Source organism: Streptomyces sp. NPDC033177 (genome assembly GCF_055577715.1).
Genome location: NZ_JBVIPS010000001.1, coordinates 104457 through 216604 on the forward strand (window position 1 = coordinate 104457; position 112148 = coordinate 216604).

Here is a 112148-nt window from a genome sequence, read left to right on the forward strand (position 1 = left end):
AAAAAAAAAAAACGGAGGGGGGACCTGTGGGGACGGCGGGGGTTTTTCCTTTTTTGTTTTCCCCCCACCAAACACCCCTCCGGGGGGGGGGGGGGGGGAGGCCCCCCCCCCCCCCCCCCCCCCGACGCCTGTCTGTAGCCGTATGGGGTCGTCACTCACCTCACGCGGAGGGCACCGTGTCCTCGAAGGCGGTGCCCGCGGTGCGGTAGGCGGCCACCTTCGCGGCCACCTGCGCGGGGCTCAGGACCTCGTCCTTGACGTGCAGTACGTAGTCGACCTGCTGGTCGTACGCGCGCGGGGTGGTGCTGGTCTGCCCGGCGAGGTCGATCAGCCATTGGTTGAAGTTGATGGACATGGGCCGCTCCGGCAGATACGCGGCGTCGTGCGTGCCGAACGGCTGCCCGTCGACGTAGTACTTGATGGAGCTGTTGTCGATGGTGACGACGAGGTCGTGCCAGCCGGCGTAGCTCTGCCGGCTCTCGGTCTGCTGGTTGACGGCCTGCCAGGGGTCAGGGTTGTAGGTCTCCCAGGACGTCGTGTAGAGGATGTTCGACGGCTCGCCCCAGCCGCCGTTGGGCAGGTACTCGAAGTCGTACTCGGCGTAGTCGTCCGCCATCGGTGCCTTGAGGTCGTTGATGGTGAAGAACGTCTGCACCAGTCGGTCGCCGTCCGGGCCGCTCTTGGGCGCGTCGCTGAACTTCACGCGCGCCGCGTAAGTCCCGTTCTTGAACTTCGTTGCCTTGGTGAGGACTTCGGTCTGCTTGGTGCTGTCGGCCGTGCCGGCCGTCGACGTCTCCAGGTTCATCACCGAGTTGCCGCCGGAGGCGGAGAACGTGACGTTCTGCGGTGCCCAGGTCGCGCCCGGCACCCCGGGGCCACCCGAGTTGGAGCGCACGTTCCAGCCGTGCGCCGAGATGGCCGGGTCGTCGTACTTCGTGTAGTTGAAGTCGTCGAAGAGGCTCGCTCCGGAGCCGGGCGGGTCGGTGGGGTCGGTCGGGTCCGTGGGATCGGTGGGGTCGTTGCCCTCGGGGGCGGTGCCCCAGACCGTCGCTCCGTCCAGTTGTGCGGTGACCTTCGTCCAGTTCGCGTAGGAGCTCTGCGTGGCACCGAAGGAGTAGTCGTCGCGTTGGTTCAGCGACTGCCAGTCGGAGCGGTGGAAGCGGAGCTGGAGGTCGCCGCTGTCGGCTCCGGCGGCCACCGAACCGGCGCCCGAGGTGAAGCCGATCTCCAGATAGCGGTCGGCGGTGGCGGTCGGGTGGGCGAGCGTGCCGAAGGTGCCGGTGATGTTGCCGCAGCCCTTCACGGCCCACGAGCAGGCGAAGCGGTAGGTGGCGTTCGCCGAGTCGGCCTTGAAGTAGTAGCGCAGCCTCACGCCGCTGAGTGCCACCGGGGAGGAGCCGGTGTTCTTCACCTTCAGCCACGGTTCGGCCTGGTCGCTGCCGGTGGAGCCGGTGTGGTACTGCACCGATACGGCGCCCGCGGCGGCACCGGCCTCGGTGGCGGGCAGTGCGGCGAGAGTTGTGCAGCCCATCAGGGCGACGAGGGCGAAGCGTGCCGATCTCGTGAGCGCGGTGCGGGAGGGCTTTCGTGCAGGACTCATCTCGATTCCTCTCCGAAACGGTGGGGGACGGGGACGTACGGGTCGAACGGTCCGTGCCGCACGCCGAGTGCGGCGAGCCTGGTGCCGTGTGCGATCAGGCGTGCGCGTGCCGACGGCCAGGACGAGGCGCCGTGCCAGGCTCGGTCGGCGAGCGCGGCGAGTCGGGGGAAGGCCAGGTAGTCGACGTGGTCGGCGGTGGGGGCGAGTTCGGTCCACAACTGGGCCTGTACGCCGATCAGTTCGCCGTCCGCGGTGGGGTCCTCGGGCGGGTCGTGGTCGTGGACGGTGCGTAGGTCGACCACGGCTCCGGGCTGGGAGGGCGGTTCGTCCGGGGATGCGGACTGGGCGTAGTCGAGGTAGGTGGCGCTGTAGTGGCTGCTGATCACGGTGTGCCCGCGTTTGAGGGCGACACGGGTGTGTTCGGGATCGCGCCAGGTCATGACGGTGAACTCGGGTGGCAGGCCCTCCCCTGTCTCGGCCCACGCGGTCGGGATGCGGCCGCGCTCCAGGAGGTGGGCGCCGATCCGGCCGAGGAACCAGCCGCGCAACTCGCCTGGCCCTGAGAGGCCTTCGGCTTCGATGCGTTCGCGTGCGGCGTGGCTGGTGGCCCATTCGATCGTGGGGCATTCGTCGCCGCCGACGTGTATGTGCGGGGAGGGGAAGATGTCCAGGGCGGTGTCGAGGACGGTGCGGCAGAAGTCGAGGACGGGATCGTGGACGCCCAGGACGGTGTCGCACACTCCCCAGCGGGTCCACACGTCGAGCCGGCGGCCCGGGACGTTGCCGAGTTCGGGGTAGGCGGCCAAGGCGGCGCGGGTGTGGCCGGGCATCTCCACTTCGGGCACGATGGTGACGCCGCGGTCGGCGGCGTACGTGACCAGGTCGCGCAGTTCCCGTTCCGTGTACGCCCCTTCGTGCGGGGTTGCGTCGAAGATGTCGGAGCCGTCGGGGCCCACCATGGACTGTGCGCGCCGTGCGCCCACCTCGGTCAGCAGGGGGTAGTCGGCGACCGGCATGCGCCAGCCCTGGTCGTCGGTGAGGTGCAGGTGCAGCACGTTCAGTTTGTGCAGGGCCAGCAGATCGACGTAGCGGCGCAGGAACGACACGGGCTGGAAGTGGCGTGCCACGTCGAGCATGAAGCCGCGCCAGGCCCGCCGCGGTACGTCGGTGATCTCGACGCAGGGAAGGCGCCAGGGTCGGCCCAGGCGGGCGCGCCCGGACAGGGCCTCGGCCTCGACGGGGAGCAGTTGCCGGATGGTCTGGATGCCGCGCAGCAGGCCGGTGGGGTGGGCGGCTCGCAGCAGCACGGCGTCGGGTGAGACCGTCAGGCCGTAGCCTTCCGTGCCGAGTCCGCTCAGTCCCGGGTCGTGTGCGAGGACGAAGGGCGCGTCGGGGGCGGCGGGGAGCGGGAGCCCGGTGGCGGGCGCGATGAGGGTGCGCAGCAGGGCGGCTGCGGGTTCCGCGCCCGGTGTGACACGGAGCGTGGTTGCCGCGTCGAGCGTGAAGTGTCCTGGCCGGACAGTCAGTTGGGTGGGTGCGGGCACGAGCGTGGGGCGGGACGCGGGCACGGCGGACCTCCGGTGCGGGCGTGGGGATTGCGGGACGGGCGCGGTGCGGTTCAGCCCTTGACGGCGCCGGAGGCGAACCCGGATGTCACATGTCGCTGCAGCAGCAGGAAGATCGCAAGCGCGGGCAGCGCGAAGAGGGTCGAGGCGGCCATGGTGGCGCCCCAGTCGGTGCCGAAGGTGTTGTGGAACGAGGACAGCCACACCGGCAGGGTCCGGTGATCCTGCTGCTTGATGATCAGGAAGTTGGCGTAGGCGAACTCGTTCCACGCCGTGATGTAGCCGAACAGCGAGGTCGCCATCAGCCCCGGCGCGAGCAGCGGGAACGCCACGTGGCGGAACGCGCCGAACCGGGTACAGCCGTCGACCTGGGCCGACTCCTCCAGCTCCGCCGGGATCGTGGCGATGAAGCCGCGCAGCACGACGACGGTGAAGGGCAGCGTCATCATGAAGTAGATGAGGGTCAGTGTCGGCAGCCGGTCGAGCATCCCGGTGTCCCGGGAGATGATGTAGACGGGGATGATCAAGGACTCCCACGGCGCCATCTGCGCGATGAACACCATGAGCATGAACTGACGTCGCCCGTGCCAGCGCATCCGGGCCACCGCGAACGAGGCGCCGAGAGCGACGATCAGGGCCAGGGCGACGGCGGCCAGGGTGACGAGCACGCTGTTACGCCAGAACAGGGCGAATCCGTCCGCGTCGACGGCCCGCCGGAAGTGGTCGAACGTCCAGCTCTGCGGCAGCAGTTGGGGGCTGTCGGACTGGATGTCGCGGGACGGCTTGAAGGCGGTGGTGACCATCCAGTAGACGGGGAAGAGGCAGACGACGACCGTCACGGTGGCGGCGATGTTGAGCGGCAGGCGGCGCAGTGCGCGCGAGGTCGTCACAGCTCGTTCTCCTGTCGGAACATTTGGCGGAAGTAAGCGACGAGCACGCCGGACATGAACAGCACGGTCAGCATCGACGCGGCCGATCCAAGGTCGTAGCGCTGCTGGGCCAGTGCGGTCTGCACGGCGTAGACCGGCAGGATCGTCGTGGCGTCGCCGGGGCCGCCGCGGGTCATCACCCAGATCTGTACGAACGCCTTGAACGTCCAGATGACTTCGAGGGAGAGCACGAGCATGAAGATCGGCCGCACGATCGGCAGAGTGACGGAGTGGAAGATCCGGAATCCGGATGCGCCGTCGATGCGCGCGGCCTCGTGGAGCTCGGCGGGCACGGTGGTCAGCGCCGAATACAAGGTGATCGCCGCGAACGGCACCGACTGCCACACGACCAGGGTGACGAGGATGGCGAACGCCGCCGGTCCGTGGGCCAGCCATGGATAGCCCTCGAAGGAGCTGAAGCCGAGGCTGGTGAGCGCGTGGTTGACGATCCCGAACTCGGAGTGGAAGAGCCACTGGAACACGGTGGTCGCCGCGACCACGGGCATCGCCCAGGTGAGGACGAGTGCGCTGAGCACAGCCGTGCGGCCGAAGCGCCCGAGCCGCTCCACCATCAGCGCCACGAGTGTCGAAAGGACCATGATGAGTGCGACGTTGACGGCCATGAAGAGGAAGGTGCGGCGCACCACGGCCCAGAACCGCGGGTCGGTCAGCAGTTCCGTGTAGTTGTCGAGGCCGGTGAAGTGCGCTTCTCCCATGATGAGTTGGCGCAGGCCGAAGTCCTGGAAGGAGATCAGGACGGCCCGTGCCAGCGGGTAGACGAGCAGGTACAGCATCCCGAGGACCGTGGGCGCCACGAGCAGGTACGGCCAGGTCCCGGACATCGTGGAGCGGCGTGTGGTGGTGACGGGCGGACGCCGAGGCGGTCGGGACACCACCGGGTCGCGGACGATCGTCACGGCGCACTCCTCTCGGTGTGGGTTCGCGGTGCGGGGTCTCGTATGGTTTCTCGGTGCGGGGTGGCCAACGGGCGCTTCAGGAGCCGGACTTCATGGCGTTGGTGATGGCATCGGAGGCCTCGGCGGCCTTCTTCTTCGGATCGCCGCCGGTGAGGACAGCGGTCAGGTAGTCCTTGATGGGGTTCTTGGCCTCGACGGCCGCCCAGCCCGGCGTATTGGGCGTCGCATGGCCGACGGCAGCTCCGACCGCCATTGCGGAGGCGCCGGGATCGTCGGCGACGGCGCCGGCCAGCGTGGTCTTGTTGGGGACGTAGCTCATGGCGACGGCGAGCTTCTTCTGCCACTTGTCGCCGGTCAGCTCCTTGACGAAGGTGTACGCGGCGTCGTGATGCTGCGACACCGTCGGGATCACCAGGTCGGAGCCGCCCGTGAAGACCGCGCCCGGGGTGTCGGCCGTCTTGCCGGGGATCGGGAAGAAGCCCAGCTTGCCCTTGAGTCCGGGGTTGTTCTGGGCGACGACGTTGGCCCCGCCCGGCGTGCTGATGACCTGCGCGACCTGGCCCTTGGCCATCACCTCGGCCTGCGGCGGCTGTGCCTCGTCGGAGTCCTTGGGGCCCTTGCCGAGGGCCTGCAGCTTCTCGTAGAAGGCCATCGCGCGCAGCGCCTCGGGGCTGTCCAGCGTGCCCTTCCATGTGCCATCCGACTCGGTGGCGAGGTCGCCGCCCTCGTCCCAGACGAAGCCGGCGTAGGTGTACCAGTTCTGCCCGGGCAGGTAAATGCCCTGCTGGGAGCCCTTGTTGAGCTTCTTCGTCGCGGCCACCCACTGGGCGCGGGTCTTGATGGCGGCGGCGTCGATGCCGGCCTTCTCGAAGAGGTCCTTGCGGTAGATGACGACGCGGTTCGCGGCGTAGTACGGGATGCCGTACTGCTTGCCCTCCCAGGCCCCCGGCTCGGCGAGCCCCTTGAGCCAGGCGTCGCCGCCGAGGTCGTCGACCTTGTCGCTCAGGTCCTTCAGGCCGCCGCTCTGGGCGAACTGGGCGACCTGGGTGTTGCCCGTCTCGATGACATCGGGGGCGTCGTTGCTGGCCAGCGCGGCGGTGACCTTCTCGCCGATGCCGTCCCACTCCTGGATCTGGATGCGCACGTCGATGTCCGGGTGCGCGGCTTCGAAGCCTTTCTCGAAGTCCTTCTGGAAGGCGGCCGAGACGCTGTCGCGCATCAGCCACACATCGATCGCTGTCTTCCCGCCGCCGGCCGAATCCCCGTCATCGGAGCCGGACGAACAGGCGCTGAGCCCGGCGACCGCGACGAGCGCGGACACACCGGCAAGGAAACGGAACTTCACGGTTCACCTCTGGGGTGCCGGACCTGACCAGCATCTAACTGGTCAGGTGACCTCTGGTGAGGGAGAAAGCTGGCATAGACCAATGACCGCGTCAACCCCCGTCGCACACAGGGGAGTTAATGTTTTTGGTTGTCGATCTCCACGCTTTCGTGGTCAACTGGTAAGACAGCTGGTTGCACGGCAAGAGGGGGCGGGCGGTGACCACCGACGCGAACGACGCGGGCGGGACGGCGAAGGCAGGGGTCGGACGGCGCTCATCAGGAGCGGTGCTCAAGCGGGAGCGGGTCCGTGACCACCTCCTGCAACTCATCGAGTCACAGCGCCCCGGCGATCCCATCCCCTCCGAACGCGTGCTCTGCGCGGACCTGGGCGTCTCGCGCCCCACCCTGCGCGCGGCCGTCGACGAACTGGTCGCGGCGGGCGTTCTGGTCCGCGAACACGGCCGCGGCATGTTCGTTGCGCCGGAGAAGATCACCCAGGAACTGATCTCACCTGCGCACGGTTTGAAGGTGCCGCGCGCGGGGGGCGCCTGGTCCAGCCGTCTCCTGGAGTTCACCACCATCCAGGCCGGCGCCCGCGTGGGCCGCAAGCTGCGCCTCTCCCCCGCCGCCCGGATCGTGTACGTGGCCAGGCTGCGGCTCGTCGACGGCGCCCCGATGGCCATCGAGCACCTGCACATCCGCGCCGATCTGGTGCCCGGCCTCTCCGCGCAGGAACTGGAGAGCGGCGATCTGTACGAGCACTTGAGTGAACACCACGACGTTCATGTCCGCGAAGCGACCCAGACCATCGAGCCGACGGTGGTGACCCGGGCCGAGGCCGAGGTGCTCGAAGTGCCCGAGCTCTCCCCCGCCCTGCTGGTCGAGCGGCTCACCTCGGACCATTCCGGCTGCCCGGTGGAGTACGTCCACTCGCTCTACCGAGGTGACCGCTACCGCATCGTCTCCCGGCTCACCCTCGGCCCCGCCGCGACCGCACCGGAGCAGACGCCCAGCCACCACCCCGGCATCCCACCCGGCGACTTCGCCCACCGGGACACGGTCGCCTCCTCAACACACGGCGACGTACAGGCCCTCTGAACCGGGCATCCGCTCCGGCGCCAGGCCGCTGGAGAGCGTGCTCCGAGCAGCCCCGGCCAAACGCCAGGGCGCGCCTTTCCATGCCCGAGTCACGCTCCTCACACACGCCCTGCACACCCTTTGACCGGCATCCAAAACGGTCGCTACGGTCCCCGCTGCGATCTTGCAAGTCGACCGAGTGGAGCAGAATCCCGTGTCACACCAAGCGATGTCGGCCCCAGGCTGGCTTCGGGACAACGCCGACACCCTGATAGGCGTCCCGCTGCGCATCGCGCTCATCGTCGTGGGCGCGATGATCGTCCGGGGTCTGGCCAAGAAGGCCATCACCCGCGTCGTGCAGCGCATCCTGCAGCCGTCCGAGGAGCAGAATCAGCCTCGCCGCACCAGCCGCGGCCCGGCCGTGCTGCACCGCGACCGCAGCCGGGCCAACGAACGCCGGGAGCAGCGCGCTCGCACCATTGGCTCGGTGCTCAGCAGCATCGTCACCGTCGTGGTCGGCGTCATGGCCATGGCCATGCTCCTCGACCAGATCGGCATCGCCCTCGGGCCGCTGCTCGCCAGCGCCGGCGTGGTGGGCCTTGCCATCGGCTTCGGCGCGCAGAGTCTCGTGGCGGACTACCTGTCCGGCATGCTCATCATGCTCGAGGACCAGTACGGCGTCGGCGACTCCGTGGACCTCGGGGAAGCCGTCGGCGAGGTGGAGCACGTCGGCCTGCGGCTCACCCAGATCCGCGATCTCAACGGCGGTCTGTGGCACATCCGCAACGGCGAGATCCTTCGCGTGCGCAACGACAGCCAGGAGTGGGCCCGCGCCGTCCTGGACGTCTCGGTGGCGTACGAGTCCCATCTCGACACCGTCTACAGCGCCTTGGAACGTGCCGGTCAAGCCATGCGCCAAGAGGCGCAGTTCGCCTCGGTCCTGCTGGAGGACCCGGCGGTCTGGGGAGTTCAGTCCCTGGACGCGGACGGCGTCGTGGTCCGTGTGGCCGTCAAGACGCTCCCCCTGCAGCAGTGGGCCGTCACGCGCGAGCTGCGCCGTCGCGTCAAGGAAGCGCTGGACGAAGCGGGCATCGACATCCCCTACCCGCAGCGCACCGTGTGGATGCGTACGGACAACGACATCACGGTCACCACAGGCAGCAGCACATCAGCGGCAAACTGACTGCCTGTCCGATCTCCCCGATCTCCGATCTCCGGAAGCCGGCGCAAGAACTTCACTTCTTGCGCCGGTTTCCTGTGCCGCTCCCGTGCGTGCCCGACGTCGGATCGGGAACCCGGGACGTCATGGGAATCATCAGCAATGTGGAGAGCACACTGGAGAAGTGGGTCGACCCGCTGTGGACACGCCTGCTGCCCGGCCAGCACGACCAGCCGGAAGTACTGGCCGAACTGCGTCAGGAGTGCGACGAGAACACGATCATCATCGACCGGCAACGCATCGTGGCACCCAACACGTACACGCTCGAGCTGCCGGTGGACACGCACAGGAAGCTGGCCGCGAGCCAGGCGCAGGTGCAACGTCAGCTCGGCGCTCAGGTCTGCCGGCACGCGGCTGAGCAGGGTTACACCTTCCCCGGCCCGGTCTCGGTGCACGTGCACCCCACACAGGACGACACGGTGGACCGCTTCCGCCTGCACAGCGACATCGACCCCAGCGAACGGACCGATCCCGCCCCATGAGGCGGCCCGCCTCCCGCTTACCGCTTGCGCAACAGCGCGCAGACGAAGTTCTCCTCCACGGTCCGCAGCCGCTTCAAGAGATCCGGCTTGTTCGTCTTGTTGATCTGCGTGGTGAGGGAGAGGGTCAGCGACCGCTTGCCGTTCGGGGTCGCAGCGATCAGTTGCGTGTAGCCGGGGAAGTTGCCCGTGTGGCCGTAGACCACGCCGCAGCGGGTGGTGTACCGAAAGATGGCCAGGCCAGCCTTGTTCTTGCCGGGGCCCGCGGGTTCGGATGCGCCGTTCACCCACTTCAGCTGCTGCCGGCGTGTCCGGTCGGAGATCAGCTTTCCGCCCGCGTAGCCGCGGATGAACGCCGTCATGTCCTTCGGCGTGGAGATGATCCCGCCCGATGCCCACACGCCTGACGCACTCAGTACCTCGCTGAGGTCCTCGGGCGGGGCAGACGGGGTGACGTCGTAGCCGTGCATATACGGCCTGGGCATCCGGTAGCCCTGCGGCAGGCTGGTGCTGCGCAGGCCCAACGGGCGGTACACGAACTCGGCGAGCAACTCTTCGTAGGGGCGGTCCGTCACCGCCTCCGCCATCAGCGCCACGGCGATGTTGTCCGAGTTGGAGTAGGTGTACCGGGCCCCGGGGCGGAACACCAACGGCTCGTTTGCCACGAAGTCCAGGAGGCGGCGGGAGTCGAAGTGGCGGCGCGGGTTCTCGGTCACGAGGTCCAGGAACCTCGGGTTCGCGCTGAAGTCCGGCAGACCGCTGGTGTGGTTCAGGAGCTGGCGCAGCGTGACCCGGTGCCAAGCGCGCGGCAGCCGGGGAAGCACCTTGCCGATGGTGTCGTTCAGGCGCAGCTTCCCGCAGTCGACGAGGTGGAGGGCGACTGCGCCGCTGTACGCCTTGGCCGTACTGGCGATGCGCATGTGGTCGGTGGCCCTGATCGGGCGGTCGGTGCCGACCTTGGCGACCCCGGCCCGGTAGACCTCGGTGCGGTGCCCGCGCTTGAGGACGGCGATCGCTCCGGGCGGTCCGCCGGGCGCGGTGGTCAGCTCCCGCAACTGCCGTTGCAGCGCGCGGTCGTCGCCCGCGGGCACATCCGCGGCGTGGGCCGGGGCGTGCACCAGGCCCGCGGTGCAGGCTGCGGCCAGGAGAGCGACCAGGGGTAGGCGGATCTGCGGAGAGCTGGGAGCTGGCACGGAAGGACTCCTGAGGCATGAGCGCGGCGGGACGTCAGAGCGACCAGTTGCCGACGGGCACCTGATCTTCTGGGCCCACAGGTGTTCCAGCACCGACGTGCTCTTCACCAGGGCACCTTCCGTTCATCCCATAACAGGATGTACAGAAACAAACGGCTGCCCAAAGACCTACGTGACGCGGCCGTACTGCACCTCAATGAGTGACACGGAAGCCACCAGCCCAACGGCCCCGCCGTCGGCGCAAGCCTTAGGGGATCACCGTTCCCGGGCCGTTGTCGTTGCTCAGGTTCGCGCCGAACAGCGCCTGCGCCGCCGGTGCACCGATGTCCACCGGGTTGTACGCGACCGACTGCGAGGCCGTCGCTCCCGAGGCGGCACCGCGCAGCAACCACACCGCGCCGCCGTTCACGACGCTGCCCAGGTTCTCGCCCGGGGCCCCCGTGATCAGGTCCGCCTTGCCCTCGCCCGTCATGTCGAGCACGCGCAGCGACCCGCCGAACAGGTCGCCGGACTCCGCGACTCCCGGCACACCGTCCGTGTCCTGGTGGAACGCCTGCGCTCCCGTGCCGGTCAGTCCGTTCTTGCCGCCCTTGAGCAGCACGACGGCGCCCGCCTTGCCCTTCGTACCGATCGCCTCGCCGGGTACCCCGACGGCCAGGTCGGCGTAGCCATCGGCGTTCACGTCGCCGGTGGCCAGCCGTCCGCCGAACTGGTCGCCCTTCTCGCTCGCCCCGGGGACGCCCGCCGTGCTCTGGGTGATCGTCTGCGTGCGGGTCTGGCTGGGGCCGGACGGCGAACCGTAGAAGATCTTGACGGTGCCGGGGTCCTCCTCGGTGCCCTCCGTGTCGCCGTTCGGGAAGATCCGGGTGGCGAGGTCGGCGTAGCCGTCGTGGTCGAAGTCGGCTACGGCCGTGGCGGCGGAGGAGTTCAGAGGCTGCGGGACGGTGGAGAGCCCGTCCTTCGTGCCGAGCCACAGCTTGCCGCCCTCGGCGTGGTTCTCGTAGACGTAGAAGGTCGCGAGATCCTCGATGCCATCGCCGTTGAAGTCGCCCGTGGCTGTCGAGTTGATGGAGTTGTCGGTGCTGTAGACCTTGACCTGCTGCTCGCGGGCGGGGGCGCCGCTCCGGGTGAAGGGACCGTAGAGCACGTCGTGGTAGTCGTAGTCCGTGCCGTTGGCCATGAACAGATCCGCGTGCCCGTCGGCGTCGAAGTCGCCCGCGGTGAGGTCGTCGCCGACCTCGGCGTTCGCCGGTGCGCCGATGCGGACGGCGCCCTGGCCGGAGACGCCGCTCTCCCGGCCCCACAGCACGATCACCGAGCCGTTGACGTTGTCATCGGGCCGGTAGTCGCGGGCGACCACCGCCAGGTCGGTCAGGCCGTCGCCGTCGAGGTCCCGGGAGACCATCGCGTAGCCGAAGACGTGGTGGTCGCCGGAGGCACCGGGCACACCTGCCGTGTCCTGGGTGATGACCGTGGTGCGGGCGTGGTCGAGGCCTCGCGCCGAACCGTAGCTGACCGTGATGTGACCGGCCCGCTCATGGCCGCCGATCTTCGCGCCGGGGGCGGCGACGGCCACGTCCTGGTAGCCGTCACCGTCGAAGTCCTCGCGCACGGTCGCGGCGCCGTCTTCCGCGTGGGCGCTGCCCGCGACGATCGGTACGCCGAGCGATCCGATCAGGGCGGCAGCCACGGCGGTCGATATGGCAGGTCGGCGAATGCCCACGGTTCCTCCTTGAGCGCGAGCGACGTCGAGACACGTGCGCGCAGATGTGATTCACCTTCGAGACTCGCGGAAACCGCGGATGGTTGTGCGGAGAACGACACCTGAACGGGCGGAGACCGGCTGTGGAGGCGGCGTGGGCCGCGGATGCCTCAGGTGGTGATGGTGGCCACGGGATCGACGCCGTAGGTGCGGGCGTAGCCGTTCTCGGCACCGACGAGCAGGTCCACGACCTCGAAGTAGCGGTCCCAGAAGGGAGTTTCCCGCAGTGCGTCGATGAGGAGCTGGTAGTCGTGATGACTGTCTGCTTCCCAGACCCAGATGTCGGTGACGCGGGCCGAGTAAAACTCGGTGTCGTAGAAGCGTGAGCGGACGCCGGTGGTCCTGGACTCGACGACGGGGACGACCTCGGTGGCGAAAGCGTTCACCCGTTCCTGGACAGTCATGGCGAGCCATTCGGGGGTGGTCTTGACGAGGATGAAGGCGGTCACCGTTGCTTCGGCTTCCTTCTTGGGCATGAGGGGTCCTTCCAACTGGCGCAATGTTGCGGTGTGGTGGGCACCATCGAGGCGGTGGTGCGGTGGTGCGGTCAGGCCTGGACGGCCGGCTTGAGGGTCCGGGCGCACCATTGCTCGAAGGTGGTGGGTGATGCGGTGTCCGCGGTGCGGGTGACGCCCGCGTCGAGGCCGTTGTCCTTGGCCTGCTTCATGTCGGCGATGCCTTGTACGAACGCGGCGTCGAGGCCGTGGCCGACGAGGGTGGTGCGCAGATCCTCCAGCGACTGGCGCTCATAGCGCACGGGGTGGCCCAGCTGCTCGGTCATGATGCGGGCCAGGTCGTTGGGGGAAAGGTCCTGGGGCCCGAGAACCGGGATGTCGCCGGTGCCGGTCCAGGAGCGGTCGAGCAGTAGGCGTGCCGCGACGGCGGCGATGTCGGCGACGGCGACGAGGGGGGCCTTGCGGTCGGCGTCGGCGGCGTCCGTGAAGACGCCCTTCTCGCGGATCGAGTTGGCCTCCTCCAGGAGGTTCTCGAAGAAGGAGGGGTTGGCCAGGGCCCGGTAGGCGGCGCCGGATGTCGCGATGAGGTCGTCCATGGCGAGGGATGCGGTGACGAGCCCCGCGCGGTCGGCGAGCGGAGTGCCGCGGCCGAGCGCGGAGATGCCGACGACGTGCCCGACGCCGTGGGCGGCGAGCGCCTTCGCCGCGGGGCGGCTGAAGCCGCGGTAGGCGTCTGCCGGAGGCAGGGAGGAGTCCGGGGGGACGAGCCAGAAGACGGCGTCCGCGCCCTCGAAGGCCCGGTCGACGACCTCCGGGTCGCCGTGCGAACCGACGACCACCTCGACGTGGTCGCGCACATCGTCGGGCAGTCGGGCCGGATCGCGTGCGATCACCCTCAGTTCCTCGCCGTGGGTGGGAGCGGCCCGGACGAGCAGGGGCAGCAGGTGGCGGCCGATGTTCCCCGTGGGAGCAGTGATGACGATCATGAAAACCTCGTGGGTCGTGCCGGATCGGTACGTCCCTCATCCTGCGGAGGCCCACGGTGATGCCACAATAGGAACTCTGGCACGCAATCATTGCCTGAAATGGAATTACCCTGGTGAACAGCTCTGATCCGGTCATTGACGCCAATCTCGCCGTCGCGCTCGACGCCTTGCTGAGCGAACAGAGCGTCACGCGCGCCGCCGCCCGCCTGCACACCTCCCCGGCAGCCATGAGCCGCACCCTGGCCCGCCTGCGCCGCATCCTCCAGGACCCGTTGCTGGTCCGGGCAGGGCAGCGCATGGTCCCCACTCCGCGCGCCCAGGCCCTGCGCGACGAAGCCGCCGCGGTCGTACGCGGTCTGGGCGCACTGCTCACCCCCGGCACCACCGTCGACCCCGCCACCCTGCGCAACACCTTCACTCTCCAGGCCGCCGATCTGGTCGGCGCGGCACTGGCCTTCGGCCTGCTGCGACTGACCCGGCAGGAGGCACCCGGGATCTCCTTGCGGTTCAGGGCCGAGGAGTTGGAGGCCGGGCCGGCCCTGCGCGACGGCCGGATCGACCTGGAGGTCGGTTCCATCGACCACGTCGATCCCGAGACCCGGGTCGAAAAGCTGCTCACCCTGCGGATGGTGGCGGCCGTCCGGGCCGGTCACCCCCTGACCGAAGAGCCCCTGACCCCGGCCCGGCTCGCCGCCGCCGACCATGTCTCGGTCAGCCGCCGGGGCAGGTTCACGGGCCCCCTCGACACCGCCTTGGCCGCACACGACCTACGCCGACGGGTGACTGTCGTCCTTCCCAGTCACCTGGCGGCGATGGCCCTGGCCGCCCGCAGCGACGTCGTCTGCCTGATCCCCGCGGCGCTCCCCGGCGCGGCCTGTTCACCCCTCACCGCTGACGCCACCGCTCTCGGCCTGCACCTCCTCGACATCCCCCTGCCTCTGCCGCCCCTGGCCCTCGGCATGGCCTGGCACCCCCGCCAGGACGCCGACGGAGCCCACCACTGGCTCCGCGACGCCGTACGCCGCACACTTCGCACACCGCACAGCTCAACTGCCTGACGCACGCACTCACTTCAGCAGTCGATCACCGGGGTCGAGGGAAGCGGCGGTCCCCAATCCGGTGGCAGCAGGGCCCATGAGCCATGCCGCAGCCACTGCCCGAACCGGATCGGCCCGGCACCGCCGACGTGGTCGAGGGAGAGCGGGACGATCCTTTCGCACGTCGCCCGCCCGTCCCACCACACCGTGCCTGCCAGCGGGCCGGTCAGCGCCAGCAGCGTGGCGAATCCACAGCCGTGTTCCTGTATGACGACGGCACCTGCCGTCTTCCAGTCCTCGAATCTGCCCACCTCGTCGTCCCAGCGGCGCCAGGCGCTCCGGTATGCGCTCTCGGTCTCGAAGGAGTCGGCCCGCGGCTCTCGATCCATCAGCTCATCGCCGGCCTCGGCGTAGGAGTCGGGGTGGGGAAACGGCACGGCCAGGAGCCCACTCCGCTCTTCGTCGTTCCCGGCCCACCACCAGCCGCGGTCGGTCCGCATCAGTCTGGCCAGCGCTCCGCCCGCGCTGACTTCGCCAAGGTAGGTCCGGTACTCCTCGGGGAGGAGCACACCCAGCTCGCGCTCGGCCTCCATCATCTCGGCCTCGGAGAGAGGCGGTTCATTCATGAAGTGATCTTAGGACCAGGCTCGCAGCCGCTGGTGGGGACAGCGGGGATCAATTCTGCGACGACCCGAGTGTCTGCGCGGCCTGCACCGGTCGACGCAGGAACGGTAATAGCGCGGCCGTACCCCCAATTCCCTGCGGGGAATGGCCCAGGACCCCACGTCGCGGTTACAACGGGTCCGTGGACTTCCCTCAGGTACTTCGCGAACGGCGCACCCGCCGTCGTCTCAGCCAGCTCGATCTAGCGCTTCGGACGGGCACCACACAGCGGCATCTCAACTTCATCGAATCGGGCAGGTCCGCCCCCGGCCGCAACATGGTCGTGCGCCTGGCCGCCGAGTCGCTGCAACTGCCCCTGCGCGAGCGCAACGAATTGCTGTTGGCCGGTGGGTACGCACCCGCCTACTCCGAGAGCGCACTCGACGCCCCGGTCCTGGCCCCCGTGCGCACGGCACCTGCAAGAGCTGTGCGCCGAGCTCAGTGGATACGTTCCGCCCGCTGGCTCCTTCCGACGGGCCACTCGGTTTCGCGGTTCCGCTCCGCATCCGGTCCTCGTACGGTGAGCTGCGCCTGATGACGACCGTGACCACCTTCGCCTCCGCCGTCGACGTCACCCTTGCCGAGCTGAAGCTGGAGGCGTTCTTGCCGGCCGACGCGGCGACAGCCGATGCATGTAGTCGGTCTTGACAGTCGGTCTTGATCCGCCTGTCGTCGTCGAGCACGAGGACTTCCAGGCCGCCACCCGCCACGTCGTCCCTGCCGGGAATGGCCCGGCCTAGCGCAGCACGCGATAGTGGAGGAAGACGACCTTCGACTTGAAGGTGCGGGTCTCGACGAGGTCGAGATCGACCCGGCGCTCGTGCCGGTCGAAGAACGGGATGCCACCGCCGACCAGCACCGGGCAGAGCCTGACCCGATACTCGTCGATCAGACCCGCCGCGGCCGCCTGGGCGGCGAGAGTCGCGCCGCCGATCGCGATGTCGCCCTCCCCCGGCTCGGCCCGCAATCGCCCGATCTCCTCCGCCACGCCGCCCGAGGCCGGGCTGGCGTTGCCCCGCAGTTGCGACAGGGTGGTGGAGAACACCACTTTGGGCAGCGAGTTCCACTGCGCGGCCCACTCACGCTGGATGTCGTCGAGCGGTGCAACCTGGTCGGCCGTCTCCCAGTACAGCATCGTCTCGTACAACCGCCGCCCCATCAGATAGACGCCGGTCCTTCGGATCTCGTCGGTGACGAAGCCCAGAAGCTCCTCGTCCGAATCCGTCCAGGCGAAGTCACCGTCGGGCCCGACGATGTAACCGTCGAGTGAGACATTCATGGAATAGGTAACGCTGCGCATCACGCGTCCTCATCGTTGCCGAGTCAACTCGCGAATCGACGCCTGAACGGCTCATGGGTCGGCTCACGCTCTGACACTACGACCGCCGGGCGCCTCGAACTCATCGCGGCGCACGGACACCGACATGCGACGGCGGGTGCACGGCGGGATGATTGAGGCATCAGCTCCACGCGCCACCTGGGGTCCCAATGCCCACGCAGAACCCGCCGCCACCTCCGCGGGGCTGGGGTTCGTCACCCGGCCGGTCGTCGTGGGGGCAGCGGCCGCCGCCCAAGAAGCGGGGATGTGGACGCGCTCTGATGTACGGGTTGCTCGGCGTTGTTGTGCTCGTCGTCGTGGTGACCGCGATCGCCCTCATGGCGGGCGGCACGAGCGACGAGGGCCCTGGGCCCAGAAAGTCCCCGCAACAGGAGCAGACCTCGCCGACCCTGACCGGCCCCCGAGCTGACGTCGAGATCACGAAGTGCTCGGTCCTGGACGCCGTGCGGTGGCCGACAGCCGAGCTTCGGATCACCAACCAGAGTTCGAAGGCATCCAACTACTGGGTCGACGTCGAGTTCCTCGACGCAAAGGGCGAGCGCATCTCCGAGGGCTTCGCCGCGACCAACAACCTGGCCCCGGACCGGGTGGCGAACGAGACGGCCACCGGCACGCGGGAAGCAACGGGGACGGTGACGTGCCGGGTCACCGATGTCACGCGTTACGCGTCGCCGTAGGCAACCGCCGACGCCTACGCACGACCCCGTAATTCGTTCAGCCGCACTGCAGCCGGTGGACACTTACCGCATAGCCGCCGCCCTCGTAGGGGTGGGCGTCCCACGTCGCGAAGCGGTTGACGAGGGTGAGGTGGGCCGCGGCGCAGTAGGCGTCGTACTCGGGCAGGGTGATGGTGGGCGATACCGGCAGGTGCGCCTTGTCCAGGCCGAATCCGGCGACCAGGAGGCCGCCCGGGCGCAGGGTCGCGGCCAGGCGGGCGACCACCGCGGCCTCGGTCCCGGTGGCAAGGAGCGGGAAGATGTTGCCGGCGGCGACCACGAGGTCGAAGCCCGCCCCCACCTGAAGCTCGGCCGGGTCGAATGTGGCCAAGTCTGCCTGGACCCACGGGAGTTCGGGAGCCTGCCTGCGTGCCACGGCCAGCATGGAGGCGTCCAGATCGACCCCGACGCAGTCGTACCCGAGCTCCGCCAAGCGGATCATCACCCGGCCGGTACCGCACCCGGCATCCAGCACCCGCGCCCCGGCGGGCACGAGCGCGGCACACAACCCTGCCTCACCGTGCATGTCCTTGCCACTGCCGGCCAGGGCCGCGAACCGGGCGGCATAGTCCTCTCCGGACGTCCCACCAGTCAGCTCTTCCCAACGGCTCATGATGACCAGGGTAGACGTACGCGGCAGGTGAGCAGCATGAGCACGTCAATGCGGCTCACGCGCCCCGACCGACGTCATGGCGCGGCAACGCACCACCGCCGCACTCGCCCTTCTCTTTGCCCTCGGTCGCGCGGCGATGACTCGCTCGGATGAGGACGCCCACCAAGGCAGCCAGGTCCGCTGCGCCGTCCGCGTCATCCGCGTAGCGGGTGGTCTGCAATGGGCCGGTCTGATCCAGCCGGACTCCTTCCCGGTCCAGTACGTGGCCCAGGGTGAGCATGGCGAGGCGGGCGTTGCCGTCGGGGAAAGGGTGGAAGAACGCTACGTCCAGGTAGGCGCGGGCCGCGCGGGAGGCCAGGGGCGCGTTCGAGTCGGTGCTTTCGCGCAGGCAACGCTCGAAGTCCGCCTGAGTGTCAGGGGTCAGTGCGTAGCGTTCCCGGCCGCCCTTGGCGTAGGCATCGCCTTGCCGGAAGGCAACCTGTGGCACGCCAAGGACAATGCGCTGCCATCGGGCCAGAAGCGCACAGCTGAGAGCGCGTCCGTTCGATGCGTCCGTGCGCGATCGGATCAGTGCCGCAAGCAGCCGTTCGCCACGAGCCGGGTCGGTGGGACGGCCCTGGGCGGCGCACCAAGTGGCCAGACCGTCCATGGTCGCCACGGTCGCCTCGACCGGCGCAGGCGTCACACCGGCCGCCGAGGTCCAGTCGACCTGGGCCCTGACTCTGCCCCAGGCGGTCAAGGCGTCAGCAGTCACGGTATGGCCGGTCTCCGGTCACGCCCACGGCAAGATCCTCTCCCACGGAATCGACCAGGACAGGCGGCGGTTGCGTCCAGCTCTCGAAGCGTCCGCCGATCGCTCTCTCCACGGCCGCTCTCGCAGCCTCCGGCCGCATGCCGGTGGACGTCAGGAACCATGTCAGGACCGTGTGGCAGAGTCCGTACCAACCGCATTCGGCGCCCGTGCGGTCGACGACCACCGTCACCAGGCGGGTGGCTGCCCGGTCCAGATGCCAGCTTCGGTCCTCGGCGGTGGGCGGTGCCAACTGCTCGAACCTCTCCGCCAGTTCCTCGAGCCAGTCGCGCCACTCCAGCAGCGAGGCCACCACCTTGGCGGCCGTGGCAGCAGGTTCACCCACGGAATGAGAGGCACAGCACCAGCTGGCGACCACTCCGCCTCCCCCGCCCTCACCCAGGGCCCAGTGCCATCCGCACGCCCAACGGCCGTACCGGGCAGCTGCAAGCTCCGTGACCTCGTCGACGAACCGGTGCCTCGCCTCCCACCCGGCATCGGCGGGAGGCACCATCGAGGCGATCGCGTCGGCGAGCCGGGAATGCTCTTCGTCGCTCCAAGCGAACGCGTTCAGGTCAGGATCGGCGGCCGACCACGGCAGTCCGGCCGGGGCGAGCTCGTTGTTGATGGCCGTGGCGTTCCTCCGAAGTCCGAAGCGCAGTCGGTCAGGCGAGGGGCCATCGTGCCAAGGGCTCACCGCGCTGTCACGCGAGTTCTCGGCACCGCAGCCGACCGTCACGGCAAGTACGCTCTGTCGCTGGTCCCGGTGCACGCGGCCATGCCCGCGGATCGTGGTGATGCCGGATTACGGCGTCGGCGCCCGGGCACCGGGCACTGGTGCGCAGGAACCTCCTGCCGACGACGTACAGACGACGTACAGCGGACGAACGGGGCAGGGCATGGGCACGGCGACGACGGTTCCTCAGACGCGGGACATGGAGGGTGATGAGCTCTCCGGCGACGAGGCCTTCGTGGCGCTGCGTCATTACGGGAGCTGGCGGCTGCTGCACGATGCCTTCGTGCGGTTCCGTTACGCCGACGGGTTCAGCCACTCCCGGGCCCTGGCGCTGCAGACGGTCCTCGCGGTCGTTCCGCTCGCGATCGTCTTCGTCGGCCTGTCGAGCGTGCTGCACACGCAGGGCATCGGCCGGTTCGCCGAGGCGGTCATCCACCGTCTGGCAGAGGGCCCGAGCGCCGATGTCGTCGACGAGGCGCTGGCCCGCAGCCGCCGTACCGCGGACGGCGGGACGCAGGTCGCTCTCTGGTTCGGGCTCGTGTTCTCCCTGAGCAACGTCACGACGGCGATGTGCCAGATAGAACGCGGCGCCAACCGGATCTACGGCAACGAGCGCGACCGGCCTTTCCACCGCAAGTATCTGCGCGGCCTGGTCATGGCCGTGACCGCGGGCCTGCCCCTGGGTCTTGGCTTCGTCGTCATGGTGGCGGGCCGTGACCTGGCGGCCGCGGCGGTGTCGGTCTTCGGTGCCGGGACCTGGATGACCACCGTGTTCGGGGCGGCGCGTTGGCCGTTGGGCTTCGTGCTGGCGCTCGTGGCGGCAAGCATCATCTTCAGGCTTGCGCCGCGGCGGCGCCAACCCGGTTATACGTGGCTGGCGTTCGGCGCGGTGGTCTACCTCCTCCTGTGGACGGCTCTGACCGGTCTGCTGAGCCTGTACCTCTCGGTCAGCGGTTCCTTCGACACCGTCTACGGTCCGCTCAGCGCCTTCATGTCCTTGCTGCTCTGGGCCTACCTGACCTCGATCGCCCTGTTCCTTGGCCTGGCCTTCGCCGCGCAACTCGAGGCGGCCCGTGCCCTGCAACCAGGCCCCGTCGAGGCGGACCCGGGAGTCTGAACCGGGAGTCTCAACCGGCGATTCCCGTCACTCTGCCTCGTTCTTGTGGGCTCGTGCTTGTCTGGAATCTCCCTCACCAGGAAGGCGCTCCGGCATGACCGCCAAATACGACGTCAAGCGCGAGCTCAAGAGGTGCTATGCACCCAAGAACACCGACTGGGAGCTCCTCGACATCCCCGAGCTGCGCTTCCTCGCCATCGACGGGCACGGCGACCCCAACACCAGCGTCACGTACCGCCGCGCGGTCGAGGCGCTCTACCCGGTCGCCTACACCGTCAAATTCGCGAGCAAAGGCAACCTCGGCAAGGACTTCGTCGTGGGCCCGCTCGAAGGACTGTGGTGGGCGGACGACATGGACGACTTCCTGGCAAGGCGCAAGGACAACTGGCGGTGGAGGCTGCTCATCAACGTCCCCGACTGGATCACCGGCGACATGATCGACGACGCCAAGCGCGCCGCACTCGCCAAGAAGAACCTTCCGGCCATCGCGGACGTCCGGTCGGAGACCTTGCGCGAGGGCACCAGCGCACAGGTCCTGCACATCGGCTCGTACGACGACGAAACCCCGATCCTGACCAGGCTGCACCAGGAGTACCTGCCCGCCAACAACCTGCGCGAGACAGGGCTGCACCACGAGATCTACCTCAGCGACCCACGCAAGACCGACCCCGGCAGACTCAAGACGATCCTCCGGCAACCCGTGGAGTCGCGCGGCGACTGAGCGACGTCGCCGTAGCTGGGCCCGGCCCTCACACCTCTACGGGCCCATCGGGCGACGGCCCTTGCGCACGCGGCCGAGAACCAGAAGGGGGCCCGCCCGGCAACGGGCGCGCCCCCTGGCTCGACTCGCAAGAGCTCAGCCGCTCATCGGGCCTGGGCCGCCTCCAGGCCCATGGACGCCACCTCAAGACCCGTGCGCACTCCGTCGACGACCTGACGGGGGTCGTCGGGAAGGTTGATGCTGCCCCCGCGGGGGCTCTCTTCGGCATGAGCGGGTGCGGGTGCCGCCACGGCAAGAGCAGCGGCAGCAGCGGACAGGGCGACAACAACGCGCTTCGTGTTCCTCATGCCCACGTGAACGATCACGAGGGCCACCAGGATGCGCACATTCGGGCAACTCGGCGGAAAACGGCAGCCCCGCGGTCGTATGGGTTTCGGTGTCTACCAGCGCACCGGCATCTCTCGGAGTCCCCGCATGAGACTGGTCCTCCACTGCGGGGTGCCGTCGCCGTCGAAGGCCAGGCGGGGGAAGCGGTCAAGGAGGGTGCGCAGGGCCAGGGTCGCCTCCAGGCGGGCCAGCGGGGCGCCCAGGCAGTGGTGCAGGCCGTGTCCGAAGGCGAGGTGGGCGCGGGTCGCAGCCGGGTCGCGGTGGATGTCGAACCGTTCGGGGTCCGGGAAACGCGCGGGGTCGCGGTTCGCGGCGGCGATGGACAGCACGACACGGGCACCCGCCGGTATGTGGGCACCGCCGAGGGTGACGGATTCGGCCGTGTAGCGATAGGTGCCCGCGGGCGCGGGTGACTCGAAGCGGAGCGTCTCCTCCACCGCGCCGGCGAGCAACTCGGGGTCGGCGCGGAGGGCCGCGAGCTGCTCGGGATGCCGGAGCAGCAGGTGGACGGCGTTGGCGATGAGGTTGACGGTGGTCTCGTGCCCTGCGACCAGCAACAGGAAGGCCATGCCGAGCAGTTCCTCCGGTGTCAGCCGGTCGGCTCCGTCCCCGTCGTGGGTACGGACCAGCGCGTGCAGCAGATCGCTCTCCGCCGCGTCCGGCAGGCGCCGCTTCTCCTCCGCGAGGCCCGCCAGGTACACCGCCATCTCCTGCGAGGCGAGGGCGGACTGCTCCGCGTCGTCGAGGGCGACGACCTTGGTGGACCACCCGCGGAAGGCGGCCCGGTCCGCTTCCGGCACGCCGAGCAGCTCGCAGATGATGGTGAGCGGCAGCGGATAAGCGTACGCGGCCACAAGATCGGCGCGGCCGTCGGCGTCCACGGCGTCTAGGAGCGCATCGGCGGCCTCCTGGACGCGGGGCCGCAGCGCCTGGACGCGTCGGGCGGTGAACTCGCGGGCCACGAGCGTCCGCAGGCGGGTGTGATCGGGCGGGTCGACCTGAAGCATGTTGCGGCCCACGGCGTACAGCCCGTCGTCCTCGAAGTCGGCGGAGTGCCGTACGTCATTACGGAACCGGGGGTCCGCGAACGCGGCGCGCACTTCCTCGTGCCCGACCACCAGCCACGATTCATCGCCGGTGGGGAACCGCACGTAATGGACGGGCCCGCGGGAGCGCAGTGCGGTGAAGGCGGTGTAGGGGTCGGCGGTGAAGTCCTCGGTGAGGTCGGCGAGTCGGAGGGTGGGGCGTTGCGTGCGCATCGACGGCTCCCGGAAGGAAGTGGGGACTACTCCCCGCTTGACTGGCAAGGGTGACCGTAACACGAAGCGGGGACACATCCCCGGTTCGGGGTCATTGATACGCGGGACAGCCCACAGCCTTGGCTGACAGCCCGAACCACACTTCCGTCAACTGACACCATGGCGCCCATGGATGGTCGACAAGCCGCGAAAGCCCAAGCCCTCCGCATGGTCACCGAACTCTTCCCCGACGCCCTGGGCGCCGTGCTCGGAGGCTCCGCCGCTCAAGGGCGCGCGACGGCGGCCAGCGATCTGGATGTGGCCGTGCTCCTTCCGGACTCGGACATCAGCCGGCGGGAGGTGAGGCGTCACGAGGGCCGGACAGTCGAGTTGTTCCTCAACACAATCGCCGACATACCGGAGTTCTTCACCTGGGACCGGGCCCGGCGTCGCGGGACCGTCCTGTTCGTCTATGACCAAGGCCTGCCGCTGACTGATCCGCACGGGCACGTGGCCCGCACGCGCGAACTGGCTCACGACGTGCTGGCCTCCGGCCCTCCTGCGCTCACCACGGCCGAGTGGGATCACGGCCGCTACGCGCTCACCTGCTTCCTGGACGATTTGGTCGACACCCCTGCGCGCGATCGGTACGAACAGCTTTCCCTCGCCGACCAGGTGCTGCGCCTGGCAGCGGACCTGGTCACCGCCCACCACGGCGCCTGGACAGGAATCGGCAAATGGCTTCCTCGCCGACTGCTCAGTGCCGACCCCGCGCTCGGCAAGGCCCTGCTGGACGGCCACCTGGCCGTGGCCGAGCACGCCGATCCCCTGCCGTTGGCCACTGCAGTGAAGCAGGCTCTCGACCTGCTCGGCGGACCCCTGTTGGAGGGCTACTCCCAACCGTGGCGTCCTTGAGCAGCCGCAGTAGCCGACGTGATCCGCCGTGAAGCGCGGCCCCCTGGAGCGCCCGTACCCCCTCAGGTCCTGACACGCCACCGTGTGACCGGCTCGTACGAGCAGCGGACGAAGACGGAGGCCTCACCGACATCGATCTGCGTTGTCTCGAATCCTTCGAACACGCGGTCTCCTTTGAGCGGCGAAGTCCGTGCCGCGTATTCACCGTCGGCACGGGACCAACCCTTTGGTTGCCCCGGCCGGAATCGGCCATGTGTCGGGGCCTGTCATTGGCCGCGCCGAGCGCACCCGACATCCCGGACTCACCCTAAACCTGAGGTCGAGGCTCAATTCGATGAGTCGTTGCGGCTTCACCCGCATGCAGCACTCACCCCACGAATTCAGCCGCCCCGCCGTGATTCCCGTCCGGTGCCGCCCGCCCATTCAACGATCACTGCAGCCCCAGGGGCGCTACGCGCGGTCTTTCCACCACACAAGGTCCCGACTCCCCTGCGCGATCACCGCGGAAGACGGGGCTCCGACGACGACGGTCTTGAGCCAACAGCCGCTGCACGCGGTGGAGTTGGGGGTTCCAGGGGACCTGAAAAGTACCGTTCGCGCAGGTCACGGGGTGTCTGTGCCCTATCAAAACACCCCGGGTGATCACCGGCGAGTTGAACAAGCTTCAAAGGTTGACCACAAATTGCACACATCCCCTCTTCAGACCGGCGCCAATGGTCTAGATTGACCGTGCTTCACATGCGGACACGAGGCGACAAAAGATGATCTATAAGTCCGGCGCCACGGACGACCAGTATTTGCATACCCCGGCGCCAGGCTTGGGGGTGATCAATTCGTGGTGCCCGGAAGAAGCCCGGGGTGTGGGGAACACCCGGGGTTTCGAAGGGCTTTTGCTCGCGTCGAGGGTCTGGCAGCGCATGCAAGTCCGCTGCCGCTTGGGTGGGGTGCTCAGGTAACGCTGCAATAGCCGGGATGTCAGTCGCTGGGGGCGAGGGCCTCCCGGGGGGAGGAACAGCGTGGCGTGGCACGGGGGGCGGGGGCCTCCCGAGGGGAGGACACAGTGCGGGGGGCGGGGGCCTCCCGGGGGGAGGAACCGTGTGGAGCAAACACGTCGAGCCCACTGGTGACCTGGGGGGGTCTGTGCAGCAGGGGGAATTAGTCAGCCCGTTTCCACCGGCCCACGGGCGTCCGGGGAACGGGACAATCGGCCGACCACCGTTTGACTGGGAACAGCGCTACCGCCGTGCCGTCATCACCAGCGATGCCGTGGTCACCGCCTTCGTGGTGGCGGCGATCGGCGGCTTCTTCGGAGTCCGGGACGCCGCCGACTGGCACGAGAAGTGGCGCATCCTCGCCTTCGGCACGGAGCTCCTTGTGCTGGGAGCACTCGCGGCGAGCAGGTCATGGGCTCCGGCCGTACTCGGCCAGGGCGCGGAGGAGTTCCGCCGACTGGGACGCGCACTGTTCACGGCGGCCGTCGTCCTGGCGCTCGGGGGGATAGCGCTCACCTCGCGCAACATCAAGCTCTGGATATTCGTGGCGATCCCGGCCATCGCGCTCGTCATCATGACCGAGCGGTATCTGCTGCGTCTTTGGCTGCACAGACACCGTAAAGAGGGGCGGTGCCTGCGCCCCGTGCTCGCTGCCGGGAGCCTGGCCACCGTGAGCGACCTGATCGCCCGGACCCGGAAGTTCCCGCATCTGGGCTGGCGTGTCGAGGCGGTGTGCACGTCGGACGGTTATGGCATCGACAGTGACCATCTGGACGGTGTGCCGGTCGTCGGCCGGCTGTCCGACGTCGCCGGCCACGTCCATCGCGACGGCTACCGAGTCGTCGCGGTCACACCGGACCCGCACTGGTCACCGGACGGACTGCAACGACTGGCCTGGAACCTCGAGGGCAGCGACGCCGAGATGGTCGTGGCCCCCGTACTGATGGAAGTGGCAGGCCCTCGGCTGCATGTCGACGCGGTGCTCGGGATACCCCTGCTCCGGGTCAGCATGCCGACCTTCACCGGCGGCCGCCGGGTGGTCAAAGGGATCGTGGACCGGCTGGGCGCGGCAGTTCTGCTGTTGCTGTTCGCGCCGCTGATGGTGCTCGTCGGGCTGCTCGTGCTGATGGACAGCCGGGGCGGGGCCCTGTACCGCCAGCGCAGAGTCGGCAAGGACGGCCGGGAGTTCACCATCTTCAAGTTCCGCACCATGGTCGTGGGGGCCGACGGGGCACGCGCTGAACTGGCCGACCGCAACGAGGGCGCGGGCCTGTTGTTCAAGCTCCGCCGGGATCCCCGCGTGACCCGCGTGGGAACGGTGCTGCGCCGGTACTCGCTCGACGAGCTCCCGCAACTCTTCAACGTGCTCACCGGCTCGATGTCACTCGTGGGCCCGCGACCTCCGCTGCCGGAGGAGTCCGCCGCGTACGGCCCGGACATCCGGCGCCGGCTCCTCGTCAAGCCGGGACTGACCGGCCTGTGGCAGATCAGCGGGCGCAGTGACCTGCCGTGGGAGGAGGCGGTCCGCCTCGACCTGCGGTACGTGGAGGACTGGTCGCTTGCCCTGGACACAGTGATCTTGTGGAAGACCCTGCGGGCGGTGCTCCAGGGACAAGGGGCCTACTGATGCGACTCATGCGATGGACGCGCGGGGACCGTGGTCCGGTCGGCGCACGGAAGGCGGGCCGGAAGGCCGCGCCTGGGGGGAGGAACGGAATATGAGGGTCAGCGTCTTAGGGCTCGGCTATGTGGGCTGTGTGTCGGCCGCATGCCTGGCCGGCATGGGTCACGAGGTCATCGGGGTGGACGTCAACCAGGTGAAGGTCGACCTGGTCAACGACGGCAAGGCCCCGGTGGTCGAGGAGCGAATCGGCGACCTCGTCGCCGAGGCCGTGCGGACCGGAGCGTTGCGGGCCACCGCCGACGTCCGCGAGGCGATCATGGGCAGCGATGTGTCGCTGGTCTGCGTGGGTACGCCGTCGGAGCCCAACGGCAGCTTGTGCACCACGTACTTGGAGCGGGTCACCGAGCAGATCGGCGCCGCCCTGGCCGAGCGGGGCGGGCGGCACACCGTCGTGTTCCGCAGCACCATGCTCCCCGGCACCTGCCTGAATCTGCTGGTGCCGATCCTGGAGAAGTACGTCGGCGGCACGGCCGGGGTGGACGTCGGGGTCGCGGTCAACCCCGAGTTCCTGCGTGAGGGCACGAGCGTGCGGGACTTCTTCGATCCGCCCAAGACCGTCATCGGTGAGCTCGACGAGGCCAGTGGCGACGTGGTGGCGGCGCTGTACGACGGCCTGCCCGGCGAGGTGTTCCGGGTGCCGGTCCCGACGGCCGAGGCCATCAAGTACGCGGACAACGCGTTCCACGGCCTAAAGATCGGCTTCGCGAACGAGCTCGGCGCGGTGTGCCACGCGCTCGGGGTGGACTCGCACCAGGTGATGGACGTGTTCCTGGCCGACCGGAAGCTGAACATCAGCCCGGCCTATCTGCGGCCCGGTTTCGCCTTCGGTGGTTCCTGCCTGCCCAAGGATCTGCGCAGTCTGGTCCACGCGGCGCAGCGGGCCGATGTCTCGGTGCCGATCCTCTCCCACGTGCTGCCCTCCAACTCCGACCATCTGCAGCGCGCGGTGGAACTGGTCGAGCGCACCGGCAAGCGCCGGGTGGGCCTGTTCGGGCTCTCCTTCAAGCCCGGCACCGACGACCTGCGCGAGAGTCCGTTGGTCGAGTTGGCGGAGAGACTCCACGGCAAGGGTTACTCCTTGCGGATCTACGACGCCAACGTGAGCCTCTCCCGGCTGATCGGCGCGAACCGCGAGTACATCGAGACCCGGCTGCCGCACCTCGCACAGCTGATGGCGGACTCCGTCGACGAGGTGCTCGAGCACGCGGAAGTGTGCCTGGTCGGAACCAAGGACCCGGACGTTCTCTCGGCGCTGCCCCATGGCGACGGACCGGTGATCGTCGATCTCATCCGCCTTCCCGACGCCGACACGCGCCGGACAGAACCGGGGTACATAGGCCTTGCTTGGTAACACAGCTTTTGGTGACACGACCGGCGGCGACGGGACGGGCCGTCGGGCGCTGATCCTGGTGGAGAACCTGTCGGTGCCCTTCGACCGGCGGGTGTGGCAGGAGTGCACGACGCTGCGCGACGCGGGCTGGAAGGTGCACGTCATCTGCCCGCGGGGGGAGAAGCGGGACACCGAGTTGGAGGCGGAGATCGACGGGGTGCGGATTCACCGCTACCCGTTGCGTGCGGCCACCGGTGGTCCCGCCGGCTATCTGCGGGAGTACGGATCGGCGTTGTGGCACACGGCCCGCCTTGCCCGCAAGGTCGGCCCGGTCCACGTGGTCCACGCCTGCAACCCGCCCGACCTGCTGTTCCTGCCCGCGCTGCGGCTCAAGCGGCTCGGCGCGCGGTTCGTCTTCGACCAGCACGACCTGGTGCCCGAGCTGTACCTCTCCCGGTTCGACCGCGGCGAGGATCTGCTCTACCGCGCCGTGTGCGCCCTGGAGCGGGCGACCTACCGGGCCGCGGACATCGTCCTCGCCACGAACGAGAGCTACCGCGAGGTCGCGGTACGCCGCGGCGGCAAGCGGCCCGAGGATGTCTTCGTGGTGCGCAGCGCGCCCGTGATCGAGCGCTTCCAACCGGTGCTGCCCGAACCGGAGTTGAAGCGCGGCAAGCAGCATCTGCTGTGCTACCTGGGCGTCATGGGCCCGCAGGACGGCGTCGACTACGCCTTGCGGTCCTTGGCGAAGCTGCGCGACAACCTCGGGCGCACCGACTGGCACGCGGTGTTCGTCGGCGCCGGTGACGCCTTCGACGCGATGGTGGAGCTGTCCCGGCGACTCGGACTCTCCGAGCAGGTGCAGTTCACCGGGCGCATCCCGGATGCCGAGCTGGTGCGCTATCTGTCCACCGCGGACGTGTGCCTCTCCCCCGACCCGCGTAATCCGCTCAACGACGTGTCGACCATGAACAAGGTCATGGAGTACATGGCGATGGGCAAGCCGATCGTCTCCTTCGACCTCAAGGAGGCGCGCGTCTCCGCCGGTGACGCCGCCGTCTACGCGCCCGCCAACGACGAGGCCCAATTCGCCGAGCACATCACGGTGTTGCTCGACGATCCGGAGAAGCGCGCCCGGATGGGCAAGCTCGGCCAGGAGCGGGTCGGCGGAGAACTTTCCTGGCAGAACTCCCAGAGATCGCTGCTCGCTGCCTATGCCGCCGCTTGCGCTGTCCGCACCCGGGTCGGTGGCGCCCCCAGCCGGATGGGGAGGAGGCGGCGACGTTGAGTGATGACGCGATACGTCTGGTCACGATCGGGCGGATCTTCCGTGCGCGTTGGCGACTGCTCGTCGCTGTCGCCCTGCTGGGCGCGCTCGTCGGTTACGGCGCCTCGTTGGTGGTGTTCCCGTCGCGCTACACGGCGTCGGCATCGGTACTGCTGCCGGGGGCCTGGGAAGAACGCGAGCTGGTGACCCAGGTGAACGTCGCGACCAGTTCGTCAGTGGTCGACCGGGTGGCCGACACCCTCGACTGGACGGGCGGTGACGGCAGCGAGCTCATCGACCAGGTGAGCGCCAAGGCCGCCGAGGGGAACATCGTCAAGATCTCGGGTACGGCCGACACCCCGCAGCGCGCTCAGGAGCTGGCCGACCAGGTCGCCAAGGAATTCGTCACCTTCGCCACGCGCGTCGCGGGCGGCAGCACCGACCCGGCAAGGGCCTCACGGCCCGAGGCGCTGCGCAAGAAGGTCGAGGAGACCAACCGCCGCATCACCGAACTGGGCAAGGCGGCGGATCCGGGACAGACCGTGGAGAGCGTGCAGGCCCGCACCTCGCTGGAGAAGCTGCGCAGCTCTCTGGAGGAGGCCATGCAGAAGCTGGAGGAGGCCGACCCGGCGACCGGCAAGGCCGGCATGGTCGTCATGGGTCCCGCGGCCCTGCCGACCGGTGAGGCGCCGCCGACCAGGACGCAGCTCATGGCCGGCGGGGCGCTGCTGTTCCTTCTGGTCTCGGTCATCGCCCACCTCACCGCGGCACGGTCGAATCGGCGACTGCGCACCGAAGCGGAGATCGCCGCGGCGCTGCGCTCGACGGTGATCGGCACCGTCGATGTATCCGGCGAACGGACCGCTCTCCGGCCGCGAGGCCATGGCCCATGGGCCTGGGCGCGCCGCTTCCTCGGCGTCGACACCCGGTGGGACATACCGACCCCGGTGGCATCCGGCGACGAGGCCGGCAGACAGCTCCGCTACCGGCGGGTGTGCGCCCGCCTCCGGATCCAAGTGCCGGGTGCGCGAGGGCTGTTGGTGGTCGTCCCGGACGGCGACGAGACCGGCCGCCAGGCCGCCGGGCAGCTCGTCGCCGAGGCCGAGAGCGATCCACAGCTGCGGATGGTGGAGGTCTCGGTGGCCCGGCCGACGGTGCCGGACCGGGACACCGAGTCCGGCGCGCTGGTCGTCCTCAGTGCGGGCAGTTGGACCGCGGGTGAGCTCTCCGGCATCGCCGAGGCGTGTGCGGACGGCAGGCACGAGGTCGTCGGCGTCGTCGTCGCCGGCACGGTGAGGACCCGTCCCACGCGGCCCGTCGGACATCCTCCGGAGAAGGCCGCTCCGGCGCTCGCCGCTCGCGGCCAGGCGACGGGAGGTTCGGCATGACGACGAACACGACCTCGGAGTCGTCGACAGCCGCTCCGCTGCTCAACCTGCAGGCGTTGGTGGTGTCGGTGCGCAGGCGCCGTCGCCTCTGGTGCACCCTGGCCTTGATCGGGCTGCTGATCGGCGCGGCGGTGGCCGTGCTGCGACCGCCGCCGCCGGCCGCCATGGCCAAGGTGCTCGTCGCGCATCAGGACGATCAGCCGAACGACACCGGAACGCTGATCCGCACCGACGTGGAGGTGCTGCAGACCACGCGGATCGCCGAAAAGGCCCTGAAGTCCCTCAAGTCTTCGGTGAAGCCGGAGGACTTCTTGCAGGACTACCGGGGAACCGGCGTGACCAACAACCTGCTGCAGATCGATGTGACGGGTGACAGCGACGCGGAAGCGGTTGCCCGTGCCAAGGCGTTGGCGGACGCGTTCATCGCGGATCATGTGCGGCGGATGCAGGAAACCGCGAAGGCCGAGTCCAAGGCCCTGCGCGATCAGCGCGACCGGATGCGCAAGGAACTCGCCCGGGTCAACGAGTCGATCGGGGGCAGGACCCCGGAGACCGACCCGGAGTCGTCCGCGAGCATGGAGTCGCTCTTCGCCCGCCGGGCCGAACTCACCTCCCGCATCGCCGACTTCGACCAGCGCGCCGAGGACGCGCGCGTGGGCACACCCCGGATCATCGCCGGCACGCAGATCGTGGACGACCCGCGCGCGGTGGAGCACTCCGTGCCCCTGGCCGCTGTCACCAACGCCGGCATCGGGCTCGCTCTCGGGCTCGTCATCGGGCTCGCGGTGGCCGCGGTCGGTTCCGTGGTGGCGGACCGTCCCGTTCTGCGCCGGGAAATCGCGGCGAACCTGGGGGCCTCGGTCATCGCCGAGCTGCGCCGCGTACACCGTCGGCCGGTCAAGCTGTGGCAGCTCCGACGGACCCGTGCGGCACGCGAACGGCTCATATCGACCCTGGCCCGCACCGTGCGTGACTCCGGAGAATCGGTGTCGCTCCTCGAACTGGGCTGTGCGCACAGCACGAGCGCGATCGCCTTGGACCTCGCGGGGGCACTGGCGGCGGACGGACCCGTGGTGATCATCGATGGTCTGCCGGCCCTGGAGCGCGCCGCCCGCGGCCAGGAGCTAGGAGGCCCGGCCGTGGTCAGCGGCGATCGTGCCGCGGACGTGCCGCCTCAGATGCGCAGGCTCGGCGTCGGCTCGGTCGCGCCGGGCACGGCGTGGACCGGCCTGCAGGACCTCGGTTCCCAGACCGTGCTCGTCGTACGTGCCGGGCACGGCAGCACCGCCTGGCTGCACACCGTGGCGCGGCAGCTCGCGGACCTTCTCATCCCGGTGATCGGTGTGGTGCTGATCGACCCCGATCCCCGGGACCGGTCCGACGGCACCCTGTGGGACGGCCGGCACACCGCGCTGCGCGGCCACAACGAACGCCTTGCCCGGCAAAACGCGGCAGGCCGGCAGCTGACGGAGCAGCCGTCGTGGGCAGTACGAGTTCCGGACAGCGACCAGGAAGCGCGGTAGGACATGTGTGGCATCGCAGGCACATACCGGTGGCCGGACGGGAAGGTCGTCGCCGACCGACTCACCGACACCCTCGCCCACCGCGGTCCGGACGGGGCCGGCCGCTACAGCCACTCCGTCGGTGACGGCGAAGTGCACCTCGGGCACCGCCGGTTGGCCATCATCGACCTCTCCGAGACCGGCGCCCAGCCGATGGTCTCGGACGGCCTGTCCCTCACGTACAACGGCGAGCTGTACAACGCGCCGGAGCTGCGGGCCGAGTTGACGGCCGGTGGAGTGCGCTTCCGCGGCACCTCCGACACCGAAGTGCTGCTGGAGGCCTGGCGGCGCTGGGGCACCGACTGTCTGCCCCGCCTGCGCGGCATGTTCGCGTTCGGGATCTTCGACGAGCGCACCGGTGAACTGGTGCTCGCCCGCGACCAGCTCGGCATCAAGCCGCTGTTCCTGCTCCGGCGCGGCGAGGGTCTGGTGTTCGCCTCCGAGCTCAAGGCACTCGCCGCCGTGACCGGCGGTTCCCTGGAGGTGGACCACGCGGCGCTGGTGGCATCCCTGCTGTACTACTGGGTGCCGGACTCACGCTGCGCGTTCCGCGAGGCGGAGAAGCTGCCGCCGGGGAGCTGGCTGCGGGTCCGGCCCGACGGCCGGGTGGAGCGCGGCCGGTACTGGCATCTGAAGGACGTCGCCGCCGAAGGCCGCGAGCGCGCCCGCAGCGGGGAGCAACCCGATCTGGCCGCCATCGTCGAGGAGTCGACCCGGCGCCATCTGCTCTCCGACGTGCCCGTGGCGACCTTCCTCTCCGGTGGCCTCGACTCCAGCTACCTGACCGCGCTCGCCGCCCGCGACCGGCCCGGGATCTCCGCGTACACCATCGGATTCCGCGCCGAGGACGCCAAGTTCGAGGCGATGCCCGACGATCTGCGCTATGCCCGGCAGGTGGCCGAGCAGTTCGGCGTCGACCTGCACGAGATCGAGATCGCCCCGAACGTGCTCGATCTGCTGCCGCAGATGACCTACCACCTGGACGAGCCGATCGGCGACCCCGCGGCGATCAACACCTTCCTGATCTGCTCGGCCGCCCGGGAGGCCGGGGTCAAGGTGATGCTCTCGGGGATGGGCGCCGACGAGCTGTTCGCCGGTTACCGCAAGCACCTGGCCAACCTGCTCGCGCTGCGCTACCAGCGCGTCCCGCGGCCCCTGCGGCGCGGCCTGTCCGCGGCGGTGGACCGGATGCCGGTCGCCTCGGCCCGCCGGGGCTACCGGTCGGTGCGCTTCGCGAAGCGGTTCCTGTCCTTCGCCGATCTGCCGGAGGAGACCGCCTTCCGGCGCAGTTACACCATGTACGACCAGGACGAGCTGCTCGCCCTGGTCAACCCAGACCTGGCCGGGACGGTCGGCGACGTGCTGACCGAGCACGCGGACATCTACCAGGACAACGACCTGGACGACTTCGTCAATCGCATGTGTCTGGGCGACGCCCGGATGTTCCTGCCGGGCCTGAACCTCGCCTACACCGACCGTTCGAGCATGGCCGCCTCGACCGAGGTACGGGTGCCCTACGTGGACGTGGAGGTGGTCAAGGCGGCGTTCGCCGTACCCGGTGATCGCAAGATCGTCGGCCGGCAAGGCAAGGCCGTCCTCAAGGAGGCGGCCACTTCCATCCTGCCCCGGGAGATCGCGTACCGGCCCAAGGGCCTGTTCAGCGCGCCGCTGCGCGCCTGGATGAGCCGGGATCTGGCCCCGCTGGTGCGCGAGGTGGTGCACGACGGCGTGCTCGTCAACTCCGGTCTCCTGCGCCGCGACGCCCTGGCACGGATGGTCGCCGAGGACGCCGCGGGACAGCGGGACTTCTCCAAGCATCTGTGGCATGTGCTGACCCTCGAGTACTGGTATCGCGGCGCGACCTCTGGCTCCGGCCAGAGCCAAGCGGCCTGACGGCGTTGAACGCAGAAATAAGAGGAGCTCGGGTGAAACAGGTCGTTCAGAACTACAAGAGTGGCGAACTGGCGCTGCTCGACGTGCCGGTGCCGGGGTGCAAGCCCGGCGGCGTGCTGGTGCGGAGCGCCTACTCGCTGATCTCCACCGGGACCGAGCTCATGAAGGTGTCCGAGGCCGGCATGTCGATGGTGGGCAAGGCCCGCTCCCGGCCGGACCAGGTGGCCAAGGTCATGCAGAGCGTGGCCACCAACGGAGTGCCTGCCACCTACCGCAAGGTGATGGGCAAGCTGGACTCCTACACCCCCCTCGGCTACTCGCTGTGCGGGGTTGTCGAGCAGGTCGGCGCCGGGATCGACGACGTGAAGGTCGGCGACCTCGTCGCCTGCGCCGGCAACGAGCACGCGCTGCACGCCGAGCTGAACTGGGTGCCGAAGAACCTCTACACCCCGGTGCCCGACGGCCTCGCGCCGCGGCACGCGGCCTTCGGCACCGTCGGGTCCATCGCGATGCAGGGCGTCCGCCAGGGCGAGCCGCAGCTCGGCGAAGTGGCCCTGGTCATCGGCCTCGGTCTCATCGGACAGCTGGTGGTGCAGCTCCTCACCGCGTCGGGAGTCCGCGTCGTCGGAGTCGACCCCGACCCGGTGCGCTGCGAACTCGCCGAGCGCGTGGGGGCCGCGGCCTGCGGCGATCCGTCCTCCGCGGCCGTGGAGAGCGCCGTCGCCGAGCTGACCGGCGGACACGGCGTGGACCAGGTGTACCTGGCCGCCGGCGGCGCCAGCAATCAGCCCGTCGAACTGGCCGCCCGGCTCTGCCGGGACCGCGGCAGGGTCGTCGACATCGGCAAGTGCCGCCTCGACCTGCCGTGGAACGCCTACTACGAGAAGGAGCTCGACGTCCGGTTCTCCCGCTCCTACGGCCCCGGGCGCTACGACCCGGAGTACGAGCTGGAAGGACGCGACTACCCGATCGGCTACGTGCGCTGGACCGAGCGCCGCAACCTGGCCTGCTTCCTGGATCTCGTCGCCCGCGGCCGCGTCGACGTGGAGCCCCTGATCTCCCACATAGCCGACTTCGACGACGCCGTCGAGACGTACCAGAGCCTGAAGGACGGCGACCTGAAGGCCGTGGCCGTACTGTTCCGCTACCCCACCGACCCGGAACCCACGACGGAAGCAGTGGCCCCGTCGGTGGCCGTGCCCGCGGTGAAGCGGACCGGCGGCCGCGTGTCCGCCCCGGGCCGCACCGCCACGACGCCCGTGCGCCTCGCCTTCGTCGGCGCGGGCAACTACGCGACATCGATGCTGCTGCCGCACCTGGCCCAGCGCGACGGCGTACGTCTGTCGACCGTCGTCACCACGACGGCGCTTTCCGGAGCCAACGCGCAGCGGAAGTTCGGCTTCGCCGAGGCGACCACCGATCTCGACGCGGTGCTCGGGGACGAGTCCATCGACGCGGTGTTCGTGGTCACCCGGCACAGCTCGCACGCCGAACTGACCCGCAAGGCGCTGCTGGCCGGCAAGGCCGTGTTCGTGGAGAAGCCGCTGGCACTCACCGAGGACGAGCTCGCCGGCGTACTCGCGGCGGTGGAGGAATCCGGCAACGACCGGCTGCAGGTGGGCTTCAACCGGCGCTTCGCGCCGCTGCTGCAGGAGGCAAGGAAGCGGTTCGGCGCCCGGACCGGCCCGGCGAACCTGCGCTACCTGGTCAACGCCGGCCGCCTCGGGCACGGCAGTTGGTACCTCCAACAGGGCACCGAGGGCTCTCGGTTCATCGGTGAGGGCGGCCACTTCATCGACACGACCAGCTGGCTGCTCGGGGCCGACCCGGAATCGGTGTACACGGTCGCCTCGTCCGGCAGCGACGACCTGCAGGTCGTGCTGCGCTACCCGGACGGGTCCACCGCCACCATCAGTTACGTCACCACCGGTCCGTCCGGTTTCCCCAAGGAGACGCTGGACCTGGTCGCCGACGGACGGGCGCTGCGGCTCGACGACTTCGTCCGCGCCTCGGTGTACTTCGACGGCGCGGCCGGGCGCAAGCGGTGGGTCAGTTCGCGGCTGCCCAAGGCCCGGGACAAGGGCCAGGAAGCCCAACTGGCCTCGTTCGTCAAGGCCGTGCGGTCCGGCGGGCCGATGCCGGTGCCGCTGGAGTCCCTCGTCGCCACCACGGCCGCGACCCTGGCAGTGCCGGCCGGCCTGGCCGGCGGCGCGCCGGTGATGCTGGCGAGGGCGTGATGACCACGAGCGCGGGCTGGTACCTGCGGCGGCTCTCCCGCATGGGGCCGCGGGAGGTCGGCGGCCGGGTGAGCGACACGGTGCGCAGGCGGCGGTGGCGTTCAGCGCGGCCCACCTGCCCGAGCGTGACCGGCGCCCGGTTCACCGCGGTGCTGCCCGCGGGGACGATCGGCGCCGTGCCGCCGGAGGCCGCGAAACGTCTCGTCGCCGAGGCGGACCGGCTGCTGGCCGGGCACGTCGAGTACTTCGGCGTGGTCCGCGACGACCTGGCCGACCCCGACTGGTGGTACGACCCGAAGACCGGCCGCCGGGCTCCGTGGGGCTACGCCTTCGACGTGCCGTACCGCAACGAAGACGCGGTCGGCGACATCAAGCAGATCTGGGAGCTGTCCCGGCATCAGTACCTCACCGTGCTGGCCGCCGCCTATGCGGTCACCGGGGACGAGCGGTACGCCGAGCGCGTCGCCGAGCACCTGCGGTCGTGGTGGGCGGCCAACCCACCGCTGCGCGGCGTGCACTGGATCAGCGGCATCGAGCTGGGCATCCGGCTGCTCTCCTGGGTGTGGGTCCGCAGGCTGCTCGACGAGTGGCCGGGGGCGGCCGGTCTCTTCGAGGGCAACCCGGTGGCGCTGAACCAGATCTGGCACCACCAGCGCTGGCTGGCCGCCTTCCCCAGCCGGGGATCATCGGCGAACAACCACATCATCGCCGAGGCCGCCGGGCAGTTCGCCGCGGCCTGCGCCTTCGGCTGGTTCCCCTCATCGGCGCAATGGCGGGACGACGCGCTGCGGTCGCTGGAACGACACCTGCGCGGCAACACCTACCACTCCGGCCTCAACCGCGAGCTGGCCACCGAGTATCACGGCCTCGTCCTTGAACTCGGCCTGGCGGCGGTGGCCGAGGCGGATGCCGCCTGCGTGCCGGTCCCCACGACCGTCCGCCTGGTGCTGCTGCGGATGACCGACGCGCTCGCGGCGATCGTGGACAACCGCCTGCGGCCGCCGCGCCAGGGTGACGCGGACGACGGGCACGGTCTGGTCGTGGACGGCGCGGGCACCGACCGCTGGGCCTCGCTGCTCGCCACCGGGGACGCCGTGTTCGGCCGGCTCCCCTGGTGGCCCGCGGTGAGCGCCAGCGACGCGCGCACCCCGCTGCTCGCCGCACTGATCCGGCCGTACGCGAAGGCCGTGTCCCGCCCCGCGAGCAGGCCCGGACATTTCGCCGACGCGGGCATGACCATCCTGCGTGGCCCGGAAGAGATCTGGTGCCGCTGCGACGGTGGCCCGCACGGCTTCCTGTCGATCGCCGCGCACGCCCACGCGGACGCGCTGTCCGTGGAGGTCCGCCACGACGGGGTCGACGTGCTCGCCGACCCCGGGACGTTCTGCTACCACGGGCAGCCCGAGTGGCGGCAGTACTTCCGCTCGACCCTCGGCCACAACACCCTGCAGTTGGACGGCGCCGACCAGTCCGTCTCCGGCGGTCCCTTCCTCTGGACCCGGCACGCCCGCACCCGCGTCCTGACCGCGGACGTCACGGACACCTCCGAGGAGGGTGTGACCCGCTGGAGTGCCGAGCACGACGGGTACGGGCGCTCCACCCATCGCCGCCGAGTGGAACTCAACGCCGCGAGCCACGAGCTGCGGGTGGTCGACGAAGTACGCGGCCCGCGCCGGGCCGCGGTACGGCTGGCGTTCCACCTCGGTCCGGCGATCGGCGCTGACCTGGTCGGGAACTGGGCGGTGCTGACCTGGACCCGGGAGGGCGAAGACCGCTTCGCGGTGCTCGACCTGCCCGAGCAACTGTCATGGCGCGCGCATCACGGCGAGAGCGACCCGCCCCTTGGCTGGTACTCCGCCGGATTCGGGCGCAAGGAACCCGCCACGACACTGATCGGCACCGGCTTCGCCGACGGCACACAGGGGTTCACGACCGTGCTCAGGTTCCGGGGCTAGGGGGCGAGGGGACTGTGGGGATGAAGTGGCGGAACTGGGCGTTACCGGCGGCGGCGCTGGCCGTACTGGTGGCGACCGGCTGCGACAGCTCGCCGGACGACCGGGCGGAGCAGACCTCCGCGCCGGCCAAGTCCGGGGCCAAAGCGGTGGCCCGGGTGTGCGCCAAGCCCGCGGCCGGGCCGACGAAGGCGCCGGCGGGCGCGGTGACGGTCGACCCCAAGGTGCTCAACGACCTGGCGGCGAAGACCAAGAGCAGCCCCGCGGGCACCACGTTCTGGCTTCGGCCGGGCAAGCACACGCTCGAACCGCACCGCCACGCCCAGATCATCCCCAAGAAGGGGAACCGCTACCTCGGCGCGCCGGGAGCGGTGTTCGACGGCCGGAAGAAGAACCAGTACGCGTTCGGCGGCGACGCCCCTGACGTCACCATTCGCCACCTGACCGTGCAGGGTTTCGTCGCGCCGCACGACCAGGGCGTGGTCAACCACGACTCGGCCGACGGGTGGGTGATCGAGCACTCGAAGATCCAGTACAACTCCGGCGCCGGTCTGATGGCCGGCGCCCGCCAGGAGGTCCGCGCCAACTGCCTGCGCAAGAACGGGCAGTACGGCATGAACGCCTACAAGGGCACAGGGCCGCTCCGCGACCTGGTGCTCGAGGGCAACGAGATCACGGGCAACAACACGGGCGACTGGGAGAAGCGGCGGGAGGGCTGCGGCTGCACCGGGGGCGTCAAGTTCTGGGCTGTCGACGGAGCCGACATCCGTGGCAACTGGGTGCACGACAACCGCGGAACCGGTCTGTGGGCGGACACCAACAACAACGACTTCCGGATCGAGAACAACGTCCTCGAGGCCAACGACGGTGCCGCACTCATCTATGAGACCAGCTACAACGCGGTCATCCGGAAGAACACCATGCGGCGCAACAACTGGGTCGAGGGCCGCAGAGAAGCCTCCGGCGGCGACAAGTTCCCCTTCGCGACCCTCTACCTGTCCGAGTCCGGCGGCGAACCACGGGTCCGGGCCCGCACGGACAAGATCGAGGTCTACCGGAACCTGATGGAGGACAACTGGTCCGGCATCACCCTGTGGGAGAACGCCGACCGGTTCTGCAACAGTCCCGCCAACACCTCCTCCGGTGACTGCACGCTGCTGCAGAAGAACACCGACCGCTGCGCACAGCCGAAGATCGCCACCAAGCCTCTCTACGCCGACTGCCGGTGGAAGACCCAGCGGGTGGACATCCACACCAACCGCTTCGTGCTGAACAAGTCCGTCGTCAAGTGCACGACGATGTGCGACCGCATGGCGGTCCTGGCCAACTACGGCACCTATCCGAAGTGGTCGCCGTACAAGGGCGACCGGGTGGCCGACGCGATCACCCACAAGCAGGGCAACCGCTGGCGCGACAACGTCTACATCGGGGCGTGGAAGTTCGTCGCCCACGACCCGAGCCAGGTGCTCGACTTCGGGCAGTGGCAGGGCACGCCGTACGAGCAGGACGTGAAAAGCACCCTCCGTGTACGCGTACGGGACGGTGATTGAGATGAGCCAGGACCTGCGGCGTGACGGGCTGCCGGGCGAGACGGACACGGCGGGCGCGCGGCCCGGCGACGCACCGCGCTCGGCCACGCCGAAGCTCGTCGGGACCGTCTGGGGGCTGCTGATCCTCAACACGCTCGGCTCCGCCGGGGCGGAGACCGTCATCCCGCTGCCCCGTTCCCTCATCCAGCTGGTCACCATGGGCGCGCTGGTCGCCGCGTTCGCGCTGGCGCTCGCGCTCAATCTGCGGTTGCGCATCCACGCCAGCGCCTTCCTGTTGCTGCTCACCCTGCTGCTCGTGCCGAGCGTGATCTCCAGCCTGCAACTGGTGTCCGGGTTCGGCGCGCTGTTCCGCTGCACCCGCTTCGCTCTCTTCATCGGCACGCTGTGGCTGCTCAGCCGCTGGTGGGACGGCAGCGAGACGTTCGTCCGGCACCACATCCGCATCTACTTCGCGGTGCTCGGGTCGGTCATCGCCGGCGCGGTCATCTCGCCGGGCGCGGCCATGCCCGACGTCTACGGCGGGCGGCTCGTCGGAGCGCTGTGGCCGCTCACGCCGCCGCAGATCGGCCAGTACGCCGCGGTGATCATCGGGCTCACCGTGCTGCTTCTCCTGGGGCGCCGGACCGACCGGGTCAGCGCGGCGGTCATCATGGTGCCCTCGCTCGTCCTGCTCGCGTTGACCCACACCCGGACGGCCACGCTCGGCATGCTCATCGGGCTCGCCCTTGCGATCGGTTCGCTGGTCCTGACCAGCGCCGCCGCCCGCCGGTTCTTCACCTGGGCAGTGGTCATCGCCGTGGTGGCCGCGGTGGGGTTCGCTCCCCTGCTGCGGGCGTGGTTCCTGCGCGGACAGAGCCAGGAGTACCTCACCAGCCTGACCGGGCGGGCCAAGGTCTGGGACGCCCTCCTTGCCGCGCCCCGGACGACGGCGGAGAAGTCGTTCGGCATGGGTCTGGGCGACAAGTCGTTCGGCGGGCTGCCGATCGACAACAGCTGGCTGGCCGTCTACCACGAGCAGGGCTGGACCGGCATCACCCTCGTGGCGGCGATGGTCGTCATCCTCGGCGGCGTCGCGTTGCTGCGCCCGCCGTCGCTGGCGAGGGCCTGCGCGATCTTCCTGATCAGTTACTGCGCGATCGCGTCGTACACCGAGGCCGGTCTCGGCGACGCCTCGCCGTATCTGCTGCATCTGGCCCTGGCCGCCTCGCTCCTGACGACACCTGCCGCGGCCGCACCCGTCGCGAAGCCCGCGGTCCCCCGACGACGTATCCCACGCTGGGCCCAGGATCGGAGGCGACTGTGAGCATGCACGTCCTCGTGGTGCACAACCGCTATTCCTCGGCACAGCCGAGCGGCGAGAACAACGTCGTCGACCAGGAGACGGAACTGCTGCGCGCGGCAGGGCACCGGGTGGAGGTGTTCGAGCGGCGCAGCGACTCCATCGGCGCCAAGTCCCTCCCCGCCAAGGCTGCGGTGCCGCTGCTCGTGCCGTGGAACCCGTCGGTCCGCACGGAGCTCGCCGCCCGGCTTCGCACCACACGCCCTGACGTGGTGCATGTGCACAACGTCTTCCCGCTCCTGTCGCCCGCGGTCATCGCCGCCTGCGCCGACGCCGACGTGCCTGTCGTGGCCACGCTGCACAACTACACCCAGGTCTGCCCGCCCGGCACGCTGCAGCGCGACGGCCGGCCGTGCACCGAGTGCGTCGGGGGGACGCCGCTGCCCGCCGTCCGCCACGGCTGCTACCGCGACTCCCGGTTGGCTACGGTGCCGCTCGCGGTCAGCCTGGTCGTCAACCGGCGGCGCTGGTGGTCCGGCGTGGACCGGTTCTTCTGCATCTCCGCGGCGCAGCGCGACGTCCTGGTGCGGGCCGGCATGCCGGCCGAGCGTCTCGCGGTGAAGCACAACTTCGTGCCGGACCCGGACGCCCGCCGATCGGGCGCCGGCGAGCACGTGCTCTATCTGGGCCGCCTCGCGGAAACCAAGGGCGTGCGCCTGCTCATGGCCGCGTGGGACGAGATCGCCGCGGCCGGTGGGGTGGGCGTGCCGCTCGTCATAGCCGGCACGGGGCCGCTTCAGGACGAGGTGACCACCTGGGCGGCGGGCCGGGACGACGTGCGCTACGTCGGCCTGTACGACCCGGAGCAGTGTCGGCAGGCCATCGCACGGTCGGTGGCCGTGGTGGCTCCCTCGACGTGGCTGGAGGCGTTCGGCCTGGTGGTCGTGGAGGCGATGGCGGCGGGGGTTCCGACGGTCGCCGCCGGTCACGGCGCTTTCGTCGAACTCGTCGAGGACGGGGTGACCGGGCTGCTCCACCGACCCGGTGAGGCCGGCTCACTCGCCTCCTGTCTGCGCCGGATCACGGCCGATCCGGCGCGGAACCAAGAGATGGGCCAGGCGGGCCGACACCGTTACGAGCAGGGTTTCAGCCCGGCCGTCGGTCTCGAACGCCTGGTGGAGGGGTACCGCACCGCGATCGCGGTGCGGTCCGGCGGCGGGGAGAGTTCGCCGCCCGCAGGGGATGAAAACGCTGGCTCGCGACGGGGCACCCGCGCGAGCAGAACTGGGGGGAAGTAGATGACACGATGCCGACTCTGCGGCTCGGCGGCGCTGGGGAGCGTCGTCGATCTGGGGGCGACCCCGCCGTGCGAGAGCTTTCTCGCCGCGGATCAACTGGACCAGGCGGAGCCGGCGTACCCGCTGCACCTGCGGGTCTGCACCGACTGCTGGCTCGCGCAGATTCCTCCGCTGATCACGCCGGAGGACACGTTCAGCGAGTACGCGTACTTCTCGTCCTTCTCGACCTCCTGGGTGGAGCACGCGCGGACGTTCGTCGCCGACGCCGTCCAGCGTGTGGGGCTGGAAGCCGAAGGCTCCGACGCCTTCGTGGTCGAGGTGGCGAGCAACGACGGGTACCTGCTGAAGCACGTGGTGGACCGGGGGATCCGCTGCCTGGGCATCGAACCGTCGGTGAATGTCGGCGCCGCGGCACGCGACGCGGGTGTGCCCACGCTCACGGAGTTCCTGAGCCCGGAGACCGGCTCGGCCGTCCGCGCCGAACACGGCCCGGCGAACCTGGTCGTGGCCAACAACGTGTACGCGCACATCCCCGACGTGGTCGGGTTCACCGAGGGTCTGCGCGCCCTGGTCGCCGACGACGGCTGGGTCTCCATCGAGGTGCAGCACCTGCTGACCCTGATCGAGGAGAACCAGTACGACACGATCTACCACGAGCACTTCCAGTACTACACGGTCGCGTCCGCGATCCGTGCGCTGGCCAGCGGTGGACTCGCCCTGGTGGACGTCGAGTTGCTGCCCACGCACGGCGGCTCCATCCGGCTGTGGGCCCGCCCCGCCGAGGTGGCCGGCGAGCCGTCCCAGCTGGTGGCCGAGGTGCTCGACCGGGAGAAGGCCGCCGGGCTGCAGGACCTGTCCGGGTACACGGAGTTCTCCGCCCGGGTGGCCAAGGTGCGCCGGGATCTCCTGAAGTTCCTCATCAAGGCGGCCGAGGACGGCAGGACGGTCGTCGGCTACGGCGCCCCGGGCAAGGGCAACACCCTGCTCAACCACTGCGGCATCCGGCCCGACCTGCTCGCGTACACGGTCGACCGCAACCCGTACAAGCACGGCAGGTACACCCCGGGCACCCGTATCCCGATCCTGCCGCCCGAGCAGATAGCCGCCGACAAGCCCGACTACGTCCTCGTCCTCCCGTGGAACCTGCGGGCCGAGCTGGTCGAGCAGCTGTCGTTCGTGCACGACTGGGGCGGCCGCCTTGTCTTTCCCATTCCGGAACTGAGCATCGTCGAGGGCGCGTCGGGGGTCACAGCATGAAGGTCGTACTGTTCTGCGGCGGTTATGGGATGCGCATGCGCAACGGCGCCGACGACGACGTGCCCAAGCCGATGGCGATGGTCGGCCCACGTCCGCTGATCTGGCATGTCATGCGCTACTACGCGCACTTCGGGCACACGGAGTTCATCCTGTGCCTGGGATACGGCGCCCACCACATCAAGAACTTCTTCCTCAACTACGAGGAGACGACCTCCAACGACTTCGTGCTGCGGGGTGGACGGACCGAGCTGCTCTCCACCGACATCTCGGACTGGACGATCACATTCGCGCAGACCGGCATCGAGTCCCCGATCGGGGAGCGGCTGCGCCGGGTGCGTCACCACCTGAGCGGCGACGAGATGTTCCTCGCCAACTACGCGGACGTGCTCACCGACGCCCCGCTGCCTCAGATGATCGACCGGTTCTCCCGGCGTGACGCGGGCGCGTCGATGATGGTGGTGCCGCCGCAGTCCTCGTTCCACTGCGTGGAGTTGGGCACGGACGGCCTGGTGGGGGGCATCACCCCGGTGAGCGAACTGCCGATGTGGGAGAACGGCGGCTACTTCGTGCTCCGCCAGGAGGTCTTCGACCACATACCGGAGAACGGCGACCTGGTCGCCGACGGATGCGCACAACTGGCCAAGCAGGGGCGCCTTGTCGCGCATCAGCACCGCGGCTTCTGGAAGCCGACCGACACCGTCAAGGAGCGGGCCGCCCTCGACGACGCCTACGCCCGGGGCGTCCGGCCTTGGGCCGTGTGGGAGCGGGACAGCGCCGGGGTGGGCGCGTGATCCGGCTCGGGTCCGGGCGCCTGGACCGGATCGTCGCGGTGGGCGCGCACTGCGACGACATCGCCATCGGCGCGGGCGGCACGCTGCTCGCGCTGTGCCGGGCGCGGCCGGGTGTCCGCGTCGACGCCCTTGTGCTCACCGGCGGTGGCAGCGAGCGGGAGCAGGAGGAGCAGGCCGCGCTCGCCGCGTTCTGTCCGGGCGCCGATCTGCGCCTGACCGTGCTCAAGCTGGCGGACGGCCGGCTGCCCGCGCAGTGGGACGAGGCCAAGGCGGCCGTCGAGGAACTGCGTGAGCGGACCGAGCCGGATCTCGTCCTGGCCCCGCGTACCGATGACGCGCATCAGGACCACCGCGGTCTGGCCAAGCTCATGACCACTGCCTTCCGCGACCACCTCGTGCTGGCCTACGAGATCGTCAAGTGGGACGGCGATCTCGGCCGCATGACGGCGTATCAGCCGCTGTCGCCGGAGACCGCCGAACAGAAGGTGCGGCTGCTGCAGGAGCACTACCCCTCTCAGCGGCACCGGCCCTGGTACGACCGGGAGGCCTTCCTCGGTCTCGCACGGATCCGCGGAATCGAATGCCACGCGCGGTACGCCGAGGCGTTCGCCGTCACCAAACTCACGCTCGATCTCAGCACTTCCGACCAGGGGGAATGAACCTTGCGCGTACTGCTCACCGGACACCAGGGCTACTTGGGCACCGTGATGGCCCCGGTACTCACGGCCGCCGGACACCAAGTCGTCGGCCTTGACGCCGGTCTGTTCGCCGACTGCGTGCTCGGCCCGCCGCCCGCGGACCCGCAAGGCCACCGGGTCGACCTGCGCGACGTCACGGCCGAGCACGTGGCCGGGGTGGACGCCGTGATCCACCTGGCCGCACTCTCCAACGACCCGCTGGGATCCCTTGCGCCGCAGCTCACCTACGACATCAACCACCACGCGTCCGTGCACCTGGCCCGGCTGGCCCGCGAGGCCGGGGTACGGCGCTTCCTGTACGCGTCCACCTGCTCGGTCTACGGCGCCGCGGGCGGCGGAGACCTGGTGGGCGAGGACGCCCCGCTGCGGCCGGTGACGCCGTACGCGGAGTCCAAGGTGCGGGTCGAGGACGACCTGCACGCGCTGGCCGACGGCGACTTCAGCCCGGTGTTCATGCGCAACGCGACCGCCTTCGGCTACTCCCCCAGGCTGCGCGCCGACATCGTGCTGAACAACCTGGTGGGCCACGCGCTCCTGTCCGGCGAGGTGCTCGTGCTCTCCGACGGCACCCCCTGGCGCCCGCTGGTGCACGCCGCCGACATCGCGCGGGCATTCACGGCCGCGCTTGACGCGCCTCAAGAGGCGGTACACGACCGGGCGTTCAACATCGGCAGCGAGGTCAACAACGTCACGGTCGCCGAGATCGCCGAGCAGGTCGCCGAGGCGGTGTCCGGTGCGAAGGTGCGGATCACCGGCGAGAACGGCGCCGACCCGCGGTCCTACCGGGTGGACTTCTCCCGGTTCCGCGCCGCGATTCCCGGCTTCGACTGCGAGTGGACGGTCAAGCAGGGCGCGCTCGAACTCGCCGACGCCTACCGCAAGTTCGGGCTGACCCGGGAGGACTTCGAACGCCGCTTCACCCGCCTGGCCGTGCTGAGCGCGGCATCCGACGCAGGCACCGTCGACGACACCCTGCGGTGGCGCCGATGACCCAGGCCGGCGAGGAGATGCACGCTCTGGTGGAGCGGATGTACCCGCTCTGCCGGAGCATCACCGGCGACGGTGTGCGCGCCACCCTGGGTATCGTCGGCGAGTACATCCCGCTGCAGGTGCACGAGGTGCCGACCGGGACGCAGGTGCTCGACTGGACGGTGCCACAGGAGTGGAACATCCGGGACGCGTACGTCGCCGACAGTGCCGGCAACCGGGTCATCGACTTCGCCGCGTCCAGCCTGCACGTGCTCGGCTACAGCGTGCCGGTGCCCGCGACGACCATGCCGCTGGACGAGCTGCGCGGGCACCTGCACACCCTGCCGGAGCACCCGAGTTGGGTGCCGTACCGCACCAGTTACTACAAGCCGGAGTGGGGTTTCTGCCTGGCCCAGGAGACCCTGGACGCGCTGCCGGACGGCGAGTACGAGGTGTGCGTCGACTCCACGCTCGCGGACGGGCACCTCACCTACGCCGAGCACGTGGTCCCCGGGCAGGTGCCCGACGAGGTGATCGTCTCCTGTCATGTCTGCCATCCGTCGCTGGCCAACGACAACCTGGCCGGCATCGCGGTGGCGACGTTCCTGGCACGGGCCCTCGCGGAGACCACGCCGTACTACACCTACCGGTTCATCTTCGCGCCCGGGACCGTGGGGGCCATCACCTGGCTGGCCCGCAACAAGGAGCGGGTGGAGCAGGTCAAGCACGGCCTGGTGCTGGCCTGTGCCGGTGATTCGGGCCAACTCACCTACAAACAGAGCAGGCGCGGTGACGCCGAGATCGACCGGGTGCTGCAGCACGTCCTGTCCGCCTCCGAACGCCCGCACCGCGTCACCGAGTTCACTCCCTACGGCTACGACGAGCGGCAGTACTGCTCCCCCGGGTTCAACCTCGGCGTGGGCTCGCTCAGCAGGACCCCGTACGCGAGCTACCCCGAGTACCACACCTCGGCGGACAACCCGGACTTCGTCTCCCCCGCGGCGATGGCGGACACCCTCGCCGTCTGCCGCGAGGCCTTCGCCGTCCTCGACCGCAACCGGACCTACCTCAACCTCAGCCCCTACGGCGAACCGCAGTTGGGCCGACGCGGGCTGTACGACGCGCTCGGCGGCCGCAGTGACACCAAGCAGGCCCAGATGGCCATGCTCTGGGTGCTCAATCTCTCCGACGGCGAGCACAGTCTGCTCGACGTCGCCGAGCGGTCCGGGCTGGCGTTCGACGCCGTCGCCGTCGCGGCCGACGCCCTGCACGCCGCCGGGCTGATCAAAGCGTGACGCCGATGACCACCGGGGAGGAGAAGACGGCCCGGCCCACCGCCAGGCGCGCCATCCTCGGCCGGCTGTCCTGGGGCCTGGCCGACCAGGCGGCCTCCAGCCTGTCCAACTTCGCGGTGGGGATCTACGTCGCCCGCTCGCTCGGCCTGACCGCGTTCGGCGTGTTCAGCCTGGCCTGGGTGACCTACGGAGTGGTCCTCAGCGTCTCCCGCGGCCTGGCCACCGACCCGCTCGTGGTGCGCTTCAGCGGTGTGTCGGACGCGCCCTGGCGCGGGGCGGTGGCCCGCTCGTCGGGCACCGCACTCGGCGTCGGCGTCGTCATCGGCGCGGTGTGTCTGGTGATCGGGCTCGCGCTCGGTGGCCAGGTGGGGCCCGCGTTCGCCGGCCTCGGCGTCATGTTGCCGGGGCTGCTCGTGCAGGACGCCTGGCGGTATTCGTTCTTCGCCGCGGGCAACGGCCGCAAGGCGTTCGTGAACGACGTCGTGTGGGGCGTCGCGCTCGTGCCGGCCATGGTGGTGGCCGCCCGCGTGGGCACCGTGACCGCCTTTGTGCTCGCCTGGGGGGCGTCGGCCACGGTGGCCGCGGTGTACGGCTGTTTCCAGTCCGGCATCCGGCCCCGGCTGACCGGAGCCCGTGAGTGGCTCCACGAGCACCGCGACCTCAGCTACCGGTACCTGATCGAGAACGTCGGCGTCAGCGGCGCGAGCCAACTGCGGGCGTACGGGCTCGGCGTGATCGTCGCGGTCAGCGCGGTGGGCGTCATCCGGGGCGCCGAACTCCTGCTCGGCCCGTTCCTCGCCGTACTGATGGGGCTGACGCTGGTCACCGTCGCGGAGGCGGCGCGGATGCTGCGCCAAGCCCCGCACCGGCTCGGCAGGTTCTGCCTCTACCTCGGCGTCGGACAGGCCGTCGGCGCGCTCCTCTGGGGCTCGGTGCTGCTCCTGATGCCGGACCGGCTCGGTGAGCTCATTCTCGGTGACGTCTGGAGCTCCGCTTCGGCGATCATCGTGCCGGTCACGCTCGGCGTCGCGGGCGCCGGCCTCGGCACCGGCGCGGCAGCCGGCCTGCGCGCGCTCGCCGCGGCCCGGCGCAGTCTGCGCTGCCAGCTGTTCGCCTCGACCTTCTATGTCTGCGGCGGGCTCGGCGGGGCGTTCCTGGCCGGTACGGCCGGCTCGGCCTGGGGCGTTGCCGCCGCAGCCGCCTGCAGCTCTGCCGTGTGGTGGCAGCAACTGCGCTCCGCTCTGCGCGAGCGCCGCACGAATCCCATTCCCGAAGTGAGGACGCAATGACCGCCCATCCCCGGTTGAGCATCGGCCTGCCCGTCTACAACGGCGAGGAGTACCTCGCCGAATCGCTCGACGCCTTGCTCGGCCAGACCTACGAGGACTTCGAGCTGGTCATCACCGACAACGCGTCGACCGACAAGACCCAGGACATCTGCCGCGAGTACGCCGCGCAGGACTCGCGCATCCGTTACATCCGGCTGCTGCGGAACATCGGTGCCGCGCCGAACCACAACTACGTCTTCACCCAGTGCCACGGCGAACTGTTCAAGTGGGCCTCGCACGACGACCTGTACGCCAGGGACCTGCTGCGGCGCTGCGTCGAGGCGCTCGACGAGCGACCTGACGTGGTTCTCGCACACGCCGATCAGGCGGTCATCGACGGGGACGGCAAGGTGACGGTCCCTTACGAGTACACGCTGGCCACCGACTCGCCGCGCGCGCCGGAACGCTTCCGCAGCATGCTGTTCGAGCCCGGCGGCGACGACTTCTACGGCGTGCTGCGGGCCGACGTGCTGCGCCGGGTGAAGCCGCACGACAGCTACCACCACGCGGACCGCACGTTCGTCGCCGAGATCGCCTTGCACGGGCCGTTCCACCAGGTGCCGGAGCTGCTGTACTTCCGCCGCGACCACCCCACCCGCGCCGAGCGGGCGAATCCGTCCAAGCGGTCCCGGTGCGTCAACCTGGACCCGCGCCGGGCGGGCCCGCTGCACCCGACGCCCCGGCTCCTCGCCGAGTACGTCTGGGGCTTCGTCTCGGCGATCCAACGGGCGCCGTTGTCCGCGGCCGACCGGCGGGCCTGCTATCGGCACCTGGCCGCGTGGATGACCAGCCGGACCCGGCCCGGCACCGGCGAGCGGGTCGAGGACCGCGCCCCAGTCGATCCGGCCCTGGTCACGGTCTCCGTCGACGCCCTGGTCGCCGGCCGTGAAGGGAGGCAGGGGTGACCTCCAGAGACGAAACTCCGGTGCGTGTCGGGGTGTTCGGCCTGCTCGGCTCCGGCAATGTCGGCAACGACGGGTCGCTGGAGGCTGTGCTCGGGTATCTCCGCGCCGAGCACCCGAAGGCGGTCGTGGACGCCCTGTGCGGCGGACCCGAGGACGTCACGACCCGTTACCGGATCCCCGCGACGCGCATGAACTGGAACCGCGGGGAGTACCGGACCGCGTCACGTGCGAGCGCGATCGCGACCAAGGGGCTCGGCAAACTCGTCGACGTCGTCCGCACCGCCGCCTGGGTGCGCCGGCACGACGTGGTGATGGTGCCGGGCACGGGCGTCCTGGAGACCACGCTGCCGCTGCGGCCGTGGGGCTTCCCGTACTCACTCTTCCTGCTCTGCGCCGCCGGCCGCCTTTTCGGCACCCGGGTCGCGCTGGTCAGCGTCGGCGCCGGAAAGATCGGCAACCGGCCGACCCGGACCCTGGTGCGCTGGTCGGCACGGCTCGCCGCCTACCGGTCGTACCGGGACGACCAGTCCCGTGACGCGATGCGGGCCATGGGCGTGGACACCGCACGCGACAAGGTCTACGAAGACCTCGTGTTCGCCCTGCCGACGCCGTCCGCGAGCGCCTCATCGGGGGCGCCGGGCCCGGTCTGCGTCGGCGTCATGGACTTCCACGGCAGCAACGACGAGCGTGCCAGGGCTGCTGAGATCAACCGGCGCTACGTCGACGGGACGACCGCGTTCGTGCGCGCGCTGGTTCAGGACGGCAGGACGGTGCGCCTTGTCACCGGGGACGAACTCGACCGGCCGGTGGCCGCGGCGATCCTCGACGCGGTGGACTCGCCGCTGGTCACCGAGGCCGAGACGGCCTCGCTCGACGACCTGATGAAGGAGATGACGGCTGCCGACACCGTGGTGGCGACCCGCTACCACAACCTGATCTGCTCGCTGAAGGTCGGCACACCGACACTCGCCATCAGCTACTCGGCCAAGAGCGACGCGCTCATGGCCCGGATGGGGCTCGGCGCCTACTGCCACCCGGCCCGCGAGGTGGATGCCGAACGGCTGCTCGAGCAGTTCCGGGCACTGGAGCAGGCATCGGCCGAGGTACGGCGGGACCTCACCGAACAGAATCTGCTCGCCGCCCGGCGCTTGGAGGTGCAGTTCGCCGCCTTGTCCTCGGCCCTGTTCCCGACGACCGACCACACCATGCGGGAGGCCATATGAAGGCGACCGAAGTCCCGGAGATCCACGGCGCGTACCTCTTCGAGCCGACGCCGTATGTCGACGAACGCGGCTTCTTCTGCCGCACCTTCGACGCCGACGTGGTCCGCTCGGTGGGGCTCGACCCGGACGCCTTCATCCAGGACAGCCTGTCCCGCTCGGTCCGTGGCGTGCTGCGCGGGATGCATCTGCGTTCCGGCGCCGGCGAGGCCAAGCTGGTGCGGTGCTCGTACGGGCAGATCTTCGACGTCGTCGTGGACCTGCGGGCGGGCTCCCCGACCTACCTGGGCCGGGCCTTCTTCGAGCTGTCCGGCGAGACGCAGCAGACCCTGTACATCCCGGCGGGGTGCGCGCACGGCTTCCAGGCGCTGACCGAGACCGCCGACACCTCGTACCGGATCGACCGCCCGCACGATCCGGCCGAGGACGTGACGATCGCCTTCGACGACCCGGAGCTCGCCATTCCGTGGCCGCTGCCGCCCACCTTGATGTCGTCGAGGGACCGGGAGGCGCCCGGCCTCGCCGAGGTGCTGAAGCAGAGGGAAGGGTGAGGTCGACGTGACCACCGACGACGCGGAAGAGTTCGACCTGCCCCGGTCGCGGACGGCGAACAAGCGGCTGCACGCGCTGATCCCGGGCGGCGCGCACACCTACGCCAAGGGCGACGACCAGTACCCGGAGAACCTCGCCCCGGTCATCAGCCACGGCCAGGGCGCCCATGTGTGGGACATCGACGGCAACCGCTACATCGAGTACGGCTCCGGTCTGCGCTCGGTCAGCCTCGGCCACGCCCACCCACGCGTCGTCGAGGCGGTGCGGCGCGAACTCGACCGGGGCAGCAACTTCGTCCGGCCTTCCATCGTGGAGCTCGATGCCGCGGAATGCTTTCTGGCCACCGTACCGACCGCCGAGATGGTGAAGTTCACGAAGAACGGCTCCGACGCCACCACCGCCGCGGTGCGCCTGGCCCGCGCCGCCACCGGGCGCCCGCGGGTGGCCATCTGCGGCGACCATCCGTTCTTCTCCGTCGACGACTGGTTCATCGGGACCACACCGATGTCCGCCGGCATTCCGGCGGCGACCACCGAGCTCACCGTGGCATTCCCATACGGGGACTTGGCCGCCACGGAGGAACTGCTCACCCGGTACCAGGACGAGGTCGCCTGCCTGATCCTCGAACCCGCGGGCCACGCCGAACCGCCGCCCGGCTATCTGGAAGGCCTCCGCGCGCTCGCCGACCGGCACGGCTGCGTGCTGGTCTTCGATGAGATGATCACCGGTTTCCGGTGGTCCGAGGCGGGCGCCCAGGGTCTGTACGGAGTCGTCCCCGACCTCTCCACGTTCGGCAAGGCGCTGGGCAACGGGGTCGCCGTCTCCGCCCTTGCCGGGCGCCGCGAGCTGATGGAGCGGGGCGGGCTGCGTCACTCCGACGAGCGGGTGTTCCTGCTGTCCACCACGCACGGCGCGGAGACGCATGCGCTGGCCGCCGCGACGGCCGTGCAGACCACCTATGCCGAGGAGGGCATCACCGCCCAACTGCATTCCATCGGCGAGCGCTTGGCCGCCGGGGTCCGCGAGGCCGCGGCGGGCATGGGCGTCGGCGACCATGTCGTCGTCCGGGGCCGGGCCAGCAACCTGGTGTTCGCCACCCTCGACGAGAACGGGCAGCCGTCGCAGTCCTACCGCACCCTGTTCCTGCGCCGGCTCCTCGCGGGCGGGGTGCTCGCGCCGTCGTTCGTGGTGAGCAGTGCGCTGAGTGACGCCGACATCGATCGCACCGTCGAGGTGGTGGGCCAGGCATGTGCCGTCTACCGGAAGGCACTTGACTCCGGTGGCCCCACTCCTTGGCTCGCGGGGCGACCGGTCAAGCCTGTGTTCCGCCGCTGGGCATGACGTGGCTCGCCCAGCCATGATGTGACGTGACGTGCCGTCAGCGGTGCTCGCGCCGACCTGCTTTGGTCGACCGGTCGGCCAGCGAGTCCGCCGACCGGTCGACCAGCCACGCCGTCGGCGGAATCACCGCAAGGGCGGTGCACCAGCCGCCGAGGACATCGGTCGCGTAGTGCGCGCTCAGCGCGACCTGCGCCCAGCCCATGGCGGCTCCGGCGACCAGTGTCGCGGCGAGCATCAGTAGGGCGCCCGCCGCCCTGCCGAGGCCGAGCCTGCCGGTCGCGAGCAGCGCCACCACCAGAGCGAGCGCGGTGATGAAGGCGGTGTGCCCGCTCGGGTAGGACAAGTTGTCGTCGCCGTGGATGGTGCGCCCCACCAGGGGTTTGATGAGCGTCGTCGTCACCACGGTCATGCCGACGCCGCCCACGACCAGGACCGCCCCCCAGGGCAGCCGGAGCAGCAGGCATCCCGTCACGGTGGCAAGGAGCACCATCGCCGCGCCGACGGGCTCCGCCAGGAAATCGACGGCCAGAGCGACGTACCGCCACGGCGGCCGCACACTGTCCGCCGTCGGCTCGACGAACCACCTGTCCACCTTGCCGGGCTCGCTGTGCCCTGCGTACAGAACCCCGAGCGCGACGACCGTGGACGCGGCGAGAAACGCGATCAGCCCGAGCCACACGCGCAGCGAAGGGGGCAGCACCGCGGGCGTCGGGCGGCCGGTCACCCGCGCCTGCCGGCGTAAGGTCCCGCTCTTTTGGCCAGGCGATGCAATGCGAGCCCCTCCGTCGTCACCGACTCCCCCCAGCGACCATGGCCGCACCGCGGATCAGCCTCTGCTTTGTCACCCTAACCAACAACTCGGCCTCGACACACCGACCTTGGGCACTCCCGGAGTGTGAGGTGCTCGATACGTGGGGCTGCTGTGGACGCCGGTTGGGGCCCGGCCCCGCGCCCCTGTTTGACCTTGACACGGTGACAAGGTCTTCACTGATCGACGAGGAGGTGGTCTCGATGACGGTCACGGGACAGGACGCGGAGGCACTACGAGGGCTCCAGGGGCTGGAGGACCGCGGTTCCTCCGTGCGACTGCGAGCCGCTCTGGCGGTCGGCACGGCACCGGACCCGCGCTTCGTCGACAAGCTCGTGGAGCGATCCGCGATCGAACCTGAATTCTTCGTCCGGGACATGCTGACCTGGGCGCTCACTCGCCATCCGGTGTCCCTGACGCTGCCCGAGCTGCTCCGCGAGCTCCGCTCGGAGCGGGCACAGGCCCGGAGCCAGGCGCTGCACACGCTGTCGAAGATCGGGGACCGGCGGGCGTGGCCGGCGATCACGGGGGCTCTGCTGTCCGACCCCGAGGAGGAGGTGGCACGCAGCGCCTGGCGCGCCGCGGTCATCCTCGTACCGGAAGGCGAGGAGTCCGCGTTGGCCAAGGCCCTCGCGACGCAACTGGGCCGCGGTGAACGGGAGACGCAGCTGAGCCTCAGCCGGGCCCTGGTCGCGCTGGGGGAAGTGATCGAGCCTGCACTGCGCGCTGCGACGACGGCCGCGGACCCTCGCAGGCGTGCGCACGCCCTCGCCACGACACGGCTGCTGCGTGACCCGGATACGGGGTTCGAGTTCGCGATCGAGGAGGCGAAGCGTGTGGTGGCCCTCGGCGGCGACGGCCCGGAGGGACAATGAAGCGTGTTGATCGGTGAGGTGGCGCGACGGTCCGGGGTCAGTGCCCGCATGCTGCGGCATTACGAGTCGCTCGGTCTGGTACGGCCCTCCGGCCGTACCGGCTCCGGCTATCGGGAGTACTCCGGGCAGGACATCCGGCGCATCTTCCATGTCGAGAGCCTGCGGTCGCTGGGTCTTTCGCTGCGGGAGATCGGACGCGCTCTCGACGAGCCCGGCTTCACGCCCTCGGCGCTCGTCGGAGACCTCGTCCTGCAGACACGCGAACGCATCGCGGCCGAGACCGAGCTGCTCACACGGCTGCGCCGGATCGATGCCGCGGGCCCCGCCGACTGGGAGGACGTTCTCCAGGTCGTGGCGCTGCTCCAGGCACTGGGCTCGAAGAGCGCGAGCGCGCGCCAACGTGCGGCTCTCTCCTCGGACGACGAGGTTCCGGTGCCGGTGGAGGCCTTGGTCGATGCGGCACTCGGCGAGACGGACCCGAACGTCGCCGGGGCCCTTCGCTGGGCGCTGGCACGAACGGGCGAGGACGGCGTGGCACTGCTGGCGGAGGGCCTCGACTCACCGACGGCCGCGGTGCGGGAACGCGCCGTTCAGTCCCTCGCCGAAATGCCCGGCGACGAGGCCGACGCAGTGCTGCGGGAGGCCCTTGCGAGCGTTGACGACGCGGTCCGCGGGCATGCGGCTCTGGCGCTCGGGGCGCGCGGGGAGGCCGCAGCGATCCCGACGCTCATCGCAATGATCGTGGAAGGCAGGAACGACACCGACGCGGCCGATGCGCTGAGCGTGCTGGCGAGCGACTCCGCGAGGGCGGATCAGATCGCGACCAGGCTCGTCGACCACCTCGCCGACGCCACCACCGGGGCGCCCGCCCGCGGCCGGCTGACCCAGGCAATGGCGGGCATCCCGGGCACGACGACATCACGTGCCCTCGTCGAGCTCTCCCACGACGAGGACCGTGCCGTGGCGGTGACCGCGGCGTACCTTCTCCAACTGCGCGAGGCGCGGTGACGGATCGCCCGTACGAGACGTGACGCCGGCCGAGTACGGCCGTACGTGCTCGGCGAGCGGGCCCGCCCCGTCGGACGGCACCCGGCACCCGGCACCCGGCAGGTGATCTCGCATTGTGGTCGCACCCTGGACCCGGACGCTGGTCAGTGTGTTTACATGCGCGTAATACATGAGTGTCACGCGCACGGCAACGGCGCCGAGCGTCCCGACCGGGCCGGCCCGGAGTGCGCCTCCAGTACGCGGCGCATCCCGTACCGGATCCCCGGTGTCAGCCGTGTCAGAAAGGGCCCCCTTGACCACGCGATCCGAGACGAAGACCACGCTCGCGCAGCTGCTCACCGAGATCGAGCACCGCAACCCGGCCCAGCCGGAGTTCATCCAGGCCACACACGAGGTCCTGGAGACGTTGGCGCCGGTCATCGCAGCCCGCCCCGAGTACGCCGAGCCCGGCCTGATCGAGCGGCTGTGCGAGCCCGAGCGGCAGATCCTGTTCCGGGTGCCGTGGCAGGACGACCGGGGGCGCGTCCACGTCAACCGTGGTTTCCGGGTGGAGTTCAACAGCGCGCTCGGCCCGTACAAGGGCGGCCTGCGCTTCCACCCGTCGGTGAACCTCGGCGTCATCAAGTTCCTTGGCTTCGAGCAGATCTTCAAGAACGCGCTGACCGGCCTCGGCATCGGCGGCGGCAAGGGCGGCAGCGACTTCCAGCCGCACGGCCGCAGCGACGCGGAGGTCATGCGCTTCTGCCAGTCGTTCATGACGGAGCTGCACCGGCACATCGGCGAGCACACGGATGTGCCCGCGGGTGACATCGGCGTCGGCGGCCGGGAGATCGGCTACCTGTTCGGCCAGTACCGGCGCATCACCAACCGCTGGGAGGCCGGCGTCCTGACCGGCAAGGGCCAGGGCTGGGGCGGCTCGCTCATCCGCCCCGAGGCCACCGGCTACGGCAACGTCCTCTTCGCGGCGGCGATGCTCCGCCAGCGCGGCGAGGACCTGGAGGGCCGCACGGCGGTCGTCTCCGGCTCCGGCAACGTCGCCATCTACACCATCGAAAAGCTGGCGGCCCTCGGTGCCAACGCCGTGACCTGCTCGGATTCATCCGGCTACGTGGTCGACGAGAAGGGCATCGACCTCGACCTCCTCAAGCAGATCAAGGAGGTCGAGCGCGGCCGGGTCGACACCTACGCCGAACGCCGGGGCGCCTCGGCCCGCTTCGTCCCGGGCGGGCGGGTCTGGGAGGTCCCGGCCGACATCGCGCTGCCGTCGGCCACGCAGAACGAGCTGGAGGCCGACGACGCGGCCGCCCTCATCCGCAACGGCGTGAAGGTGGTCTCGGAGGGCGCCAACATGCCCACGACACCCGATGCGGTACGCCTGTTCCAGCAGGCCGGTGTCGCCTTCGGCCCCGGCAAGGCCGCCAACGCGGGTGGCGTCGCGGTCAGCGCCCTGGAGATGGCCCAGAACCACGCACGTACGTCGTGGACGGCGGCACGGGTCGAAGAAGAGCTGACGCACATCATGAACGACATCCACACCACCTGCCACGAAACCGCCGAACGCTACGACGCCCCCGGCAACTACGTGACGGGCGCCAACATCGCCGGCTTCGAACGGGTCGCGGACGCGATGCTGGCCCAGGGCGTGATCTGAACCAGAACCCTGACGGCAGCGAGGAGCGGGGCGCGTGACTGGCGGGGAGCGGCGGGTCAGATCGCGGCCGGGCTCGAAGCGCTGCCGGACGAGTATCGACGTGACAAGAACGACCTGCACACCACGGCTGCTGTGCTGATGCGTCAGGCATCGAAGGAGGGCCCACAATTGGCTGCCGCCCTCCGGGAGTTCGACTGAGGCTGCAGCCGGCAACAGTTTGTCCCGAGGGCGGCTTTGAGTGTGACGCAACGGCAGCATTCAGCGGCCCGGAGTGCTGCCCGGACCGCCGGTGGGTCAGCTCTCGCGCTCGTTGTAGGCGTCGGCGGCACGCTCGTTCAAGGCGCTCCCCCACGTCTGCAAGCGGCCGCTGACCGCTCCCTTCGGCGGGTCGACCTCGGCGCCGCGACGCAGCCGCGGGCGTCCGGAGGGGGCCTGCGGCAGCAGACGCGCCACCACGCCGTTGAGGCGAGTCGTCGCGGCGGGCGCCAGGCCGTGGGCCAGGTCGGCCGCACGAGCAAGGGGCGTCAGGACCAGCCGAGTACGGCGCCGGACGACGGCCTTGACGATGCGTTCGGCAGCGCGTTGCGCGTTCATCGAAACCAGGGGCGCACCCGCCACCGTGGAGAACCAGCCGAATTCCTTGCTGCGGTGCCCGCCGAACTCGGCCTGGAGATGCGACCCGGTCCGCATCAGCCCCGGATACACCGCGGTGACGCTGACACCGCTCGCGGCGGCTTCGGCGTGCAGGCCCTCCGCCAGGACACCCGCGGCAGCTTTGGCACCGGCGTAGGGCAGCAGGTGGGGCACGCCCATGAGCCCGCCCACCGAGGAGATGACGCCCAGCCGTCCTCCCCGCTCGCTCTCCTTGAGATACGGAAGCGCTTCGAGGCAGGTGTGCACGGCCCCCATGTACATCGTGTCCATGGCGTCCCTGAACTCCTTGGCGCCGATGGCTTCCACCGGTGCCACCTGGATGACACCGGCGTTGGCGATGACGATGTCCGGCCCGCCGCAGGCGTCATGGGCGGCCCGGAACATGGCGTGCACCGCCTCCTGGTCACGCACGTCGCAGACCGAGGTGTGCACGGCGACATCAGGTCGGCGGTGGAGCAGCTTCTTCTGGGCGGCCGCGAGCTCATCGGCATCACGGGCAGCAATGATCACTGTGCAGCCGCGGGCAGCCAGTTGGTCGGCCATCAGCAGACCAAGTCCCCGCGACCCTCCGGTGACGAGCGCGGTCTGCCCTGCCAAGGATTTTTCCGTGGTCTGTGCCATGAGCGCTCGGCGCTCCCTTCCTCAGATGGCGTCTTGTCCATCGCCGGGTTCCCCGGTCGTGACGCTTCGACCGCCGTGGCGTCGGGGTCTTCCTTCCGGCGTGCGGGGCGTTACCCCTGTTCCCTCTGTTTCGCCCGGTGCGCCCCGGGAACCCGGCCTTGAGTTGAGCATGGACACGGCACAACCAATCTCGCGGCGCGGTCTCGATCCGGCGCCGCAAGGAGGCGTCATGGAGCTGTGGTGGCGGCAAGCCGCCTGTATCGACGAGGATCCCGAGATGTTCTTCCCGGTCGGCACGTCGGGCCCCGCCGAGGAGGACCTGCTCGCCGCGAAGCGGGTGTGCCATCGCTGCCCGGTACTCGAACGGTGCCGGAACTGGGCACTGGAGACCGGGCAGGCCTCGGGTGTGTGGGGCGGCATGGGAGAGGACGAGCGGTCGAGGCGGCGACGCAGGACGACCAGGGCCGCGGCCCGCAGGACCCCGGCCAGAACCTGAGCCACGCGCGGCGATTGCGGCAGATCAGCCCGTCGCCATCCGGGCCCCTGCCGGTCAAGCCCTCGACCCCGCCGTTCACCTTCTCCGCCCGACCTTGTCAGCCACGACGGCCTCTCCTCCGGTTCCGGGGAGCCCCTCTTACGGTTCTGATGCGGGGCCCTGGGCCTTCAACGTAGGCCGGTCACGTGGACGCCGCCTCTTCAGCGGCGGCACCTGGCCGAGAGGGGATGGCGCCGGCGCCGTGCGCCTGCCGAATGAGCGTGCACTCGTGTTGGGCGACGGGCCCTCACCCGAACGCAGCCGTCATCTGAGTTCAACGGCGTACGAGGCTCCGGGAAAGTCCCACCCGTCAGTGCCTTCGCCGATGTCCTCGACGATGACGTCGTCGACGAAGTGATCCTCGAACGCGTCGTCGGTCAGCTCGCCCGCCGCCCAGAGCGTCTCGATGTCGTCCCAGTGCCCCCGGCGCCCGTCGATCCGCAGAGGCGCGGCCCGTCGGGTACCACGGACACGTTCGTCAGCGCCGGTCCTGACCGTGCCGCTGATCTCGAACCGGCCGCCCTTGAACTGCGCGGGGATCGGTTCGGCAGGGACGATGGCGGCGTTCTCGTAGGCGGTGTGGATCACATCGCGATAGCTGCGGCGAACGCTGTACTCGGGGTCGGACAACCAGTTGACGAGAGTCTTGGTCGTCACGTGCAGCCCGGCGTCCTCCAGGATCTGGTAGCCGCGACGGGTCCTGGTGAGGTGGCTGAGCTGGGCGTGCCAGTGCCGGGCGGTATAGGAGGAAAGGCGGTGGCGCGGCGTGACCTGAGCGCGCAACAGGTCACCCAGAGCGCCGCCCAGCGACGGGCCTTGCCCGGTGGGACCGGCCATCAGTCCTCACCCTCAGGGATGGTCTCGCCGCGCCCGAGGAACCTTGCCTTCACTTCGCCGAAGCCGGTCCCGACCCGGTAGGGGGTGGGGGGCGTGGCGTCGGGGGTGAAGAAGACGGCCGCGTCGACGTTGCGCAGGGCGATGAGCCGGTGTCCTTCCTGGACCGCCTTGAAGGCCGTGATCCAGTGGCGTACGGAGGCCTCGGCGACCATGCTCATGCGCCAGTCGGGGCGCCAGAACGGCGAGCGCTGTTCCTCTCGTTTGGGCCACAGCAGACGCAGCGCGATCGACAGCCGCGTCTTGTACGCCTTGTAGGGCTCGCCGCCCTCCTGGACGAGCTCGGTACGCGCTTCGCGGGCAGCCGCGTAGAACGGCTTGAAGAGCGATTCGTTGGCCTTGCCGGTCCAGGAGTCGTGGAAAGTCAGGGGGGTGTCGATGTGGCCCTCGCGGATGAGCCGCTCCAGCTGCTTGATGTGCGGGGTGGTGACCCATGCGCGGCCATGCTCGTCGGCGCTTTCGACGACCCGCCCCAGGGGGTGGGGCATGGCGGGGTGATCCCAATGGGGGATGTCGATGAGGTAGATACCGGCCTGTGTCTTGTCGAACGCCTCAAGAGGGCCGGTGTGAAGGAGCTTGTTCGGGGCCAGTGGGACGGCCGAACAGGCGGAGGGATAGGAGCCGTTGCGGTCGATCAGACACATCACGCCGTCGCCGAACGAGTCGGGCACCAGGAGTTGGTCACGCCTGACACCCTTGCCGTTCGCGTTGATGTGGGCGACGCGTTCGCTGGTGACCTCGGGGTGGACCCAGCGCGGCTCGCCGTCCATGTCCTCGCTGATCAGAGGCCAGGGGCCACTGTCGCGTTCCTCGGTACGAATGACTTGGATCGGGTGCATCTTCGATCGTGCGACCGCGTCCTTGAGGATCACCAGCGCGGGGAACACGGCCCCCTCGGGCTCATCCTCCTCGTCCCCCGGTGCCAGGCCGTCGACGTCGTCATCGGTCTCGTCGATCTCTTCAACCGGGGATTCGGTGGGTGTCTCTGCCGGTCGCTCGGGATCCGCCTGGGGCGGTACACCGGCAGTGGGCTCCACCGCTGCCGTGGTGTCAGTGGCGGAGTTGGGCACTGTGGCGGTGTAGGCATGCAGGGCGTCGGCCAGACGTCGGCCCTGGGCGGTGTCCGGGTACGACGGAATCGCGGCAGCCAGGTCATGCAGCGGGCCGCGGAGTTCCGCAAGGGCGCCCGCATCCCTGTCGGCCACGGCCGTGCGCAGCGCTGCGAGCAGGCGGGTGGCCTCGGCGGGCAGGCCCTTGAGGGCGCCGGAGGTGAAGGGGAGCCCGGCATCGGCCAGTTCACGCTCGGCGTCGTGTCCCCTCCCCTTCCCTTCCTGCGCGCCGGAGGCAGCCGCGTCCGTGCCCTCTGCGGCGGGGACAGGGGCTGCGGGGCCGGCGTCCAGGAATCGGGCATGGACGAGGTCGGGCCGCAGGTGGGCCCGACCGATGACGCCCAGATCCCGTTCGGCGACCGTCACGGCCGTCAGGGATGGGCCCGGGGTGAGAGTGAGGATGACGTCCGCGTCGAGCAGATTCACGAGGGCGGGCTCATCGGTGTCCACGACCACCAGGACCGGCACATCGAGGGTGCGGGCCAGCTCGCCCAGGACCTGGACGGCCTGCGGGAGGTGCTCCCCCGACAGCGGCAGACGCGGGTTGGGGGCACGCTGCAGGCGATCGACCACGACGAGTGCCAGGTCGTCGGCCAGCGGTGCGGTCTCCGCGATGGCCTGTGCGCTCAGATCGGTGCCGTCATCGATGAGCAGCGGCGCGTGCCGCAGCCGGTCGGCGACGTCCTGCTCGTGGGGCGTGAGGGTGCCTCGCTTGAGGCGTGCGTAGTCGCCACCGGCTTCCGCGGCGATGACGCGGCGGGTGATGTCGGCGCTGCTGGGTCCCGATGCCGCGTACAGGACACGGCCGCCCTGTACGAGTGCGGTGTGACGGGCCGCGGCGAGACCGATCAGGCTGCCGCCCGCCTGTGGTGGGGCAGCCACCAGGACCAGGCGCCCCGGGTACAGGCCGCCGGTGGCGTCATCCAGGCCGGCGAGGCCGAACGAGAGGCCCGGCACCGAGGCAGAGGTAAGGACTTCGCCGATGGCATCGCCGAGCGTGGCAAGCCTGCGGCGTGCTGTGGGCTGGGTGTTCACCGCGCCTCCTGCCAGGGCCGCGTCAGAGGCGGCTACGTCGGATGGGGTGCTGCTGATGGGGCCATCGACGGGCAGCAGAACCGCTACGGGAGTGGCATAGCGGCGCAGCACCTGGGGCTGTCCGCTCGCCGCCAAGGCGATGAGCTCGCCGAGTTCCTTCTGCGCCGAGCCGAGGGCGTGGCTGGCCAGACCATTGCTCTCCGGGCGCCGAGCGGCGGGAAAACGGTCCAAGGGGGCAAGCACCGCACGGACACCACGATTGCCGATCAGCGTCGATCTGGCGTCTTGCCCCTCGGCCAGCTTCACCAGGGCGTGCAGTTCCTCTCGGGCCTCGGTCACATTCCTGGTCTCGGGCGCTTGGTCCATCCCCACAGCCTCTCTCAACTCACCACCACCCTAGCGACAATCCACCACTCCCCATCTCAGGCTCACCACTCTTCACCCTTCAAGTCACCCTGCGGGCAAGTTCCCTACAGGAGAGGGTGAGACGGAGGGTGCGGGCGCTGCCGAGTCCGCTGGTGCTACAGGTTGTGCACCGCGACGCGGGCGGTCGCGACGAAGGCCAGGAGAGATTGCCAGAAGGGGTCGTAGTACTGGTCGAAGGCCGCGAGGGCGTCGGGGTTGTCCGTGATCGCCTCATCGAGTGCGCGATAAGGAGGCCTGGTCGCGAGCCTCACTGTTTCCGCGGCCTCGGCGACATCGTCCGGCCCTTCAAGGCTGATCACCCAGATGCAGTGGCGGAGTCTGCTGTACGCCTCCCGAAGGCCGACCCGTATCTCCTTCAGCGCGGGCACCTGCTCGGCACGGGTGCCGCCGGCCGCGTGGATGTCGGACACCGCCCAGTACAATTCGGCCATCTTGTGCGCCTGCTCAATGAGGCGCACATAAGCGGCCCTTCGTACCTCACTCACGTGTACGGAGCGCTGCATCCGCTCGGCGGTGGCCGCCTGGATCTGCGCGGCCCTGGCGGTCCCTCTGCTGGTGACCCAGCTGGCCATGACTGCGGTGCCGGCTGTCAACGATGAGATCCAGAGGGCAGAGTCGACCATGCCGGAGATCATCCCAGGCGCCGACTGGCCGCCCTAGATCGAAACCGGCCCCTGTCGGCGCTTTTGGCCCGAAGGATCGTCAGGGTGCCTCGGTGCAGCGGAAACACCCCTCCCAGTGCGGGAGCGCGCTGAGGATCCGGTGCAGTGCGCATGAGGCCATCGCACGTTCGTCCGCTCCCGGGAACCCCCGGCGCGAGGAACTGCCCCAGTGTTCGGCTCGAAGGCCTCGACCATGGCCTCGAACTGACGCAGATAGTCACGGGCGAAGGGGGGCTCGTAATCCAGCTCGTCCCAGCGGTGGCGGCTCAGCGCGAGCGCGGTGGCCCGCAACACGAAGTCCTTCGACTTGGCACGTTCGCGTTCCGTTGTGCCCCATGCGATGTCGCGCAGGTCGAATCCGACGGCCCCACGCCCCATCACGTTCTGGTCCTGCAGCGACAGGAGGGACGCGAAGCGGTAGCGACGCCCATGAGTCCCTCGATCGGCTCCTTCTCGCCCGCCACGCCTACATGTCCGTCTCCCGGCGGCTGTCCGGGGCGGGAGACATCCCGTCGTCGGGATGGAGCGCGGCCACATGCCGGGGGGACAGTTCCGGTGGGGTTTCCCCCGCGGCCAGGTGTTCCAGGACCTCCGCGAGTTCCCCGCAGGCGCTCTTCACCGAGCGTCGGGTGGCGCGCTGTTCCGCGACCATGGCGGACAACAAGAGCGCCGTCAGCGCAGTGGCGCCGTTGAACGCCTGAAGTTTCGTCATGACCTCGACGGCAGTCAGGTCCTGGAAGGCTCCCTGCTGCTCGTTCGCCTCGAATGTCGTCAGCACGGACGCGAACAGCGCGCACAACATGCTCCCGGCCAGCTGGAAGCGCAACGCCACCCAGATGAGCAGCGGGAAGACGAGGAAGAGCAGGCTCAGGTCACCGAGCACCGCCAGAGGTACGACGATCACGGCCGCGAGGCCCAGGCACAGCATCTCTTTCCATCGCCTCAACCGCAGCGGCCCAGCGGCGCCCACCAGCACGAGCAGGAGCGGAGTGACGAGCAGGACGCCCATCGCATCGCCCACCCACCAGGCCAGCCACACCGACCAGAACTCCCCCGTTTCCAGTCCACCGGTCACCACCTGCAGCCCGACCCCCGCCGTGGCACTGATCAGCATGGCGCCGAGCCCGCCGAGGAAGACCAGGGCCAGGCCGTCACGCAGCCGTGAGATCCCGACCCGGAAGCCGACCCGGCGCAGCATCAGGTAGGCGCACAGTGGGCCGACGGTGTTGCCCGCGATAGTGACGAGCGTGGTGAGCTGAGGGGTGGTGAGGGACGCGATCACGAGGAAGGAACCCACGGCGATCCCGGGCCAGATCGACACGCCGTAGACGAGCAGCGCGGCGACGGCGACGCCGGTCGGCGGCCAAATGGGTGTGACGATCACTCCCTCGACGGTGAGCCGGCCGAGCAGGCCCAGACGCCCGGCCACGTAGTAGCAGGCGGCCACGGCCAGTGTCTTGAGGACTACCTCCAGGGACAGCCGGAACCGCCGGAACCGTCGAGTCACCAACACAGGGCCATCAGACACCGAGTGGACCACTTCGGCCATGTGAGGGCCCCTGTCCGGGTCCCGTCGCGCCGCGTCACGCCCTGGCCGTCCCGTCCTCTCCCGTCGCGTACATAGGCCCCCGCGGTCCGACACCGACACCAGCCAACACCGCTACAGCCCCCCACCGTCATGGCCCACGACCAGCACGGCGGCATCATCCTCATGCCCCACCGTGTCCGCCAGCCGCATCACACCGCCGACGAGAGCGTTGATGCCAAGGCCGGCAGCAGTGGTGATCTCGGCGAGCCGCATCACCCGCCGCAAGCCCTCGTCGAGGCTCAGTGACGGCCCCTCCACCACGCCGTCGGTCAGCAGCACGACGACACCATCCGTGGTGAGCCGGTGGCACACCACGGGGTACTCGGCGCCTTCGAGCACGCCGAGCGGGGGCCCGCACTCTCCCTCGTCGACACCGGACCGGCCGTCGGCCGTGGCCCAGATGTGGGGGATGTGGCCGGCCCGAGCGCACTCCAGGACGCCGGTGGCCGGATCGAGCCGCAGGAAGGTACAGGTGGCGAAGAGGTCCGCGCCCAGGGAGACGAGGAGGTCGTTGGTACGTGTCAGGAGCTCGCCCGGGTCGCCCGTGACGGAGGCCAGCGCGCGCAGTCCCACACGGACCTGTCCCATGAACGCGGCAGCTTTGATGTTGTGCCCCTGCACGTCGCCGATGGACAAGCCGATACGGCCGTCGGGCATGGTGAAGGCGTCGTACCAGTCTCCCCCGACGTTGAGCCCGTGGTTGGCGGGCATGTAGCCCACGGCCAGCCTGACGCCCGGAGGCTCCGGGAGGTCGTGCGGGAGCATGCCGCGCTGCAGGGCCACCGCCAGCTCGACGCGGGAGCGCTGCATCTCCGCGAGCTCACGGGCGCGGGCAGTCAGGGCCCCGAGCCTGGCAAGCAGCTCGTCGCCGTCGTCGGCCGCCTGCGTACGGAACATCGATCGCCCCGGTTCCGCGAGAGCACCTCGCGTCAGTTCAGCTGTCTTTCGTCTCGTGCACCACTGGCACAACCTCGCCATCAACTCTGCCCGGAGATGACGGCGCACGCACCCTGTCGGCCCGCAGGTAGCAGTCCGAGCCGATTGGAGGTACGGCAGAAAAAACAAAGGCAAGGAGAGACCTCTCCTTGCCACTCTCAACATATAACCCAGTGGGGGGCTTGCCACAAGGCCCCGGCCACGGCGCAGAATCATCCGCCGACGCCACCACTCGAACCAGTGCCACCCCACCCACCCCATCCCACCCCAGTACAAAGCAGCGCGGCTGCCCGGAGGTTTCTCAGTGACTGAGCAGTACGTGTTGGATCTTCAAGAGGTCGACGAGACGCAGGTCGCGGTCGTCGGCGGCAAGGGTGCGCACCTGGGCGGGCTGTCGCGGAACGAGGGCATCCGCGTACCGCGAGGCTTCTGCGTGACGACGAACGCCTTCCGGCGGGCCATGGCGGAAGCGCCGTCGCTCGGCGAGCGCCTCGACAACCTGGCGCGCGTGAACCCTGACGACCGCGAAGAGATCCGCACCCTCAGCGCGCAAATCCGGCGGACCATCGAGGAAACTCCCCTTCCGGCCGATCTCGCCACGGCGATCACCCGCGCGCTCATCCAGTTCGGTGAGCAAGCCGCTTACGCCGTGCGATCCAGTGCGACCGCGGAGGACCTGCCCACGGCCTCCTTCGCCGGCCAGCAGGACACCTACCTGAACGTCGTGGGCCCATCGGCGATCCTCCAGCACGTCAGCCGGTGCTGGGCCTCGCTGTTCACCGAGCGGGCCGTCACCTACCGCCGGCGCAACGGCATCGACCACCGTACGGTCCACATGGCCGTGGTCGTGCAGCAGATGGTCTTCCCCCGTGCGGCCGGGATCCTGTTCACGGCCGACCCCGTCACGGGCGACCGGAAGGTCGCCACGGTCGACGCGGGCTTCGGACTCGGCGAAGCCCTGGTCTCCGGCCTGGTGAACCCCGACATCTACAAGGTGCGCCACGGCGAAGTCGTGGCCAAGACGATCGCCGCCAAACAACGTGCCGTGCAGGCCTTGCCCACCGGCGGCACGCAGGAAGTCACCGTCGACTCACGCCGGCAGGAGGAGCCGGCGCTGACGGACGGCCAGGTCGTGGAGCTCGTGCGGCTCGGGCGGCGGATCGAAGCACACTTCGGCCGCCCTCAGGACATCGAGTGGTGCCTGGCCGATGACGGTGAAGGTGACGGTCACAATGACGGCGAGGGCTTCCAGATCGTGCAGAGCCGGCCGATCACCACCCTCTTTCCCATCCCCGAGGCCGACGACCCGGACCATCACGTCTACGTCTCCGTCGGCCACCAGCAGATGATGACCGACGCCATGAAGCCCCTCGGGTACTCCATGTGGCAGCTGACGGCCATGGTGCCGATGCACGAGGCAGGTGGAAGGCTGTTTGTCGACGTCACCCGCCGCCTGGCCTCGCCAGCGAGCCGCGCCGTCCTCCTGGACCTCATGGGGAAGGGCGATCCGCTGGTCAGGGACGCTTTGGAGACCCTCATCGACCGCGACGACTTCATCTCGTCGCTCCCGGTCCCGCCGCTCGAGGTCGCGGCCCCCGCCGGGCCACCGGCCGGCGCCGCGACCGCCACCCCGATCGCGACCGATCCGGCCATCGTCACCGAGCTGATCGAGCGCAGCGAGACGTCCGTCGCTGCCCTGCAGCGCGACATCCGGACGAAGACCGGGCCGGCGCTGTTCGACTTCCTCCAGGAGGCCTTCGAGGAACATAAGCGAGTCCTCGGCGACCCCTTGAGCATGCAGGCGATCATGGCGGGGATGGAGGCCACGTGGTGGCTCAACGACAAGCTGCGGGAGTGGCTCGGCGAGAAGAACGCGGCCGACACCCTCACGCTGTCCGCCCCCGACAACATCACGTCGGAGATGGGACTGGCCCTGCTCGATGTCGCGGACGTGATTCGCCCGCATCCGGAGGTGGTGGCGTTCCTGCAGGGTGTCGAGGACGAGGGCTTCCTGGACGAGTTGCCGAAGCTTGCGGGCGGAACCGAGGCGCGCGACGCCATCCAGTCCTATTTCGACCGGTACGGCATGCGCTGCGTCGGCGAGATCGACATCACCAGGCCACGGTGGGGCGAGCGCCCCAGCACGCTCGTGCCCGTGATCCTCGACAACGTCAGGAACTTCGAACCGGGCGCCGCCGAGCGGCGCTTCGAACAAGGGCGGCAGAGGGCGCAGAAGAAGGAACAGGAAGTGCTGTCACGCTTGCGGGCCCTTCCGGACGGGGAGCTGAAGGCCGACGAGGCCAAGGGGATGATCGACCGGGTCAGAACCTTCATCGGATACCGGGAGTACCCCAAGTACGGCATCATCTGCCGCTACTTCGTCTACAAGAAGGCCCTCCTCGACGAGGCGGAACGCCTCGTGCGGGCAGGTGTGCTCCCCGAGAGGGAGGACATCTTCTACCTCACGTTCCGGGAACTCCACGAGGTCGTGCGCTCGAAGCAGCTGGATGACCAGCTCATCCCGCAGCGCAAAGACGCGTTCCGTTCGCACCAGGCACTCATCCCGCCCCGGGTGCTCACGTCGGACGGCGAGGCCCTCACCGGTTCGTACCGGCGCGACGACGTGCCGGCCGGCGCCCTGATCGGCCTGGCGGTTTCCGCGGGGACCGTCGAGGGGCGGGCGCGGGTCATCCTCGACATGTCGCAGGCCGACCTCGAAGCGGGGGACATCCTCATCACGTCCTTCACGGACCCCAGTTGGTCCCCGCTGTTCGTCGGAATCGCGGGCCTGGTGACGGAGGTGGGCGGCCTGATGACCCATGGCGCGGTGATCGCCCGTGAGTACGGCTTGCCGGCCGTCGTAGGCGTTGACCAGGCCACCCGCCTGATCCGTGACGGGCAGCGCATCCGCGTCCACGGAACCGACGGGTACGTCGAGATCCTGCCCTGACCGACCCAACCGCCCCCACCGAACCGACGAGGGGCGCCGCACGCTCCTGCAGGACCTCACGCGCCGGGCCGGGTGCCGGTCTCGTGCGGGTGCGGCGGGAGCGGCGGACGCGGCGGCGGGTGTGGATCGAGACCCCGCACCTCGGTGAGCCCAAGTCCGCTGCGCGGAGGTCGCGTTCGGGCGGCGCGTGTGCCGCGGGACAGCAGGTATCCGGCCAGCGCGGCGGCGAGGCCGGCCAGCCCCGCCGCCGCAAAACCGCCGCCCGGCACGGAGGCGTCGATCGCGACCCCGACGATCGGCGTTCCGAGCGCGAATCCCGCGCTCAGCGCCGAGGACTGCAGGCCCGTCGCCTCACCCCGTACGCCGGCGGGCGCGAGTCGCATCACCGCGTCGGCCACGGTGGAAAGAGTCGGCGCGACGAGCAGCCCCGAAAGGGCGACGGCCACGCACAACCAGGGCCAGTCGTGGGCCAGCCCCGCGGGAATGGTCGCAAGGCCGAGCAGACCGAGCAGCAGCCACGTCGGCAGCGGCCGGGACAGCACGCCGTACACCAGCCCACCGACGACAGAGGTCGCGCCGTACGTCGCCACGACCACGGCGGCCCAGGAGACCTGGCCCGCTTCTTTGAGGGTGGCGACGATGGCCAGGTCGGTACCGCTGAGCAGCATCGTGGTGCCGAACGCCATCATGAGCATGGCGATCATGCCCGAGCCGAGCCACTCCCGGCGACGGGGGCGTACGGCCGTGCCGGCGCCCGCCTCATCCTTGGTGCGCAGCGGCGGGTCGAGAAGGGCAAGTCCCGCTCCCCCCACCACGATCGCGGCGCCGACACCCCATGCCACCACCTCGGGGGACACAGTCGCCGCGCAGAGGATCACGATGGGCGGGCCCGCGATGTACGACAGCTCGCCCTGCACCGATTCCAGCGCGAAGGCGGGGCGACGCTGTTCCGCCGTCGTCATCGCGGCGATCGCCTGCCTGGTCACCGGCTGGGCCGGCACCATCAGCAACCCCGCCGCGAAGGCGGCGGCCAGCAGGGTCCCGTACGGCAGGATCGGCACGCTCAGCCAGAACGCGACCTGCGCCACGACGGTTGCCAGCAGCACCGCACGCAGGCCCCGCCGGTCGATCATGCGGCCGAGCAGCGGCCCGCCGAGCGCCAGTCCGGTGGTCAACGCCGCCGCGACACCCCCGGCTGCCGCGTAACTCATGTCCAGACCCAGCACGACGTACATCGTCAGCGCCATCACGTCAGCCGTGATCGCGGCACGCGCGAGCAGCGAGATGCCCAGCAGCGATGCCATCCCCGGCACGGCGAGTATCTGTCGGTATCCGGTCACCTCAGCGACGCTAAATCCTTGCCACCGACATAGGTAGTGGCTATTTCACTGCAGCTGCCATAATGATTATTTATGGCCAGAGACCTCGAGACCGCGTTGCTGCGGTCATTCGTCACCGTCGTCCGGGCGGGCAGCATCAGCCGCGCCGCGACCACGCTGGGCAAGACCCAGCCCGGTCTCAGCCAGCAGGTCCGCAAGCTCGAGACCGCCGTCGGCCGCGCGCTGCTCTACCGGTCACCGTCCGGTGTCTCGCTGACCCGAGCGGGCGAGGAACTGCTGCCGTACGCCGAACGCATCCTCTCGCTCAGCGCACAGGCACTCACCGAGACCGGGCGCGCGCTGACCGGCCGCTGCGGCGTCGGGCTGCTCGAAGACCTCGCCGCGGCCCAGCTTCCACAAGCTCTCGCCGACCTCGCGCGACTGCACCCCGGGGCGACGCTGGAGGTGCTGAGTTGCTCCACCACCGAGATGCGGGAGGCCTACGAGGCGGGCCGCGTGCAGCTCGTGCTCGACGAGGTGCCGGTGGTTCCCGCGCCGCCGCGCTGGACGGTGCGCCGTCCGCTGGTCTGGGCGATCGGCCCAGGCGTGGATGTGGCCGCCGATCCCCTGCCCGTGGTGCTGTTCTCGGATACGTGCACCTGGCGTACGTCGGTGCTGAAGGCCCTGGAACGGGCGGACAGGCGCTGGCGGGTGGCGTTCGAAAGCAACAGCCTGGTCGGCATACTCGCCGCGGTCCGGGCCGGGCTCGGGGTAGCCGCGCTCATGCCCACGAACCTCGAACCGAGCATGGTCGGCCACGACACGAGCGCCCTGCCCACCTTGCCGGACGTCGAACTCGGCCTCGCCCGACACCCACGGACCGAGGGCGATCCGCTGATCGACGCAGTGGAGACGGCGCTTCGACGCACGCTCTGAGACAGTCAGCGAACGCGGCGGATACGGATCGGGCCGCGAGCCTTGTCCAGGTCGACGCGCTGCCCGCCCTGAGTGATCTCCACCTCGTCGGCCGCCACCAGACGCTGGGCCGCGCGGCGGGCCGGTTCCATGAGCTCACGCCAGCCGTCGTCGTCCCCTTCGTACACCGCCCGCGCGGCATCGGACGGACAGATGGTCGCGTCCGCCGCACGCCCGTCAAGCAACTCCACGATGGCTCGCTCCAAGCGCTGCTCGGTCCGCCGTTCCTTGTCGCTCACGGCGCCAGTGTCGCACCGCGGACGACGAAACCCGTGACAGCGCCACCGCACCTGGGGATGCTTCGGTGCCGGAGGCGATGTCAGACCCCTCTGCCACGGTCGGCGTATGGGATTCTTCGATGATCTGGTGCTACCGGAAGAACCGGGCGCAGAGCGGAACGCGTTGGTCCGGTTGAGTCCGCCGGGAAGTGACGCTGCACGCTACGCACCGCCTGCCGAATGGTTTGCACCGGTGCTGCACTCGCAGTTGGCGGTGGTCGGTTCCGGGGCGCTCTCCCTTCAAGAACGACATCGATCTGTATCTGCCGGAGCTTCCCCCGCCCGGCGAGGCGCAGTTGGTCGTCGAGTGGCCGGACGAGGGCATCAAGGAGACCCACACCTCGATCGATGCCGCCGCGCTGGTCGCCGCATCAGCGACGGCACTCGACATCTGGCCAGGCCTCGAACCACCGGATCCGGCGGAGCAACCGGAGACGTTCCCGCACGACGCCAACACCCTCGCCTACGCCGCCGCGGCAGCCGGTCTGCGCATCAGCAACGCCCAGGAAGCTGTGAACCGCCGCTCGCCGCGCCGTTGGGTTGAGTTGCCTTCACGGCTTCGCCGCTGAGGATCAGGGACACACCTTCGCCACCAGAGCCGCCAGCGACTCCCCCAGCGGCAGTTCGACACGCTGGGTCGCCCAGCGGTCGCCCCGGGTCGGGCCCTGGTTGACGATCAGGACCGGTGTGCCTGAATCTGCCGCCTGGCGCACGAAACGCAGGCCGGACATGACGGTGAGGGAGGAACCGAGTACGAGCAGGACGGCGGCCTCGTCGACCAGGCGGCGGCAGTCCGCGACCCGCGCCGGCGGGACGTTCTCGCCGAAGAAGACGACGTCCGGCTTGAGCACCCCGTCGCCGCAGACCGCACACGCCACCACCCGGAAATCACGTACCGCCTCGTCCGGTAGTTCCACGTCGCCGTCCGGGTTGACCCGTGCGGCCCGATAGCGCTCGGCGGCGGCCTCGAACCCCGGATTGGCCTCCCTCAACCGATGGTCGAGCTCCGCTCGGGTACTTCCTCGCCCGCAGGTCAGGCAGATCACCCGGCTCAGGCTTCCGTGCAGCTCAATGACGTTCCGCGCTCCGGCCGACTGCTGCAGCCCGTCGACGTTCTGGGTGATTACGCCGGTGACGAAGCCCGCCTCGGCCAGCGCGGTCACGGCCCGATGGCCGGCGTTGGGCCGGGCCCGCGTCATCGCCCGCCACCCCAGCTGACTGCGCGCCCAGTACCGCCGTCGGGCCTGCTCGGCGCCGATGAACTCCTGATACGTCATGGGGGTGTGCCGACGCAGGGAACCGTTCTCACCGCGGTAGTCCGGGATGCCCGACTCCGTGGACAGACCCGCCCCGCTCAACACCACGACCTTGCCCGCGCGCACCGCCTCGACGACAGCGGTGAGGTCGCTCGACGCCGGGAGCAGACCGCCGGTGGGCTCCCAGGTCAACGTGGGTCGCATCCGCATGCCTGCCAGCTTACGTCCACGCTCACGCCGGGGCCTGCAGGCCCATCAGCGCGAGCTTGGCCGGGTCGATCACTGCCGTCATCTCGGTGATCCGGCCGTCGACGACGGTGAACGCGAGGACCGACAGCGGGGTGCCGTCCTCGTGCCAGGAAATGACCCCGGGCAAACCGTTGACGATCGCAGCGTGCCCCGCCGTGGCCGCACCGGCGGCCAGCTTCGCGCCTGCGGCCACCTTGGAGGCACCGAGGACCACGGCCACGCCGTCGGGGGTGTCGACGGTCAGTTGCACGTCGGGATCGAGCAGTCGCAGCAACTCCTCGAACTCACCGAGCCGAGCCGCCGCCAAGAACGCCTTGACCACCTCACGTTGTCCCGATCCGACGCCCGTCGGCCGCTCGGTCGACTGCACCTTCCTGCGGGCGCGGCTGGCGAGCATCTTGGTGGCGTCGGTCGACTTGCCGAGGATCTGACCGATCTCGTCGAAGGGCACCGCGAACAGGTCGTGCAGCACAAAAGCCAGCCGTTCGTTCGGCCGCAGCGACTCGAGCACGACGAGGAGCGCGAGTCCGACCGAGTCCGCGAGCATCGCGTCCTCCTCGGGGACCACACCGTCGTCGAGCGTCACCACGAGCTCGGGGAACTGATCGCCGTAGGGCGCCTCGGGGCGGGTCCGGCGCGACCGCAGGATGTCCAGGCTGATCCGGCCGACTACCGTCGTCAGCCAACCGGCAAGGTTGTCGATGGCCGCCGCGTCCTGACGGGAGAGCCGCAGCCATGCCTCCTGGACGGCGTCCTCGGCGTCTGCGTGCGAACCGAGCATGCGGTGGGCGACCGCGCGCAGCCGGTCACGCTGGGATTCGAACGCCGCGGCCATCGGGGCCGTCTGGTCCGTCGGGTCTATCGAGTCCGTCGGGTCCGTCGGGCTGGTGTCACGCATGTTGTTACCTTCCTCAGAGCTGCTCCGTCGTAGGGGATGACGGGCCCGAACGGGCGGAAGTAACCGATGAAGGAGCAGACCGATGGAAGCACGTTTGAAGAGCGCGGCGAGTCCCGACCTGATCACCGCGATCCAGCACCTCCACAAGGTGATTGCCGCCGGGGGCGTCGACCAGAGCCTGCTGACGCTGGTCCACCTGCGCGCCAGCCAGATCAACGGCTGCGCGCCGTGCGTCTTCGCCAGCGTCACGGGAGCGAAGAAGGCCGGCGAGACGGACGATCGCCTGCACCACGTGGTCGCGTGGCGCGAGACCCCCTTCTACACCGAGCAGGAGCGTGCGGCGCTCGAACTGACCGAGGCCGCCACCCGCATCCAGGACGGCGCCCCGGGCGTTTCCGACGAGATCTGGGACGCTGCCGCCGAACACTTCAGCCAGGAGCAACTGGGCGCGATCACCATGGAGATCGCGCTGACCAATTTCTTCAACCGAATCAACCGCACGACCCGGGAACAGGCGGGCAAGACCTGGTGAGGCGGGCGGGGCGCGATCCCCGGCGGATGGCCTGCTAGAAACGGCATCATGACCTACCGTTTCGTCGCGCGTGAAGCCGGCGCAGAGATAGACCCGGACGGCGACTTCATCGAGGCCGGCATCTCGGATCGCGATGGCTTCGTCATGCTGTTCCAGTGCGGGGGCGAGGAGCCCGATGAACAGGATGTGGCCCTGGGCATGGACACGCACTGTCTGGTCACGGCGGGCCAAGGCACCGCATACGGATGTGTGCGGGCGGTTGAACTGACCGACGAGGTATTCCGTGTGTCTCTGGACCCGCACTCGTTGCCGGCGTTGGGGCTGAGTGACTGCGAGATCGAAGCAGTCATCGAGGCCCCTGCCGCAGACATCGCACAGTTCCGCGAGGTCCTCGCACGGGTTCTCGCCTACGGCCGCGCGGACGCTCGCCCACTGCGGGTCGCGGTCTGACGGGACCTGTTTCCCTGCCCAGCACCGCGGAAGCGCCGCGGGTCACCCTTCCAGTACGTCCACTTTCGGGAGGGAGCGGTGCCGGTGGTGCGCCTCCGCGATGGCCCGCAGCGCGGGGCGGTCCAGGGTGGAAGCTCCTGAAGCGAGCCCGCCCGCTCCGTCCAGGGTTGTGATCCGGTCCGGGTCCACGGGTCCGGCGGCCCTGTCGTATTTCGTGGAGTAGGCGAGACCGACTTCGCGCCGATCCCCCGTCTCCTCGGCGATCAGCGCGGCACGTAGCTGGGCCAGGTGATCGCGTCGCACGTCCGCCCCTTCGTCCCGTACGTCGTCCTCGATGTAACGCCAGATTCGTTCGAGGAGGGCGCGTACCGCCTCCAGTGGCGTGCTCGCGGTGGTGTCGATCCCGCCGCCGTCGTTGTTGTAGTAGGAGGCAACCGTGCTGCAGGTGCGGCCGTCGTCGAACCACAGGCCGTAGTGCAGACCGTCCGTACCGCCGTGCATGAAGGTCAGGAACTCGGGCGGGTCGCGGTAGTAGCGGCCGTGCACGCGTACGTCGATGCCCTCGACCGGCATCCGGTCAGCGTCGCCGAACAAGTCCATGATGCCGAACGGACTGACCCCCATGTTCGCCAGCGCGCGCTCCTCGGTCGGGCCGAGTGACTCAAGGAACCGCCAGAACCGGAAGATTGACTCGGGCAGTTCCAGACCCCAGTCCCGCAAGACGCGCGCTTCGACGGCGGCTCGTGCTGCCGGGTTCTGCGAGTTGCCGCTCATCAGAAGGCCCCCAAGTTGTGGCGTACGCACGCCGAATCACTACGCTGAAGGGCGAGGCTATCGAAGCCCGCGCATGCCCAGACAACGTCCTCCTGCACCCCACCGTGGTCAGGTCGCAGCAGGCAGCCCCAGGGCGGCCATGAGCCTTGAGGAGAGTTCTTCCGCGAAGAGGGCCGAGCCGGTGAGTGTCTGTCGGATGGCTTTCTCGTCGGGGGTCAGTCCGGCGGCGGTCGACCAGGCGAGTGCGCCGGCCACGGCGGGTTCCACGGGGAATTGCTCGAGGGGTATCTCGTAGTCCTCCGCCAGCTCGCGGTTGAGCAGGCCCTCCCAGCTGCTGCCTTCCGGCGTGACAGCTTCGACAAACCCCAGATCGCTGTCCACGAAGGACACCATGACCGCCGGTGTCCCCGTCCTCTGCACGAGGGCCGTCAGACTCCGCTGCCCCGCGTCGGCGAAGTCCGTCACGCCCCACCCCTCCGCCAGCGCCTCCGTGTCTTCGATGCCAGTGAAGCCAGCCGCCCGCATGAGCTGGTGCAGTTCGCCCGTGGAGCACCGGGTCGCCAAAGATCCGCCTGAGTTTCCCATGATCCGCAAGCTACCTGACGCCTCTGACAAACAGGCCCGGGGAATGATCGCCACCGCGCGCATGGATCCCGCGCGGCTGGGCACACGGCGAAGGCTGGAAGGGGAGGGCTGTAACGCCTGGGGAGGTCGAAGGGCCTCCCCTTCCACCACCCTGCGCGCTAGTGCGTGCGCGCCAGTCACCAGCTGATCCCGGCTGCCACCGGCAGGTGGTCGCTGCCCGTTTCCGGCAGCACCCACGCACTCACCGGCTCCACACCCCTGACCAGGATCTGGTCGATCCGCGCCACCGGGAAAGACGCCGGCCAGCTGAAGCCAAAGCCCTCACCGGCCTCGTCCTGCGCCGAGCGCAGCTGCGAGGTGAGGCCGGCCAGCGCGCGGTCGTCGGTGGTGCCGTTCAGGTCGCCGAGCAGCACCACCCGCTCGTTCCGCTCGGCGGCGACGGCCTTGGCGAGCGCCTTCGCGCCGCGGTCCCGGTCGTCCGTCGTAAAGCCATCCCTGGGAACCACGCGTACGGAGCCCAGGTGGGCCACATACACCGCCAGTGGACCCTGGTCCGTGGCCACCGTCGCGCGCAACGCCCGGTTGTCGATCATCCTTACGTCGGCCGGCTTGGTGTCCCCCAGCGGCCCGTAGTCCATCGCCGTGTCGACCGGCCGGGTGTCGGACAGCGGCAGCTTGCTCCACAGCCCGACCGTCCCTTGCACCACGTGGTGCGGATACGTCTTCGCCAGGGCCTTCTCGTACAGCGGCTTCGCCTGAGCACTGATCTCCTGCAGGGCCAGTACGTTCGCCCCGGAGGCGGCCAGGGCGCGGGCGGTGCCGGACGGGTCGGAGTTGTCGGCGCCGACGTTGTGGCCGGCCACCGTTAGGTCGCTGCCGGGGTGAGACTTGTCGGTGAGCAGCCCGCCGAAGAGGTTCAGCCACACCGTGACCGGTACCAGCAGCGCCACCACTGCGGAGGCGGAGCGACGCCACAGCGCCCCGGCCAGCAGCACCGGGACAAGCAGGCCGAACCATGGCAGGAAGGTCTCCACCAGGCTGCCGAAGCCCCCGTAGTCCGTGATCTGTGCGTGCAGCAGCAGGAAGAGCCCCAGCAGCACGGCCAGGGCAGTGAGCACCGGGCCGCGCTTCCAGGGCCCCGGCCCGCCCTGATCGCCTTGGTCGCCCTGGTGGCCCTGGTCTCTCTGGTCGTCCTCGTGGTCCTGGCTGGTCTCCTCCTCCGTGTCGACCTGCACCATGCTCTGTCCTCGCTCGCTCACGCTCACTGCTGCATCCTCGGGTCCTCGGTGGGGTCGGCATACGTACGCGGGCAGCCGTGATCGACCCCATCGGGGCGTAGTTCGTAGTGCCACGGTTCGTTCTTGTAGATCTGGCACAGCCCGTACGCGGCACCGTGCTCGGCAAGCCACTTCGTGGCATCGGAGTGGCCGAGGTCGGCCGCGTCCCCTGACACGTGGGGAGACGTCGCCGCGGTGGCCACCCATCGAGCGGCCTCGTCCTCGGACCCGTACTCGGCGACCGCCTCACGAAGAAGCTGATTCTGGTAATCCGCTGAGCGCCATCCGCTGTTGACGTAGACCTTGACGCCGTCGTCCGCCGCATCCGTCGCGGCCTGGCGCAGAGCCTTGAGCAGCTCCGTATCGAGGCCGTCCACGGCCGGAGTCGCGTCGTCGAAGACCGTCACGCCATCGGGGACCACGCCGTCATCCTCGCCGACCGCATCTCGGTCGCGGTCACGGTCTCGGTCACGGTCGCTGCCGAGCGAATTCAGGGGTGATGCGGCCGAGGAGGACGAGGGGTTGAGTAATCGCCCGCCGAGGACCGCCGCGATCGCCGCTATGACGACTGCCAGGCCGAGCAAGGAGAGCAGAGCTACGGCAAGGCGCCGACGCATCCGTCGAGGCGTCCGTCGGAGGGTCCGTCGCGGCATTGTTCGTGCTGGTGGTGGGGTTCGAGTCATGCTGCCAGTCAAGGCAGCAGGGTGTTCCCGGCACGTATGCGGTTTTCGATACGCCGACGATATGCGCCCGCTCGTAGCATCGAGGGCATGCGCGTGTTGATCGTCGAGGACGAGCCCTACATGGCGGAAGCCATTCGCGATGGCCTACGCCTGGAAGCAATCGCGGCCGACATCGCCGGCGACGGCAATTCCGCTCTTGAATTGCTGAGCATCAACGCCTACGACATCGCCGTACTCGACCGGGACATCCCCGGGCCTTCCGGTGACGAGATCGCCGAGCGCATCGTCGCCTCCGGCAGCGGGATGCCGATCCTCATGCTCACCGCGGCCGACCGGCTGGACGACAAGGCATCGGGGTTCGAGCTCGGCGCCGACGACTACCTCACGAAACCGTTCGAACTGCGTGAACTCGTCCTCAGGCTCCGGGCGCTCGACCGCAGACGTGCCCACAGCCGGCCTCCGGTCCGTGAGATCGCGGGGCTGCGCCTTGATCCCTTCCGCCGAGAGGTCTACCGGGACGGCCGCTACGTCGCTCTGACGCGCAAGCAGTTCGCCGTACTCGAGGTCCTCGTCGCCGCCCAGGGGGGTGTCGTCAGCGCCGAGAAACTCCTGGAGCGCGCGTGGGACGAGAACGCCGACCCGTTCACCAACGCCGTCCGCATCACCATCTCGGCGCTGCGCAAGCGGCTCGGCGAACCCTGGATCATCGCCACAGTGCCCGGCGTCGGCTATCGCATCGGAGGCGACGGTGGATAGACCTGGCGGCCTCAGCGTCCGCCTCAAGCTCACCCTCAGCTACGCCGGGTTCCTCATGCTCGCCGGTGCCGTACTGCTCGCCGTCGTGAGCTGGTGGCTCCTGCGCGAAGGGTGGTTGCAGACGAACGAGCAGGGGGCATGGAAGGCGAATCCGGTCACCAGCTTCGTGCGTGGGTTCACTCCCATCGCGGCCGCGGTCATGGTGTTCCTCCTGGTGTTCGGCCTCCTCGGAGGGTGGGTCCTCGCCGGCCGTATGCTCGCTCCTCTGACCCGTATCACGGACGCCACCCGCACCGCCGCGACAGGGTCGCTCTCGCACCGCATCCAACTGCCCGGCCGTCAGGACGAGTTCCGCGAACTCGCCGACGCCTTCGACGCGATGCTCACACGGCTTGAGGCACATGTCGCCGAGCAGCGGAGATTCGCGGCCAACGCGTCGCACGAACTACGTACCCCCCTGGCCATCTCGAAGTCACTTCTCGACGTGGCCCGCGCCGGTCCCTCACACGACACCAGCGAAGTCCTTGACCGCCTCCACGCTGTCAACACCCGAGCGATCGACCTCACTGAAGCCTTGCTCTTGCTCAGCAGGGCCGGCCAGCGGTCCTTCACCCGAGAACAGGTCGACCTGTCCCTCATGGCGGAAGAAGCCACCGAGACGCTGCTCCCCCTCGCAGAGAGGACCGGCGTGACCATCGAGACCCGCGGCGACGTCACCCCCGTGAGCGGATCGCCGGCGCTCCTGCTGCAACTGACCATGAACCTCCTGCACAACGCGATCGTCCACAATCCGTCCGAAGAGGGCAGGGTGTGGATTACCACCAGCGCCCGCCCCGGCACCGCGCTGCTCACGGTCGAGAACACCGGCGAGAAGCTGGCTCCCCACCTGGTCGCGACGCTCACCGAACCCTTCCAGCGCGGCACCGAGCGCACTCGCACCGACCACGCGGGCGTCGGCCTCGGCCTCGCCATCGTCGAGACCATCACCCGCGCGCACGACGGCACACTCACCCTCGTGCCACGCCCCGGGGGTGGGCTCCGCATCACGGTGGAACTACCGGCGACAGCACCGGACACGGACGGCTAGAAGACCATCGTGTCCGGACGCCTCGTACCTAGCTATTTCCGTTACCGGGTGGTGCAGGGCTCGCACAGGAGGCCCTGGGCGAAGCGCTCGAAAGCCGCCTTGGTCCCGGCACCTGCGATTCCGTCGATGGCGCCGTTGTAGTCCCAGCTGTCATGGCTGAGCTTGCGCTGCAAGGCCTTGACCGTGCCGCTTCCGACGACTCCGTCGATCGCTCCGTTGTAACCGTGCGCCCTGAGGTGGCGCTGGAATGCCTTCCAGCTTCCCGTGCCCAAGTAGCCGTCGATGGAGCCCTTGTAGCCATGGTGTGCGGCCAGCCACTCCTGGACGGCCCTGGCCTGCCTGCGGTCAAGGCCGAGGTTGACCACTGCCTGCGTGGTGACGCCCGTGGTGGTCACCGTCGCTCCCCTCGGCGTCTCCGCCGAAGCTGCGGCCACGGCGATCCCGCTCCCCGTCGCCGTAAGGCCGGCGCCCACCACGGCGGCGACGAGAGCGAAACGGACGAGTGGCCTGGCCGGCAGATTCCTGTGCATGTGCAGCTCCCCGTAGACGAATCCCATGCGGCTTGAGCAAGACCTGCGAAACCTGCGAGGCCTGTGCAGAGCCGTTCTCTTCAGGGACCGACGATAGGAACGAGGCGGCACCCAGCACATGAGTATCGGTACTCAAGGGTCGACGCGAGGTGGAGCTTCATGCAACAACCGCGCCTTGGCGGCCACGGCCTGATCGTCCAGCGGCCGACGGACCCGAGTGCCGCGCGGTGTTCGGGGGTAGAGCGCGATAGATCGGCGAAACGACGTGTGAGTCGTCGGTCATCTCGGCGCCGCTGGAGGCACTATCGGCGGCGGCTGCATGTCATGTACTGGACAGGCACGCACACCCCCGTGGTGTGCCAGAAGAAGGGCGACGACGGCACCATGAACAGATCCTCCTTACAACGCTCCATCCGGGCCAGTCTCGCGCTCTGCGCGGCGCTGACGTCGACCGTGCTGTTCGCGACGGCGACAGCGGGCGCGGCCGTGCCCGGGGGCGCGAGCGGCGGTATGGCGAAGGCTTCCGCCGCCACCCGCGTGGGAACACAACGCGCCTGCCCCGTCGTGTACTTCGACCTGGGTGAGACCCTCGTGCACACTGCCGAGGACGGCAGCACGAGCTATCGGCCCGGGGCGGCCTCCTATCTGCGTGCCCTGCGCGAACGTCACATCAGGATCGGGTTGATCACGAACATTCCTCCCTCCTGGGGCGCGACCGACGCCGAGCGCGCCGCCCGGCTGAAGAAGGAGGTCGACGCCACCTGGCGGGGCTCCGCTCCCTTCGCCTGGGAGGACTTCGGCGACCGCGTCCTCACTCCCCGCACGGAGGCGGAACGCAAGCCGGCTCCCGTGCTCTGGCAGCGCGCGAAGGCCTCCGCGGGCCACTGTCGGGTCGTCTATCAGGCCGAGACGGCCGAAGAGGTCGATGTCGCCGCCTCGCTCGGTTACGTGCCGTACCAGGTCGGACGTCCGCACCGACCCGCGTACCTTCCCGTCGGGCTGATCGAACTCCTCGGCCACCGACCCGGCTGATCCCAAGTCCGACACGGATGGTGCTACTCGTCGGACCGCCGCCCTCGGCGTCCGCCTCCGGATGCGCCGGGGGCGGCGCGGGCGGATGGGCCGTCCCTGTTCGCGTCCGCCGTGTCCGAGGGGCCGGACCGCTTCACCACCCCGCTGCGCAACAGCAGTTGGAAGGCTCCGAGCAACACGGCCGTGGCCAGCGCGCTGTGCCACAGCAGTGCGTCCAGGTGCCCGGCCGAGAGATAGGCACCCGCGGCGACCGCGGCCAGGGCGCACACCGCGCGGTCCACGATGCTCTCCACCGACAGCAGCGTGGCGCGCGGGGCGTGCGCGGGCACCGCGTCGTTCACCAGCTTGCGCTGCACCGGGTACGCGAAACCCGTCGCGGCGGCGAACAGGCAGAGCAGCGCGACCACCGCCCACGGTCCGCCGAGCGTCATGGCCGCCAGGGTGCCCGCGAGCACGAGGCTGAGAATCGAGACCCAGGCGACCGGTGTGAGGCGTCGGCTCAGCCACTGGGGGCGGGCCGAGGCCACCGCCTCGGCGACGGTCATCGCAGCCAGCACTCCCCCGTGCGAGGCCTCGGCGATGCCGTGGTCGAGCAGGATCGGCTGGAAGAGATTGACCTGGCAGATACGGGACAGCGTGAACACCGCCACGCCCTGCACCATCACCATCGCCAGCCACCGCGAGGAGGCGACGCAGCGCAGCGCGGAGCCCGCGTCCCGCAGGAACGCCCCGCCCCTGCGTCCTCCGCCGGAGGTGGCCGCCTTCCCAGTCCGCTCGCCCGCTCCCGCGAGCCGGGGCAGGGCGATCGCGCAGGCGAGGGAGCCCGCCGCGCTGGCGGCACTGAGCACGTACGGAGCCGCGTGGGCGACGGACATCAGGGGTCCGACCAGCGGCCAGCACCCGACCTTGGCCGCGAGTCCCAGGGCCCGCGCGGTGCCCTCCGCCTTCAGGTAGTGCTCGTCGCAGCCTTCGGCGCGCAGCCCGTCGTACAGATAGGCGCTTGCCGCACCCGAGGTGAGCGAGCGGCCCGCGGCGATGGCGAGGAAGTGGACGAGGAAGCCGGTGTACGAGGCGCTGAGGACCGGAGCGAGGTTGGCCGCCGTCATGACCACCGCGCCGGCCCGCAGGCAGTTGCGGGTGCCGATCCGGTCGGCGATCAGGCCGGTCGGGATTTCGAAGAGGCAGAAGGCCACGTAGTAGATGCTCTGGATGCCGAAGATCTCGGCGTCCGTCAGCCCGGCGGCCTTCTGGTAGGCGTAGAAGACGGGCATCCACCACAGCAGGTTGAACAGCAGCTGGAAGCCGTAGTTGAGCCGGATGATGCGGCGGGCTGTGTCCGTCAGGCCGGTGGCTCCCGCCCTGTGGGTGGGCGCCTTCACAGCGCGTACGGGCGGATCTGGACCAGCCGGAAATCGCCCCGCTCGGTCATCAGCCACTCGATGTCCAGCGGCTTGTCCACGTCGGAGCCGCCGAAGTGTGACCCGCTGAAGTGCGACTGCAGGAGCCGCCCGGTCAGCGACAGGTCGGCAAGGCGGGCGCGGGTGGCCGCGGGCAAGGGGTCGCCCCAGGAGCCCAGGGCGACGGTGCGGCCGCCGCCCTCCACCGTGTTGTAGAGGTACTGCTGCGGCAGGACCGAGCCGTCGACCACCTGCTCCGGGGAGCCGGGCGAGCAGTTGAGGTAGACGTTGCGGAAGTCCTCACGGCGGGTCGGGTTGCAGGTCACGAGGACGCCGCCGAGGGAGGCACTCTCGTACTCCTGGATGATCACGCCCATGTAGGTGTCGTCCAGGGAGATGCCGACCTGGTGGCGCAGTCGCACGCTGCGGGGTGACACCAGCGAGGCCCACACCTGGCGTACGGCGTCCAGGAGTTCGCCGGTGGAGTGGACGGTGGTGACGGAGTCGTAGACGCCTGCCGCGGAGAAGCCCGGCAGGTCCTCGGCGTTGGACGAGGAGCGCACCACCAGGCGTCGGCGTGTGGCCGCGGTGGCGGTGTCGGTGAAGGCCTGGTCGATCTGCCGGGTGACCGACTCGGGGACGGGCGTGTTGCGGATCAGGTGCTGGAGTTGCAGGCAGAGCGAGTCAAGGACGTCGGTGGCGTCGAGTTCGAGCGCCATCTTGAGTTTGCCGATGCCTTGTTGGAGGGCGGGCGAGGAGGCCAGGAAGTGCTGCTGGAGCGCGAAGGGCAGGGCGACTCCGGCCGGGGCGTCGACGGTGGTGGCCACGAAGTCGGCTGCTGCGGCCCGCAGTTCGGCCGTGGATGGTGCACTCAGGCCGAGCCGCGCCCCGAGGTGCGCGTAGAGGCTTTCGCGCGGCGGGCGGGGCCTGCCGTAGAAGGCGGTCAGGTCGGCCGTGCGGCTGTCGAGTACGTGGTGCAGTTCGCCGAGGTTGGCCGCTTTGGTGCCGTACCGGTCGCGGTCCGCGCTGCGGAGCCGGTGCAGGGCCAGCACGGGAGCGTCTTCGAGCAGGGGCGGCTGGAGGCGTATGCGCTGCTGGTGCCAGGCCGGAGCCCGCAGGGCAGGCTCGTGATCAAGCCGCTCCAGGAGGATCTCGTCCTCGCGTACGCGGTAGCGGACCCACGCGCCGTCCAGTTGGTCCTTGTCGACGATCTGGTGCAGGTCGCGCACGATCGCGTTGGGTATGCCCCAGCCGGAGGCGAGGACGTTGGTGTGCGAGAGCGGCGTGATCGGCGCGGTGTTGAGGAATCCCGCCACCCGGGGCACGTCGTCCGGCAGGCAGGGCATGGCCACGATGTCCGCCCAGCCGAGACCTGCCTCCGCCGCCGCGTACTCCTCGTGCGTACGGAAGTACCGCAGTCGCCCGGTGGCCTCGCCGGGGTTCAGCGGAGTGCGGGTGCGGGAGCCGAAGAGCTCGTGGCTCAGGATGCGAGGTACGCGCAGTTCACTGATCGCCGCAAGCTCCTCCTCCTGCCCGTGGTTGGCGGGCTTGAGGAGTACCGGGAGCCTGCCGTCGACACGTTCGCGCACGAACTCGTAGAAGTGGGCGAGCAGTTCGCCGTGCATGGTGTCGGCCTCGGTCGTCTCCAGGACGAGGAAGGTGCGTTCGCGGCCGTCCGCTTCCTGCTCGGTGTGCAGGGACAGCACGCCGAGCAGGAACCGGCGCTCGGGGTCCATGTAGACGGAGGCGTTGAACGCGTCCAACCCGGCGTCCAGCGCTTGGAGTTCCATGCCCAGGACGCGGGTGGCGATGTAGTTGACGTGGAAGGGATGCGCGGTCGTGTCGAGCAGGTGCCAGGTGTTCTCGGCACGGTCGACGACGACCTTGAGGTACGGGTGACCGGCCAGGACGCCCGAGAGCGTGCGGAAGAGGGGCAGGGAGAGGTTCTCGCCGACGACCGTGCGGTCCGTGGCCGGTTCGGCGGGGCCGGTGAACAGTTGGGTGGTCATCGGGCGATCTCCTCGGGCTGCGCGGCGGGCAGGACCCGGGGCAGTGCGTCCACCAGGGTCTCGAAGTCCCGCAGGACCGTCCGCGGGTCGGTGGCGGACAGCAGGCACAGGGCCGCCATGGTGTTGGCGCCTGCGGCCGGGTCGTAGACCGGCACAAGGGTGCCGTCGGTGAGCGAGCTCTCCGCGACCACCGACAGCTCGCTGCCGTGGCTCAGTGGCACGTCCGCCGCGACGGCGGAGAAGTCCCAGACCTTGCGGTCCTGCCAGGCCTCGCCCTTGGAGTCGACCGCGAGGACGACGAGGGAGCCCGCAGCGCCGTTCGCCTGTGCCGGCGTGAGCGCGTGCCGGGGCCACTCGACCGGACGGCCGATGAGGTGGTCGACGAGCATGCCCACGAGGTCGAGCCCGAAGACCTCCTCGATCTGCGGCACCGTCATCGCGCCGCCGAATCGGGCGGCCGTCTCGATCAGCCACATGCGGCCGTCCGCACCGAGCTTGATCTCGGTGTGGGTACCGCAGTCACGCAGGCCGAGAGCGTCGACGGACGCTCGGGCGAGGGCCACGATCCGGTTCTGGGCGTCCTGGGACAGCAGGGCGGGCGTGATGCCAGCCCGTTCGGTGAAGGGTTCGACGGTGGGCATCCGGCCGCTGAGGCAGACAGGACGGAAGACGCCGTCCGCCACCACACCCTCGACGCTGACGTAGTCGCCCCAGCCGGGCTCGTCGAACCAGTCGTCCGTAGTGCCGCTGACGATCTGCTCGACCACGAAGTCGGCGTCGGCCTTGGCCACATGGAGTTCCGCGTAGCCCAACTGGGCCGATTCGGCCATTACTTCGCGTGACCGGCGCCACGCCGCGGACGCCTCGTGCGGGGAGCGGATGATCTGGTGCGCGGTGGACCCGGCACTCCAGGCCGCCTTGAGGAGGAGCGGGAAGGGCAGGTCGCGGGCCGCTTCGTGCAGGTCCGACTCGGTGGCCACCGGGCGGAACTCAGGTTGCGGCAGGCCGTGTTCGTGCCAGGTGCGACGCATCAACCGCTTGTCGCGCGCCAGTGCGGCGGCGCTGCCCGCCCCCGCCAGGCCGAGCACCTGGCAGGCCTCGGCGACGGCCACGACGGCGTACTCGGAGAAGGTGAGCACCGCGGCCGCGCCCACGGCTTCGGCCCGCGAGATGATCAGGGACACCAGGTCGGTGCGGCGCGCGTCAGCGGGCGTCACGACGGAGGCGCACAGCCGCTCGGCCGTGTCTGCCACAGCGGGAGGAAGTGCGCTGAGCGCCAGCAGGTGCACTTCCGCCCTGGCGGCCGCCCGCGTGAGGACGTGCCCGAGCGGCGGTCCACCCTTGGCATGCACTAACAGCACCTTGCCCAACAACACCTGGCTCACTGAAGTTCCCTCTCCATTCGTCCGGTTGAGACATGTCGTCGCACGGCTCGGTGACGCGCGTAGAACATGCGGGGTCACCGGGGCGTACGTTGCGGGGTGTGTTCACCCGCACACTCAAGGGGACCAGGTGACAGGCGTCCTCAGCGCCAACGGGGGCGTCTCCCGTTCAGGCAAATGCCTGAGTGCCGCAGCCGCAGGCGGCATCGAGGCGGCCACCACTCCGGCCGATTCGGCCGAGAACCGAGCATGCGCGAGATCGACACGGGATACGCATCGCTTGGTGACAGTGCGTCAACCAGTTGAATACGGACGGAGAGACCGCTGTGAACGACTCCAACCTCAAGGCACTGCTTGAACACCTGCCCGCGTTCTGGTGGGAGGTGGACCAGCCGTGGCAGGTCCTGGAGAGGGGAGGCGGCGCCTTCGCCGACACCGGGACAGCGCAGCGCTTCCTGGAGCGCATGCACGAGGAACTCTCCGGCCCGGGGCACCCACCGGAGGAGGTCAGCTGGCAGGCGCAGTTCGACGGTCGCACCTTCGACGTGAGCTGGCCCCTGGACGAGACCCGCGCCCACAGCCGTACGCGTGGTCTCGCGGTGGAGGTCGACGCGCACGCCCCACACCGGTACGCCGCCTTCGCCGACCTCGTCGACCTGGCCCCGGCCGCCGCCTTCATCCGGGACCGCTCGGGACGCTATCTGTGGGCCAACCACGCCTACGCGCACCTCTACGGCACCACCCCGGGAGAACTCACCGGCCGGTACATCGAAGACTTCGACGCCCCCGCCGAGGCTGTCCAGTTCCGCGCCCTGGACCAGGAGATCCTCGACCGGGGCACCCCGGTGCGGCACACCCTCGGCTATCGCCGGCCGGACGGCAGCCTCGGCCAGGCAGCCGGCCACCGCTTCCCCGTACGGGAGGACACGGAGACCTGCGTCGCCGGAATCTACGTGGACATCACCGACCACCTCCGCGCCATGGTCCAGCGCCAGGAGGCGGAGGAGAACCTGCAGGCGCTGCGCGACCACAGCGGCCTGCCCTGCGCGCTGCTCTCGGCCAACGGGCGCGTGATCGAAGCGAGTTCGGCCGCCGCCGATCTCTTCCACCTCGGCTTGCCCGACCTGGTGGGCCGCCGCGCGCACACGCTGCTCGCCCCCGCCTCCGCCTCCTCTTCCGCCTCTGACCTCGATCGGCTGCACCGCAGATGGAACGGTCTGATAGCCCGCCGCACGAGACGGGTGGAGACGTCCGCCGTGCTCGTCGACGCCCGGGGCCGGCAACGCCGTGCGCAGCTGCACCTGACGACGGTCGGCCATTCCGCTGCCCGCGCCCAACACGTCTGGGCCGTCGTCACGCATCAGAGCCTGGCCCACGAGGCCCATCCCTCGCTCACCGCCGCGCAGATCCGCATCCTCTCCCTCCTGGCGGAGGGCAGCAGCAACAGTGACATCGCCGCCTCGCTGCGGCTGTCCCGGCAGACGGTCGACTATCACCTGAGCCGCCTGCGGCAACTCCTGGACGCAACCACCCGCCCCGCCCTGGTCGCCCGCGCGTACGTCCTCGGCATCCTCGCCCCATGCGCCTGGCCCCCGCGTTCGGCGACTGCCGCCCATCCGCTCAGTTCCGTGTGACGGGCGAAATCCAGGACACAGGAGCCAACACCTGGAAATGGCCCGGCGTCTGACGTGAACGAATCTATTTCGAGCTGTCAGCGGCGACTCCGTCGCGGCCGCGGTCACGAGCCTTGGGTTCTTGCAGCAGAGACGCTTCTCCCCGCGGTGCGCCCCCCCCTGGCCCGGCAGCTGCGCATGCACCTGGTCGACCGCGCCACGTTCGCCAACTGGGCGGCAGGAGCACGGCCGTTGCGGGAGTTGCTGCCCAATATCCCGCCCCCGCCCCGCTTTGTACCTACGAACTGAGGGCCCATATCAGGCCCTCCAGAAGGCGTCACCACCGGGTCCAACCGAAAGTGATGCCCGTTTTGACATGAAAAATAGGGATCACGTTATGTCCGCTTTTGCGAATAAGGCCACGTCTGCACCGACTTGGCTTTGCAATGCAGTGGAATGAGTCACACCCGCAGATCGGGGCCTCAAGGGCCGCCCAGCGCATTTTCGTTTCCCGCAAACAAAGTTGAGGCTATTTGATCAATGGGGGCGCGGGCCGCAGACGTCGAGAAAGGCCCTAGCGCATTCTCCGAGCGAATTCCGGCCTTGTTCTGTCCGGGCATTCTCGCCTAACGTCACCGTCAATCCGGATGGAACGCCGAATCCTGCCGCTGTCCGGAAACCCTTCCCGTACTCACTCACTTACGCACGGCAGGAGCGGGGGACCCAGGTAAGCCGCCGATCCGGATTCCGGAACGGCTCGGGGTTAAGTCGCATTCACAGTGCGACCGGACATCTCCCGTCCGAACCCGACAGCTCACCTCGTAGGCGACGGAGAGGAATGCGTCATGCCTGCAAAGGGTAAGCACCGCCGTCCCAAGTCCAGCTCGCTCAGCCGGGGCATCGCCGCGGCAGGCACGGGCGGCGCCGTGCTCGTCCTCCCGGTGATCGGTGCGACTGCCGCCAGCGCGGCACAGCCCGCCGCCGCCAAGCCCGCCGCCGCGCCCAAGACCTACGTCGTCGCCGCGGGCGACTCCCTCGCCAAGATCGCCCGGGAGCACTCCGTCAGCGGCGGCTGGAAGAAGCTGTACGAGGACAACCGCAGCGTTCTGGGCAGCGACCCGAAGCTGATCCACCCCGGACTCAAGATCACCGTCGGACAGAAGGCTCCGGCGGACGACGCGGCCGCCTCCAAGGCGTCCGACGAGCGCGCGGACCGCTCCGAGCGCACGAACGCGGCCAAGCCCGCCGCCGCCCCGGCGAAGAAGACGTACGCCAACAACCTCGACGGCTGGATCAAGGAGTCGCTCGACGTCATGGCCCAGCACGGCATCCCCGGCACTTACGAGGGCATCCACCGCAACATCATGCGCGAGTCCTCCGGCAACCCGCAGGCCATCAACAACTGGGACGTCAACGCCGTCGCGGGAACCCCGTCCAAGGGACTCCTGCAGGTCATCGCCCCGACCTTCGACGCCTACCACGTGGCCGGCACCTCGCTGGACAGCTATGACCCGGTCGCCAACATCACCGCCGCCTGCAACTACGCGGCCGACCGGTACGGCTCGATCGACAACGTGAACGGCCCCTACTAGGGGATCCCGGTCTCGACAGCCCTGAGCCCCGGCATGCAGTGCGTGCCGGGGCTCAGGGCTGGCGGAACCTCCCGGAAGAGACTCTCGAATTGGCATGCACCCGTCTATTCACGGTCGGGTGCATGCCAATAAGGTGAGCGACCTTCGCGTTCTGGGGGGTCTCATGAACGGTCGTCGTGGTCTTCGTGGTCTCCATGCTTTGCGTGGTCTCCGTGCGGTCGTCATCTGCATCGTCATCGCGTGTACCGCGGCCGTGTCGCCCGTCGCGGTCGTATCCCCGGCCGCGGCTGCGCCGCCTGCCGAAGCCCACGCGCCGAACGTGACGCGGAGCTGGTCGGCGCTGCCGGTGCCCGCGGCCGCACCGCCCGTGACCGTGTCCGATCTTGCCGCCCGCGGGCCGGACGATGCCTGGGCGACCGGGTACGAGCACACCACCGACTGGGTGCGTCCGATGCTGTACCGGTGGGACGGTGCGGCGTGGGGCCGGGACAGCAGCTTCCCCGGCGCCGAGGCGTCGGGCTGGCTCGGCAAGGTGCAGTTCGTCGGCAAGGAAACATGGATCTTGCACAACCGTGACGGAGCGGGCGAGATCCTGCGCCACTCGGCAGGAGGGCCGGAAGCGCCGGAAGGGTGGAGCACAGTCCCTCTGCCGCAGACGATGTGGGTCTACCAGGACTTCGCCGCCGTACCCGGCGCCGCCTGGGTGGTCGGTGAGGACGAGACCGGGCTGAAGGTTCTGCACCACGACGGCTCCGGCTGGACCACACAGTCCACCCCCGACGGCGTCCTGTACGTCATGGGGATCACCGCGCGTACGGCCACCGACGCCTGGGCCTGGGCGGACACCACCAGCGGGACCACCGTCCTGCGCTGGAACGGCACCGCCTGGCGGGACGCGAAGGTGCCGCTGCCGCCGAACAGCAACGTACACACGATGCTGCTTGAACCCTCCGGCCGCGTCACGATCGGCGGCAGCCAGTACAGCGACGGCGCGCCACGCACGTACCTCATGACCTGGAACGGCCGCACCTGGCGCACCACCTACCCGCCCCTGGGCGACACCAGCACCGAGGCCATGGTGCGCGGCCCGGACGGCGCGCTGTGGCTGCCGGTGCGCAGCGACCGCGCGTTCCAGTCGAAGTACGCGCGGGTCGACGGCTCCCGCACCACCTTCTCCTACGGCCCCGAGCGCACGAACGCGATCGACGTGAAACCGCGTGCGCTGACGAGGGCCGGGTCCTCGCTGCTGTCCTTCGGGACCGCCGAGATCTACGGCTCGAAACCGAACCTGATGAGCGAGCGGCTGGGAGGCTGACCATGGTGCGCCGACTTCTCGTCACGGTTCTCGCCGTCGCGATGACCGTCATCACCGTCATGAGCTCGGCCGCGGCGGAGCCCGCTGCCTGGCGACACGTCCCGGTCCCGGCACAGGTTCGCCCGCAGGCCGGGCTGAACGAGGCCGTGGCGTTCGGTCCCGACCGGGCGTGGGCCGTGGGCTCCGACGCCGTCGGCCGCGAGGCACCGGGCTTTCCGCTGATGCTGCGCTGGGACGGGACCGCGTGGCAGCGCCAGAGTCTTCCCAAGGTCGGCTGGCAGGGTGACCTGCTGTCCATCGCCGCGACCTCACCGACCGCGATCTGGGCGGTCGGCCGCGACTCGGCGGGCGGCGCCCGCCTGCTGCGTTACGACGGCACCACCTGGCGCGAGAGCCGGCCGCCCCGCGGTGTCCTGCTGACCAAGGTCGTCACCGGTGGGGGCGAGACCTGGCTGATCGGATCGCGGGACGGCGCGCAGGTCTTGCTGCGACGGGACGGGAGCAGTTGGCAGGCCATGTCGGTGCCGCCGGGAGCCGTCTACGGCATGCACATCCTGGCGGCCGACGACATCTGGGCCGCGGGCGCCACCAACTCGGGTGCGGCGGTCTCGCATTGGGACGGGCAGGAGTGGCAGCAGACGATCGTGGACGGGTTCCCGAGGTCGGCCGTGGGCAGTGTGTTCGCGGTATCTGAGACAGAGGTGTGGGCAGGTGGCACGGCCGGGTTCGTCGGTGGTCCGGTGGGCAAGCCGATTCCGCCACTGCTGATGCGCTGGGACGGAAACGCGTGGAGCCGCGTGACCGTGCCCACCGACTTCGGCTCGATCAGTTCGTTCGCTCCCGCCGCGAACGGCAAGCTGGGCTGGGTCTCGGTGGCCAACTCGCAGAAGTACGGTCCGCCCGGCAGCTACCCGCCACTGGTGTCCGGGCCGGATTTCCTGTCCTGGGACGGCCAGTCGTTCACCGGGCACAACGAACCGGCGGTGGCCGGGGAGGGTGACTCCCGGACACTGCAGCTCGTGCCGGTGCCGGGTACGTCGACGGTGTGGTCGGTCGGCCGTGCCGCCGGACCCGAGAACACATTCGCTCCGCGCACTCAACGCTTCGGCTGAGCAGGCCTTTTCGGAGAAGTGGATCACCAAGGTGATCCACTTCTCCGGACAAGGTCCTAGCATTGGCCCATGTCCCACAAGCCGTCACGAGTCGAACTGCGCCCGCTCACCCTCGCCGACCAGGATGAGTTCTGCACCCTCGTGCGGGCCAGCACCGAGCTCCACGCGCCGTGGATGCAACTGCCCACGACCGCGGCGGAGTTCCAGGACTGGATGCGCCGCTTCGGCGACGGCACCACCCAGGGCTTTCTGATCCGCGTTCAGGAGACCGGCGCGGCGGCCGGGATGGTGAACATCAACTCGATCATCCGGGGGCGCTACCAGGGCGCATCACTCGGCTACGCGGCCTTCGCCCCGTCCGCGGGCCGGGGTTACATGACCGAAGGTCTCACCGTCGCCCTGCGGCACGCCTTCGACGAGCTGCGGCTGCACCGCCTCGAGGCCAACATCCAACCGGCCAACCGGGCATCCTTGGCGTTGGTCCAGCGCCTGGGCTTCCGTTACGAGGGCTTCTCCCCCGACTACCTCTACATCGACGGGGCCTGGCGCGACCACGAGCGGTGGTCCATCACCGCACCATCACCCTGCAAGCCCGACCCTTCACTCCCCCGGGTCTGACCTCCCCCTGCCCTGCACCCGGTAGGTGCGGGCAAGGGTATGACCGGCCATCAGTTGTGTGATGTCGAGTCCGACACGCCCCAAGCGTCCGCCCGAAATAATCGAATTGCCTGATAATGCGAGAGTGCTCAAAACCACGCTGCCCCGACTGATTCTCCCCTTGCTCATCTGCACGGTTGCTCTCGGCGGATGCAGCGACGAAAGAGCTCCGGCCGACGGCCGGTCGGGCCATCATGCGCCGCCGCACAACGCTTACGGCAAAATCCCGCCGCCGGGTCGGGCCACGACCATCCCTCAGCTCGGGCCGGACATGCAAAAGGCCGTGGACCGTCGAGGTGCCAGGCAGGTGGTCCTCGTGTCGGGGGACGCACCCGACTCCAGCTACGCAACGGTTCACCTGTTCGAACGTGACGCCAGGGGCGGATGGCGCAGGGTCTTCGAGCCGTGGCCGGCCCGCAACGGCCAACGCGGCTGGACCGAGCACCACACGGCGAGCGACCGGAGCACTCCGGTAGGGGTGTACGGGCTGAGTGACGCCGGCGGGCTCCTGCCCGACCCGGGCTCCAAACTGCCCTACGACCAGTCCCCCGTGTACGACGAGGACGGCGTCGGCTTCCTGGGTCAGTCCCTCAAGGGGGCCTTCGACCACGTGGTGGCCATCAACTACAACCGACAGCCCGGCTCCCCGCCCAGGGACCTCGTACGACCCCTGGGGGAAGAACGCGGTGGAGGCATCTTCATCCACATGGACCACGGCGGACCGACCCAGGCCTGCGTGGCACTGCCGCGCAAGGAAATGACCGAGCTCGTGAAATGGCTCGACCCCGGCATGAAGCCGGTGATCGCCATGGGTGACGTCGAGTCGGTCGCGCGCTGAATCCGGATCAGCGGCTTCTGCTGGTCCTGGGCCACATGATCGTGCGAGGGTGACCCGCATGACGACAGAGCGATTCGAAGTACAGCGTCAGGTGGCGGCCTCCCCGGAGAAGATTTTCGCGTTGCTGTGCGAACCCACGGGGCACGTGGCGATCGACAGTTCAGGAATGCTGCAGTCTGCCGAGGGGAAGACCGTCCGCGGGGCCGGTGACGAGTTCGTCGTCCACATGGACCGCGAGGCGCTGAACGACTACCCCTTGGGCAAGTACGACGTCACGGTGATCATCACGCGGTTCGAGCAGGACGCCCAGATCGAATGGACCATCTCCGGCCAGATACAGCCGCCCATCCGCCACCTGTACGGCTACCGGCTTGAGGCCCGCGAGGGCGGCACACTGGTGACCTCGTACTACGACTGGAGCGAGATCGAGGAACAGTACCGGGAAGCGAACATCTTCCCGGTCATCCCCGAGGCAGGTCTCCGCGCGACCCTCGGAATTCTGGCGCGCAACGTGGAACATTGATCCCCAACCCTGTGACCTGAACAGGGTCCTTGCCACATCTACTTCACCGCCGACGACCTCGCCTCCCTCCGGCCGGGCCAGGTCTGGGCCGACGGCCGGGCCATGAGCACCGAGGACTTCGCCGAACTCGTCGACGACAAGTGCTGACGCCCATCACGGCCGCCCCCAGGCTTTTCTGGCCTCAGGCCGCGCGCAGCCGAGGCAGCACCTCGTCGCGGTAGAAGTCGAAGAAGCCCTGCTGCTCGGGTCCGATCTGGCCTACGTACACCTCGTCGAAGCCGGCCTCGGTGTACGCGGAGACGGCGGACACGTGCTCGTCCAGGTCGTCGCCGCAGACCACCTGGTCGGCGACGGTCTCCTCCGTGACGAGGGTCGAGGCCTGCTCGAAGTGGGCCGGGTCGGGCAGCACTTGACCGAGCTCCCCCGGAAGGAACTGGGTCGGCCACTTGCGGTGCACCGTCTTGACGGCCTGCGCCCGGTCAGTTCCCCAGCAGACCTTGAGCCCGCCGAGGACCGGTTTCTGGCCGCCGCCCGCGCTGCGGAACTGACTGATCAGTTCCTCGTCCGGTGTCATCGTGACGAACCCGTCCCCGATGCGCCCGGCCAGTGCAGCGGCCTTGGGACCGAACCCCGAGACGTAGATCGGGACGGGCTCGCTCGGAGTCGTGTAGAGGCGGGCGTTCTCCACGGTGTAGTGGCGGCCCCGGTGGGTGACCTGGTCACCGGTCAGCAGGTCGCGGATGACTTGCACCGCTTCTTCGAGCATGTCCAGGCGTACGTCCACAGCCGGCCACGCGTCGCCGAGGATGTGCTCGTTGAGCGCCTCCCCGCTGCCCACTCCGAACCGGAAGCGATTGTCGGTGATCACACCCGCCGTGGCGGCGGCCTGGGCGTTCAGCGCCGGGTGCATCCGGACGGTGGGGCAGGTCACGAACGTGGTGACGGGCAGCGAGGTCACCTGGGCGAGAGCGCCGATCATCGTCCAGACGAACGGGCTGTTGCCCTGCTCCCCGGTCCACGGGTGGAAGTGGTCGGAGATGGCCAGGCATTCGAAGCCCGCTTGTTCGGCGGCCCTGGCTTGTTCGAGCATGTCCGCCGGCGAGAACTCCTCGCTCGCCAGGAAGTATCCGTAGCGCGTCATCGCGTACTCCTAGGGTGCGCGGCCCCGGCTTGGCAGAGCCGGGGCAGGGCAGGACCGGTCAAGGCTTCAGGAGCGTCTTGATCATGCCGTCTTCCTTCGCCTGGAAGGTCGCGTACGCCGTCGGCGCGTCCTGCAGCGGCAGGTGGTGCGTGGCGAAGCTGTCGACGCCCAGGGGGTCGTCGTCGGTGAGGTGGGGGCGGATGTCGTCGACCCAGCGCCAGACGTTGGCCTGCCCCATACGCACCTGCAGCTGCTTGTCGAACATCTTCAGGAGCGGCATGGGGCTCGCCGCGCCGCCGTAGACGCCGCTGATGGAGAGCGTGCCACCGCGGCGGACGATGTCGATGCCCGCGAACAGGGCGCTCATGCGGTCGATGCCCACCTTCTGCATCATCGGGCGGGCCAGCTTGTCGGGCAGGTGGCCGGTGGCCCACTGCGCGGCCTGCGCGACGGGCGCGCCGTGCGCTTCGAGGCCGACCGCGTCGATGACGGCGTCCGTGCCCCGGCCCTGGGTGAGGTCGCGGACGGCGTCGCCCAGGTCCTTCTCGTGCTCGCGCAGGTCAAGGACGGTCACGCCATGGCGCCGGGCCCTTTCGAGGCGCGCGTCGACCAGGTCGACGCCGATGACGAGTTCCGCGCCACGCAGTCGCGCGATGCGGGCGGCCATGTCGCCGATGGGCCCCAGGCCGAGGACGGTGACGCTGCCACCGGCGGGGATGTCCGCGTACTCGACCGCCTGCCACGCGGTGGGCAGCACGTCGGAGAGGTAGACGAACCGGTCGTCGGGCGGCCCGTCGGGCACCTTGATGGGGAGCTTGTTGCCGAAAGGCACCCGCAGCAACTCGGCCTGACCACCAGGGACTTGACCGTAGAGCTTGGTGTACCCGAAGAGGGAGGCGCCGCTGCCCATGGACGTGACCTGGCTCGTCTCGCACTGCGAGTGCAGTCCCCGGTCACACATCCAGCAGGTGCCGCAGGACACGTTGAAGGGGATCACCACCCGGTCCCCGACCGCCACGCCGGTGACGTCGGGCCCGGTCTCGGCGACCACGCCCATGGTCTCGTGCCCGAGGATGTCACCCGGGTCGAGGAACGGTCCGAGGACTTCGTAGAGATGGAGGTCAGAACCGCAGATCCCCGTCGAGGTCACCTGGACGATGATGTCGTCGGGCTTCTCGATGCGGGGGTCGGGGACCTCCTCGACGCGTACGTCGCGCTTGCCGTGCCATGTCAATGCGCGCATTTCTACGCGCCTCCTAAGGTCGGTGGCGTGCTGCTTCTTACCGGGGGTCCCGGGGTCCCTGTACCAGGCTGGTCACACTGTTGTCCGTCCCGCCACAGGAAGCCTCGACCGGTGATCATCACCTCGGGTACCTGAGAATCCGCGAATAATGCATGACTTCGGTCCTCCTTCCGCGCAAGGCGGCCGTCACCGGCCAGGGCGTCAGTCATGCGGCAGCAGGGAGCCGAGCGGACCCAGGTCGAGATTGAGGTCCTCGCGACGCAGTCCGTGCCGCTCGCAGAGATCGGTCATGCGTTCGTCGAGAAGCATGAGCGCGGTACCGACTCGCTCTTCTTGTTCGTCGGTGAGATCGCCCGCGTCGAACCTGCGCACCGCTTGGCGCTCCATGAGCTGGCGGAGCAGTTCGACGACGGTCAGGACGAGGGAGGCCAGGTCGCGGCCGACCGCGTCGGGGTCGAGGTCCACTCGGGCGGTCGCGCTCACAGCGGCCCTCCGTCCGCCCACGGCGCGGGAACCCGCTCGCTCACGGACGCCAGCAGCGCGTGCAGCGAGATCCGTACGAGGGGCACCTCCGCGATGGCGATGACGAGGTCGCCGCTGACGACGACCCCGGTGGCCAGCACCCGGTCGAGGAGGTCGACGAGCGGGACCCCGATGGGCGCGCCACTGTCCGGGCCCTGCCAGGCGACCGGTTGGCCGACCGTGTGGGGGCTCATGTGCGGCTCCCGGCGTGCGGTCTGGCGTGTGATCCGTGGTCAGGTCCGGCGTGTGATCGGTGGTGCGGTCCGGCGTCCGTTTCGGCGAGCGAGGACGCGTCCACGAATGAGTAGGGAACCCACGGGCCGGTGACCTCCACCTCGCACCCCTCGAACTCGGGCGCGGCCCGTAGCCGGTCGAGCAGCGCGTTGAACTCCGGGCCACTCTGCTCGGGGACCAGATAGGCGGCGTTCAAGATCTGCGTACGGTCACGGCCGACGACCTCAGCACCATGCGGTCGGCGGCGCACTGTCGCGTCCGCGATCGAGAGGACGGCACGGTCCAGCAACTCGGCCGCGTCCACCGCGCGTTGGCGGCGGTCGTCGCGTTCCTGTCCTCGCTCGCGCAGCCGGGCCAGATAGGCACGTCCGCTGGGTGCGGGCGCCTCGTCGCGCGCCGGGGATTCCTGCGGCGGCTGCGATGCGGGCTTTCGGCCTGCGAGCAGATTGACTTTCACGGCCCACTCGTTCCGGCCCGTGATCCGTTCCAACGTCCGCTCGAAGCGCGGCACATCCGCCACCAAGGCGGCCCGGCACCGCTCCTCGGAGAGGTACAACGTGGCCAACGGGAGCGGGATCGCTCCGCCCCGCGCGGCGAACGCGGTCACCACCGCGTGGTGGTCCCGCACGCAGCGCTCCAGCGTCGCGGGTTCGGAAAGCCGCTCGCGCAGGGCCTCTTCGGAGTAGTCGTCGGCCGGAACGTCCTGGACCACGGCCCAGAGAGCACCGGCCGGGACCAGACGCAGGGGGCCACCGCCTTCGTGGCCCGTCAGGTCCGGGGGCAGATCCGGTCCTCGGCCTCGGCGGACGGCGAACACACACACGGCGTGCGCGGGGGCGGGCGCTGTGGCCATCAGTGGGGCTTCTCCTTCATCCGTTCCGGTCGCCGTGGTCCGTCGTCGGCGGGTGCGAGTTCTTCCAACTGGGCGCGCAACCGCCGGTTCTCCTCGCGGAGGTCGTCACGGGCGGCGCTCGACGACAGGGCCGGGTCGGTCTCCCACCAGTCGATGCCGGCCTTGCGCGCGGTGTCCACGGAGGCGATGAACAGCCTGAGCCGGATGGTGAGCAACTCGATGTCGAGCAGGTCGATCTTGATGTCGCCGGCGATGACGATGCCCTTGTCCAGCACCCGTTCGAGGATGTCGGCGAGGCTCCCGTCAGCGGGACGGCCCAGGTCCGACCCCTGAGGTGACGGTGACGAGCGCCAGGTGTCGAGGTCGTCCATCGAGCCGGTCACCGCCTTCGGGCGGATCGGGCGCGGGGTCGTCGGGTGTCCTCGTCTTCCTCGTCTTCCTCGTCTTCCTCATCCTCCTCTTCCTCCTCGGCGTCCTCGTCCCGTTCCTCCGGTTCGTCCTCCTCTGCGTCCTCGTCGTACTCCTCGCCCTCGGCGTCCTGGTCCTCGTCCTCGTCCTGGTCTTGGTCCTGGTCGTCGTACTCGGACTCGGCGTCGCTGTCCTGGCCCTCGTCGTCGTAGTCGTCGTCCTCCAGGCCCTCCTCATGGCTACGGACGACCTCGCCGTCCCGGATCTCACCGCGCCAGCCCTCCACCTCGTCGTCGGCGTTGAGCGTCACGAAGCGGGCGAAGTGCTTGAGGTCGAGCCGCAGGCGGCGGCCCTGAGCACGCCACAGGTTGCCGGTCTTCTCGAAGAAGCCGGCGGGGTAGTACTCGACGACCACGACGACACGGGTGAGCGTCGGGGCGAGCTCGTGGAAACTGACGGCCCCACGGGTGCTGCCCTTGCTCCCCTCCGAGGACCAGACGATCCGGTCGTCGGGCACCTGCTCCTGGACCGTCGCCTTCCAACTCCTGCTGGACGGGCCGACCTTCACCTTCCAGTCCGAACTCACGTCGTCGTCGGTCTTCGAGACGCTGCGGACACCTTTGGTGAAGCCGCTGAACTCCTCGTACAGGGTCCACTGGTCGTAGACCGTGCGCAGCGGGACACCCACGTCGATCACCTCGACGATGTTGGTGACCTTCGTGTCGCCTGATCCTCCCCCGCCGCCTCCGGAGGAGAACAGGTCCTTCGCCTTGCCGACGACGCTGTCCTTGATGTCCTTGGCCTTCTCCGCCACGACGGCTTTCGCGGGCGAGTCGCCCTTCAGCATCCGGGCCCCCATCTTGGGGAGGGACCCGCCGTTGTCCGCCACGTCCTGCAGTTTGTCGGTGAGACCACCCAGCGCGTCGCCCAACTTGTCCGTCAGGTTCTGTGCCCCCGCATCGAGAAAGTCGGTGAGCCCATCACGCAGCCGGTCCATGCCCGACTCCTCGCCGCTGCCGGCGCTCTTCTTCCGTTCGGCCATGGCCGGTCAGCTCCTCTGCCTCGAACGCGACGTCGTCGCTCTGCCGCTCGACCTCTTGGCGGCACCGGTCTTCTTCGCTGCCGTCTTCTTCGCTGCGGACTTCTTTGCCGTTGTTTTCTTTGCCGTTGTCTTCTTCGCAGCTGTCTTCTTCGCCGTCGACTTCTTCGTCGCCGACTTCTTCGCAGCTGTCTTCTTCGCTGCCGTCTTCTTCGCAGGAGTGGACTTCGCCGTCTTCTTCGCCGCTGTCTTCTTGGCGGAGGCCGACTTCTTCGTGGCGGTCTTCTTGGCGGGGGTGGTCCTCTTCGCGGGGGTGGTCTTCTTCGCGGCGGACTTCTTGGCGGGGGAAGCCTTCTTGGCCGGCGGAGCCTTCTTCGCCGGCGCCTTCTTTGCTGGGGCCTTCTGTGCCGCGGACTTCTTGCGGGGGGAGGCCTTCTTCGCCGCCGGAGGTTCCGATCCGTCCTTACCGCCCCTGGACCCTTCGCGTTCGGTACGCGCTATCGCGGACTTCTTGCCCTGGGACTTCTTCGCTCCCGACCTGGGGGCGGAGCGTTCCCGGCCCGCCCTCCGACGCGGCGTCGAACGGTGTTCCGCGTCGCGGCTCTGGCGTCGGCGGTCGTGGTCGTCACGGCCTGCGGCGCCGCGGTGCCGACGCGAGGTCCGGCTGCGGGAAGGGGCCGACGGCTCGTCGCCGCCTTCCTCGTCTTCAGCTTCCGCGTCGTCACCTTCCGCGTGGCCGTCCTCGTCCTCGTCCTCGTCCTCGTCCTCGTCTTCTACGTCGTCAGCATCGTCGTCGTACCGCGCGTCCTGGTCGTCCCAGTCCTCCTCCTGCTCGTCGTCCTGCTCGTCGTCCTGCTGGTCACCCTGCTCGTCGTCGTACGCGTCCTGATCCCGCGATGAGCGCAGGGACTGTGTGCGCTCGGCGAGTCTGTCCGTGAACGAGGACAACTGGCGACCGGCCGCGGCGGACATGGCGGCCCGCCCCGCATCCATCAGCTCGCCCCGCACCTGTTCGCTGAGGTCGGCGAACTGCGGTGTCTCCCGCAAGCGTTGGGCACCCTGCCGGAGCAGTTCCTGCGGTGAGAGGCCGAACTTGCGGCCCGCGAGGTAGGAGCCCACGGCGAAGGCGAACTTGGCCTTCTTCGTGCGGCCCAGGAGGTATCCCCCGGCTACTGCCGCGCCGAGAGCGATTCGGTTGCAGTCATTCATCAGGAACTTCCCGTGAGTCGAGGCCGACGCCGCCGCGCACAACGTCAGGAGGCCGGGCGGTAAGGACGACGTTCCAACAGGTCGAGCAAGTGCTCTTCTTCGCGTTCGAACTGGTCGAGATCGATGTCACCCTGGTCCAGGGCTTCGTTGAGGGCGGCGAGCCGGGCTCTGACCGCGTCCGGTGAGTACAGCTCGGTTTCCGCCGCCTCGATCAGCCGGTCCGCGACCCAGCCCACACCGCGGATCGGTGCCAGCGGGAGCAGCAGGATGCCGCTGATCAGTCCCATGTCACACGCCCGCGGGTACGGCTTCGGCGCTCACGAAGCTGTAGCAGGGCAAGGGTCCCGTGAGCGTCAGCGTGATCCGTCCCCGGCAGCGGGTGGCGAGCAGATCAACGGCCTTGCGGAAGGCGGTCTCGGCGTTCCGCGGCACCAGGAAGGAGACGTTCATGGCCCCTCCGGCGCTCTCGCGTCCCTCTCGCGTCTCCGCCGCCAGCGGGCGCAGCTCGGCCAGCACGTCGGCGGCGGCCTGCTCCGCCCGGCGTTGCAGCGCTCCGGCGACGGCTTCCCCCAGGCGGACGTTCGCCTCGTACCCCGGACGCCGCCGTGTCGTCTCGCGGAGCGCGCGCAGGCCGGCGTCCTCGCGCAGCACGTCGGGCAGGGCTTCGGGCACGGACTCGCCCTTGAGGTTCCACTCGGCCTTGCCCTCCAGCCGTGTCAGCGCGGCGAGATGGGCCTCACGGGCGGAGTCGAGTCCGGCAAGGACGGTCTCCTCGTCGCGGGCGATCACCCCGAAACGCATGGGCAGGACGGGACCCCGCCGACCGAGTTCGGCAAGCACGTCCTGATGGGCGCTGAGGTCACGCCGTCGTGCACGCGGACGCCCCGCCACCCGGCTCACGACGGCGGCAAGGCCGTCCTGGCCCAGCACCGACACGACGGCGTTCTCGTCGCCGACGGCACGGCAGCTCCGTGCGTGTGCGGCGTGCTCGGGGGCGGTGATGGCGTACACGTACAGGCCGGTCGGGCCGGGCGGGGCAGCGGGGCCGGGGGGTGTCGGCACGGTCAGTCCTCTTCGTCTTCGTCACGGCGCCGTGCGCGGGGGCGCTGACCGGCACGGGATGTGGAGCGGGAACGGGAGGACGAGCGTGAGGATGCGCTGCGGCGCGGGCGGCTCTCCTCGCGCTCCTCTTCGTCGTCATCGTCGTCGTCGGAGCCCGGGTCCAGGCCCAGGGTGTCCTTGACCTTGTCGCCGACGGACCGGGCGGCCTTCCTGGCACCGGCCTTGCCCACGGCCGTGGCCGCGCCGCCGCCGAAGAGCTCCGGGACGGTCTTGCTGCGGGAATCGTGTTCGAGGTCGAGGCGATTGCATGCCTCGGCGAAGCGGAGGTAGGTGTCGACGGACGCGATGACGATTCTCGCGTCGATCTTCAGGATCTCGATGCCGACCAGCGAGACCCGCACGAAGACGTCGATGACCATGCCGCGGTCGAGTATGAGTTCCAGGACGTCGTAGAGCGTGCCCGCACGGGGCGCGCAGGGGACGACGTCCTCGCTGTAGGTGGTGGTCATGAAAGGGTCTGCTCCTCTCGACGGCGCAGAAGGTGCGCCTCAGCTGTCCGCCCAGCCGCGTCGGTAGCGGCGGACTCTGCGGTACTGCGTCAGGCGTCCGTGCGCGTCCAGATCCACCTCGTAGGTGGCCAGGAGACTGGTGGTGTCGGGAATGCGAGCCACCTCCAGCACATCCACGCTGACCCGCCAGCCATCGCTTTCGGTCGGGCAGACGGCCGACACACCTTCAGCGCGGTGACCGATGAGTTCGGTCAGCGTCCGGCATGCCTCGCCGACCAGTTCCCGCAGGTCCGGGACACCGTGCTCGTCGGCGCGCTTCGCCGACCGGTGGGGGGCGGCCTGGGTGCGTCGTGAGCGCTCGGTCATGCGACCACTCTTGAACGCCCTGCGCTCGACGGCACGGGCTGATAGTCCGATCAGGTGCCGCGGCAGCTATGAGGCGGCCTCTGCAAGGGCGCCGGAAAAATCAGCAGTACGGCGCGCCGCTGCCTGGCTCCTCGTGCTCTGCGGCACCTGCGGGGACCGCAAGGCCGACGCCAGTCGGCAACGGCTGGAGCGCAGTGCCGCCGCGCCGCATCGCGCGGCGGCGAGCGACGAGCGTCAGCAGTTCGCGGTGGAGCGAGAAATGATCGCGGCACGGTGACGCTCTGTCGTCAGCGCGGGCCCCATCCGGCGGACCCGAGTCGCGAGAAGGGCGGGCGTCGGCTTAGACCGGACCTATGAGCAACAGCGAAAAACAGGTCTACAGCCCTGGTGAGATCGTCCCGGATTCGGGGATCTACGAGTGCGACTGCCAGCAGCATCACGGCTACAGCACCGACGTACACGGCCACCGCTTCCCGCCACCGCCGGCGGGCTGCACCGGCCACGGCTGGAAACTCAAGGACGCCGCGCACCCCGACTCCTGACCTGCACCACCCCCAGCACCACCCCCCCCTCATTTCAGCAGTCGCAGTACCGCCTCCTCGATGGCCCCCTGGGTCGCGGGGTGGCCGAATTCGGCGCCGTCGCCCAGCTGCTCCAACGCACCGGCGATCGTGCGGCCTTCGTCGAAGAGCTCGATGACGCGCGGGTTGATGTACGAGGCGCGGCACACCGCGGGCGTGTTGCCCAGGTACGCGCTGACCTCGCGGACGGCACGGGTGACGGCGCTCTTGCGTGCGGTACGGGACTCGTCGGCGACCCGTGCGGACACGGCGAGGGCGACCGCGGCGAGGACGGTCGCGTGCCAGGTGCGGAAGTCCTTCGCGGTGATGTCCTTGCCCGCGCGGTCACGCAGGTAGTCGTTGAGTTCGGGGGCGTTCAGCTCGTTCCAGGTCCCGCCCTGCCAGTAGGCGAACAGCCGTTGGCCACCGCCGTTTCGGCGCAGCAGGGCGCGCAGCACCTTGCAGGCGGGCGGATCGACGAGCGCGCGTGTCTGCGTCTTGGAGTACTTCGCCGGGTACGTGAGGCAGACTTCCCCGCCCCGGCAGGAGGCGTGCTCCTGGAGCAGGGTGGTCAGTCCGTACGTGCCGTTGTCGCGCCGGTAGGACTCGTTGCCGATGCGGAAGAAGCCGAGGTCGAGCAGGCGGACGGCGCAGGCGAGGACCCGCTCACGGCAGAGACCGCGACGGGCGAGGTCCTCCGTCACATGCGCGCGCACCTCGGGAAGCGCGCGGGCGACCTCCAGGACGTGGTCGTGCTTCGCCGTCTCCTGACGCTCGCGGAATTGCGGGTGGTACAGGTACTGGCGTCTGCCCGCGGCATCGGTGCCGACGGCCTGCAGGTGCCCGTTGGGCCAGGGGCAGATCCAGACGTCCTGCCAGGCCGGCGGGATGACGAGCCGCCGCAGGCGCTCCTTCTCCTCGGGGTCGGTGACGGGGCGTCCCGAAGCGTCCTTGTAGCGAAACCCACGTCCCGAACGGACGCGGGAGATCCCCGGCCCGTCGACCTGGCTCGTCCTCAGCCGCCGCTTCTCGCGCATGACCCAGGAGTGCCCCCAAAGGGCCGCGTCAGACCTTGGATTGGGCTTTCGGCGCAGCGACCCACCCGACTCTGTGTTCACGGGCGGGGGTTGTCCCTGCGCCACGAGGGCCGGGCCCCGGCCCCCGCGCGCCCGGCAACGGAGGCGCATCGCGGGCACAGTCGCTGGACTCGGTCGGCCGCGCCGCCGGACTCGGGGATGGCGTCGGTCCAGGGCACGTGCGGGAAACGCGTGAGGTGCGACCGGTTGAGGGAGAGTCCGCAGACGGTCTCGTTGCGGCCCTGCTGCCAGGCGTGCGCCTCTCCGGCGGGGAGGCGTCGGCGTCCCTCCTCCTCGTCCAGCCACTGCCCGGAGGCCGCTACCGCGTACTGCGTCCGCCTGGCCATGCTCACCGGTCCCTGTTCCGCGTCACAGCAACAGGACCAGCGCGTAGACGAGGAAGAACGCCGCGACCAGCACGACGAGGCCGATGATCAGGGCCAGCGGTCCCTTGGACCAGCCCTTGGAGGGATTGTGCGTCTCGTCGGGCCCTGCCCCCGACATGCTGCTCTCGGCGGGCGGGGTCTCCCCCGGCGGCACGCTTCCGCCGGGTTCAAGGCCCGTGGCCTTGCTGGGGTCGGGATTCGGATCCGGGGAGCGGGGGTCCGGGTCCGAATCCGACTGGTGGGGAGGAGTCATGTGATCCAAGTTCCCACGCCGTCCGGACCCTCACCTCTCCACGGCCGCCGTCATGGGGCACCCGCGCGATGGTTGCCCCGCGTTCTCGAGGAGACCCGGAAGCGTGCATGACCGAACCTGGACGCAGGATGCCCGGTGATCCGTCCGACGGCCCGAGTCGACGCCCCACGGTCCGTCGACCCGCCAGGGCCCGGCACACGAGGAGGTTGCATGTCCGAGCGCACCGCTGCCACCACCAGAGCGGCCGTGGTCACCGGCGCCGACTCCGGCATCGGCCGGGCGACGGCAGTCCGTCTCGCCGAGGCCGGGATGGACGTCGGGATCACCTGGCACAGCGATCAGGAAGGCGCCGAGAGGACGGCCGATGAGGTACGCGGGCACGGTCGGCGCGCGGCTGTCGCCCAGATGGACCTGTCGAGGCTGCCCGATGCCGCGCAGGTGGTCGACGAGCTCGCCGAGCGGCTCGGCCGGATCGACGTCCTGGTCAACAACGCCGGCACCGGCACCCGCACCCCCTTCCTGGACCTGCGGCACGAGGACGTCGTACGCGTCCTCGACGTCGACCTCGTCGGCCCGTTCCTGTGCGGCCAGCTCGCCGCGCGCCGCATGATCCGGCAGGGCGACGCGGGCCGGATCATCAACGTGACCTCGGTGCACGAGCACCAGCCCCGCGTGGGCGCGGCCCCCTACTGTGCCGCCAAGGGCGGGCTCGGGCTGCTGACCCAGGTGATGGCCCTGGAACTCGCCGAGCACGGCATCACCGTCAACTCCGTGGCTCCCGGCGAGATCGCCACCCCGATGACCGGTCAGGAGGACACGGACGTGCACGACGTGGACCGCCCCGGCATCCCGCTCGGCCGACCCGGTGACGCCCGCGAGATCGCCGCCGTCATCGCGTTCCTCGCCGGGCCCGACTCCTCGTACGTGACCGGCGCGTCCTGGGTCGCGGACGGCGGCATGGTGCGGATGGGCCCCCAAGCCGGTTCCCACCTCCGGAGCGATGAGTGGCGGCGGCCCTGAGATGCCGGGCGAGGGCGGAGCGAGCGGCCGGATAGAAATCGGCGGACCGGGTATCGGATGTGCCTGGATCGGAGATCGTCGGAGACTGCCGACCTGCGCGATCAGTGCAGCAGCCGGTGTCCGGAAACGGAGCAGCAGGTGACGCGGAACGCGGAAGACGCCACCCCGGCCACCCCAGGCCCCCTTGCCGACGACCGGCAGATGCCGGTCACCGAGCCGTCGGCCACGGGAGAGCCCATCGGGGTGAGAACACACCACGACACCCCCGCCGAGGAACTACCCCCGGACCTCAATCAAGCCATCCTCGAGGCGGCCAAGCAGGTGGGAGCCGTGCTCAAGAGGGGCGGTCACGACTTCGCCCTCGCCGGCAGCGTCGCCGTACACGCGCACGGCGGGACCGGGAACCTCCAGCACGACGCCGACTTCTGCATCAAGCCCGAGGACGCCGACGCGGTCGCGGCGACCCTGACCGATGCCGGCCTCACGGTGTACGCACCGCCGGAGGACTGGCTACTCAAGGCCAAGTGCCTGGGGCAGGACATCGACCTCATCTTCGAGCTGGCCCTCCAGCCGGTGACCGCCGAACTCCTCGGACGGGCCTCGGATCTGCCGGTGGACTCCGTGCAGATGCCGGTTCTCGCGCCTACGGACCTGATGCGGGCCCTTCTCGCCGCCTTCTCGGAGCATCACTGCGACTTCGGCGCCGTTCTGCCGATCGCGCGGCTACTGCGGGAGAAAATTGACTGGGAGGCGGTCCGCCGGGATTGCGGGGACGCTCCGATGCCGGCGGCCTTCCTGTACCTGCTGGAGCGCCTCCAGGTCATCGCGCCGCAGGGAGAGACACCGCAGGGAGAGGCACCGCAAGGACTCGCACCGCAAGGAGGAGACCGATGAACGACCAGGCACACGCCGACTACCGCATCGCCCACCTCAAGGAGCGGCTCGCCGCCGAGGAGCTGGGCGAACTGGGCATCCGCATCGAGAGCCGCGGACCGTCCGTGATGGTCGCCGGGACCGTGCCCACGACGCACTGCCGCGACGAACTGCGGCGCACCGTGAACGAGGAACTGGACGGCCTGACGGTCCACTTCGACATCGTGGTGGCCGAATCATCGGCCCCCGACCACCCCGAGGAGCTTGCATGATCCGCGTCGCAGCCGTGGGGGACATCCATATGGGCCTCGACAGTCAGGGCGTTCTCCGGCCCGCCTTCGAGACCCTCCCCGACTGTGCGGACCTGCTGCTCCTCGCGGGGGACCTCACCCGTCACGGCACGCCGGAAGAGGCCCGCGTCGTGGCCCGGGAGGTCACCGGTCTGCCGGTGCCGGTCGTCGCGGTGCTCGGCAATCACGACCACCACGACGAGCGGCCCGACGAGGTCACCGCCATCCTGCGCGATGCGGGCGTCCAAGTGCTCGAGGGGCAGGGCACGGTCGTCGAGGTGGACGGCAAACGCGTGGGAGTGGCGGGGACCAAGGGCTTTGGTGGCGGCTTCATCGGCCGCAGCGGCAGCGAGTTCGGTGAACCCCTGATGAAGGAGTTCATCCGCTACACCCGCCGCTGCGCCGATGGCCTGCGGACATCCCTGCACGAACTGGCGGAGCAGGACTGCGAGGCCCGGGTCGCGCTCATGCACTTCGCGCCGGTGCCGGACACCCTGGCGGGCGAACCCCTGGAGATCTTTCCGTTCCTGGGCAGTTATCTCCTGGCGGAGGCGGTCGACGAGGCGGGCGCGGACCTGGCCGTCCACGGCCACGCGCACGCGGGCACCGAACACGGCATGACCAGTGGTGGCGTACCGGTCCGCAACGTCGCGCAACCGGTCATCCGCAAGGCGTTCAACGTGTATCACCTGCCGGGCCACGGAAATTCGGCACAGACCGCAGCAGCCGCGGCTTCTTCCGAGCGGTCCGGCTGAGCGCGTCCACCGGCGACAAGGCTGAGGCCCGGACCAAGTGGTCCGGGCCTCAGCCTTGTCGGGTGCGGGGTCAGACCTGGCCACGCCAGGCGCCGGTCTCCACGCCGCCACGCGTCTCGATGAACTGCTTGAACCGTCCCAGGTCACCGGCGACCTGCCGCTTGACGAAGCCGAGCTTGTCGCCGACCGTCTCGGCCAGGCCCTCGGGGGCGTATTCCATCTGCAGCATGACCTTGGTGCGGGTGTCGTCCAGGCGGTGAAAAGTGACGACGCCGGCCTGCTTGGCCTGACCCTTCACCGTGGTCCACGCCACGCGCTCGTCCGGGATCTGCTCGGTGATCGTGGCGTCGAACTCCCGCTCCACACCGTCGATCTTCGTCACCCAGTGGGTGAGTTCGTCGGTGCGCTGCTCGATCCGCTGCACGCCTTCCATGAACTGGGGGAACGTCTCGAACTGGGTCCACTGGTTGTACGCCGTGCGGACCGGCACATTGACCGCGATGGACTCTTCGACTCGCGACACAGATGACACCTTTCCTCGTTGCTCGCCCGGCCCTCCTTCAGCGTTGGGGCCGGGCGGCTCGGCACTGTCTCCCCACCCGGGTGCCCGAGACCTCCACCGTCACACCCACCTCTCTCACCGCTTTCCCCGACGCCGCACGCCGAGCGCCATCACCCCGCCCGCGGCACCCGCCGCCGCGACGGCGGCGAGCGCCAGATGCCGGGAAGCCCACAGTTGTGGGTCGCGTACGCGGGATTCCTGGTCGAAGGATCTTCCGATCCGGGTGCTGTGGCCAGGCGGATGGGGGGTTCGAGCATCAGCGCGTGCACGAACCCAAGTAGGTCACCTGCGTGACGCGTTCGTACTCCTCCGCCGTGATGTCGGTGAAGGGCGCGAAGACCGAGGTGAACCCGGCGTTGACCCAGACGTCGATGCGGCCGAAGGTCTGCATGGCGGCGTCGGCCGCCGCCTCGACCGCCCGGTGGTCAGCGACGTCCGTGGGGACGACGAGCGCGCGCCCGCCCGCCTCCTCCACCTCGCGGGCCGCCGCGTCGAGTCCGGCCCGGCCCCGGGCGATCAGGACGACGTCGTCGCCGCGCGCCCCGAACGCGCGGGCGGTGGCCCGGCCGATCCCCGCGCTCGCTCCGGTGATGACAACGGTCTTCGTCATGACGGCTTTCCTTCCGATCCGGGTGCTGTGGCCAGGCGGATGGAGGACTCGAGCATCAGGGCGTGCACGAAGGCCTGCGGCACGTTGCCGCGGAGCTGTCGCTGGCTGATGTCGTACTCCTCCGTGAAGAGGCCGGGCGGCCCGCAGGCGGCCCGGTTGCGCTCGAACCAGCGCAGGGCCTCCGCGTGGTTTCCCTGCTGGTGTTCGGCGAGCGCCATGACATAGCCGCACAACAGGAAGGCGCCCTCGGCTTCTTCGAGGGGTCGTTCGTCGTGGCGGAAGCGGTAGGCGTAGTGGTCGCGGTCAGTTGCGCGCGGTAGGCGTCGAGCGTCCGCACGGTTCTCGGGTCGTCGGCGGGCAGCGCCCCGCGGATCGGCGGGATGAGCAGCGCCCCGTCGAGCCCCGGGTCGTCGGTGGCGCGCTGCCAGCGTCCGGTGGGGTGTGTGCTGGTCGCGGATGTCTCGGCGAGCAGGGTGTCGGCGAGCGAGGCCCACCGGGCGGCGCGGGCCGGTGAGGCGTACGGCGCCATGGAGCGCAGCCCCGCGGCGCAGATGAGGCGGCTGTGGGTCCAGACGCGGTCGTGCAACTCCCAGATCCCCGCGTCCGGTTCACCGCGGCGCCGGGCGATGGTGTCGGCCGCGATGTCCGCCGCGCGCCAGCCGTCGCCGTCGAGCCTGCCGGCCCTGGCCGCGGCGGCGAACAGCAGCAGCGCCTCGCCGAACGCGTCCAGCTGGAACTGCTGGTTGACCCAGTTGCCGGTGAGGTCGTGGCCTCCCGGATAGCCGGGGAGCTCCAGGCACTTCTGGTCCGGGACGGGACCGCCGGTGACGGTGTAGGCGGGCGCCATGCGGGGCCCGTCGGCGAGCAGGCGCGCGGAGACGAACCGTACGGCGTCGTCGGTCAGGCCATGGTCGCCCGCGACGGCGGCGGCCTGCCCGGCGTAGCACTGGTCGCGGATCCACACGTACCGGTAGTCGTAGTTGCGCCCCGCCCCGGCCCGCTCGGGGAGGCTGGTCGTGGCCGCCCCGACCATGCCGCCCGTCGAGCTGGTGAGGCCGCGCAGCACGACGAGGGAGTGCCGGGCGTCCTCGGGTGCCAGCGAGGCGGGCAGCGTGGGCACCGCACGCTTCCAGGCGTCCTCCGTTGCGTTCCACGCCCGGTCCGCGTCGACGGGGTGTCCCAGTTCCGTGTCGGAGAGTTCGAGGACCAGGTCGTGGTGGCCGCCGGGCGGCAGGACGAGGTCGGCTTGCAGGCCCGTCGTGCGGAGACCGGCGCGCACGGGGCGGGCCGCGCCGCCGCCGGTCCAGCGCCAGCGCAGGCCGCCGCCGTGTCCGGTCCACGCGCCCGCGTCCGTGCGGCGCACGTGCCGGGGCGGGCTTTCGCCGAAGTCGGCGTGCGGTTCGAGGCGTACGGTGACGCGCGCCTCGCCCTCGACCGCGGTGATCCTGCGCAGCAGGACGGCGCAGCGCGGGTCGCCGGGGAAGGCGAGCGCCTCACGGCATTCGATGACGCCGGTGGTGGTCACCCAGCGGCTGCGCCAGATCAGCGTGCCGTCCTCGTAGTAGCCGCCCCAGACGAAGCGCTCGCGTGGGGCGACGGTGTAGTGGCCCGCGCCGCCGATGAGGGCGGAGAACACCGCTCCGGAGTCCCAGCGCGGTGCGCACATCCAGACGATGTCACCCCCGGGCCCGACCAGCGCGCCGCGTTCGCCGTCGGCGAGCAGCGCGTACTCGCGCAGTACGTGCGGCGGGGGCAGGTCATCGTGCGACTGGTGCGGGCGGGTCATGCGCCTCCCTCGGCATCGGCGTGCGGTCGTCCACCGGCCGCGGGCGGGGTCGGCGGCCGCGCCGCGTCAGGTCACTTGTCCCGCGGTCCCTGCTCGCCATGGTGATCGGACTCCTTGCGGCGGCCGGGCAGCATCTCCTGCACCTTGGCCTTGAACCCCTGGCGCACCACGGCGGTCCGGTCGCTGTCGCCCTTGAGGATCGACAGGGCCGCCGCCTCGATCTGGTCGAGGGTGGCGTGGGGAGGGATCGGGGGGACGGCGGGGTCGGTCCGGAAGTCGATGACGAACGGCCGGTCGGCGCCAAGGGCCCGGTGCCACGCCGCCTCCACGTCGCCCGGCTTCTCCACGCGTACGCCGTCGAGGCCGATCGTGCGGGCGAAGTCGGCGTACGGGACGTCGGGCAGCGCCTGCGAGGGCAGGAACTGCGGAGCGCCGGACATGGCGCGCATCTCCCAGGTGACCTGGTTGAGGTCCTGGTTGTTCAGGACGGCGACGATCAGCCGCGGGTCCTGCCACTCCTGCCAGTACTTGGCGACGGTGATGAGTTCGGCCAGGCCGTTCATCTGCATCGCGCCGTCCCCGACGATCGCGATGGCGGGCCGGTCGGGATGGGCGAACTTCGCACCGATGACGTACGGCACGCCGGGGCCCATCGTGGCGAGCGTGCCGGACAGCGAGCCGCGCATCTCGCCGCGCATGCGCAGGTGGCGCGCGTACCAGTTCGCGGCCGAACCGGAGTCGGCGGCGAGCATCACGTCGTTCGGCAGCAGGGCGTCCAGGGCGTGCACGACGTACTCGGGGTTGACCGGGTCAGCCTCCACCGCAGCGCGCCGCTGCATGACCTCCCACCACCGGGCGGTGTCCTTCTCGATCTTCTTGCGCCAGGCGCCGTGCTTCTTGCGCTTCAGGCGCGGGATGAGGGCGTCGAGGGTCGTGCGCGCGTCTCCGACGAGGTTGACCTCGAACGGATAGCGCAGACCGATCATGAAGGGGTCGATGTCGATCTGCACCGCGCGGGCCTGGTCGAACTCCGGCAGGAACTGGCTGTACGGGAAGCTGGAGCCGATCACCAGGAGGGTGTCGCAGTCCTGCATCATCTCGTACGAGGGCCGCGTGCCCAGCAGGCCGATGGAACCGGTCACGTACGGCAGATCGTCGGGGAAGGCGTCCTTGCCGAGCAGCGCCTTGGCCACTCCGGCGCCCAGCAGGTCCGCGAGCCGCTCGACCTCGGCGCGGGCGCCGCGGGCACCCTGGCCGACCAGGACGGCGACCTTCTCCCCGGCATTGAGCACCTCGGCGGCCCGCTCCACGTCCTCTGCGGCGGGCATCGGGGCGTAGCTGCTCAGCCCGAGGCTGGAGGGGACCATCTTGAACGCGTGCGTCGGGGGCGTGTACTCCAGCTCCTGGACGTCCGCCGGGATGATCACCGCGGTGACCGTCCGCTTGGCGTACGCCGTGCGCATGGCCCGGTCGATCACGTTGGGCAACTGCTCGGGGACCGTCACCATCTCGCAGAAGTCGGACGCGACGTCCTTGTAGAGGCTCAGCAGGTCGACCTCCTGCTGGTAGGAGCCGCCCATCGCGCTCCGGTTGGTCTGCCCCACGATGGCGACCACGGGTACGTGGTCCAGTTTCGCGTCGTACAGGCCGTTCAGGAGGTGGATGGCTCCGGGGCCCGAGGTGGCGGCGCAGACGCCGACCTTTCCGGAGAACTTCGCGTACCCCACCGCTTGGAACGCGGCCATCTCCTCGTGCCGGGCCTGCACGAATTTCGGGTTGTTGTCCGCGCGGCCCCACGCGGCGAGGAGACCGTTGATCCCGTCGCCGGCGTAGGAGAAGACGTGGTCGACGTCCCACTCGCGCAGGCGCTGCAGAACGTGGTCGGAGACCTTGGTCGCCATGGCGTTGCTTCCTCTCGGAGATGCGGGGGCGCGCGAGGACCGGGACGAACC

107 protein-coding genes, 2 pseudogenes and 1 riboswitch are annotated in these 112148 nt (G+C 69.7%); of the genes and pseudogenes, 55 read left to right on the forward strand and 54 right to left on the reverse strand.

What is annotated here, in order from left to right:
- Nucleotides 1-160 precede the first annotated feature (160 nt).
- The 5 genes from ACZ5U5_RS00530 to ACZ5U5_RS00550 form a co-directional block, all read right to left on the reverse strand.
- Entirely contained in the window at nt 161-1600 is a 1440-nt protein-coding gene (locus ACZ5U5_RS00530; RefSeq protein WP_469014569.1) for a cellulose binding domain-containing protein, read from the reverse strand.
- Nucleotides 1597-3168 (reverse strand): beta-N-acetylhexosaminidase, encoded by a 1572-nt coding sequence (locus tag ACZ5U5_RS00535; RefSeq protein ID WP_469014572.1) that lies wholly within the window; start codon nt 3166-3168, stop codon nt 1597-1599. Before ACZ5U5_RS00535 ends, ACZ5U5_RS00530 begins: the two co-directional genes overlap by 4 nt.
- A 50-nt stretch (nt 3169-3218) precedes the next feature.
- Nucleotides 3219-4055 carry a carbohydrate ABC transporter permease gene (locus ACZ5U5_RS00540; protein ID WP_453684732.1) on the reverse strand — a complete coding sequence of 279 codons (837 nt, stop codon included), beginning with the start codon at nt 4053-4055 and terminating at the stop codon, nt 3219-3221.
- On the reverse strand, nt 4052-4936 hold the full coding sequence (locus tag ACZ5U5_RS00545) for a carbohydrate ABC transporter permease (protein ID WP_469016809.1): 885 nt from the start codon (nt 4934-4936) through the stop codon (nt 4052-4054). Before ACZ5U5_RS00545 ends, ACZ5U5_RS00540 begins: the two co-directional genes overlap by 4 nt.
- Before the next feature lie 151 nt (nt 4937-5087).
- Complete coding sequence (locus tag ACZ5U5_RS00550) at nt 5088-6356, reverse strand: extracellular solute-binding protein (RefSeq protein ID WP_469014573.1); 1269 nt, start codon at nt 6354-6356, stop codon at nt 5088-5090.
- A 266-nt stretch (nt 6357-6622) separates the two neighbouring features.
- Between ACZ5U5_RS00550 and ACZ5U5_RS00555 the strand changes: the two genes are divergently transcribed.
- The 3 genes from ACZ5U5_RS00555 to ACZ5U5_RS00565 all read left to right on the forward strand — a co-directional run bounded on the left by ACZ5U5_RS00555 (nt 6623) and on the right by ACZ5U5_RS00565 (nt 9115).
- Complete coding sequence (locus ACZ5U5_RS00555) at nt 6623-7435, forward strand: GntR family transcriptional regulator (RefSeq protein WP_469016812.1); 813 nt, start codon at nt 6623-6625, stop codon at nt 7433-7435.
- 193 nt (nt 7436-7628) lie between these two features.
- Nucleotides 7629-8597, forward strand: coding sequence for a mechanosensitive ion channel family protein (locus tag ACZ5U5_RS00560; RefSeq protein ID WP_469014576.1), 969 nt, complete (start codon nt 7629-7631; stop codon nt 8595-8597).
- Between the two features lie 122 nt (nt 8598-8719).
- Nucleotides 8720-9115: a DUF3662 domain-containing protein gene (locus ACZ5U5_RS00565; protein WP_469014578.1), complete on the forward strand. Its 396-nt coding sequence runs from the start codon at nt 8720-8722 to the stop codon at nt 9113-9115.
- 17 nt (nt 9116-9132) lie between these two features.
- Here ACZ5U5_RS00565 and ACZ5U5_RS00570 read toward each other — a convergent pair whose 3' ends face one another.
- The 4 genes from ACZ5U5_RS00570 to ACZ5U5_RS00585 form a co-directional block, all read right to left on the reverse strand.
- The gene (locus tag ACZ5U5_RS00570) at nt 9133-10305 is read right to left on the reverse strand and encodes a serine hydrolase domain-containing protein (RefSeq protein ID WP_469014580.1); all 1173 of its coding nucleotides are present in this window, start codon (nt 10303-10305) and stop codon (nt 9133-9135) included.
- A gap of 247 nt (nt 10306-10552) precedes the next feature.
- Nucleotides 10553-12028, reverse strand: a complete 1476-nt coding sequence (locus ACZ5U5_RS00575; RefSeq protein WP_469014582.1) for an FG-GAP and VCBS repeat-containing protein — start codon at nt 12026-12028, stop codon at nt 10553-10555.
- Between the two features lie 149 nt (nt 12029-12177).
- Nucleotides 12178-12543, reverse strand: a complete 366-nt coding sequence (locus ACZ5U5_RS00580; RefSeq protein WP_469014584.1) for a darcynin family protein — start codon at nt 12541-12543, stop codon at nt 12178-12180.
- A 71-nt stretch (nt 12544-12614) separates the two neighbouring features.
- Entirely contained in the window at nt 12615-13508 is an 894-nt protein-coding gene (locus ACZ5U5_RS00585; RefSeq protein ID WP_469014587.1) for an NAD(P)H-binding protein, read from the reverse strand.
- 104 nt (nt 13509-13612) lie between these two features.
- On the opposite strand from ACZ5U5_RS00585, the gene ACZ5U5_RS00590 reads away from it, so the two are divergent.
- Complete coding sequence (locus ACZ5U5_RS00590; protein WP_469016814.1) at nt 13613-14566, forward strand: LysR family transcriptional regulator; 954 nt, start codon at nt 13613-13615, stop codon at nt 14564-14566.
- 14 nt (nt 14567-14580) lie between these two features.
- On the opposite strand, the gene ACZ5U5_RS00595 is transcribed toward ACZ5U5_RS00590, so the two are convergent.
- Nucleotides 14581-15171 carry an SMI1/KNR4 family protein gene (locus tag ACZ5U5_RS00595; RefSeq protein WP_469014589.1) on the reverse strand — a complete coding sequence of 197 codons (591 nt, stop codon included), beginning with the start codon at nt 15169-15171 and terminating at the stop codon, nt 14581-14583.
- 179 nt (nt 15172-15350) lie between these two features.
- On the opposite strand from ACZ5U5_RS00595, the gene ACZ5U5_RS00600 reads away from it, so the two are divergent.
- Complete coding sequence (locus tag ACZ5U5_RS00600) at nt 15351-15743, forward strand: helix-turn-helix domain-containing protein (RefSeq protein ID WP_469014591.1); 393 nt, start codon at nt 15351-15353, stop codon at nt 15741-15743.
- A gap of 201 nt (nt 15744-15944) precedes the next feature.
- Here ACZ5U5_RS00600 and ACZ5U5_RS00605 read toward each other — a convergent pair whose 3' ends face one another.
- Nucleotides 15945-16508 (reverse strand): dihydrofolate reductase family protein, encoded by a 564-nt coding sequence (locus ACZ5U5_RS00605; RefSeq protein ID WP_469014594.1) that lies wholly within the window; start codon nt 16506-16508, stop codon nt 15945-15947.
- Between the two features lie 299 nt (nt 16509-16807).
- Here ACZ5U5_RS00605 and ACZ5U5_RS00610 point away from each other — a divergent pair, with 299 nt between their 5' ends.
- Nucleotides 16808-17224: an FxLYD domain-containing protein gene (locus ACZ5U5_RS00610; protein ID WP_469014595.1), complete on the forward strand. Its 417-nt coding sequence runs from the start codon at nt 16808-16810 to the stop codon at nt 17222-17224.
- Between the two features lie 37 nt (nt 17225-17261).
- On the opposite strand, the gene ACZ5U5_RS00615 is transcribed toward ACZ5U5_RS00610, so the two are convergent.
- From ACZ5U5_RS00615 to ACZ5U5_RS00625, 3 genes are read right to left on the reverse strand one after another with little or no spacing between them, the layout of a single operon-like run.
- Nucleotides 17262-17876: a class I SAM-dependent methyltransferase gene (locus tag ACZ5U5_RS00615; protein WP_469014598.1), complete on the reverse strand. Its 615-nt coding sequence runs from the start codon at nt 17874-17876 to the stop codon at nt 17262-17264.
- A gap of 55 nt (nt 17877-17931) precedes the next feature.
- Nucleotides 17932-18630, reverse strand: coding sequence for a Fic family protein (locus tag ACZ5U5_RS00620; protein WP_469014601.1), 699 nt, complete (start codon nt 18628-18630; stop codon nt 17932-17934).
- Nucleotides 18620-19405: a hypothetical protein gene (locus ACZ5U5_RS00625; protein WP_469014603.1), complete on the reverse strand. Its 786-nt coding sequence runs from the start codon at nt 19403-19405 to the stop codon at nt 18620-18622. The genes ACZ5U5_RS00620 and ACZ5U5_RS00625 overlap by 11 nt, the downstream gene beginning before the upstream one ends.
- A 160-nt stretch (nt 19406-19565) precedes the next feature.
- Between ACZ5U5_RS00625 and ACZ5U5_RS00630 the strand changes: the two genes are divergently transcribed.
- Both ACZ5U5_RS00630 and ACZ5U5_RS00635 read left to right on the forward strand, forming a co-directional pair.
- Nucleotides 19566-20519, forward strand: a complete 954-nt coding sequence (locus ACZ5U5_RS00630) for a YihY/virulence factor BrkB family protein (protein ID WP_469016816.1) — start codon at nt 19566-19568, stop codon at nt 20517-20519.
- A 94-nt stretch (nt 20520-20613) separates the two neighbouring features.
- A complete protein-coding gene (locus ACZ5U5_RS00635; RefSeq protein WP_469014605.1) occupies nt 20614-21240 on the forward strand; it encodes a GyrI-like domain-containing protein in 627 nt (208 codons plus the stop codon).
- 143 nt (nt 21241-21383) lie between these two features.
- Here the strand turns inward: ACZ5U5_RS00635 and ACZ5U5_RS00640 are convergent, their stop codons facing one another.
- Complete coding sequence (locus ACZ5U5_RS00640; RefSeq protein WP_469014607.1) at nt 21384-21587, reverse strand: hypothetical protein; 204 nt, start codon at nt 21585-21587, stop codon at nt 21384-21386.
- A gap of 93 nt (nt 21588-21680) precedes the next feature.
- Complete coding sequence (locus tag ACZ5U5_RS00645; RefSeq protein WP_469014608.1) at nt 21681-22886, reverse strand: cytochrome P450 family protein; 1206 nt, start codon at nt 22884-22886, stop codon at nt 21681-21683.
- A 168-nt stretch (nt 22887-23054) separates the two neighbouring features.
- Between ACZ5U5_RS00645 and ACZ5U5_RS00650 the strand changes: the two genes are divergently transcribed.
- From ACZ5U5_RS00650 to ACZ5U5_RS00755, 22 genes are all read left to right on the forward strand, one after another.
- Complete coding sequence (locus ACZ5U5_RS00650) at nt 23055-23780, forward strand: nucleotidyltransferase domain-containing protein (RefSeq protein WP_469014610.1); 726 nt, start codon at nt 23055-23057, stop codon at nt 23778-23780.
- 1140 nt (nt 23781-24920) lie between these two features.
- Nucleotides 24921-26399: a sugar transferase gene (locus ACZ5U5_RS00655; RefSeq protein WP_469016819.1), complete on the forward strand. Its 1479-nt coding sequence runs from the start codon at nt 24921-24923 to the stop codon at nt 26397-26399.
- Nucleotides 26400-26490: 91 nt separating this feature from the next.
- On the forward strand, nt 26491-27807 hold the full coding sequence (locus ACZ5U5_RS00660) for a nucleotide sugar dehydrogenase (RefSeq protein ID WP_467692759.1): 1317 nt from the start codon (nt 26491-26493) through the stop codon (nt 27805-27807).
- A complete protein-coding gene (locus ACZ5U5_RS00665; RefSeq protein WP_469014612.1) occupies nt 27797-29074 on the forward strand; it encodes a glycosyltransferase family 4 protein in 1278 nt (425 codons plus the stop codon). Before ACZ5U5_RS00660 ends, ACZ5U5_RS00665 begins: the two co-directional genes overlap by 11 nt.
- The gene (locus ACZ5U5_RS00670) at nt 29071-30441 is read left to right on the forward strand and encodes a polysaccharide biosynthesis protein (protein WP_469014614.1); all 1371 of its coding nucleotides are present in this window, start codon (nt 29071-29073) and stop codon (nt 30439-30441) included. Before ACZ5U5_RS00665 ends, ACZ5U5_RS00670 begins: the two co-directional genes overlap by 4 nt.
- Nucleotides 30438-31964: a Wzz/FepE/Etk N-terminal domain-containing protein gene (locus ACZ5U5_RS00675; protein WP_469014616.1), complete on the forward strand. Its 1527-nt coding sequence runs from the start codon at nt 30438-30440 to the stop codon at nt 31962-31964. The genes ACZ5U5_RS00670 and ACZ5U5_RS00675 overlap by 4 nt, the downstream gene beginning before the upstream one ends.
- Before the next feature lie 3 nt (nt 31965-31967).
- Complete coding sequence (gene asnB, locus ACZ5U5_RS00680; RefSeq protein ID WP_469014618.1) at nt 31968-33896, forward strand: asparagine synthase (glutamine-hydrolyzing); 1929 nt, start codon at nt 31968-31970, stop codon at nt 33894-33896.
- Between the two features lie 32 nt (nt 33897-33928).
- Nucleotides 33929-36133: a bi-domain-containing oxidoreductase gene (locus ACZ5U5_RS00685; protein WP_469014619.1), complete on the forward strand. Its 2205-nt coding sequence runs from the start codon at nt 33929-33931 to the stop codon at nt 36131-36133.
- Nucleotides 36133-38088, forward strand: coding sequence for an alginate lyase family protein (locus ACZ5U5_RS00690; RefSeq protein ID WP_469016821.1), 1956 nt, complete (start codon nt 36133-36135; stop codon nt 38086-38088). Before ACZ5U5_RS00685 ends, ACZ5U5_RS00690 begins: the two co-directional genes overlap by 1 nt.
- A 20-nt stretch (nt 38089-38108) precedes the next feature.
- Entirely contained in the window at nt 38109-39635 is a 1527-nt protein-coding gene (locus ACZ5U5_RS00695; RefSeq protein ID WP_469014621.1) for a right-handed parallel beta-helix repeat-containing protein, read from the forward strand.
- A 1-nt stretch (nt 39636) separates the two neighbouring features.
- Complete coding sequence (locus tag ACZ5U5_RS00700; protein WP_469014623.1) at nt 39637-40938, forward strand: O-antigen ligase domain-containing protein; 1302 nt, start codon at nt 39637-39639, stop codon at nt 40936-40938.
- A gap of 2 nt (nt 40939-40940) precedes the next feature.
- Nucleotides 40941-42212, forward strand: a complete 1272-nt coding sequence (locus ACZ5U5_RS00705; protein ID WP_469016823.1) for a glycosyltransferase family 4 protein — start codon at nt 40941-40943, stop codon at nt 42210-42212.
- On the forward strand, nt 42213-43469 hold the full coding sequence (locus tag ACZ5U5_RS00710; protein ID WP_469014625.1) for a class I SAM-dependent methyltransferase: 1257 nt from the start codon (nt 42213-42215) through the stop codon (nt 43467-43469). It abuts the gene before it with no gap.
- Complete coding sequence (locus tag ACZ5U5_RS00715; protein ID WP_469014627.1) at nt 43466-44260, forward strand: glycosyltransferase family protein; 795 nt, start codon at nt 43466-43468, stop codon at nt 44258-44260. The genes ACZ5U5_RS00710 and ACZ5U5_RS00715 overlap by 4 nt, the downstream gene beginning before the upstream one ends.
- Nucleotides 44257-44919, forward strand: coding sequence for a PIG-L deacetylase family protein (locus ACZ5U5_RS00720; protein WP_469014629.1), 663 nt, complete (start codon nt 44257-44259; stop codon nt 44917-44919). Before ACZ5U5_RS00715 ends, ACZ5U5_RS00720 begins: the two co-directional genes overlap by 4 nt.
- 3 nt (nt 44920-44922) lie before the next feature.
- Entirely contained in the window at nt 44923-45948 is a 1026-nt protein-coding gene (locus tag ACZ5U5_RS00725; protein ID WP_469014630.1) for an NAD-dependent epimerase/dehydratase family protein, read from the forward strand.
- On the forward strand, nt 45945-47222 hold the full coding sequence (locus ACZ5U5_RS00730) for a DUF4910 domain-containing protein (RefSeq protein WP_469014633.1): 1278 nt from the start codon (nt 45945-45947) through the stop codon (nt 47220-47222). Before ACZ5U5_RS00725 ends, ACZ5U5_RS00730 begins: the two co-directional genes overlap by 4 nt.
- A gap of 5 nt (nt 47223-47227) precedes the next feature.
- A complete protein-coding gene (locus tag ACZ5U5_RS00735; protein WP_469014635.1) occupies nt 47228-48511 on the forward strand; it encodes a hypothetical protein in 1284 nt (427 codons plus the stop codon).
- Complete coding sequence (locus ACZ5U5_RS00740; protein ID WP_469014637.1) at nt 48508-49455, forward strand: glycosyltransferase family 2 protein; 948 nt, start codon at nt 48508-48510, stop codon at nt 49453-49455. Before ACZ5U5_RS00735 ends, ACZ5U5_RS00740 begins: the two co-directional genes overlap by 4 nt.
- Nucleotides 49452-50678: a polysaccharide pyruvyl transferase family protein gene (locus ACZ5U5_RS00745; RefSeq protein ID WP_469014638.1), complete on the forward strand. Its 1227-nt coding sequence runs from the start codon at nt 49452-49454 to the stop codon at nt 50676-50678. The genes ACZ5U5_RS00740 and ACZ5U5_RS00745 overlap by 4 nt, the downstream gene beginning before the upstream one ends.
- The gene (locus ACZ5U5_RS00750) at nt 50675-51226 is read left to right on the forward strand and encodes a dTDP-4-dehydrorhamnose 3,5-epimerase family protein (RefSeq protein WP_469014640.1); all 552 of its coding nucleotides are present in this window, start codon (nt 50675-50677) and stop codon (nt 51224-51226) included. Before ACZ5U5_RS00745 ends, ACZ5U5_RS00750 begins: the two co-directional genes overlap by 4 nt.
- Nucleotides 51227-51233: 7 nt before the next feature.
- The gene (locus ACZ5U5_RS00755) at nt 51234-52568 is read left to right on the forward strand and encodes a glutamate-1-semialdehyde 2,1-aminomutase (protein WP_469014642.1); all 1335 of its coding nucleotides are present in this window, start codon (nt 51234-51236) and stop codon (nt 52566-52568) included.
- Between the two features lie 37 nt (nt 52569-52605).
- On the opposite strand, the gene ACZ5U5_RS00760 is transcribed toward ACZ5U5_RS00755, so the two are convergent.
- Nucleotides 52606-53292: a phosphatase PAP2 family protein gene (locus ACZ5U5_RS00760; RefSeq protein WP_469014643.1), complete on the reverse strand. Its 687-nt coding sequence runs from the start codon at nt 53290-53292 to the stop codon at nt 52606-52608.
- Between the two features lie 287 nt (nt 53293-53579).
- Between ACZ5U5_RS00760 and ACZ5U5_RS00765 the strand changes: the two genes are divergently transcribed.
- From ACZ5U5_RS00765 to gdhA, 3 genes are all read left to right on the forward strand, one after another.
- Nucleotides 53580-54251, forward strand: coding sequence for a HEAT repeat domain-containing protein (locus ACZ5U5_RS00765; RefSeq protein WP_469016826.1), 672 nt, complete (start codon nt 53580-53582; stop codon nt 54249-54251).
- A gap of 3 nt (nt 54252-54254) precedes the next feature.
- Nucleotides 54255-55259, forward strand: coding sequence for a MerR family transcriptional regulator (locus tag ACZ5U5_RS00770; RefSeq protein ID WP_469014644.1), 1005 nt, complete (start codon nt 54255-54257; stop codon nt 55257-55259).
- Nucleotides 55260-55551: 292 nt separating this feature from the next.
- Nucleotides 55552-56910, forward strand: coding sequence for an NADP-specific glutamate dehydrogenase (gene gdhA / locus ACZ5U5_RS00775; RefSeq protein ID WP_469014647.1), 1359 nt, complete (start codon nt 55552-55554; stop codon nt 56908-56910).
- A gap of 294 nt (nt 56911-57204) precedes the next feature.
- On the opposite strand, the gene ACZ5U5_RS00780 is transcribed toward gdhA, so the two are convergent.
- Nucleotides 57205-58185 carry an SDR family NAD(P)-dependent oxidoreductase gene (locus tag ACZ5U5_RS00780; protein ID WP_469014649.1) on the reverse strand — a complete coding sequence of 327 codons (981 nt, stop codon included), beginning with the start codon at nt 58183-58185 and terminating at the stop codon, nt 57205-57207.
- 229 nt (nt 58186-58414) lie between these two features.
- On the opposite strand from ACZ5U5_RS00780, the gene ACZ5U5_RS00785 reads away from it, so the two are divergent.
- Nucleotides 58415-58681, forward strand: coding sequence for a WhiB family transcriptional regulator (locus ACZ5U5_RS00785; RefSeq protein ID WP_469014650.1), 267 nt, complete (start codon nt 58415-58417; stop codon nt 58679-58681).
- 303 nt (nt 58682-58984) lie between these two features.
- Here ACZ5U5_RS00785 and ACZ5U5_RS00790 read toward each other — a convergent pair whose 3' ends face one another.
- The 5 genes from ACZ5U5_RS00790 to ACZ5U5_RS00810 form a co-directional block, all read right to left on the reverse strand.
- The gene (locus ACZ5U5_RS00790) at nt 58985-59557 is read right to left on the reverse strand and encodes a hypothetical protein (protein ID WP_469014653.1); all 573 of its coding nucleotides are present in this window, start codon (nt 59555-59557) and stop codon (nt 58985-58987) included.
- The gene (locus ACZ5U5_RS00795; RefSeq protein ID WP_469014655.1) at nt 59557-62124 is read right to left on the reverse strand and encodes a DnaB-like helicase C-terminal domain-containing protein; all 2568 of its coding nucleotides are present in this window, start codon (nt 62122-62124) and stop codon (nt 59557-59559) included. The genes ACZ5U5_RS00790 and ACZ5U5_RS00795 overlap by 1 nt, the downstream gene beginning before the upstream one ends.
- Nucleotides 62125-62279: 155 nt before the next feature.
- On the reverse strand, nt 62280-62807 hold the full coding sequence (locus tag ACZ5U5_RS00800; RefSeq protein ID WP_469014658.1) for a hypothetical protein: 528 nt from the start codon (nt 62805-62807) through the stop codon (nt 62280-62282).
- A gap of 505 nt (nt 62808-63312) precedes the next feature.
- Nucleotides 63313-64359, reverse strand: coding sequence for an MASE1 domain-containing protein (locus tag ACZ5U5_RS00805; RefSeq protein ID WP_469014661.1), 1047 nt, complete (start codon nt 64357-64359; stop codon nt 63313-63315).
- Nucleotides 64360-64506: 147 nt separating this feature from the next.
- Nucleotides 64507-65331, reverse strand: a complete 825-nt coding sequence (locus ACZ5U5_RS00810; RefSeq protein WP_469014663.1) for a PP2C family protein-serine/threonine phosphatase — start codon at nt 65329-65331, stop codon at nt 64507-64509.
- Nucleotides 65332-65674: 343 nt separating this feature from the next.
- On the opposite strand from ACZ5U5_RS00810, the gene rph reads away from it, so the two are divergent.
- On the forward strand, nt 65675-68320 hold the full coding sequence (rph, locus tag ACZ5U5_RS00815; RefSeq protein WP_469014665.1) for a rifamycin-inactivating phosphotransferase: 2646 nt from the start codon (nt 65675-65677) through the stop codon (nt 68318-68320).
- Nucleotides 68321-68376: 56 nt separating this feature from the next.
- Here rph and ACZ5U5_RS00820 read toward each other — a convergent pair whose 3' ends face one another.
- The gene (locus ACZ5U5_RS00820; protein ID WP_469014668.1) at nt 68377-69660 is read right to left on the reverse strand and encodes an MFS transporter; all 1284 of its coding nucleotides are present in this window, start codon (nt 69658-69660) and stop codon (nt 68377-68379) included.
- A gap of 72 nt (nt 69661-69732) precedes the next feature.
- Between ACZ5U5_RS00820 and ACZ5U5_RS00825 the strand changes: the two genes are divergently transcribed.
- Entirely contained in the window at nt 69733-70575 is an 843-nt protein-coding gene (locus ACZ5U5_RS00825; RefSeq protein WP_469014670.1) for a LysR family transcriptional regulator, read from the forward strand.
- A gap of 5 nt (nt 70576-70580) precedes the next feature.
- Here ACZ5U5_RS00825 and ACZ5U5_RS00830 read toward each other — a convergent pair whose 3' ends face one another.
- On the reverse strand, nt 70581-70853 hold the full coding sequence (locus ACZ5U5_RS00830; protein ID WP_469014672.1) for a DUF3253 domain-containing protein: 273 nt from the start codon (nt 70851-70853) through the stop codon (nt 70581-70583).
- Between the two features lie 188 nt (nt 70854-71041).
- Between ACZ5U5_RS00830 and ACZ5U5_RS00835 the strand changes: the two genes are divergently transcribed.
- Nucleotides 71042-71461 (forward strand): hypothetical protein, encoded by a 420-nt coding sequence (locus ACZ5U5_RS00835; RefSeq protein WP_469014674.1) that lies wholly within the window; start codon nt 71042-71044, stop codon nt 71459-71461.
- A gap of 3 nt (nt 71462-71464) precedes the next feature.
- Here the strand turns inward: ACZ5U5_RS00835 and ACZ5U5_RS00840 are convergent, their stop codons facing one another.
- Together ACZ5U5_RS00840 and ACZ5U5_RS00845 are read right to left on the reverse strand one after the other, a co-directional pair.
- On the reverse strand, nt 71465-72358 hold the full coding sequence (locus tag ACZ5U5_RS00840; RefSeq protein ID WP_469014676.1) for an NAD-dependent protein deacetylase: 894 nt from the start codon (nt 72356-72358) through the stop codon (nt 71465-71467).
- 22 nt (nt 72359-72380) lie between these two features.
- The gene (locus ACZ5U5_RS00845; protein ID WP_469014677.1) at nt 72381-73295 is read right to left on the reverse strand and encodes a sigma-70 family RNA polymerase sigma factor; all 915 of its coding nucleotides are present in this window, start codon (nt 73293-73295) and stop codon (nt 72381-72383) included.
- A gap of 82 nt (nt 73296-73377) precedes the next feature.
- Here ACZ5U5_RS00845 and ACZ5U5_RS00850 point away from each other — a divergent pair, with 82 nt between their 5' ends.
- Together ACZ5U5_RS00850 and ACZ5U5_RS00855 are read left to right on the forward strand one after the other, a co-directional pair.
- Nucleotides 73378-73827 carry a carboxymuconolactone decarboxylase family protein gene (locus ACZ5U5_RS00850; RefSeq protein WP_469014678.1) on the forward strand — a complete coding sequence of 150 codons (450 nt, stop codon included), beginning with the start codon at nt 73378-73380 and terminating at the stop codon, nt 73825-73827.
- Between the two features lie 48 nt (nt 73828-73875).
- Entirely contained in the window at nt 73876-74277 is a 402-nt protein-coding gene (locus ACZ5U5_RS00855; protein WP_469014681.1) for an Imm10 family immunity protein, read from the forward strand.
- Nucleotides 74278-74319: 42 nt separating this feature from the next.
- On the opposite strand, the gene ACZ5U5_RS00860 is transcribed toward ACZ5U5_RS00855, so the two are convergent.
- The 4 genes from ACZ5U5_RS00860 to ACZ5U5_RS00875 form a co-directional block, all read right to left on the reverse strand.
- Nucleotides 74320-75051, reverse strand: a complete 732-nt coding sequence (locus ACZ5U5_RS00860; protein WP_469014684.1) for an ADP-ribosylation family protein — start codon at nt 75049-75051, stop codon at nt 74320-74322.
- A 108-nt stretch (nt 75052-75159) separates the two neighbouring features.
- Nucleotides 75160-75636 (reverse strand): hypothetical protein, encoded by a 477-nt coding sequence (locus ACZ5U5_RS00865; protein ID WP_469014687.1) that lies wholly within the window; start codon nt 75634-75636, stop codon nt 75160-75162.
- A 176-nt stretch (nt 75637-75812) separates the two neighbouring features.
- Entirely contained in the window at nt 75813-76901 is a 1089-nt protein-coding gene (locus ACZ5U5_RS00870) for an endonuclease/exonuclease/phosphatase family protein (RefSeq protein ID WP_469014688.1), read from the reverse strand.
- Nucleotides 76898-77530: a M15 family metallopeptidase gene (locus ACZ5U5_RS00875; RefSeq protein ID WP_469014690.1), complete on the reverse strand. Its 633-nt coding sequence runs from the start codon at nt 77528-77530 to the stop codon at nt 76898-76900. Before ACZ5U5_RS00875 ends, ACZ5U5_RS00870 begins: the two co-directional genes overlap by 4 nt.
- Before the next feature lie 153 nt (nt 77531-77683).
- Between ACZ5U5_RS00875 and ACZ5U5_RS00880 the strand changes: the two genes are divergently transcribed.
- Both ACZ5U5_RS00880 and ACZ5U5_RS00885 read left to right on the forward strand, forming a co-directional pair.
- Nucleotides 77684-78352, forward strand: coding sequence for a response regulator transcription factor (locus ACZ5U5_RS00880; RefSeq protein ID WP_469014691.1), 669 nt, complete (start codon nt 77684-77686; stop codon nt 78350-78352).
- Complete coding sequence (locus ACZ5U5_RS00885; RefSeq protein ID WP_469014694.1) at nt 78345-79439, forward strand: sensor histidine kinase; 1095 nt, start codon at nt 78345-78347, stop codon at nt 79437-79439. The genes ACZ5U5_RS00880 and ACZ5U5_RS00885 overlap by 8 nt, the downstream gene beginning before the upstream one ends.
- Before the next feature lie 41 nt (nt 79440-79480).
- Here ACZ5U5_RS00885 and ACZ5U5_RS00890 read toward each other — a convergent pair whose 3' ends face one another.
- Nucleotides 79481-79969, reverse strand: a complete 489-nt coding sequence (locus tag ACZ5U5_RS00890; RefSeq protein ID WP_469014695.1) for a peptidoglycan-binding protein — start codon at nt 79967-79969, stop codon at nt 79481-79483.
- A 324-nt stretch (nt 79970-80293) separates the two neighbouring features.
- On the opposite strand from ACZ5U5_RS00890, the gene ACZ5U5_RS00895 reads away from it, so the two are divergent.
- Nucleotides 80294-81001: an HAD family hydrolase gene (locus ACZ5U5_RS00895; RefSeq protein WP_469014698.1), complete on the forward strand. Its 708-nt coding sequence runs from the start codon at nt 80294-80296 to the stop codon at nt 80999-81001.
- 23 nt (nt 81002-81024) lie between these two features.
- Here the strand turns inward: ACZ5U5_RS00895 and ACZ5U5_RS00900 are convergent, their stop codons facing one another.
- Genes ACZ5U5_RS00900 through ACZ5U5_RS00910 form a run of 3 tightly spaced genes read right to left on the reverse strand, consistent with a single transcriptional unit; the run spans nt 81025 to nt 85759 of the window.
- Nucleotides 81025-82380: an MFS transporter gene (locus ACZ5U5_RS00900; RefSeq protein ID WP_469014699.1), complete on the reverse strand. Its 1356-nt coding sequence runs from the start codon at nt 82378-82380 to the stop codon at nt 81025-81027.
- Complete coding sequence (locus tag ACZ5U5_RS00905) at nt 82377-84407, reverse strand: PEP/pyruvate-binding domain-containing protein (protein ID WP_469014701.1); 2031 nt, start codon at nt 84405-84407, stop codon at nt 82377-82379. Before ACZ5U5_RS00905 ends, ACZ5U5_RS00900 begins: the two co-directional genes overlap by 4 nt.
- Nucleotides 84404-85759 (reverse strand): ATP-grasp domain-containing protein, encoded by a 1356-nt coding sequence (locus ACZ5U5_RS00910; protein ID WP_469014703.1) that lies wholly within the window; start codon nt 85757-85759, stop codon nt 84404-84406. Before ACZ5U5_RS00910 ends, ACZ5U5_RS00905 begins: the two co-directional genes overlap by 4 nt.
- Before the next feature lie 356 nt (nt 85760-86115).
- Here ACZ5U5_RS00910 and ACZ5U5_RS00915 point away from each other — a divergent pair, with 356 nt between their 5' ends.
- The 7 genes from ACZ5U5_RS00915 (at nt 86116) to ACZ5U5_RS00945 (ending at nt 93439) form a co-directional block, all read left to right on the forward strand.
- A complete protein-coding gene (locus tag ACZ5U5_RS00915; protein WP_469014705.1) occupies nt 86116-87423 on the forward strand; it encodes a PAS domain S-box protein in 1308 nt (435 codons plus the stop codon).
- A 665-nt stretch (nt 87424-88088) separates the two neighbouring features.
- Nucleotides 88089-88245: riboswitch (cyclic di-AMP (ydaO/yuaA leader) on the forward strand.
- 2 nt (nt 88246-88247) lie between these two features.
- Nucleotides 88248-88994, forward strand: coding sequence for a LysM peptidoglycan-binding domain-containing protein (locus ACZ5U5_RS00920; protein ID WP_469014706.1), 747 nt, complete (start codon nt 88248-88250; stop codon nt 88992-88994).
- A gap of 199 nt (nt 88995-89193) precedes the next feature.
- A complete protein-coding gene (locus ACZ5U5_RS00925) occupies nt 89194-90309 on the forward strand; it encodes a hypothetical protein (RefSeq protein ID WP_469014708.1) in 1116 nt (371 codons plus the stop codon).
- Nucleotides 90310-90311: 2 nt separating this feature from the next.
- Nucleotides 90312-91421, forward strand: coding sequence for a beta propeller repeat protein (locus ACZ5U5_RS00930; RefSeq protein WP_469014710.1), 1110 nt, complete (start codon nt 90312-90314; stop codon nt 91419-91421).
- A gap of 69 nt (nt 91422-91490) precedes the next feature.
- Nucleotides 91491-92039 carry a GNAT family N-acetyltransferase gene (locus ACZ5U5_RS00935; RefSeq protein ID WP_469014711.1) on the forward strand — a complete coding sequence of 183 codons (549 nt, stop codon included), beginning with the start codon at nt 91491-91493 and terminating at the stop codon, nt 92037-92039.
- Between the two features lie 322 nt (nt 92040-92361).
- Nucleotides 92362-92916 (forward strand): L,D-transpeptidase family protein, encoded by a 555-nt coding sequence (locus ACZ5U5_RS00940; RefSeq protein WP_469014713.1) that lies wholly within the window; start codon nt 92362-92364, stop codon nt 92914-92916.
- Between the two features lie 58 nt (nt 92917-92974).
- A complete protein-coding gene (locus tag ACZ5U5_RS00945) occupies nt 92975-93439 on the forward strand; it encodes an SRPBCC family protein (RefSeq protein ID WP_469014715.1) in 465 nt (154 codons plus the stop codon).
- A gap of 181 nt (nt 93440-93620) precedes the next feature.
- Here ACZ5U5_RS00945 and ACZ5U5_RS00950 read toward each other — a convergent pair whose 3' ends face one another.
- The 12 genes from ACZ5U5_RS00950 to gvpO all read right to left on the reverse strand — a co-directional run bounded on the left by ACZ5U5_RS00950 (nt 93621) and on the right by gvpO (nt 102025).
- Nucleotides 93621-94580: a TIGR03557 family F420-dependent LLM class oxidoreductase gene (locus tag ACZ5U5_RS00950; RefSeq protein ID WP_469014716.1), complete on the reverse strand. Its 960-nt coding sequence runs from the start codon at nt 94578-94580 to the stop codon at nt 93621-93623.
- 58 nt (nt 94581-94638) lie between these two features.
- Complete coding sequence (locus ACZ5U5_RS00955; RefSeq protein ID WP_469014718.1) at nt 94639-95823, reverse strand: alcohol dehydrogenase catalytic domain-containing protein; 1185 nt, start codon at nt 95821-95823, stop codon at nt 94639-94641.
- 201 nt (nt 95824-96024) lie between these two features.
- Nucleotides 96025-96306 carry a gas vesicle protein K gene (locus ACZ5U5_RS00960; RefSeq protein WP_451218405.1) on the reverse strand — a complete coding sequence of 94 codons (282 nt, stop codon included), beginning with the start codon at nt 96304-96306 and terminating at the stop codon, nt 96025-96027.
- A complete protein-coding gene (locus ACZ5U5_RS00965; protein WP_469014720.1) occupies nt 96303-96539 on the reverse strand; it encodes a gas vesicle protein in 237 nt (78 codons plus the stop codon). Before ACZ5U5_RS00965 ends, ACZ5U5_RS00960 begins: the two co-directional genes overlap by 4 nt.
- Nucleotides 96536-97432: a GvpL/GvpF family gas vesicle protein gene (locus ACZ5U5_RS00970; RefSeq protein WP_469014722.1), complete on the reverse strand. Its 897-nt coding sequence runs from the start codon at nt 97430-97432 to the stop codon at nt 96536-96538. Before ACZ5U5_RS00970 ends, ACZ5U5_RS00965 begins: the two co-directional genes overlap by 4 nt.
- Complete coding sequence (locus ACZ5U5_RS00975; RefSeq protein WP_363205698.1) at nt 97432-97803, reverse strand: gas vesicle protein; 372 nt, start codon at nt 97801-97803, stop codon at nt 97432-97434. The genes ACZ5U5_RS00970 and ACZ5U5_RS00975 overlap by 1 nt, the downstream gene beginning before the upstream one ends.
- Nucleotides 97804-97811: 8 nt before the next feature.
- Complete coding sequence (locus tag ACZ5U5_RS00980) at nt 97812-98882, reverse strand: SRPBCC family protein (RefSeq protein WP_469014725.1); 1071 nt, start codon at nt 98880-98882, stop codon at nt 97812-97814.
- Nucleotides 98883-98888: 6 nt separating this feature from the next.
- Nucleotides 98889-100088, reverse strand: coding sequence for a histone protein (locus tag ACZ5U5_RS00985; RefSeq protein WP_469014727.1), 1200 nt, complete (start codon nt 100086-100088; stop codon nt 98889-98891).
- Between the two features lie 44 nt (nt 100089-100132).
- Nucleotides 100133-100375, reverse strand: a complete 243-nt coding sequence (locus ACZ5U5_RS00990; protein WP_365829089.1) for a gas vesicle protein GvpG — start codon at nt 100373-100375, stop codon at nt 100133-100135.
- Nucleotide 100376: 1 nt separating this feature from the next.
- Nucleotides 100377-101150, reverse strand: coding sequence for a GvpL/GvpF family gas vesicle protein (locus tag ACZ5U5_RS00995; RefSeq protein WP_469014730.1), 774 nt, complete (start codon nt 101148-101150; stop codon nt 100377-100379).
- 2 nt (nt 101151-101152) lie between these two features.
- Entirely contained in the window at nt 101153-101659 is a 507-nt protein-coding gene (gvpJ, locus tag ACZ5U5_RS01000) for a gas vesicle protein GvpJ (protein ID WP_469014731.1), read from the reverse strand.
- A gap of 39 nt (nt 101660-101698) precedes the next feature.
- On the reverse strand, nt 101699-102025 hold the full coding sequence (gene gvpO, locus ACZ5U5_RS01005) for a gas vesicle protein GvpO (protein ID WP_363205704.1): 327 nt from the start codon (nt 102023-102025) through the stop codon (nt 101699-101701).
- Here gvpO and ACZ5U5_RS01010 point away from each other — a divergent pair.
- Both ACZ5U5_RS01010 and ACZ5U5_RS01015 read left to right on the forward strand, forming a co-directional pair.
- Nucleotides 102024-102302 (forward strand): hypothetical protein, encoded by a 279-nt coding sequence (locus ACZ5U5_RS01010; RefSeq protein ID WP_469014732.1) that lies wholly within the window; start codon nt 102024-102026, stop codon nt 102300-102302. The two genes, gvpO and ACZ5U5_RS01010, sit on opposite strands and share 2 nt — an antisense overlap.
- 76 nt (nt 102303-102378) lie before the next feature.
- Complete coding sequence (locus tag ACZ5U5_RS01015; RefSeq protein WP_363205708.1) at nt 102379-102567, forward strand: hypothetical protein; 189 nt, start codon at nt 102379-102381, stop codon at nt 102565-102567.
- Between the two features lie 29 nt (nt 102568-102596).
- Here ACZ5U5_RS01015 and ACZ5U5_RS01020 read toward each other — a convergent pair whose 3' ends face one another.
- From ACZ5U5_RS01020 to ACZ5U5_RS01030, 3 genes are all read right to left on the reverse strand, one after another.
- A complete protein-coding gene (locus ACZ5U5_RS01020; RefSeq protein WP_469014735.1) occupies nt 102597-103622 on the reverse strand; it encodes a DNA topoisomerase IB in 1026 nt (341 codons plus the stop codon).
- Nucleotides 103623-103699: 77 nt separating this feature from the next.
- On the reverse strand, nt 103700-104008 hold the full coding sequence (locus tag ACZ5U5_RS01025) for a hypothetical protein (protein WP_469014736.1): 309 nt from the start codon (nt 104006-104008) through the stop codon (nt 103700-103702).
- A gap of 22 nt (nt 104009-104030) precedes the next feature.
- Entirely contained in the window at nt 104031-104300 is a 270-nt protein-coding gene (locus ACZ5U5_RS01030) for a DUF6480 family protein (RefSeq protein ID WP_469014738.1), read from the reverse strand.
- A gap of 210 nt (nt 104301-104510) precedes the next feature.
- Here ACZ5U5_RS01030 and ACZ5U5_RS01035 point away from each other — a divergent pair, with 210 nt between their 5' ends.
- The 4 genes from ACZ5U5_RS01035 to ACZ5U5_RS01050 all read left to right on the forward strand — a co-directional run bounded on the left by ACZ5U5_RS01035 (nt 104511) and on the right by ACZ5U5_RS01050 (nt 107238).
- Nucleotides 104511-105320: an SDR family oxidoreductase gene (locus ACZ5U5_RS01035; protein WP_469014740.1), complete on the forward strand. Its 810-nt coding sequence runs from the start codon at nt 104511-104513 to the stop codon at nt 105318-105320.
- Nucleotides 105321-105458: 138 nt separating this feature from the next.
- Nucleotides 105459-106214 carry a hypothetical protein gene (locus tag ACZ5U5_RS01040; protein ID WP_469014742.1) on the forward strand — a complete coding sequence of 252 codons (756 nt, stop codon included), beginning with the start codon at nt 105459-105461 and terminating at the stop codon, nt 106212-106214.
- A complete protein-coding gene (locus ACZ5U5_RS01045) occupies nt 106211-106465 on the forward strand; it encodes a hypothetical protein (protein WP_469014743.1) in 255 nt (84 codons plus the stop codon). Before ACZ5U5_RS01040 ends, ACZ5U5_RS01045 begins: the two co-directional genes overlap by 4 nt.
- Nucleotides 106462-107238 carry a metallophosphoesterase family protein gene (locus ACZ5U5_RS01050; protein WP_469014746.1) on the forward strand — a complete coding sequence of 259 codons (777 nt, stop codon included), beginning with the start codon at nt 106462-106464 and terminating at the stop codon, nt 107236-107238. The genes ACZ5U5_RS01045 and ACZ5U5_RS01050 overlap by 4 nt, the downstream gene beginning before the upstream one ends.
- A 70-nt stretch (nt 107239-107308) precedes the next feature.
- On the opposite strand, the gene ACZ5U5_RS01055 is transcribed toward ACZ5U5_RS01050, so the two are convergent.
- From ACZ5U5_RS01055 to ACZ5U5_RS01070, 4 genes and pseudogenes are all read right to left on the reverse strand, one after another.
- Nucleotides 107309-107761, reverse strand: a complete 453-nt coding sequence (locus ACZ5U5_RS01055; RefSeq protein ID WP_469014748.1) for an SRPBCC family protein — start codon at nt 107759-107761, stop codon at nt 107309-107311.
- A 310-nt stretch (nt 107762-108071) separates the two neighbouring features.
- Nucleotides 108072-108410, reverse strand: a pseudogene (locus tag ACZ5U5_RS01060) (SDR family NAD(P)-dependent oxidoreductase); the annotation flags it as partial.
- Nucleotides 108407-110196: pseudogene (locus tag ACZ5U5_RS01065) on the reverse strand (glycoside hydrolase family 15 protein). The pseudogenes ACZ5U5_RS01060 and ACZ5U5_RS01065, both read right to left, overlap by 4 nt.
- A gap of 71 nt (nt 110197-110267) precedes the next feature.
- The gene (locus ACZ5U5_RS01070; protein WP_469014750.1) at nt 110268-112097 is read right to left on the reverse strand and encodes a thiamine pyrophosphate-requiring protein; all 1830 of its coding nucleotides are present in this window, start codon (nt 112095-112097) and stop codon (nt 110268-110270) included.
- Nucleotides 112098-112148: the final 51 nt, after the last annotated feature.

Bases quoted from the DNA above. Each gene is read 5' to 3' on its own strand.
- ACZ5U5_RS00715 (WP_469014627.1), top strand. From the start codon at position 43,466: ATGAAGGTCGTACTGTTCTGCGGCGGTTATGGGATGCGCATGCGCAAC.
- ACZ5U5_RS00565 (WP_469014578.1), top strand. From the start codon at position 8,720: ATGGGAATCATCAGCAATGTGGAGAGCACACTGGAGAAGTGGGTCGAC.
- ACZ5U5_RS00690 (WP_469016821.1), top strand. From the start codon at position 36,133: ATGACCACGAGCGCGGGCTGGTACCTGCGGCGGCTCTCCCGCATGGGG.
- ACZ5U5_RS00640 (WP_469014607.1), bottom strand. From the start codon at position 21,587: ATGAGGAACACGAAGCGCGTTGTTGTCGCCCTGTCCGCTGCTGCCGCT.
- ACZ5U5_RS00585 (WP_469014587.1), bottom strand. From the start codon at position 13,508: ATGATCGTCATCACTGCTCCCACGGGGAACATCGGCCGCCACCTGCTG.
- ACZ5U5_RS00810 (WP_469014663.1), bottom strand. From the start codon at position 65,331: ATGTTCCGTACGCAGGCGGCCGACGACGGCGACGAGCTGCTTGCCAGG.
- ACZ5U5_RS00930 (WP_469014710.1), top strand. From the start codon at position 90,312: ATGGTGCGCCGACTTCTCGTCACGGTTCTCGCCGTCGCGATGACCGTC.
- ACZ5U5_RS00970 (WP_469014722.1), bottom strand. From the start codon at position 97,432: ATGGCCACAGCGCCCGCCCCCGCGCACGCCGTGTGTGTGTTCGCCGTC.
- ACZ5U5_RS00615 (WP_469014598.1), bottom strand. From the start codon at position 17,876: ATGAGCCGTTGGGAAGAGCTGACTGGTGGGACGTCCGGAGAGGACTAT.
- ACZ5U5_RS00935 (WP_469014711.1), top strand. From the start codon at position 91,491: ATGTCCCACAAGCCGTCACGAGTCGAACTGCGCCCGCTCACCCTCGCC.
- ACZ5U5_RS00890 (WP_469014695.1), bottom strand. From the start codon at position 79,969: ATGCACAGGAATCTGCCGGCCAGGCCACTCGTCCGTTTCGCTCTCGTC.
- ACZ5U5_RS00880 (WP_469014691.1), top strand. From the start codon at position 77,684: ATGCGCGTGTTGATCGTCGAGGACGAGCCCTACATGGCGGAAGCCATT.
- ACZ5U5_RS00675 (WP_469014616.1), top strand. From the start codon at position 30,438: ATGACGACGAACACGACCTCGGAGTCGTCGACAGCCGCTCCGCTGCTC.
- ACZ5U5_RS00695 (WP_469014621.1), top strand. From the start codon at position 38,109: ATGAAGTGGCGGAACTGGGCGTTACCGGCGGCGGCGCTGGCCGTACTG.
- ACZ5U5_RS01030 (WP_469014738.1), bottom strand. From the start codon at position 104,300: ATGACTCCTCCCCACCAGTCGGATTCGGACCCGGACCCCCGCTCCCCG.
- ACZ5U5_RS01025 (WP_469014736.1), bottom strand. From the start codon at position 104,008: ATGGCCAGGCGGACGCAGTACGCGGTAGCGGCCTCCGGGCAGTGGCTG.
- ACZ5U5_RS00955 (WP_469014718.1), bottom strand. From the start codon at position 95,823: ATGCGCGCATTGACATGGCACGGCAAGCGCGACGTACGCGTCGAGGAG.
- ACZ5U5_RS00730 (WP_469014633.1), top strand. From the start codon at position 45,945: ATGACCCAGGCCGGCGAGGAGATGCACGCTCTGGTGGAGCGGATGTAC.
- ACZ5U5_RS00950 (WP_469014716.1), bottom strand. From the start codon at position 94,580: ATGACGCGCTACGGATACTTCCTGGCGAGCGAGGAGTTCTCGCCGGCG.
- ACZ5U5_RS00645 (WP_469014608.1), bottom strand. From the start codon at position 22,886: ATGCGCACGCAACGCCCCACCCTCCGACTCGCCGACCTCACCGAGGAC.
- ACZ5U5_RS00860 (WP_469014684.1), bottom strand. From the start codon at position 75,051: ATGAGCGGCAACTCGCAGAACCCGGCAGCACGAGCCGCCGTCGAAGCG.
- ACZ5U5_RS00990 (WP_365829089.1), bottom strand. From the start codon at position 100,375: ATGGGACTGATCAGCGGCATCCTGCTGCTCCCGCTGGCACCGATCCGC.
- ACZ5U5_RS01010 (WP_469014732.1), top strand. From the start codon at position 102,024: ATGCGACCACTCTTGAACGCCCTGCGCTCGACGGCACGGGCTGATAGT.
- ACZ5U5_RS00985 (WP_469014727.1), bottom strand. From the start codon at position 100,088: ATGAATGACTGCAACCGAATCGCTCTCGGCGCGGCAGTAGCCGGGGGA.
- ACZ5U5_RS00605 (WP_469014594.1), bottom strand. From the start codon at position 16,508: ATGCGCAGCGTTACCTATTCCATGAATGTCTCACTCGACGGTTACATC.
- ACZ5U5_RS00980 (WP_469014725.1), bottom strand. From the start codon at position 98,882: ATGGCCGAACGGAAGAAGAGCGCCGGCAGCGGCGAGGAGTCGGGCATG.
- ACZ5U5_RS00545 (WP_469016809.1), bottom strand. From the start codon at position 4,936: ATGTCCGGGACCTGGCCGTACCTGCTCGTGGCGCCCACGGTCCTCGGG.
- ACZ5U5_RS01045 (WP_469014743.1), top strand. From the start codon at position 106,211: ATGAACGACCAGGCACACGCCGACTACCGCATCGCCCACCTCAAGGAG.
- ACZ5U5_RS00740 (WP_469014637.1), top strand. From the start codon at position 48,508: ATGACCGCCCATCCCCGGTTGAGCATCGGCCTGCCCGTCTACAACGGC.
- ACZ5U5_RS01070 (WP_469014750.1), bottom strand. From the start codon at position 112,097: ATGGCGACCAAGGTCTCCGACCACGTTCTGCAGCGCCTGCGCGAGTGG.
- ACZ5U5_RS00865 (WP_469014687.1), bottom strand. From the start codon at position 75,636: ATGGGAAACTCAGGCGGATCTTTGGCGACCCGGTGCTCCACGGGCGAA.
- ACZ5U5_RS00850 (WP_469014678.1), top strand. From the start codon at position 73,378: ATGGAAGCACGTTTGAAGAGCGCGGCGAGTCCCGACCTGATCACCGCG.
- gvpO (WP_363205704.1), bottom strand. From the start codon at position 102,025: ATGACCGAGCGCTCACGACGCACCCAGGCCGCCCCCCACCGGTCGGCG.
- ACZ5U5_RS00845 (WP_469014677.1), bottom strand. From the start codon at position 73,295: ATGCGTGACACCAGCCCGACGGACCCGACGGACTCGATAGACCCGACG.
- asnB (WP_469014618.1), top strand. From the start codon at position 31,968: ATGTGTGGCATCGCAGGCACATACCGGTGGCCGGACGGGAAGGTCGTC.
- ACZ5U5_RS00750 (WP_469014640.1), top strand. From the start codon at position 50,675: ATGAAGGCGACCGAAGTCCCGGAGATCCACGGCGCGTACCTCTTCGAG.
- ACZ5U5_RS00580 (WP_469014584.1), bottom strand. From the start codon at position 12,543: ATGCCCAAGAAGGAAGCCGAAGCAACGGTGACCGCCTTCATCCTCGTC.
- ACZ5U5_RS00650 (WP_469014610.1), top strand. From the start codon at position 23,055: ATGGATGGTCGACAAGCCGCGAAAGCCCAAGCCCTCCGCATGGTCACC.
- ACZ5U5_RS00800 (WP_469014658.1), bottom strand. From the start codon at position 62,807: ATGGTCGACTCTGCCCTCTGGATCTCATCGTTGACAGCCGGCACCGCA.
- gvpJ (WP_469014731.1), bottom strand. From the start codon at position 101,659: ATGACCACCACCTACAGCGAGGACGTCGTCCCCTGCGCGCCCCGTGCG.
- ACZ5U5_RS00610 (WP_469014595.1), top strand. From the start codon at position 16,808: ATGTACGGGTTGCTCGGCGTTGTTGTGCTCGTCGTCGTGGTGACCGCG.
- ACZ5U5_RS00945 (WP_469014715.1), top strand. From the start codon at position 92,975: ATGACGACAGAGCGATTCGAAGTACAGCGTCAGGTGGCGGCCTCCCCG.
- ACZ5U5_RS00530 (WP_469014569.1), bottom strand. From the start codon at position 1,600: ATGAGTCCTGCACGAAAGCCCTCCCGCACCGCGCTCACGAGATCGGCA.
- ACZ5U5_RS00700 (WP_469014623.1), top strand. From the start codon at position 39,637: ATGAGCCAGGACCTGCGGCGTGACGGGCTGCCGGGCGAGACGGACACG.
- ACZ5U5_RS00735 (WP_469014635.1), top strand. From the start codon at position 47,228: ATGACCACCGGGGAGGAGAAGACGGCCCGGCCCACCGCCAGGCGCGCC.
- ACZ5U5_RS00920 (WP_469014706.1), top strand. From the start codon at position 88,248: ATGCCTGCAAAGGGTAAGCACCGCCGTCCCAAGTCCAGCTCGCTCAGC.
- ACZ5U5_RS00840 (WP_469014676.1), bottom strand. From the start codon at position 72,358: ATGCGGATGCGACCCACGTTGACCTGGGAGCCCACCGGCGGTCTGCTC.
- ACZ5U5_RS00710 (WP_469014625.1), top strand. From the start codon at position 42,213: ATGACACGATGCCGACTCTGCGGCTCGGCGGCGCTGGGGAGCGTCGTC.
- ACZ5U5_RS00965 (WP_469014720.1), bottom strand. From the start codon at position 96,539: ATGAGCCCCCACACGGTCGGCCAACCGGTCGCCTGGCAGGGCCCGGAC.
- ACZ5U5_RS01020 (WP_469014735.1), bottom strand. From the start codon at position 103,622: ATGCGCGAGAAGCGGCGGCTGAGGACGAGCCAGGTCGACGGGCCGGGG.
- ACZ5U5_RS00905 (WP_469014701.1), bottom strand. From the start codon at position 84,407: ATGACCACCCAACTGTTCACCGGCCCCGCCGAACCGGCCACGGACCGC.
- ACZ5U5_RS00975 (WP_363205698.1), bottom strand. From the start codon at position 97,803: ATGGACGACCTCGACACCTGGCGCTCGTCACCGTCACCTCAGGGGTCG.
- ACZ5U5_RS01035 (WP_469014740.1), top strand. From the start codon at position 104,511: ATGTCCGAGCGCACCGCTGCCACCACCAGAGCGGCCGTGGTCACCGGC.
- ACZ5U5_RS00825 (WP_469014670.1), top strand. From the start codon at position 69,733: ATGGCCAGAGACCTCGAGACCGCGTTGCTGCGGTCATTCGTCACCGTC.
- ACZ5U5_RS01050 (WP_469014746.1), top strand. From the start codon at position 106,462: ATGATCCGCGTCGCAGCCGTGGGGGACATCCATATGGGCCTCGACAGT.
- ACZ5U5_RS00895 (WP_469014698.1), top strand. From the start codon at position 80,294: ATGTACTGGACAGGCACGCACACCCCCGTGGTGTGCCAGAAGAAGGGC.
- ACZ5U5_RS00790 (WP_469014653.1), bottom strand. From the start codon at position 59,557: ATGGCCGGTCCCACCGGGCAAGGCCCGTCGCTGGGCGGCGCTCTGGGT.
- ACZ5U5_RS00595 (WP_469014589.1), bottom strand. From the start codon at position 15,171: ATGAATGAACCGCCTCTCTCCGAGGCCGAGATGATGGAGGCCGAGCGC.
- ACZ5U5_RS00795 (WP_469014655.1), bottom strand. From the start codon at position 62,124: ATGGACCAAGCGCCCGAGACCAGGAATGTGACCGAGGCCCGAGAGGAA.
- ACZ5U5_RS00875 (WP_469014690.1), bottom strand. From the start codon at position 77,530: ATGCGTCGGCGCCTTGCCGTAGCTCTGCTCTCCTTGCTCGGCCTGGCA.
- ACZ5U5_RS00785 (WP_469014650.1), top strand. From the start codon at position 58,415: ATGGAGCTGTGGTGGCGGCAAGCCGCCTGTATCGACGAGGATCCCGAG.
- ACZ5U5_RS00660 (WP_467692759.1), top strand. From the start codon at position 26,491: ATGAGGGTCAGCGTCTTAGGGCTCGGCTATGTGGGCTGTGTGTCGGCC.
- ACZ5U5_RS00630 (WP_469016816.1), top strand. From the start codon at position 19,566: ATGGGCACGGCGACGACGGTTCCTCAGACGCGGGACATGGAGGGTGAT.
- ACZ5U5_RS00780 (WP_469014649.1), bottom strand. From the start codon at position 58,185: ATGGCACAGACCACGGAAAAATCCTTGGCAGGGCAGACCGCGCTCGTC.
- ACZ5U5_RS00765 (WP_469016826.1), top strand. From the start codon at position 53,580: ATGACGGTCACGGGACAGGACGCGGAGGCACTACGAGGGCTCCAGGGG.
- ACZ5U5_RS00635 (WP_469014605.1), top strand. From the start codon at position 20,614: ATGACCGCCAAATACGACGTCAAGCGCGAGCTCAAGAGGTGCTATGCA.
- ACZ5U5_RS00855 (WP_469014681.1), top strand. From the start codon at position 73,876: ATGACCTACCGTTTCGTCGCGCGTGAAGCCGGCGCAGAGATAGACCCG.
- ACZ5U5_RS00705 (WP_469016823.1), top strand. From the start codon at position 40,941: ATGCACGTCCTCGTGGTGCACAACCGCTATTCCTCGGCACAGCCGAGC.
- ACZ5U5_RS01015 (WP_363205708.1), top strand. From the start codon at position 102,379: ATGAGCAACAGCGAAAAACAGGTCTACAGCCCTGGTGAGATCGTCCCG.